At 73.1% G+C, this 81,424-nt stretch carries 72 protein-coding genes and 1 pseudogene; 35 read left to right on the forward strand and 38 right to left on the reverse strand.

The window, feature by feature from the left end; genetic code table 11:
• Positions 1-126: 126 nt before the first annotated feature.
• From ACFCZF_RS28100 to ACFCZF_RS28120, 5 genes are all read right to left on the reverse strand, one after another.
• Positions 127-1,392: a glycosyltransferase gene (locus ACFCZF_RS28100; protein ID WP_376673998.1), complete on the reverse strand. Its 1,266-nt coding sequence runs from the start codon at positions 1,390-1,392 to the stop codon at positions 127-129.
• A gap of 19 nt (positions 1,393-1,411) precedes the next feature.
• Positions 1,412-2,191 (reverse strand): 23S rRNA (adenine(2058)-N(6))-methyltransferase Erm(O), encoded by a 780-nt coding sequence (gene erm(O), locus ACFCZF_RS28105; protein ID WP_376673999.1) that lies wholly within the window; start codon positions 2,189-2,191, stop codon positions 1,412-1,414.
• A gap of 423 nt (positions 2,192-2,614) precedes the next feature.
• A complete protein-coding gene (locus ACFCZF_RS28110; protein ID WP_376674000.1) occupies positions 2,615-3,904 on the reverse strand; it encodes an ABC transporter substrate-binding protein in 1,290 nt (429 codons plus the stop codon).
• On the reverse strand, positions 3,904-4,737 hold the full coding sequence (locus tag ACFCZF_RS28115; RefSeq protein ID WP_376674001.1) for a carbohydrate ABC transporter permease: 834 nt from the start codon (positions 4,735-4,737) through the stop codon (positions 3,904-3,906). Before ACFCZF_RS28115 ends, ACFCZF_RS28110 begins: the two co-directional genes overlap by 1 nt.
• Positions 4,734-5,669: a carbohydrate ABC transporter permease gene (locus ACFCZF_RS28120; protein WP_376674002.1), complete on the reverse strand. Its 936-nt coding sequence runs from the start codon at positions 5,667-5,669 to the stop codon at positions 4,734-4,736. The genes ACFCZF_RS28115 and ACFCZF_RS28120 overlap by 4 nt, the downstream gene beginning before the upstream one ends.
• Before the next feature lie 196 nt (positions 5,670-5,865).
• Between ACFCZF_RS28120 and ACFCZF_RS28125 the strand changes: the two genes are divergently transcribed.
• The gene (locus ACFCZF_RS28125; protein ID WP_376674003.1) at positions 5,866-6,729 is read left to right on the forward strand and encodes a phosphotransferase enzyme family protein; all 864 of its coding nucleotides are present in this window, start codon (positions 5,866-5,868) and stop codon (positions 6,727-6,729) included.
• An 86-nt stretch (positions 6,730-6,815) separates the two neighbouring features.
• On the opposite strand, the gene ACFCZF_RS28130 is transcribed toward ACFCZF_RS28125, so the two are convergent.
• Together ACFCZF_RS28130 and ACFCZF_RS28135 are read right to left on the reverse strand one after the other, a co-directional pair.
• Complete coding sequence (locus ACFCZF_RS28130) at positions 6,816-7,538, reverse strand: 3'-5' exonuclease (protein WP_376674004.1); 723 nt, start codon at positions 7,536-7,538, stop codon at positions 6,816-6,818.
• Positions 7,539-7,663: 125 nt separating this feature from the next.
• Positions 7,664-8,911, reverse strand: a complete 1,248-nt coding sequence (locus tag ACFCZF_RS28135) for an SAV2148 family HEPN domain-containing protein (RefSeq protein WP_310870492.1) — start codon at positions 8,909-8,911, stop codon at positions 7,664-7,666.
• Between the two features lie 367 nt (positions 8,912-9,278).
• Here ACFCZF_RS28135 and glgX point away from each other — a divergent pair, with 367 nt between their 5' ends.
• On the forward strand, positions 9,279-11,414 hold the full coding sequence (glgX, locus tag ACFCZF_RS28140; RefSeq protein ID WP_376674005.1) for a glycogen debranching protein GlgX: 2,136 nt from the start codon (positions 9,279-9,281) through the stop codon (positions 11,412-11,414).
• A 183-nt stretch (positions 11,415-11,597) separates the two neighbouring features.
• On the opposite strand, the gene ACFCZF_RS28145 is transcribed toward glgX, so the two are convergent.
• Complete coding sequence (locus ACFCZF_RS28145; protein WP_376674006.1) at positions 11,598-12,887, reverse strand: MFS transporter; 1,290 nt, start codon at positions 12,885-12,887, stop codon at positions 11,598-11,600.
• 81 nt (positions 12,888-12,968) lie between these two features.
• On the opposite strand from ACFCZF_RS28145, the gene treY reads away from it, so the two are divergent.
• Entirely contained in the window at positions 12,969-15,359 is a 2,391-nt protein-coding gene (treY, locus tag ACFCZF_RS28150; RefSeq protein ID WP_376674007.1) for a malto-oligosyltrehalose synthase, read from the forward strand.
• 357 nt (positions 15,360-15,716) lie between these two features.
• On the opposite strand, the gene ACFCZF_RS28155 is transcribed toward treY, so the two are convergent.
• Positions 15,717-16,679, reverse strand: a complete 963-nt coding sequence (locus tag ACFCZF_RS28155; protein ID WP_376674008.1) for a LysR family transcriptional regulator — start codon at positions 16,677-16,679, stop codon at positions 15,717-15,719.
• Between the two features lie 113 nt (positions 16,680-16,792).
• On the opposite strand from ACFCZF_RS28155, the gene lpdA reads away from it, so the two are divergent.
• Complete coding sequence (gene lpdA / locus ACFCZF_RS28160; protein ID WP_376674009.1) at positions 16,793-18,196, forward strand: dihydrolipoyl dehydrogenase; 1,404 nt, start codon at positions 16,793-16,795, stop codon at positions 18,194-18,196.
• Between the two features lie 60 nt (positions 18,197-18,256).
• Here the strand turns inward: lpdA and ACFCZF_RS28165 are convergent, their stop codons facing one another.
• Positions 18,257-18,766 (reverse strand): SSI family serine proteinase inhibitor, encoded by a 510-nt coding sequence (locus tag ACFCZF_RS28165; protein ID WP_376674010.1) that lies wholly within the window; start codon positions 18,764-18,766, stop codon positions 18,257-18,259.
• Positions 18,763-20,088, reverse strand: a complete 1,326-nt coding sequence (locus ACFCZF_RS28170) for a M14 family zinc carboxypeptidase (RefSeq protein ID WP_376674011.1) — start codon at positions 20,086-20,088, stop codon at positions 18,763-18,765. Before ACFCZF_RS28170 ends, ACFCZF_RS28165 begins: the two co-directional genes overlap by 4 nt.
• Positions 20,089-20,203: 115 nt before the next feature.
• Here ACFCZF_RS28170 and ACFCZF_RS28175 point away from each other — a divergent pair, with 115 nt between their 5' ends.
• Positions 20,204-20,335: a hypothetical protein gene (locus tag ACFCZF_RS28175; RefSeq protein WP_376674012.1), complete on the forward strand. Its 132-nt coding sequence runs from the start codon at positions 20,204-20,206 to the stop codon at positions 20,333-20,335.
• 50 nt (positions 20,336-20,385) lie between these two features.
• On the opposite strand, the gene ACFCZF_RS28180 is transcribed toward ACFCZF_RS28175, so the two are convergent.
• A complete protein-coding gene (locus ACFCZF_RS28180; protein ID WP_376674013.1) occupies positions 20,386-20,937 on the reverse strand; it encodes an FHA domain-containing protein in 552 nt (183 codons plus the stop codon).
• A gap of 197 nt (positions 20,938-21,134) precedes the next feature.
• Here ACFCZF_RS28180 and treZ point away from each other — a divergent pair, with 197 nt between their 5' ends.
• The gene (gene treZ, locus ACFCZF_RS28185) at positions 21,135-22,880 is read left to right on the forward strand and encodes a malto-oligosyltrehalose trehalohydrolase (protein WP_376674014.1); all 1,746 of its coding nucleotides are present in this window, start codon (positions 21,135-21,137) and stop codon (positions 22,878-22,880) included.
• A gap of 194 nt (positions 22,881-23,074) precedes the next feature.
• Here the strand turns inward: treZ and ACFCZF_RS28190 are convergent, their stop codons facing one another.
• Both ACFCZF_RS28190 and ACFCZF_RS28195 read right to left on the reverse strand, forming a co-directional pair.
• Positions 23,075-24,043, reverse strand: a complete 969-nt coding sequence (locus ACFCZF_RS28190; RefSeq protein ID WP_376674015.1) for a phosphotransferase family protein — start codon at positions 24,041-24,043, stop codon at positions 23,075-23,077.
• A gap of 53 nt (positions 24,044-24,096) precedes the next feature.
• Positions 24,097-25,227 (reverse strand): aminopeptidase P family protein, encoded by a 1,131-nt coding sequence (locus ACFCZF_RS28195; RefSeq protein ID WP_376674016.1) that lies wholly within the window; start codon positions 25,225-25,227, stop codon positions 24,097-24,099.
• A gap of 170 nt (positions 25,228-25,397) precedes the next feature.
• Here ACFCZF_RS28195 and ACFCZF_RS28200 point away from each other — a divergent pair, with 170 nt between their 5' ends.
• Complete coding sequence (locus ACFCZF_RS28200; RefSeq protein ID WP_376674017.1) at positions 25,398-26,153, forward strand: phosphodiesterase; 756 nt, start codon at positions 25,398-25,400, stop codon at positions 26,151-26,153.
• Between the two features lie 85 nt (positions 26,154-26,238).
• Here ACFCZF_RS28200 and ACFCZF_RS28205 read toward each other — a convergent pair whose 3' ends face one another.
• The 5 genes from ACFCZF_RS28205 to ACFCZF_RS28225 all read right to left on the reverse strand — a co-directional run bounded on the left by ACFCZF_RS28205 (position 26,239) and on the right by ACFCZF_RS28225 (position 32,392).
• Positions 26,239-26,835: a PDZ domain-containing protein gene (locus ACFCZF_RS28205; RefSeq protein WP_376674018.1), complete on the reverse strand. Its 597-nt coding sequence runs from the start codon at positions 26,833-26,835 to the stop codon at positions 26,239-26,241.
• Between the two features lie 75 nt (positions 26,836-26,910).
• Positions 26,911-29,094: a germacradienol/geosmin synthase Cyc2 gene (cyc2, locus tag ACFCZF_RS28210; RefSeq protein ID WP_376674019.1), complete on the reverse strand. Its 2,184-nt coding sequence runs from the start codon at positions 29,092-29,094 to the stop codon at positions 26,911-26,913.
• A 147-nt stretch (positions 29,095-29,241) separates the two neighbouring features.
• Positions 29,242-30,447: a damage-control phosphatase ARMT1 family protein gene (locus ACFCZF_RS28215; RefSeq protein WP_376674020.1), complete on the reverse strand. Its 1,206-nt coding sequence runs from the start codon at positions 30,445-30,447 to the stop codon at positions 29,242-29,244.
• A gap of 478 nt (positions 30,448-30,925) precedes the next feature.
• Positions 30,926-31,573: a ScbR family autoregulator-binding transcription factor gene (locus ACFCZF_RS28220; RefSeq protein ID WP_375913637.1), complete on the reverse strand. Its 648-nt coding sequence runs from the start codon at positions 31,571-31,573 to the stop codon at positions 30,926-30,928.
• A 153-nt stretch (positions 31,574-31,726) separates the two neighbouring features.
• The gene (locus tag ACFCZF_RS28225) at positions 31,727-32,392 is read right to left on the reverse strand and encodes a Tat pathway signal sequence domain protein (protein WP_376674021.1); all 666 of its coding nucleotides are present in this window, start codon (positions 32,390-32,392) and stop codon (positions 31,727-31,729) included.
• Positions 32,393-33,000: 608 nt separating this feature from the next.
• Between ACFCZF_RS28225 and ACFCZF_RS28230 the strand changes: the two genes are divergently transcribed.
• The 7 genes from ACFCZF_RS28230 (at position 33,001) to ACFCZF_RS28260 (ending at position 39,472) form a co-directional block, all read left to right on the forward strand.
• Complete coding sequence (locus ACFCZF_RS28230; RefSeq protein WP_375913641.1) at positions 33,001-33,699, forward strand: DUF6230 family protein; 699 nt, start codon at positions 33,001-33,003, stop codon at positions 33,697-33,699.
• The gene (locus ACFCZF_RS28235) at positions 33,699-34,157 is read left to right on the forward strand and encodes a DUF6114 domain-containing protein (protein WP_376674022.1); all 459 of its coding nucleotides are present in this window, start codon (positions 33,699-33,701) and stop codon (positions 34,155-34,157) included. The genes ACFCZF_RS28230 and ACFCZF_RS28235 overlap by 1 nt, the downstream gene beginning before the upstream one ends.
• A 323-nt stretch (positions 34,158-34,480) precedes the next feature.
• The gene (locus ACFCZF_RS28240; RefSeq protein WP_376674023.1) at positions 34,481-35,494 is read left to right on the forward strand and encodes a substrate-binding domain-containing protein; all 1,014 of its coding nucleotides are present in this window, start codon (positions 34,481-34,483) and stop codon (positions 35,492-35,494) included.
• Positions 35,495-35,562: 68 nt separating this feature from the next.
• Positions 35,563-38,094, forward strand: coding sequence for a nitrate- and nitrite sensing domain-containing protein (locus tag ACFCZF_RS28245; protein WP_376674024.1), 2,532 nt, complete (start codon positions 35,563-35,565; stop codon positions 38,092-38,094).
• Complete coding sequence (locus ACFCZF_RS28250) at positions 38,091-38,510, forward strand: roadblock/LC7 domain-containing protein (RefSeq protein WP_375913653.1); 420 nt, start codon at positions 38,091-38,093, stop codon at positions 38,508-38,510. The genes ACFCZF_RS28245 and ACFCZF_RS28250 overlap by 4 nt, the downstream gene beginning before the upstream one ends.
• 1 nt (position 38,511) lies before the next feature.
• Positions 38,512-38,871, forward strand: coding sequence for a DUF742 domain-containing protein (locus ACFCZF_RS28255; protein WP_375913656.1), 360 nt, complete (start codon positions 38,512-38,514; stop codon positions 38,869-38,871).
• On the forward strand, positions 38,858-39,472 hold the full coding sequence (locus tag ACFCZF_RS28260) for an ATP/GTP-binding protein (protein WP_376674025.1): 615 nt from the start codon (positions 38,858-38,860) through the stop codon (positions 39,470-39,472). The genes ACFCZF_RS28255 and ACFCZF_RS28260 overlap by 14 nt, the downstream gene beginning before the upstream one ends.
• Before the next feature lie 15 nt (positions 39,473-39,487).
• On the opposite strand, the gene ACFCZF_RS28265 is transcribed toward ACFCZF_RS28260, so the two are convergent.
• From ACFCZF_RS28265 to ACFCZF_RS28280, 4 genes are all read right to left on the reverse strand, one after another.
• The gene (locus ACFCZF_RS28265) at positions 39,488-40,447 is read right to left on the reverse strand and encodes an ABC transporter substrate-binding protein (protein WP_375913662.1); all 960 of its coding nucleotides are present in this window, start codon (positions 40,445-40,447) and stop codon (positions 39,488-39,490) included.
• 102 nt (positions 40,448-40,549) lie between these two features.
• Positions 40,550-41,215: an ABC transporter permease gene (locus ACFCZF_RS28270; RefSeq protein ID WP_376674026.1), complete on the reverse strand. Its 666-nt coding sequence runs from the start codon at positions 41,213-41,215 to the stop codon at positions 40,550-40,552.
• The gene (locus tag ACFCZF_RS28275) at positions 41,212-41,958 is read right to left on the reverse strand and encodes an ABC transporter permease (RefSeq protein WP_375913668.1); all 747 of its coding nucleotides are present in this window, start codon (positions 41,956-41,958) and stop codon (positions 41,212-41,214) included. The genes ACFCZF_RS28270 and ACFCZF_RS28275 overlap by 4 nt, the downstream gene beginning before the upstream one ends.
• The gene (locus ACFCZF_RS28280; RefSeq protein WP_376674027.1) at positions 41,955-43,151 is read right to left on the reverse strand and encodes an ABC transporter ATP-binding protein; all 1,197 of its coding nucleotides are present in this window, start codon (positions 43,149-43,151) and stop codon (positions 41,955-41,957) included. The genes ACFCZF_RS28275 and ACFCZF_RS28280 overlap by 4 nt, the downstream gene beginning before the upstream one ends.
• A 94-nt stretch (positions 43,152-43,245) precedes the next feature.
• Between ACFCZF_RS28280 and ACFCZF_RS28285 the strand changes: the two are divergent.
• Positions 43,246-44,094, forward strand: a pseudogene (locus tag ACFCZF_RS28285) (sensor histidine kinase); the annotation flags it as partial.
• Positions 44,095-44,103: 9 nt separating this feature from the next.
• Here ACFCZF_RS28285 and msrB read toward each other — a convergent pair.
• From msrB to ACFCZF_RS28305, 4 genes are all read right to left on the reverse strand, one after another.
• Positions 44,104-44,511 (reverse strand): peptide-methionine (R)-S-oxide reductase MsrB, encoded by a 408-nt coding sequence (gene msrB, locus ACFCZF_RS28290; RefSeq protein WP_375913677.1) that lies wholly within the window; start codon positions 44,509-44,511, stop codon positions 44,104-44,106.
• A 14-nt stretch (positions 44,512-44,525) separates the two neighbouring features.
• The gene (gene murC, locus ACFCZF_RS28295; RefSeq protein ID WP_375913680.1) at positions 44,526-45,923 is read right to left on the reverse strand and encodes a UDP-N-acetylmuramate--L-alanine ligase; all 1,398 of its coding nucleotides are present in this window, start codon (positions 45,921-45,923) and stop codon (positions 44,526-44,528) included.
• A 125-nt stretch (positions 45,924-46,048) separates the two neighbouring features.
• The gene (locus tag ACFCZF_RS28300; RefSeq protein WP_310870521.1) at positions 46,049-46,522 is read right to left on the reverse strand and encodes an indole-3-glycerol phosphate synthase; all 474 of its coding nucleotides are present in this window, start codon (positions 46,520-46,522) and stop codon (positions 46,049-46,051) included.
• Between the two features lie 156 nt (positions 46,523-46,678).
• On the reverse strand, positions 46,679-47,473 hold the full coding sequence (locus ACFCZF_RS28305; protein WP_376674028.1) for a pyrimidine reductase family protein: 795 nt from the start codon (positions 47,471-47,473) through the stop codon (positions 46,679-46,681).
• A gap of 415 nt (positions 47,474-47,888) precedes the next feature.
• On the opposite strand from ACFCZF_RS28305, the gene zapE reads away from it, so the two are divergent.
• The 9 genes from zapE to ACFCZF_RS28350 all read left to right on the forward strand — a co-directional run bounded on the left by zapE (position 47,889) and on the right by ACFCZF_RS28350 (position 56,961).
• A complete protein-coding gene (gene zapE, locus ACFCZF_RS28310; RefSeq protein ID WP_376674029.1) occupies positions 47,889-49,031 on the forward strand; it encodes a cell division protein ZapE in 1,143 nt (380 codons plus the stop codon).
• Positions 49,032-49,240: 209 nt separating this feature from the next.
• Positions 49,241-49,639: a hypothetical protein gene (locus tag ACFCZF_RS28315; RefSeq protein WP_376674030.1), complete on the forward strand. Its 399-nt coding sequence runs from the start codon at positions 49,241-49,243 to the stop codon at positions 49,637-49,639.
• A 75-nt stretch (positions 49,640-49,714) separates the two neighbouring features.
• Positions 49,715-50,296 (forward strand): carbonic anhydrase, encoded by a 582-nt coding sequence (locus tag ACFCZF_RS28320; protein ID WP_375913692.1) that lies wholly within the window; start codon positions 49,715-49,717, stop codon positions 50,294-50,296.
• A gap of 8 nt (positions 50,297-50,304) precedes the next feature.
• Positions 50,305-51,810, forward strand: a complete 1,506-nt coding sequence (locus tag ACFCZF_RS28325; RefSeq protein WP_376674031.1) for a SulP family inorganic anion transporter — start codon at positions 50,305-50,307, stop codon at positions 51,808-51,810.
• A gap of 106 nt (positions 51,811-51,916) precedes the next feature.
• Complete coding sequence (locus ACFCZF_RS28330; RefSeq protein ID WP_310870527.1) at positions 51,917-52,717, forward strand: slipin family protein; 801 nt, start codon at positions 51,917-51,919, stop codon at positions 52,715-52,717.
• Positions 52,718-52,805: 88 nt separating this feature from the next.
• Complete coding sequence (locus ACFCZF_RS28335) at positions 52,806-54,185, forward strand: PhoX family protein (protein WP_376674032.1); 1,380 nt, start codon at positions 52,806-52,808, stop codon at positions 54,183-54,185.
• A 67-nt stretch (positions 54,186-54,252) separates the two neighbouring features.
• Complete coding sequence (locus ACFCZF_RS28340; protein ID WP_376674033.1) at positions 54,253-55,788, forward strand: FAD-dependent oxidoreductase; 1,536 nt, start codon at positions 54,253-54,255, stop codon at positions 55,786-55,788.
• A 99-nt stretch (positions 55,789-55,887) separates the two neighbouring features.
• Positions 55,888-56,745 (forward strand): polysaccharide deacetylase family protein, encoded by an 858-nt coding sequence (locus ACFCZF_RS28345; protein WP_376674034.1) that lies wholly within the window; start codon positions 55,888-55,890, stop codon positions 56,743-56,745.
• A gap of 18 nt (positions 56,746-56,763) precedes the next feature.
• A complete protein-coding gene (locus tag ACFCZF_RS28350; protein ID WP_376674035.1) occupies positions 56,764-56,961 on the forward strand; it encodes a hypothetical protein in 198 nt (65 codons plus the stop codon).
• On the opposite strand, the gene ACFCZF_RS28355 is transcribed toward ACFCZF_RS28350, so the two are convergent.
• Both ACFCZF_RS28355 and ACFCZF_RS28360 read right to left on the reverse strand, forming a co-directional pair.
• Complete coding sequence (locus ACFCZF_RS28355) at positions 56,953-57,624, reverse strand: ABC transporter (RefSeq protein WP_376674036.1); 672 nt, start codon at positions 57,622-57,624, stop codon at positions 56,953-56,955. The genes ACFCZF_RS28350 and ACFCZF_RS28355 overlap by 9 nt on opposite strands.
• The gene (locus ACFCZF_RS28360) at positions 57,621-58,475 is read right to left on the reverse strand and encodes an ATP-binding cassette domain-containing protein (RefSeq protein ID WP_376674037.1); all 855 of its coding nucleotides are present in this window, start codon (positions 58,473-58,475) and stop codon (positions 57,621-57,623) included. The genes ACFCZF_RS28355 and ACFCZF_RS28360 overlap by 4 nt, the downstream gene beginning before the upstream one ends.
• A 52-nt stretch (positions 58,476-58,527) precedes the next feature.
• Between ACFCZF_RS28360 and ACFCZF_RS28365 the strand changes: the two genes are divergently transcribed.
• The 5 genes from ACFCZF_RS28365 to ACFCZF_RS28385 all read left to right on the forward strand — a co-directional run bounded on the left by ACFCZF_RS28365 (position 58,528) and on the right by ACFCZF_RS28385 (position 64,021).
• The gene (locus ACFCZF_RS28365; protein WP_376674038.1) at positions 58,528-59,247 is read left to right on the forward strand and encodes a peptidyl-tRNA hydrolase; all 720 of its coding nucleotides are present in this window, start codon (positions 58,528-58,530) and stop codon (positions 59,245-59,247) included.
• A 65-nt stretch (positions 59,248-59,312) separates the two neighbouring features.
• Positions 59,313-59,885 carry a GNAT family N-acetyltransferase gene (locus ACFCZF_RS28370; RefSeq protein ID WP_376674039.1) on the forward strand — a complete coding sequence of 191 codons (573 nt, stop codon included), beginning with the start codon at positions 59,313-59,315 and terminating at the stop codon, positions 59,883-59,885.
• A 112-nt stretch (positions 59,886-59,997) separates the two neighbouring features.
• Complete coding sequence (locus tag ACFCZF_RS28375) at positions 59,998-61,359, forward strand: DUF692 domain-containing protein (protein ID WP_376674040.1); 1,362 nt, start codon at positions 59,998-60,000, stop codon at positions 61,357-61,359.
• Between the two features lie 117 nt (positions 61,360-61,476).
• Complete coding sequence (locus tag ACFCZF_RS28380) at positions 61,477-62,283, forward strand: TIGR04222 domain-containing membrane protein (protein WP_376674041.1); 807 nt, start codon at positions 61,477-61,479, stop codon at positions 62,281-62,283.
• 115 nt (positions 62,284-62,398) lie between these two features.
• The gene (locus ACFCZF_RS28385; RefSeq protein WP_376674042.1) at positions 62,399-64,021 is read left to right on the forward strand and encodes an alpha/beta hydrolase; all 1,623 of its coding nucleotides are present in this window, start codon (positions 62,399-62,401) and stop codon (positions 64,019-64,021) included.
• Here ACFCZF_RS28385 and hemQ read toward each other — a convergent pair whose 3' ends face one another.
• Together hemQ and hemG are read right to left on the reverse strand one after the other, a co-directional pair.
• Positions 64,022-64,753 carry a hydrogen peroxide-dependent heme synthase gene (gene hemQ, locus ACFCZF_RS28390; protein WP_375913726.1) on the reverse strand — a complete coding sequence of 244 codons (732 nt, stop codon included), beginning with the start codon at positions 64,751-64,753 and terminating at the stop codon, positions 64,022-64,024. It lies immediately after the preceding gene.
• 4 nt (positions 64,754-64,757) lie between these two features.
• A complete protein-coding gene (gene hemG / locus ACFCZF_RS28395; RefSeq protein ID WP_376674043.1) occupies positions 64,758-66,236 on the reverse strand; it encodes a protoporphyrinogen oxidase in 1,479 nt (492 codons plus the stop codon).
• Between the two features lie 205 nt (positions 66,237-66,441).
• Between hemG and ACFCZF_RS28400 the strand changes: the two genes are divergently transcribed.
• Positions 66,442-67,449, forward strand: a complete 1,008-nt coding sequence (locus ACFCZF_RS28400) for a DUF4349 domain-containing protein (RefSeq protein WP_376674044.1) — start codon at positions 66,442-66,444, stop codon at positions 67,447-67,449.
• Positions 67,450-67,476: 27 nt separating this feature from the next.
• Positions 67,477-68,892: an FAD-dependent oxidoreductase gene (locus ACFCZF_RS28405; RefSeq protein WP_376674045.1), complete on the forward strand. Its 1,416-nt coding sequence runs from the start codon at positions 67,477-67,479 to the stop codon at positions 68,890-68,892.
• A 33-nt stretch (positions 68,893-68,925) separates the two neighbouring features.
• Here ACFCZF_RS28405 and ACFCZF_RS28410 read toward each other — a convergent pair whose 3' ends face one another.
• Entirely contained in the window at positions 68,926-69,288 is a 363-nt protein-coding gene (locus tag ACFCZF_RS28410; RefSeq protein ID WP_376674046.1) for a hypothetical protein, read from the reverse strand.
• Positions 69,289-69,422: 134 nt separating this feature from the next.
• Between ACFCZF_RS28410 and ACFCZF_RS28415 the strand changes: the two genes are divergently transcribed.
• On the forward strand, positions 69,423-70,241 hold the full coding sequence (locus tag ACFCZF_RS28415) for a rhomboid family intramembrane serine protease (protein WP_376674047.1): 819 nt from the start codon (positions 69,423-69,425) through the stop codon (positions 70,239-70,241).
• Positions 70,242-70,258: 17 nt separating this feature from the next.
• On the opposite strand, the gene ACFCZF_RS28420 is transcribed toward ACFCZF_RS28415, so the two are convergent.
• From ACFCZF_RS28420 to ACFCZF_RS28440, 5 genes are read right to left on the reverse strand one after another with little or no spacing between them, the layout of a single operon-like run.
• Positions 70,259-71,467, reverse strand: a complete 1,209-nt coding sequence (locus tag ACFCZF_RS28420) for an MFS transporter (RefSeq protein ID WP_375913740.1) — start codon at positions 71,465-71,467, stop codon at positions 70,259-70,261.
• A complete protein-coding gene (locus ACFCZF_RS28425) occupies positions 71,467-72,039 on the reverse strand; it encodes a GNAT family N-acetyltransferase (protein ID WP_376674048.1) in 573 nt (190 codons plus the stop codon). Before ACFCZF_RS28425 ends, ACFCZF_RS28420 begins: the two co-directional genes overlap by 1 nt.
• A complete protein-coding gene (locus tag ACFCZF_RS28430; RefSeq protein ID WP_376674049.1) occupies positions 72,032-73,264 on the reverse strand; it encodes a type III PLP-dependent enzyme in 1,233 nt (410 codons plus the stop codon). The genes ACFCZF_RS28425 and ACFCZF_RS28430 overlap by 8 nt, the downstream gene beginning before the upstream one ends.
• An 8-nt stretch (positions 73,265-73,272) precedes the next feature.
• Positions 73,273-74,598 carry a DUF6271 family protein gene (locus tag ACFCZF_RS28435; protein ID WP_376674050.1) on the reverse strand — a complete coding sequence of 442 codons (1,326 nt, stop codon included), beginning with the start codon at positions 74,596-74,598 and terminating at the stop codon, positions 73,273-73,275.
• Positions 74,580-75,701 carry a phytanoyl-CoA dioxygenase family protein gene (locus ACFCZF_RS28440; protein ID WP_376674051.1) on the reverse strand — a complete coding sequence of 374 codons (1,122 nt, stop codon included), beginning with the start codon at positions 75,699-75,701 and terminating at the stop codon, positions 74,580-74,582. Before ACFCZF_RS28440 ends, ACFCZF_RS28435 begins: the two co-directional genes overlap by 19 nt.
• A gap of 443 nt (positions 75,702-76,144) precedes the next feature.
• On the opposite strand from ACFCZF_RS28440, the gene ACFCZF_RS28445 reads away from it, so the two are divergent.
• The gene (locus ACFCZF_RS28445) at positions 76,145-77,665 is read left to right on the forward strand and encodes a glycoside hydrolase family 3 protein (protein ID WP_376674052.1); all 1,521 of its coding nucleotides are present in this window, start codon (positions 76,145-76,147) and stop codon (positions 77,663-77,665) included.
• 662 nt (positions 77,666-78,327) lie between these two features.
• Here ACFCZF_RS28445 and hemE read toward each other — a convergent pair.
• Entirely contained in the window at positions 78,328-79,395 is a 1,068-nt protein-coding gene (hemE, locus tag ACFCZF_RS28450) for a uroporphyrinogen decarboxylase (RefSeq protein WP_376674053.1), read from the reverse strand.
• Positions 79,396-79,545: 150 nt separating this feature from the next.
• On the opposite strand from hemE, the gene ACFCZF_RS28455 reads away from it, so the two are divergent.
• Both ACFCZF_RS28455 and ACFCZF_RS28460 read left to right on the forward strand, forming a co-directional pair.
• Positions 79,546-80,223: a DUF3000 domain-containing protein gene (locus tag ACFCZF_RS28455; protein ID WP_376674054.1), complete on the forward strand. Its 678-nt coding sequence runs from the start codon at positions 79,546-79,548 to the stop codon at positions 80,221-80,223.
• 296 nt (positions 80,224-80,519) lie between these two features.
• Positions 80,520-81,182: a response regulator transcription factor gene (locus tag ACFCZF_RS28460; RefSeq protein WP_003972894.1), complete on the forward strand. Its 663-nt coding sequence runs from the start codon at positions 80,520-80,522 to the stop codon at positions 81,180-81,182.
• Positions 81,183-81,424: the final 242 nt, after the last annotated feature.

Below are 81,424 nucleotides of genomic sequence, written 5' to 3' on the forward strand. Positions count from 1 at the left end.
GGGGGAGTCGGGGTGAGTGGGGGGGCGGGTTCACACGCGTCAAAGGGGTGGATATGGGGGGTCCCTTGGTGTGAAGGAGGCAGGAGACAGCCCACGGGCCCGTCGGCGTCTTGCGCTGCGGGGCGGTCAGACCCTCGCCGCCGCCAGCTCCGCCTCGATCAGGTCCGCGGCCCGTCGAGTCCCGCCCTCCTGCGCCATCCGGGCCTGGAACTCCTTCAGACGCCCGGCCACCTCCGGGTCGTCGACCAGGGCGAGGGCGGCGGTGCGCAGTGCCTCGGCGGTGGCCTCCTCGGTGGGGAGGTGGCGGGCGACGCCGAGCCCCTGGAGCATGTCCGCGTTGCCGAACTGGTCCACGGCCTGCGGTACGGCGATCATCGGCGTGGCGGTGGCCAGTCCCTCCTGACTGCCGCCGGCGCCCGCGTGGGTGACGAACAGGTCGGCCTGCTTGAGGATCGCCAGCTGCGGCACCCACGAGCGGACTTCCACGTTGTCCGGTACGTCGCCCAGCTCGGCGGCGTCGACGTGCTTGCCGACCTGGAGCACCACGTGCCAGCCGGGCAGCTCGCCGAAGGCCTCGACGCACTCCCGGTAGAAGGCCGGCTGCTTGGTGAACGCGGACCCGAGGGACACCAGGACGACCTTCTCGGCGCCCTCGGGACGCTGCCAGTCCCCCTCGGCGGTGCGGTCCCCCTGGCAGGCGCCGACGAAGGTGTACGCCTTCTCGTCCACCCGGTCGGCGTTGGGCTGAAGCGCCTTGGGGATCAGCACCAGGGAGCGGTCGGGGCGGCCGACGAACGGGTCGGGGTGGTCGGTGATCCCGTTCTCCTCCAGCCAGGCATGGAAGCGGGCGTAGTAGGCCTGGCCGCGTTCGGTCTTCAGCGGCTCCTCCCACATCGGCTCGCCGACCTCCTTCTCGTACCCCTCCCAGGCGACCAGGTTCGGCGAGAGGGAGACCACGGGCACGCTCCAGCGGTGACCGAGGACGCGGGCCGGGTAGGAGGTGATGTCGTGCAGGATCAGGTCCGGTTCGTCTCCCTCGTACGCCTCGATGAGCTGCGGGAGCGCCTGGATCGCGTCGTTGAGGAACGGCTCGACGTTGTCCAGCAGCGTGGTCCCCCACGCTTCCGGGTCGGCGTCGGGACCGGGCAGCGTGCTGTTCCACAGCTTGGGTTCGGCGCCCGCCTCGGCGACCTTCTCCGCGAAGAGCGGCGGGATCGCGTACGTCACCCGATGCCCTCGCGCGACGAGCTCGCGGATCACCTCCAGGCTGGGGTTCACGTGGCCGTGCGCGGCGATGGAGAACATGGCGATGTGAGCGGGAGTGGTCATGCGTCGAATGTACGCGAGACGAGACGTCTCGTGCAAACTTTTTCCCGCACGTCCCCTCCTCATGCCGTCAGCTCCTCGTGCCTCATGCCGTCAGCTCCTCGTGCAGCCGCAGCCAGCGCGTCGGCGCCACCTCGCCGACCAGCACGCCGGGGTCGAGGCACGCGGCCCGGAACGCCGCGTCCACCCGGCGCCCGGGGTGGGCACGCCGCAGGGACGCGTGCAGGGAGCCGCCCACTCCCGAGAAGCCCAGCTCGACCAGGTCCCGCCAGCTGCGGTGGGCGGCGCCGGCGAGCAGCGGGGTGCGGCGGCGTTCGATGCGCAGGATCCCCGCGTCGACGCGGGGCGCCGGCCGGAAGCCGTACCGGCTCACCCGCCCGGCCAGCCGCCACTCGTGGCGGGGCCAGGTCCGGACCGTCAGCAGGCTCCAGCGGCCGTAGTCCCCGGTGCGTTTGCGGGCGTACTCAAGTTGGGTGAGCAGCGTGGCGTCGGTGAGGCCGGGTGCGGTGAGGCACCAGTCGACGATGTCCGCGGTGCGCGAGAAGGGCACGTTCCCGGCGACGGAGAACGGCGCGCGCGGGGGCCGGGCGGCGAGGAAGTCACCGGCGACGACGTGGACGTGGGGCGTGTCCGCGAAGCGGGCGCGGAGCCCGGGGACGAGCCGGGGGTCGATCTCGTAGGCGCGCAGTTCCCGGCTGCGGCGGGCGAGCGGCTCGGTGAGGGCGCCCTTGCCGGCGCCGACTTCGAGGAGGAGGGGCGGGTGCCGGCGGTCGGGGGCGGCGAGCCGGGCGACACCTTCGGCGGTGGCGCGGTCGGCGAGGAAGTTCTGCGAGAGCGTGCGGGCACGCTGGGTGGGGCGGGCCATGGCCTGCGGTCCTTGTCTTCCGTGAAAGGGGAAAGGGCAGCCGAAGGCCCTGACCGGAAGACGAAGGCGAAAAGGGGTACGGAGACTCAGCCCCGCCGCGCGTGGGTCACACGCGTCAGCGTGTGTGTGACATGCGTCAGCGCGCGTGTGACATGCGTCAGCGCGCGTGTGACATGCGTCAGCGCGCGTGTGACATGCGTCAGCGCGCGTGTGACATGCGTCAGCGCGCGTGTCAGCGGCGGGGGGACCCCGGGCCGGTCAGGGCTCCGGGACCACGACGCATCCTGATGGCGTACGTGCAGCCCCGGCCGAGACCGGAGTTGAAGATCGCGTTGAAAGCTGCCACGGAGACGACGCTAGAGGCCTGGGCGCCGGGCGGGCAACGGGTTTCCCGCCCGCCCGGCGCGAGCGCCGTCAGCGTCGTCAGCGCTGGTAGCGGGCGAGGACGAGGTTTCCGTCCTTCTCCAAGCGGCCGCGCAGCTCGTCCATGCCGATCGCTCCGCTGTAGTACTCCTGGAGTGCGGGGGTGGCCACCTTGTCCTTCCACTCGGGATAGCCCCGTACGGACTGCGCGGGCGCCTGGCGCAGGTGGTCGGCGAGGGCGGTGCCCGTGGCCCAGCCGTGCTCGGCCGTGTGCAGGGCGGGATCCTTCAGCGCCTCGGTGCCGGTGGGCAGCATCCAGTCGCCGAGGGCGAGGCGCACCATGTTGTCCGGCTGGAGGAGGAAGTCGACGAACGCGGCGGCTTCCTTCTTGTGCGGGCTGTCCTCGGCGATCGACAGGGTCTGCGGGCTGACGCCCTGGGTGAGTCCGTCGGTGCCCGCCGGGGCGGGCAGCACCTGCCAGTCGAAGCCCTCGGGTGCCTGCTGTTCGATCTGCTGGCGGTAGGAGAAGCCGAGCGGCACCATCGCGTACTTACCCGCGAAGAAGCCGGGCAGGGTGTCGGAACCGCCGCTGCCGAGGGTGCTGGTGGAGGCGCTGTGGTCGGTGTTGACCTGGTCGTGGATGGTGCGGGGCACCACCTGGTCACCCTCCTCGAACCGGACGGTGACCTTCCCGTCCGCGCCGCGGTGGAACAGCTGTCCGCCGGTGGACAGGGACAGGTTGAGCGTGGCGGACACGGGCTCCTTCAGCGGCCAGGCCACCCCGTACTTCCCGTCGCCGCTCAGCCGCTTCGTCACCTGCCGGAACTCCGCCCAGGACCAGGGGGCTTCGGGTGTCGGGATCCGGACGCCCGACTTCTTCAGCAGGTCCGCGTTGGCGATCAGGACGCGGGGTTCCTGGAGGAACGGCACGCCGTAGACACCGTCGTCGAAGGTGACCGTCTCCCAGGTGCGCTGCGGGATGTCCGACTTCAGCCGCTCGGGCAAAAGGTCGGTCAGGTCGGCAAGGTAGCCGCCGTAGGCGAAGTCCGCGAGGTCGTCGGAGGCGTCGTGGATGATGTCGGGGGCCTCACCGCCCTCGAAGGAGGTGAGGAGCTGGTCGTGGACGCTGTCCCAGCTGCCCTGGACGTACTCGACGTGCACGTCCGGGTGGGTGGCGTTCCACTCCCGCACCAGTTCCTTGTTGGCCGCCACGGACTCGTCCTGCCAGGCCAGGGACTGGAAGCGCAGGGTGATCCGGCCGTCGTCCGCTCCGTCGCCGCCGCCCGTGCAGCCCGCGAGCAGCAGGGCGAGGGAGACGAGCAGGGTCACGATCCTCGTACGCGTCGTCATCAGCTCTTCACCGCCCCGGCGAGCATGCCGCCCGTGATCCGCCGCTGAATGAGTGCGAAGACCACCAGCGAGGGCAGCGTCGCGAGGAAGGCCGCCGCGGCGAGCGGGCCGAGGTCCGCGACGCCCTCGGCGCCGATGAAGTGGGTGAGGATCACGGGAAGGGTCTGTTTCTCCGGTGTCTTCAGCAGCACCAGCGCGAAGAAGAACTCGTTCCACGCGGAGATGAACGCGAACATCGCCGTCGCGACGATCCCCGGCGCGAGCAGTGGCGCGGTCACCGAGACCAGGATGCGCAGCCGCCCGGCGCCGTCGACCGCCGCCGCCTCCTCCAGCTCGGCCGGCACGGCCCGGACGTACCCGGCGAGCATCCACAGCGCGAACGGCAGCGACCACACGACGTAGACCAGCACGAGTCCCGGCACGGAGTTGATCAGTTGGAGGTTCTTCAGGACCAGGAAGAGCGGGATGATCAGCAGGACGAAGGGGAAGGCCTGGCTGACCACGACCCACCCGGTGGCCGCCTTGGTGAGGCGGCCGCGGTGCCGGGCCATGACGTACGCCATCGGCGTCGCGATCACCACGGCGATCACCGCGGCACCGAGCGCGGCGAGCAGGGAGTTGAGCGCGGCCCGCAGCAGCGGCTGCTCGTCGAAGGCCTGCCGGAAGTTGTCGAGGGTGGGGTTCTCCGGGATCCAGGTGGGGTGGAGGCTCGCGAGCTCCTGCGGCGGTTTGAACGCGGTGGAGATCAGCCAGAGGAACGGGAAGGCCAGGAAGACGAGATAGGCGAGCAGCGCGGCGTACTGGCCCACGCGGGCCCCGGTCGAGGTCCTCATGCCTCGTCACCTCCCCTGAGCCGGCCGACGAGGAAGACGGCGAGCAGGATCGAGATCACGGCGACCATGACGCAGCCCATCGCAGCCGCGTAGCCGAACTGCCCGTACCTGAAGGCCTCCTCGTAGGCGAAGAGCATCGGCAGCCGGGTCCGGCCGCCGGGGCCTCCGTTGGTCAGCACGTAGACCAGGGCGAAGGAGTTGAAGTTCCAGATGAGGTTGAGCGCGGTGATGGCGAGCGCGATCGGTCTGAGGGCGGGCCAGGTGACCGTGCGGAAGCGGCGCCATGCTCGGGCGCCGTCGACCGCGGCGGCCTCGTGCAGCTCGCGCGGGGTGTTCTGCAGTCCGGCGAGCAGGGCGACCGTCGTCTGCGGCATGCCGGCCCAGACGCCGACGACGATGACGGCGGGCAGGGCGGTGGCGAGGCCGCTGAGCCAGTCACGGCCGTCGCCGAGGCCGAAGTCGCGCAGGGTCTCGTTGAGGATGCCGGCGTCCGGGTTGTAGACCAGCCGCCACATGATGCCGACGACGACCTCGGGCATCGCCCAGGGGATGATCGCCAGTGCGCGGGCCAGCCATCGCATCCTCAGGTTCTGGTTGAGCAGCAGGGCGAGGCCGAGTGCGAGCAGGAACTGCGGCACCGTCACCCCGACGGCCCACACCAACCCGATTCTGAACGACTCCCAGAACAGCGTGTCGTGCATCAGGTCCTGGAAGTTCAGGGTGCCGACCCACTGGGTGGGCTCCGTCCGGCCCGACTGGGCGTCGGTGAACGCCAGCAGGATGCCGTAGAGCAGCGGCCCCACGCTGAGCACCAGGATGGGGATGAGCGCGGGCAGCACCAGGAACCAGGCGCCGTGGCCGGGGCCGCGCCGTGGCCGGTCCGTACCGGGCGCGCGGCGCGCCGGCTTTCTCGACTCGGTCACCAATGTCACGTAATCAGCCCCTTTGCACGGCTCGAACGGGCCTGGTCATGGTCGTGAAGGCGCCGTGCCCCGTCAAGAGCCCGCGCACACGCTCCCACCTGTGCGAATGCGACACTGGCCGACGGATGGCGGGAACCCGGCGGACATGACGGACACGACCGGACGACCGGCACCACGGACACGACCGACACGGAGGCAGACGACGATGGACGAGGCACGGGCCCGGGAGGTGCTGGCCGCGGCGGGGGTGCTGCCCGGCCCGGCACGGGAGGCGCGGCTGCTCGCCCTCGGCGAGAACGCGGTGTTCGCCGCCGGTGACCTGGCGGTCAAGGTGGGCCGCGACGCCGAACTCCTCGACCGGGCGCGCCGGGAACTGGCCGTCGCGGTGTGGCTGGAAGAGGCCGGCGTGCCGGCGGTGCGGGCGGCCGACCCGACGGCGCTGTTCGTCGACGGGCACCCGGTGACCGTGTGGCGGCGGCTGCCCGACCCGGTGCGGCCCACCGAGCCCCGGGACGTGGCCGCGCTGCTCCGGCTGGTCCACGCGCTGCCCTCCCCCTCCTTCGAGCTGCCGCCCCGCGAACTGCTGGGCGGTGTGGAACGCTGGCTGCGGCTCGCGGGCGAGGTGATCGACCCGGCGGACGCCGCGTATCTGCGCGAGCGCCGCGACGGCTTCGCGACGGCCGCCGCCGCGCTCACCCCCCACCTGACGCCCGGCCCGATCCACGGCGACGCGCTGCCCCGCAATGTGCACGTCGGTCCCGACGGGCCGGTCCTGATCGACCTGGAGACCTTCTCCGCCGACCTGCGCGAGCACGACCTGGTGGTGATGGCGCTCAGCCGGGACCGCTACGGGCTGCCCGCCGAGGCGCACGACGCCTTCACCGCGACCTACGGCTGGGACGTGCGCGAGTGGGACGGCTGTGCGGTGCTGCGCGGCGCCCGGGAGACGGCCAGCTGCGCGTGGGTGGCCCAGCACGCGCCGAGCAATCCGAAGGCGCTGGCGGAGTTCGAACGCCGGGTGGCGTCGCTGCGGGACGGGGACCCGACGGTGCGGTGGTATCCGTTCTGACCGCGCGTCGCACGCGCCGGGCGGATGTTCTTTCTGACCGCGCGTCGCCGTCCGGTCTGAAGGCGGCGTCGCTGTCCGGTGCCCGGTCAGACCCGTTCGTCGGCCGGTTCGCGCAGCGGCCACGTCCCGTCGACGACGGCCGTGGCGTCGCCCTTGCGGCGCAGGAAGCTCTGGAAGTCCGCCGCCCACTCGGCGTACCACTCGATCTGGCGCTGGTGCAGGTCCGCCGGCCCGAGGGACGCGACCTTGGGGTGGCGGCCGGCTATCGCGCAGGCCAGCCGGGCGGCGGCGAGGGCGTCGGCCGTGGCGTCGTGGGCGGCGTCGAGCGGCACCCCGTACTCCCGGCAGACCGCTTCGAGGTTGCGCTTGCCGCGGCGGTAACGGTCGACGGAGCGGTCGATGGTGTACGGGTCGATGACCGGGGCGGGGGCCGGGCCGCCGAGGCGGTCGCGCAGGGACGGCAGTCCGTACCGCCGCAGTTCGGCGGAGAGGAGGGTGAGGTCGAAGGCCGCGTTGTAGGCGACGACCGGGACGCCCGTCTTCCAGTAGGCCGCGAGCACACCGGCGATGGCGTCGGCGACCTGGTCGGCGGGGCGGCCCTCGGTGGCCGCCCGCTCGTTGGTGATGCCGTGCACCGCCACCGCGTCCGCCGGGATCTCCACGCCGGGGTCGGCCAGCCACTCCCGGCGCCCTCGCGGCTCCCCGCCCATGACCTCGATCACGGCCCCCGTGACGATGCGCGCCTCGCGCGGATCGGTGCCCGTCGTCTCCAGGTCGAAGCCGATCAGCAGCTCCCGGTGCCAGCCCATGGGCGGTCCCCCTTCTTGGTGGTGCGTTCCCCCAGTGGTCTTCACCTTCCCATGGACCACTGACAATCAGAGGATCGCATTCCGCTTACGCCCGGCCAGGCAGCGGTCCGACCCGGCGCCGGCGCTCACGACACCGGTCGCGAATCCGCCCACATCAGCTCGAACTCCTCGCGATAGGTGGGGAAAAGTCCACCTTCGTCGAGCTGGTCCGACTTCACGACCTTGCCGCCGTTGCGTCCGTTCCGCAGTACGAGCACCGGCGCCTCCATCCCCCGCGTCCGGCGCAGGTAGGACTGCACGACCGCGATGCCGTCGGCGCCGTCCCCGTCGACGAGGTAGGCCGTGAAGCGGGGCGTCTCGTCGAAGACCTGGATCTCGAACGCGCCCGGGTCCCGCAGCCGGGAACGCACCCGGCGCATGTGCAGGATGTTCATCTCCACGGCGCGGCTCAGCTCGCCGCGCTTGATGCCGAGTTCACGCTCGCGGCGCTTGATCGCGCTGGAGGCCGGGTTCAGGAAGAGCAGCCGCACCCGGCCACCGGACTCGGCCAGCCGCAGCAGGCGGCGGCCGGAGAAGTTCTGCACGAGCAGGTTGAGGCCGATACCGAGGGCGTCCACGCGGCGCGCGCTGCCGAAGAGGTCCTCGGCCGGGAACTGGCGCAGCAGCCGCACCCGGTCCGAGTGCACGGCGACCACGTCGGCGTACCGGTCGCCGACCAGGTCCTCCACCGCGTCGACCGGCAGCCGGCGCGTGGACGGCACGTCGCCGCCCGCGCCGAGGACCTCAAGGAGCCGCGCCGAGGCCCGTTCCGCCTGGTTCAGGACCGCCTCGGACAGCGCCCGGTTGCGGGAGACGACGTTGCGGGTGACCTCCAGCTCGTCCAGGGCGAGTTCCACGTCGCGGCGCTCGTCCACGTACGGCTCGAAGCAGGGCCAGTGCTGCACCATCAACTCGCGCAGCTGCGGCAGCGTGAGGAAGCTGAGGACGTTGTCGTCGGCCGGGTCGAGCAGGTAGCCCTTGCGGCGGCTGACCTCGCGGACGGCGACGGCGCGCTGCACCCACTCCTGGCCGGCGGGTCCGGCCGCGGCGACCACCCACTCGTCGCCGTGGACGGGTTCGTAGACCGGCCGCAGGACGGCGGCCACGACCGCGCGCAGCCGCTGTTCGACGAGGTTGAGCCAGATGTAGGCCCGGCCCGCCCGCTGCGCACGGGTGCGCACCTCGTGCCAGGCGTCGGTGTCCCAGTCCAGTTCCGGACCGATCGCGCCCGCGCTCATCGGCCGCGCCAGGGACACCGCACCGGGCGGGACGTCCGCGGAGTTCCCCTGGTGACCGTCGTCACCAGGAGGCAGCTCCAGCCCTCCCGAGCCCACCCGCGCACCGCCTTCCGCTCCCCCGGAGCACTCCCGGGGAGACCCCGTCCCAACGATCAAGGAAGGGTACTCCGCGAGCGGTCCGCGGTGCAGCCCGATGGACGGGCGGGTTTTCCCAACATCGGTGATCCACAAGCCCGTTCCGATCGACCGGACACCGGGGAGTGAGCGGATTCATAGCGGTGACACGGCCCGGTACGGGGAAGGATCCCTCGCGCCCCGCAGCGGGGCGCACGCGGAGCAGAACGCCGAAGGGTGGGTAGGAGGACGTACGTGCTAGGTGGTCGCCTCACTTTCGGGGAGACTTCCCGGAGACTCGGAGCCAAGGCGTCCGCACCGGCGCCGTACACCTGAAAGAGTCGTGTCCATGCAGGTCTGGCCTGGAGAGGCGTATCCACTCGGTGCCACGTACGACGGCGCCGGCACCAACTTCGCGGTCTTCACGGAGGCCGCCGACCGAGTAGAACTGTGTCTGCTGCACGACGACGGCTCGGAGGCCGCGGTCGAGCTGCGGGAGAGCGACGCGTTCGTACGGCACGCCTACGTGCCGGGCGTGATGCCGGGACAGCGGTACGGCTACCGCGTGCACGGCCCGTACGCACCGGAGCGGGGGCTGCGCTGCAACAGCGCCAAGCTGCTCCTCGATCCGTACGCGCGTGCGATCAGTGGCTCGATCCAGTGGGGCGAGGAGGTGTACGGCTACCACTTCGGCGACCCCGACCGGCGCAACGACCTGGACTCGGCTCCGCACATGATGTCCTCCGTCGTGGTCAACCCCTACTTCGACTGGGGCGACGACCGGCGTCCCCGGACGGAGTACCACCACACGGTGCTCTACGAGGCGCATGTGAAGGGCCTGACCATGCGGCACCCGGGCCTCCCCGAGGAACTGCGCGGCACCTACGCGGCCCTCGCGCACCCGGCGCTCATCGAGCACCTCACCGAGCTGGGGGTGACGGCGCTGGAGCTGATGCCGGTGCACCAGTTCGTCAACGACCACCGCCTGGTGGACATGGGCCTGAACAACTACTGGGGCTACAACACGATCGGCTTCTTCGCCCCGCACAACGCGTACGCCTCCTGGGGCGACCGCGGCCAGCAGGTGCTGGAGTTCAAGTCGGCGGTGAAGGCGCTGCACGAGGCCGGGATCGAGGTCATCCTCGACGTGGTCTACAACCACACCGCCGAGGGCAACCACCTGGGCCCGACGCTGTCCTACAAGGGCCTCGACAACCCCTCCTACTACCGGCTGACCGACGACCCCCGGTACTACATGGACACCACGGGCACCGGGAACTCCCTGCTCATGCGCTCCCCGCACGTCCTCCAGATGATCATGGACTCGCTGCGGTACTGGGTCACCGAGATGCACGTCGACGGATTCCGCTTCGACCTCGCCGCCACCCTGGCCCGGCAGTTCCACGAGGTGGACCGGCTGTCGTCGTTCTTCGACCTGGTGCAGCAGGATCCCGTGGTCTCACAGGTGAAGCTGATCGCCGAGCCGTGGGACGTGGGCGAGGGCGGCTACCAGGTGGGCAACTTCCCGCCACTGTGGACCGAGTGGAACGGCAAGTACCGGGACACGGTGCGGGACCTGTGGCGCGGCGAGCAGCGCACGCTGGCGGAGTTCGCGTCCCGGCTGACCGGATCGTCCGATCTCTACCAGGACGACGGCCGCCGCCCGCTGGCCTCCATCAACTTCGTCACCTGCCACGACGGCTTCACCCTGCACGACATGGTGGCGTACAACGACAAGCGCAACCACGCCAACGGCGAGGACAACCGGGACGGCGAGAGCCACAACCGGTCCTGGAACTGCGGCGTCGAGGGCGACACCGACGACCCGGCGGTGCTGGAGCTGCGGGCGCGGCAGATGCGGAACTTCACCGCCACCCTGCTGCTCTCCCAGGGCGTGCCGATGATCAGCCACGGTGACGAGTTCGCCCGCACCCAGCGGGGCAACAACAACGCCTACTGCCAGGACAACGAGCTGGCGTGGGTGGCGTGGCCGGACGGCGACGGTGACGGTGACGTCACCGGCGCGGGGGCCGGGCTGCTGGAGTTCACCCGCGCGATGGTGTGGCTGCGCAGGGACCACCCGGTCTTCCGCAGGCGGCGCTTCTTCCACGGGCGTCCGGTGGAGGGGACCCACGACGAGCTGTCGGACATCGCCTGGTTCACTCCGGAGGGTGCGGAGATGACCCAGCGGGACTGGAACTCGGCGCGGGCGTCGGCCCTCACGGTGTTCCTGAACGGGAACGCGATCTCCGAGCCCGGCGCGCGCGGGGAACGCATCTCCGACGACTCGTTCCTGCTGATGTTCAACGCCTCGCCCAAAACGCTGGACTTCGTGGTGCCGGTCGACCACGGCCGCCAGTGGGAGGTGATCGTCGACACCGCCCGCACGGAGGGGGTGCCCTCGGACACGGGCCGCAAGGTGCAGGCCGGGGACCGGCTGACCCTCGTGGACCGGAGCATGACGGTGCTGCAGCGGCCGGTCTAGGGGGTGCCGTTTGGATCAGGTCGGCTCCAAGGGACGGTGCCCTTGCAGCGGAGCCGAGCGGGGCCTGGTGCGTGCAGCTGCAAGGCGGAGGAGGGCGACAGGGCGGAGCCCTGGCAACCGACGACAACGCCGCAGATGCGCGTGCCAGACCCCGCGACCCCGGCAAGATCCAAACGACACCCCCTAGACCGCCGTTTTGCCGGAGTGGTCCGACGCGCGCGCGTGGGGGACCGCTCCGGTGTCCGACGCCGGGCGTGCCGCCAGGGCGATCACGCAGGCGAGCGCGGCGGTCAGGCTCGCCGCCGCGAACGCCGCGGCCGGGCCGTGGGACTCGGCGAGGCGGCCGGTGACGGCGACCGCGAGGGCCTGGCCGCCGACGATCGCGCTGGTCGCGAAGGCCATCGCCTCTGCGAGCCGGGCCCGCGGCACCGTCCGCTCGGTGAGCGCGAACACGGTGATCAGGTGGGGGGCGTAGGCGATGCCCAGGACGGTGACCACCACGTACAGGCCGGTCAGGCTGTCCGTCCACAGCAGGGGCAGCGACAGGGCGCACGCGGTCGCGGTGGCCGCCCGCCAGCGGGCCCGCAGTCCGACCCGGGCGGGCACGACGGCCATGGCGAGCCCCGCGATCGCGCTCATCACTCCCATCGCGGCGTAGACGAGCCCCGCCTGCTCCGGCTGCCCGAGCCGCTCGGTGAGCGCCGTGATCCCCGCCTGGCAGGCCCCGAACATCGCCCCCTGGAGGGCGAGCGAGGCCAGCAGGGCGTGCACCGCGCGGGGCATGCGGGGGCGGGCGCGGGGGTCGGCCGGTGTGCCCTTCGCCTCGGCGGCCCAGGGCGCCGACGCGCGGGCCGTCGGGTGCAGGGCGAAGGCGGTGCCGCACACGGCGACGAGGACGGCGGCGCCGGTCAGGGCGTACGCCGGGTGGGCGAGGACCGCAGCCAGGCCGACCAGGGCCGGGCCGAGGACGAAGGAGACCTCGTCGAGGGTGCTCTCGAAGGAGAGCGCGGCGCCCACGGTGGGCTCGGGGGCGCCGGCCCGGCGGGCGAGCGCCACCAGGCGGGTGCGGGCCAGCGGGCCGATCAGGGGCACGCTCGCGCCCGCCGCCACCCCGAGGAGCACCAGCAGCGGCGTCGGTACCTCCGCGAGCGCGCCGGCCACCAGGGCGGCGATCGCGACGGCGTTGACCAGTGCGAAGACCAGGACGACGGTGCGCTGGCCGTGCCGGTCCGCGAGCCGGCCGACCAGCGGGCCGCAGGCGACCTGGCCGACGGCGAGCGCTCCCCCGGTCAGCCCCGCGACGGCCAGTGAGCCGCTGGTGCGGGCGACCAGCAGGAGGCTGCCGAACTGGATCGTGGCCGTCGGCAGCCGTCCCAGGAAGGACACCACCGGCAGCAGCGGCCCGGTCAGGCCGACCACCTCTCGGTACGTCTCCAGCGCGCCTCGCCGCCCGGTGCCTCCGCTGCTTCCCATCGCTCGAAGCTAGTCACGCGCGCGTACGCCCGTGGAGGGGCCGATGACACGAAAGGCGGCGGGGCGGGTACGTAGGTTTCCATGACACCTGAGCGACCCGACCCGGTGCTGTCCCCGACGTCCCAGGCCCCCACGGCCACCTACCGGCTGCAGTTGCAGCCCGCGTTCCCCTTCGCCGCCGCGGCGGCGGCCGTCCCGTACCTGGCCTCGCTCGGCGTGTCCCACCTGCACCTGTCCCCCGTCCTCGAGGCGGTCCCGGGCTCGCTGCACGGCTACGACGTCGTGGACCACGCGCGCGTGCGCGAGGAACTGGGCGGCGAGGAGGGACTGCGGGCGCTGGCGCGCACCGCGCGGGAGCACGGTCTCGGCCTGGTGGTGGACATCGTGCCGAACCACATGGCGATGTCGCCCCGGCACAACCGCGCCCTGTGGGAGGTGCTGCGGGAGGGCCCGAAGTCGCCGTACGCGCGGTGGTTCGACATCGACTGGGAGGCTCAGGGCGGCCAGGTGCTGATGCCGGTGCTCGGCGCCCCGGTCGGCGATGTGCTGGACGAGCTTCGGGTCGAGGGCGACGTACTGCGCTACCACGACCACGCGTTCCCCCTGCGGGACGGCACCGGTGACCTGCCGCTGCCGCAGCTGCTGGACGCGCAGTGGTACCGCCCGGTGTGGTGGCGGCTCGCCCGCACCGACCTGAACTACCGGCGCTTCTTCAGCATCTCCGAGCTCATCGGCGTGCGCGTGGAGGACCCGGAGGTGTTCGAGGCGACGCACGCCACGATTCTGCGGCTGCTGCACGAGGGCGTGATCGACGGCCTGCGCGTCGACCACCCCGACGGTCTCGCCGACCCCGACACCTACCTCCAGCGGCTGCACGGGGCGAGCGGCGGCCGGTGGACGGTGGTGGAGAAGATCCTGGCGGACGGCGAGCGGCTGCCCGCCGCCTGGCCCGTCGCGGGCACGACCGGCTACGACGCGCTGCGGCACATCGACGGGCTCTTCACGTACCCGGCCGGGTACGGGGAACTCCTCGGCCAGTACCGCAGGTTCGCCGCCCCGCAGACGGACCGGGGCGGCGACTGGGCGGCGACGGTGCGGCGGGCGGCGTACAAGGTGCTCACGCACGAGCTGGCCACCGAGATGGACCGGCTGACCCGGGTGGCCCACCGCCTGTGCGTCGCGTCGCCGGATCCCGCCCTGCGTGACCGGGCGCCGTGGGCGCTGCGCACGGCGTTGCTGGAGCTGCTGGTCCGGCTGGAGGTGTACCGGCCGTACGCGTCGGTGGACGCGGCGTCGGTCGTCACCGAGGAGGCGGCGGCCGAGGCGCGGCTCGCCTTCGCGGTGCCCCAGGAGGCCGGCGCGGTGGACGTCGTGCGGGGCCTGGTGCTGGGGCGGTTCGGGGACGGGCCGGAGCACGTGGAGTTCCGTACGCGGTTCGCGCAGACCGCGTCGGCGCTGCGCGCCAAGTCGGTGGAGGACACGGCGTTCTACCGCTACGTGCCGCTGCTCTCGGCGACCGAGGTGGGCGGGAACCCGGGGAGTCCGGCCCTGTCGCCGGAGGAGTTCCACGCGTACTGCGCGCGCGTGCAGCGCGACTGGCCCGCGACCGGCACGGTGGTCTCGACCCACGACACCAAGCGCAGCGCCGACGTGCGCGCCGCGCTGGCGGTGCTCACGGAGTGCCCCGAGCGGTGGGCGGACGTCCTCACGGAGGTCACCCGCACCGGCGAGGGTGTGCCGGACGCGCAGCTGGCGTGGGCGGCCTGGCAGACGGCGTTCGGGCTGGGGCCGGCGGACGGTGAACGCGTGCGGGAGGCGCTGCTGAAGCATGTGCGCGAGGCGGGGATGTACACCAGCTGGACGGAGCAGGAGCCGCCGTACGAGGAGGCGGTGGCCCGGTTCGTGGCGGCGGGGCCGTGCGGCGCGCCGGGCGAGCGGGTGACCGCCTTCCGCGACTCCCTTGAGCCGCACATCCGGGCCAACGTCCTCGGCACGGCCCTGACGCATCTGACGATGCCGGGGGTGCCGGACCTCTACCAGGGCACCGAGGGCGAGTACCTGGCCCTGGTGGACCCGGACAACCGCCGGCCCATGCGTTTCGGGGAGGGCGACGAGGGCGGTGAGAAGGACGCGGTGACCCGGGCGGCGCTCGCACTGCGGGCGCGGCGGCCCGACACCTTCGGCGACGCGGCGACGTACGAGCCGCTGCCCGCCGAGGGTCACGCGGCGGCGCACTGCGTGGCGTTCGTCCGCTCCGGGGACGTCGTGACGGCCGTGACCCGGCTGTCGCTGCGGCTGGCCGAGGCGGGCGGCTGGCAGGACACGACGCTGCCCCTCCCGCCGGGCCGCTGGGCCGACGCGCTGACGCCCGGACGCGAGTTCACGGGGCACGCGCGCGTGGAGGACCTTTTCGCGGGGGTGCCGGTGGCGCTGCTGGAGCGGGTGGGGGCGGAGGAGGGAGCCGGGGGCTGAGCGGCGGGGGGGAGCGGCCCGGGGGGCCTTTGTCTCCGGGCGCCTTCCCGAGCGGGCGTTCGACGCGCCGGAACTCTTCGCGGGCCGACGCGCGGGGCGGACGGGCGGGCGCCGTAGCCGCCTTCGTCTCCATGCGCCTCCCCCAGCGGGTGCTCGTGAGACGCACCGGAACTCATCGCGGGCCGGCCCCCGAGGCGGGACGACGCCGTAGCCGCCTTCGTCTCCGTGCACCTCCCCCAGCGGGCGTTCGACAGACGCACCGGAACTCATCGCGGGCCGACCCGCGGAGTGGGACGACGCACTGCTGTGTCGCTCGCTCCGTGCGTCGCCCACCCCGGCAGCGTGGGAAGCCGCGCGTCAGCCCAGCGTCGGAGCCGGGGTCGGGGTGCCGCAGATGTCGGCCGGGCGAGGCGGTGAGGTGGGCGGGGCGGTCGGTGCCGGGCCCGGCCAGGTCTGGCGCAGAAGGTCGACGAAGGCCTCGGCGGCGCCGGTCGGGGGTACGCGCGCGAAGACCGTCAGGGCGCGTCGCCAGGGCGGGTCGGGCGTCAGGACCACGCAGCCCTCGCCGACCGCGCCGCCCACGATGTGCGAGGGCGCCGTGCAGACGCCGACACCGGCGGCGGCCATCCGCACGGCCGTCGACGTGTGCTCGGTGAAGACGGCGGTGTACGGCCGGAAGCCGGCGCGCCCGCACGCCCAGTCGAGGAAGCGTTCGCCCTCGATGACGGGCTCCATGGCGCACCGCACCCAGGGCCGGTCCGCGAGTTCGGGCAGCGTCACCGTCGTACGGCCCGCGAACCGGTCGTCGAAGGGCACCACGAGGACGATCTCCTCCTCACCGACCGTGACGACGGTGCCGGGCCAGTCGTGGGGCGCCGGGCCGACGGCGAGGTCCGCGGTGCCGCGCTCGACCTCCTCCTCCAGTGCCTCGGTCGTCGCGTACTCGTGGAGGTGCAGTTGGACGCCGGGGTGCGCGGTGCGCCAGCGGGCGAAGACGTCGGGCAGGATGCCGACGGCCACCGAGTGCACGGCCGCGACGTGCAGTTCCCCGCCCTCGACGCCGGCGGCGGCGCGGGCCGCGCGGCGGGCCTGGGCGGCGCTGCGGACGGCGAGTTCGGCGTGCGGGCGGAAGGCGCGGCCCATCGGGGTCAGGCGCACCCCGCGCGGCATGCGTTCCAGCAGGGCGCCACCGACCGACCTCTCCAGGGCCTTGATCTGGTGGGAGAGCGCGGACTGTGTGACGTGGAGCGTCTCGGCCGCTCGGGTGAAGGACGCCTCTTCGACGACCGTCAGGAAGTACTCCATCTGCCGCAGGCTCATTCCCCGCCCCCCAACCACCGCCGCGTCAACGGCCGCTGCCATGAACGTCCTGCATCGAACCCACAAGAACATTGCCTTGGACTCATGACAAGGGCCGGGCGGACGCTGAGGGCATGAACACACACGACGTGATCGTCATCGGCGGCGGCACCGGCGGTTACAGCACCGCTCTGCGTGCCGCGGCCCTGGGTCTCGACGTCGCCCTCGTCGAACGCGACAAGGTCGGCGGGACCTGTCTGCACCGCGGCTGCATCCCGAGCAAGGCGATGCTGCACGCCGCCGAACTGGTCGACGGGATCGCCGAGGCGCGCGAGCGCTGGGGCGTGAAGGCGAGCCTGGACGGCGTCGACTGGCCGGCCCTGGTCGCCACCCGCGACGACATCGTGACCCGCAACCACAAGGGCGTGGAGGCGCACCTCGCCCACGCGGGCGTGCGGGTGGTGCGGGGCGACGCGCGGCTGACGGGCGCCCGGACCGTGCGGGTCGACGGCGCGCGCGACCTCACCGCACGCCGGGGCATGGTCCTGGCCACCGGTTCACGCCCCCGCACGCTCCCTGGGCTCACGTCGGACGGCCGGCGCGTGGTGACCAGCGACGACGCGCTGTTCGCGCCCGGTCTGCCGGCGTCCGTACTGGTGCTGGGCGGCGGCGCGATCGGCGTCGAGTACGCCTCGTTCCACCGTTCGATGGGCGCGGAGGTGACCCTCGTCGAGGCCGCCGACCGGGTCGTGCCGCTGGAGGACGCCGACGTGAGCCGCCATCTGACGCGCGGTTTGAAGAAGCGCGGCGTCGACGTGCGGGTGGGTGCCCGGCTGCTGGACGCCGAGGTGCTCGACGACGGCGTACGCGCGCGTGTGCGTACGGCCCGGGGCGAGACCCTCACGATCGAGGCCGAGCGACTCCTGGTGGCCGTGGGGCGGGCGCCGGTCACCGACGGCCTCGACCTGGCGGCCGCGGGCCTGGACACCGACGAGCGGGGATTCGTCGTACCGGCCGACTGGGACCGGCTCGAGACGGCGGTCCCCGGCATCCACGTCGTGGGCGATCTGCTGCCGCCGCCGTCGCTCGGGCTGGCCCACGCGTCGTTCGCGGAGGGCCTGCTGGTGGCCGAGACCCTGGCGGGCGTGCCGTCCGCGCCCGTCGACTACGCGGCCGTGCCCCGGGTGACGTACTCGGCGCCGCAGACCGCGGCCGTGGGTCTGAGCGAGGCGGAGGCTCGCGCGCGTGGGTACGAGGTGTCCGTCAACGTCATGCCGTTGACGGCCGTCGCCAAGGGAATGGTGCACGGGCAGGGCGGGATGGTGAAGGTCGTGGCCGAGGAAGGAGGCGGCCGGGTGCTCGGCGTGCACCTGGTGGGACCGCACGTGTCGGAGATGATCGCCGAGAGCCAGCTGATCGTCGGCTGGGACGCCGAGCCCGCCGACGTGGCCCGCCACGTTCACGCCCACCCCACCCTGTCGGAGGCGGTGGGCGAGGCGTTCCTGACCCTGTCGAACCGCGGACTGCACCAGCAGTGACGCGGCCGGCAGGCGGGTGAGGCGTCGGGACGCCCCACCCGCCGGTCCGGCCCGGACCGCTCACCCCTGCGTGTCCCACGCGAACACCGACCCCGTCCGTGCCGCCATCACGCACGGGTTGGGGAAGGTCTGCGTGTACTCCACCGGCTGTCCCCGCCACTGCCCGCGCGCGTGGGCGGTCACCGGGGCGTAGATCATCGGGCAGTGGGTGTCCCGCAGCGGGATGTCGGCGATGCGGCCGTCCGTCGCGTCGAGTTCCGCGCAGGCGCGGGCCGCGCGGGCGTGGCCCCGGGGCGGGTCGCACAGCAGGAGGGCGGCGCGGGTGGCGCCGGACTGGCCACCCGACGGGGTTCCGGACTGGCCACCCGACGGAGTTCCGGACTGGCCACCCGACGGGGTTCCGGGCCGGAGACTCGACTGGGCATCGCCCCGGGTGACCGTGAGCAGGAGCCAGTCGTTCGTCGGTTCCCGCTCCACGGTGGCCTGCGCCGGGGTCGCGCAGGTGAGAAGGAGGGCCGCGGCTGCCAGCAGGCCGGCCCGTGCCGCTCGGGCCGTGATGATGTGGGTCATTCCCGGTGCATCGGCACCGCGGCCTCGGAACCCCAGCCCGGCTCACCCGAACGGGAGCCCGCGGTGGGGCGCCGCCCGGCCAGTTCGAACGCGGCGAGTACGACCCGCGTCTGGTACTCCACCTGGCGTGCGACCGGGATCCAGCGGGCCGCGCAGCCGTCGCGGTAGTCGGCGCAGCCTTCGTCGACGAGCCGGTCCAGCTCGGGCAGGACGCCCGCCGGATCGCCTCCGGTACGGGTCACCAGCTGATGCAGCAGCCCCGCGGTCCGCAGGGCCAGGCGCCGTCCGGCGAGGCGCAGGGCGACCAGGTGGGCGGTGCTCATCGGCGGCAGGGAGCGGCCCGATCCGTCGTCGGTGTCGGGGTCCCACGCGTCGGCGAGCCTGGGGCAGACCAGCAGGTAGTCGTCGACCGGCGCGAGGAGGTGCGCCGCCTCCGGCACGGTGGCGAGGTGTGGCCGGACCCGGGCGAGGACGCGGTGCAGGCGCCGGGTGTCCTGACGCAGGGTGCGGCTCACGGAGCGCAGTACCCCGTCCCGGTCCGCCGGGGGCGAGCCGTCCGCCACGGCCGCCACGCCCCACATGGGTGCCTCGACGACCGCGGTGACGGTGCCGTACCGCTGCGGGTGGCACCACGTCGACTCGACGGCGGCCTCGGTGATGGCCGCGGTGAGATCGCCGCGGCGGGGCGGCGGGATGCGGTAGACGGCGGGGCCCAGGTCGGGCCAGTACAGAGTGTCGTAGGCGCCGAGTTCGCGGGGGATGCCGAGCCGGGCCGCGGTGTGGGCGATGCGCTGGGCGATGCCCGGCAGGTCGTGGGTCAGCTCGACGAAGCCGCCGCCGACGTCGACGCCGTGCAGGGAACACTGGAGGAAGGGCCGCAGTTCGTCCTGGAGTGCGAGCAGGACGCGGGTCTCCGGCAGAGAGGCGTGGTCCGGGCCGTGCGGCAGCCACTCGGGCTGCTCCAGGAAGCCGGGCCGGAAGAAGTTCCGGGCGTAGCGGCCGAGGGTGTACGGGCCGGACAGCCAGCCCTCGTTGCGGCGCAGGCCGTCGGGGTCGACGCACAGCAGCAGGTTCCAGGTGGCGTCGGCGCCCTCGGTGAGCCGCGGGTCGGCCAGGGCGCGCTCGGCCAGTCGCAGCACGGTGGCGCCACCCACGGGTTCGTTCGCGTGCGGCCCGGCGACGACGAGGGCCTGGCGACTGCCGTGGCCGACGGAGAGCAGCCACAGCGGGGTGCCCGCGCGGGACGTGCCGACGCGGCGCAGGCGGGCTTGTCCGGGATGACGGGCGACGAGAGCGGCTGCCCGGGCGCCCAGCTCGTCCACGGTCGGATAGCGAAGGAGGGGCGGCAGGGCACACCTCCACGATGCGGGCTGTCGGTTCACCTGGCGTGCGCGGTGTACGCACAGTCAGTCACGACTTGAGGGGTACGTCAACACCATGAAAAGCAAAGGGGTTTACCTCACCATTACCGAACCGAACACCCCACCGAATACCGCATCGATCACTGCATCGATCACCGCATCGATCACCCGCGCCGATCACCGCATCGAGATGCACAACCCCGAGTGAAGCCCAGGCCAGAGCTCTGCTCCGTCCCCTCCCCCGTCCCCTCCTCCGGCTCAGTTCACCGCGAGGCGGAAGGCCATCTGGCCGAAGCCGATCTGGTCGCCCTCGCGGACCACGGCCGCGCCGATGACCCGCCGCCCGTTGACGGTGGTGCCGTTGGTGGAGCCCAGGTCGCGCAGCACCCACATGCCGCCCTGGCGGCTCAGTTCGGCGTGCACGCGGGAGACCGTCTCGTGGGTCAGGCGCAGCCCGTTCGCCGGGTCGCGTCCTATGCGCAGCGAATGACCGGCACCGGGGTGCGGCAGCAGCAGCTTGGGCAGCCGCTCGGCCTGCCAGGCCCTGCGCAGCCGTACGCCGAACCCGGACACCGCCTCGACGGTGCCGAACACCAGCCGCGACACCCGGCCCTCAGTCGGCAGGTCGGCGGTGAGCAGGGCGAGGTCCTCCAGGCGGCGGGCGGCGAGCGCCAGCTCCATCCTGCGGATGAACGTGTCGTGCGACAGCCGACCCATGGCGACGCCGTCCCGGAGCACCTTCAGCGCCTTGTCGCGCTCCGCGTCGGACAACCGCGCGGGGTACGTGTTGAACTCGAAGGACGACGTCACGCTGGTGATTGTCGGTCAGCCGGGCCGAGGTGTCCAGAAAACGGGAAAACGGCGGCCACGCGCGCGCCGTGCACGCCGTCACACGCGGAGCGCGGCGCGACACCCGCCGCAATCGGGGACTTTCAGCAGCGCGGAGATCACTTTTGCAGGACCATGGACGGGCTACATCACGGTGAGCAGACGAAGGGGAACCGTCCGTGCAGTTCGAGGTGTGGGCACCGCAGGCCGGCCGAGTGACGTTGCGGTGCGACGGCGTCACGCGCGCGTTGGAGCGCGATCCGGAGCGGCCGGGGTGGTGGTGCGGTCAGGCCGAGGCGCGCGACGGCTCGCGGTACGGCTTCGCGGTGGACGACGGGCCGGTGCTGTCGGACCCGCGTTCGCGCAGGCAGCCGGACGGACCGGACGGGCTCAGCGCGGTCGTCGACCACGGACGGTACGCGTGGCGTGCCGGGTGGGGCGGGCGGCCGCTGCCCGGCGGCGTCCTGTACGAGCTGCACGTGGGCACGTACACGCGCGAGGGCACGCTCGACGCCGCCGCCGAGCGGCTCGATCACCTGGCCGGACTGGGCGTCACCCACGTCGAGTTGATGCCGCTGTGCCCGTTCCCGGGCCGGCACGGCTGGGGGTACGAGGGTGTCTCGCTGTGGGCGGTGCACGAGCCGTACGGCGGGCCCGAGGCGCTGAAACGGTTCGTCGACCGGGCCCACGAACTGGGCCTGGGCGTGATCCTCGACGTGGTGCACAATCACCTGGGCCCGTCCGGCAACTACCTGCCCGCCTTCGGCCCGTACTTCACCGACACCCACCACACGCCCTGGGGCGTCGCCGTCAACCTGGACGCACCCGGCTCGGACGAGGTGCGGGCCTACCTGGTGGACAGCGCGCTGGCGTGGCTGCGGGACTACCGGGTCGACGGGCTGCGCCTGGACGCGGTGCACGCCTTGGTGGACACGCGCGCGTGCCACTTCCTGGAGGAGCTGTCGACGGCGGTGGACGGCCTCGCCGCCGACCTGGAGCGTCCGCTGTTCCTGATCGCCGAGACCGACCTCAACGACCCGCGGATCATCACCCCGCGCGCGGAGGGCGGCCTGGGCGTGCACGCGCAGTGGAACGACGACTTCCACCACGCCCTGCACGCCGCGCTGACCGGCGAGTCGCAGGGCTACTACGCCGACTTCGCGCGGGCTCCGCTGGCGGCTCTCGCCAAGACGCTGACGCGGGGCTACTTCCACGACGGCACCTGGTCCAGCTTCCGGGGCCGCGGTCACGGCCGCCCGCTGGACCGCGGCCGGGTGGCCGCGCACCGGCTGACCGGTTACAGCCAGACCCACGACCAGGTCGGCAACCGCGCCCAGGGGGACCGCCTGGCCGCGCTGGTCTCCCCCGGTCTTGCGGCCTGCGCCGCGACGCTGACGCTGACCGCGCCGTTCACACCGATGCTGTTCATGGGCGAGGAGTGGGCGGCGGGCACACCGTGGCAGTTCTTCACCGACCACACCGACCCGGAACTCGCTCAGGCGGTACGGAACGGCAGACGGCGTGAGTTCGCCGCGCACGGCTGGAAGGAGGAGGACGTGCCCGACCCGCAGGACCCGGCGACGCGCGAACGGTCCTGCCTCGACTGGTCCGAGCCGGCACGCGAGCCGCACGCGCGCGTACTGGACTGGTACCGCCGGCTGATCGCCCTGCGGAGCGAGCAGCCGGACCTGACCGACCCGGACCTCGCCGACACCAGGGTGGCGTACGACGCCGAGGCGCGCTGGCTGGCGTTCCGGCGCGGCGACATCCGGGTGGCCGTCAACCTGGGCGCCGAACCGGCGGCGATCCCGCTGGGTACCCGCACCGCGCGTGTGCTCGCCGCGTGGGAGCCGGTGCAGGCGCCGGGGCCGGACGGGGTGCTGCGGGTACCGGGCGAGTCGAGCGTCGTACTCGTCCAGGAGTGACGGGCGCTCAGGGGGTGTCGTTTGGATCAGGTCGGCTCCAATTGACGGTGCCCTTGCAGCGGGGCCGAGCGGGGTCTGGTGCGTGCAGCTGCAAGGCGGAGGAGGGCGACAGGGCGGAGCCCTGGCAACCGACGACAACGCCGCAGATGCGCGTGCCAGGCCCCGCGACCCCGGCAAGATCCAAACGACACCCCCTAGGACGGCTCGTCGTCCGTGCCGTCCCCGCGAAGCTCCGTCACCCGTTCCAGCATGATCGGCTCCCAGGCGCGCCGCAGCCGGGTCCTGAGCAAGGGCAGGGGCAGCGGCAGGGACGCGAGGGACGCGGCCGCCGGCGCGGACGCCCGGCCGGAGAGGGCCGCGGCGAGGTGGACGAGGGTGTCGCAGCGGGCCAGCCACAGGCCGCGCAGGCACGGCCGGGCGCCGTAACCGGCGAGGGTGGCGGCGCGGACGGCGGCGGGCGAGCCCACGGAGAGCGCGAGCCCGGCGATGTCCTCGGCCGGGTCGCCGAGGACCGCGTCGGTCCAGCCGAGGACACCGCGCACCCGGCCGTCGGCGCCGACCACGAGGTGCTCGCCGGCCAGTCCGTGATGGACCAGGACCGCCGCGCCGGGCTGGGCACCGAGCTGGACCGACGCCGACCGGGTGAGCCGCTCCGGCCGCGCGGCGTCGAACTCGTCGGCCTCCGCGAGGCGCCGGCCGACGCGCTCGGCGGCCTCCCGCAGCGTCTCCAGGGAACGCGGGGCGGCCCGGGGCACACCGAGGGTCTCGGCCTGGCGGACCGGCACCTCGCGCAGCCCGGTGAGCAGCGCCGCGAGGTCCGCCTCGCCCAGGGCGGACACGTCGTGGTCCTCGCCCGACCCGCCGGGCACCTTGGCGTCCAGCGTGTAGGTGAGGCCCGGCGCCCACTCGCCGTGCGCCACACTCGTCGGCACCGCGACGGGGACGTACGGCCGGACCAGCTCGCGCAGGCGCAGTTCGCGTCGCTGCCGTACCGCGGTCTCGCGGTCCGGGGCCAGGCGCAGCACATGCCGGGTGCCGACCCACCAGGTGGCGGGCCCGGCGCCCTCGGCGACGGGCCGCACGTCGGGTTCCGCGCTCTCGCCCAGCAGGGAACGGACCAGTCGGCGGACGGTGTCCGCGGTGGGTGTCGGTGCCTGGGTCATGGTCGCGCCGTCGTCTTCCGGGTCTGCCGGGGCGTGGGGTCCGTCTGTTCCGGTCACTCCACTATGACCATCTCCCGGGTGGTGTCGTTGAGGCGTCGGCCGCCGTCCTCGGTGACCGTGACGATGTCCTCGATGCGTACCCCGAAACGGCCGGGCAGATAGACGCCGGGCTCGACGGAGAAGCACATGCCGGGCACGAGGTGCCGCTCCTCGCCCTCGATCATGTACGGCGGCTCGTGCGTGGTGACGCCGATGCCGTGCCCGGTGCGGTGGATGAAGTACTCGCCGTACCCGGCACCGTCGATGACCGCGCGGGCGGCCCGGTCGACCTCCTGGCAGGCGACGCCGGGCCGCACCGCCCGGAAACCCGCCTCCTGCGCCTCGCGGACGAGGTCGTGCACCCGGCGCTCCTCGTCCGTGGGCGCGCCGACGTGGACGGTGCGCGAGGTGTCGGAGCCGTACCCGTCCTTCAGACCGCCGAAGTCGAGGACGATCATGTCGCCGTCCTCGATGACGCGGTCGCCGACCTCGTGGTGCGGATTGGCGCCGTTCGGGCCGGAGGCGACGATGGTGAAGTCGACCTGGGAGTGCCCGAACCGCCGCAGCAGATGGGCGAGGTCGGCGGCGACGTCGGACTCGCGGCGTCCGCCGAAGCGCACCTTCCGGATCTCCTCGAACGCGGCGTCCGCGGCCGCTCCCGCCGCCGCCAGCAGTTCCAGCTCCGCCGCGTCCTTGACGGCGCGCAGCATGGGCAGCGCGTCGGTGAGCGAGGCGTACGAGGTGCCGGGCAGCGCCCGCTGGAGGGCGAGCAGGTGCATCGCCCAGGCGTTGTCGCTGATGCCGAACCGTCCGGAGCCGTCGAGGAGGGCGGCGGTGGCGGCGTAGGGGTCCTTGCCGTCGATCCAGTCGCGCAGGGTCAGGGCGGGCGCGCCGGCGGCCTTCTCGGCGTCGGGTGCCTCCAGCGTCGGGACGACGAGGACGGGGGCGCGGTCGGCGGCGAGGACGAGCAGGGTGAGCCGTTCGGTGGCCGCGGTGGGCGCGTAGCCCGTGAGCCATACGAGGTCGGGCCCAGGCGCCACCAGCAGCCCGGCCAGTCCGGCGTCGGCGGCCGCCCGCGCGGCACGCTCCATCCGGGCCCGGTAGTCGTCGGCGGTGAAGGAAGCAGCGTGCGCGCTGCCGGTCATCCGGGCCTCCCTGGGCGACAAGAGTGAAGGGACTACGGGCAGCATCCTGCCCCCGGCGAGGGAGCGACGCGAGCCGATTGCCATTGATCGACCACCGCCCCTAATGGTTGGATGCGGTTCAGACGTTAGCTACGAGGTGTGCCCTTCGGCACCCGGAGGAGGACTGCACCGTGCTCGTACTCGCGCACATCAGCGATCTGCACCTGGACGGGAGCGCTCGGGCGACCGGGCGCGCCGAGCGGGTGGGCGCCCGGCTCCGGGAACTGCCGGGGCAGGTGGACGCCCTGCTGGTGACCGGGGACATCGCGGACCACGGCACGGAGGCGGAGTACGAGGAGGCAGCGCGCATCCTGGGGCTGCGCGACGGCACCGCGCCGTTTCCCGTGCTCACCTGCCCCGGCAACCACGACAGCCGCGCGCCCTACCGCAAGGCCCTGCTGGGCCGGCCCGCCGCGGACGGGCCGGTCAACGACGTGCGGGTCTTCGACGGCGGCGCGGTGCTGATGTGCGACTCCAGCATCCCGGGGAGCGACGAGGGGGAACTGGACGAGGAGACGTACGGCTGGATCGAGGCGACCCTCGACGGACTCGGCGGCGACCGCCCGGTCCTCCTCGCCTTCCACCACCCACCCACCGCCCTGCACCACCCGCTGCCCGACTCCTCCCGCTTGCGGCGCCCGGAACGCCTCGCCGCGCTGCTGGAGCGCCGGCCCGAGATCGCCGGGCTGATCACGGGACACGCGCACACGCCCGCCGCCACGGTGTTCGCCGGACGGCCCCTGGCGGTCGGCCCCGGGGTGACGTGGACCCTGCGGCTCCCCTGGGAGGGGGAGCAGGTCGCGGACCGGGACGCCCCGGTCGGGCTGGCCTACCACGTGCTGGACGACACCGGACGGCTCACGAGCCACTTCCGTACGGTCATGTGACGGCGGGCATGCGACGGCGGTCATGTGACGGCGGGACCGAACGCGTCGGCCGGGTGACGTGGGTCAGACGGCCGAATGCCGTGGGTCAGGTGACGACCCCCGGTACGGCCGTCAGCTGCTGGTAGCCGCCGCTCTCGTGGCGCACGGTCACCTTGACCTCCTTGCCCGGCCGGGCGCGGGCCACGGCGTCGGCGAGGTCGGCGGCCGAGTCGACCCGGGTCCTGCCGAACGCCAGGAGCACGTCGCCCCTGACCAGGCCCGCCGCATACCCGGGACCGGGCACGTGGACGCCCACCACCAGGGCCCCGGGCTTCTCGTCGTCCACGGCCTCCACGCCGAGGGTCGCGACGACCGGCGCCGAGGACGCCGGCGGGCCGGCCGACGGCTGCGCCGGGGCGGCCCGGCTGCCGGTCTGCGTCCCCGCCCCCGGTCCCGGGGCGCCCGCCTGTCGTTGCAGTTCGGCGAGTTTGCTCATGCCGATCACCGTGGCGCCCATCGTGCCGAGTCCCACGCCCGCCAGGAGCAGGACCGTCGCGGCGAACACCCCGAGCAGCAGGGTGGTGAGCCGCCGGCGGCGACGGCGCCCGGCATGCGGGCGCCGGACGCCGTCGGGATCGGACACGGTGCCGGCTCCCGTTTCCTGACCGGGCATCGGCTTGGGTCGCAACGCTGTCTGTTCCATGGATCGCCTCCGGCAGGTGCTCTACCCGGCGCACCGGCGCGTGACGAGCCACGAACGAGTGAGACTGACCGACGGTCAGCCGAGCACGGGCAGAGCGGAGCACCTCGGGACGGGCACCGCCGGGATCCGGTCCGGGAGGAAGCCGTGCGTGCGCCCGGCCAGGTACTCGGCCTTGTACCGCGGGACCTCCCGGTGCCAGTTGAGGATGCCCGCCATCCAGTTCTGCAGGTCGGTCACATAGCCCTGCATGACGGCCCGCGCCTCGTCCGACAGCTGGAAGTCGTCGTAGACGATAGGCAGTTCGTGCGCGACGACGTGCTCGAACTGGCGCATGCGCTGGTTCATGAGGTCCTGGACGACGTTGAGGGCGGCCGGGTAGTCGACGCCGAAGAAGTTCTGCACGACGAGGACCGCGTTGTGGACCTCGCCCTCGTACTCGATCTCCTTCTGGTAGGAGAAGACGTCGTTGAGGAGGCACGCGTAGTCGATCGCCGCGTTCTCCAGGGAGCGGACCGGACCGCTGCGGTAGACCTCGGGCGGCACGGCCGGGCCGTGTCCGGCGCGGCACAGACCCAGCGTGAGGTCGGAGCCGAAGGTGGCGCGCCGCATCTCCAGGTAGTCCACCGGGTCGGGGACACGGTTCTGGATCTGGTTGGCCAGCTCCCACACCCAGGCCTCGGTCATCTTGTCGACGGCCGACTTCAGCGGGCGCCGCTCATCGGGCGTCATGCCGGCCGTCGTGCGTGCCCACAGGTCGATCAGGGAGCGTTCCATGGCGTTGACGGGCGGCGGGACCGGCTCGGCGTCGAGCGGCATACAGGCCGACAGCCGGGCCGTGGTCAGCCGGGCGGCGGCCAGGTCGCGCCGGTGGCCGTAGACGAGCGGGTAGTAGTCGTCGCCGTAGGTGCCGAAGGCCAGCCAGTCGGAGGCGAGGTTCAGCTGCTCCTGGGTGGCGTCCGGGTCGAGGCCCGCGGCGCACAGGGCGAGGTCGCAGCTCGCGAGCTTGTCCTCGTCCCAGACGCCCTCACTGAGGAACCCCATCGCGTGCGACCACTCGGACAGGTGCCGTCGCGCTCCGTCGAGGGCGGGGCTCAGCTCCAGCGGGAACGGCATGTGGATGTCGGGGATGATCGACGGCCCGACCTTCTGGTAAGGCACGTACGTGTAGGGGCGCGCCCGCTCGGCGACGGCCGCGGCGAGCAGCGCGCCGACATCCGCGGCGGAGGTACCGGGGCCGGTCAGCGCCTGCCAGCCGGCGGCGGGGCGGGCGCCCTTGTTCATGTACCGGCTGGAGCGCATGTGCCATTCGTGGCCGCCGGACTGCCAGTCCTGCAAGCCCTTGGCGTACAGCCCGACCGCGGTGACCTCGGCCGGGGTCAGGCCGTTCTCCAGGGCCACCGCGGGCACCTCGGTGAACGCGGTGTGCTCGAACTGGTGCAGCCGGGAGGTGAGGACGTCGTTGACCAGTTCGGCGGCCTCCTGGGTGGTGCAGCCGAAGAAGGTCTCCAGGACCAGCACCCCGTTGCTCAGCTCGCCCTCGTCCTCGACCTCCCGCTGGTAGGAGAAGAGGTCGTTGCGCAGGTGCACGGCGTCGGAGAACGTCTCCATCAGCACCCTGAGCGGCCGGGTCCCGGCGACGGCGGCGGGCACCTCGGCGGTCGCGTACTCCACCAGTCCGGCCGACCAGGGGGCGCCGCCGACCTTGCGGCGCATCTCGATGTACTCGACGGGGTTGGCGATCCGCCCCTCGTTGATGTTGGACAGCTCCCACAGGGACTCGTTGAGCAGGTGCTCGGTGGCGACGGCGAAGCGGTGGCGCCAGTCGGCCGACATCGCCGGCACCGTGCGCGTCCAGAGGTCGGCGAGGCCGGCCTCGACCGGGTTCTCCGGCTCGGGCATGTCGGTGGTGAGGTCGAGCGGCATGAACAGGGGGAGCCGGTCCAGGTGGGCCTTGCCGCCGACGCGGTCCTGGCTGCGTTTGAACTTCTCCAGGAAGTGGTCGTCGAAGAAGAAGACCCACACGTACCAGTCGGTGATGAGGGAGAGCGCCGGCCCGTCACAGTCGGGGTGGGTGTAGGCGCAGAGCAGGCCGTAGTCGTGTGCGTCGAGGTCGGCCTGGTCCCAGACCCCGGAGCCCTCCAGCATGCCCATCTCGCGCGCCCATGTCGTCGAGTGGGCGCGGGCCTCGTCGAGATGCGGGTTGAGCCGCGCGGGATGCGGCATGTAGAAGTGCGGGAGTTCGAAGGGCTGTTGCGTCATGGCCGGGCACTACCCATGGCCCTCCGGGGGCATCCTCGGGTTGGGACATGATCACACCATCGCGTGAATCGGGGCGGAACGCGGGAACTTTCGCCGGTTCACCCTCTCGGGGACGCGGGTGGGCCTCGCCCTTCCTGACGCGGGCGCTCAGCGCCTGACCTGGATCAGCGCGTGCGTCCCACTCGTCCGCCAGCGCTGTTCCCCGCTCGCCACCAGCGCCGCTTCCGTGTCCGCGGACAGGCCGGTCACGACGTCCGACTTCAGGGTGCGCAGCGCGGCGACGGGGCCCGGGAAGTAGGCGGTGGCGTCCGCGAAGGGCGTGGTCGGGGGCCACCACCGGTCACCCACCAGGCGGCGGTAGTTCAGGTCTCCCTTGAGGACGGTGACCGTGGCCGCCGCGAACTCCCCGCGCAGGTCGTCGGGCATGTCCGCGTACGGCAGCGGGGCGCAGGAGAAGGGGTGGGCGCGGACGGTGACGCGGCCGTCGGCCAGCGCGGTCCACAGCCGCTCACCGTGGACGGCCGCCGTGCCGCCCGCCGCGACGAGCCGCCGCAGCGCGTCGAGCAGGTCGGCGGGCGTGGCGTCGGAGACGTAGTACGGATACGGCTTGAGGTGCAGGACCGCCCGGTCGATACGGCCCTCGTCGAGGAGGTGCGAGACGAGGAGCAGGTCGGGGACGAGTTCACGGCCGGCGTTGTCGGCGACCAGGCACAGGGTCTTCGGGCCGGGCGTGCCCTGTCCGGAGGGCGGGAGCAGCGACCAGAGCGTGTCGCTGTCGTCGGCGACCAGGGCCGGTACCCGGTCCTTGGTGTCGGTACCGCTGTCGGAGAGGCGGAAGCCGAGGTCCGCGCGGTTGCCCCAGAGTGAGCCGTGCAGCAGGGCCCGGGTGCGGTCGTCGGCGGGCAGGTCGGCGAGGCCGTCGAGCGCGGCGAGTTCCTCGTCCGTCTCCGGCGCGTCGAGTTCGGCGAGTTTGGCGGGCCGGAAGGGGTCGACGCCCTGCCAGGTGCCGGGGCCGAAGTAGCCGACGGCGTCGAGGAGTCGGCGGTAGAAGTGGCTCTCGGCCCACAGCCAGGGCACGTCGAACCAGGAGCGGCCGGCGTACGCGTCCATCCCCCAGTCCGCCCAGCGGTCCCGGTCGCGGGCGTCGGCGTCCACGGGCAGCGGCTCGATCACGCCGTCGGCACAGCTCGCGAGCAGCGCGTCGAGTGCGCGTCGCCGTTCGGGGCCGAAGGGGAACGCCTCGCGCACCTGCCGGACGATGGCGGGGTGCCGCTCGGCCAGCACGCCGTGGGGGAAGGACCCGGGCTCGTGGCCGACGATGACGGGGGCGGGCTCGGACGGTGCGTCGGGCATGCGCCTCACCGTACCGCGCCACCTGGGGCGGGGAGGCGGAGCCGGCCGTGCCCTGGCGGGGACCGGCCACATCCCGGCGGGCCACATCCTGGCCGGACCGCATCCCGGCCGGACCGGCATCCGGACCGGGCCACATCCCGGCGGACCGCATCCCAACCGGACCACATCCTGGCGGACCGCATCCCAACCGGACCACATCCCGGCCGGGCCACATTCCGACCGGGCCACATCCGGACCGGGCCACATCCCGACCGGGCTACATCCCGACCGGACCACATCCCGGCGGAACGCATCCCGACCGGGCCACATCCCGGCGGGACCACATTCCGACCGGACCACATCCGGACCGGGCCACATCCCGACCGGGCCACATCCGGACCGGGCCACATCCCGGCGGAACGCATCCCAACCGGGCTACATCCCGACGACCGGACCACATCCCGACCAGGCCACACCCGACCGGACCACTACCGCCCGATCAGACCCCGCCCAGCTCTCGCTCCAGGCGCGCCGCGAGGGTGAGGTAGCGCGCGCGGCGGGTCACCGGCACCATGCCGCGGATCAGGAGGTGCCACATTCCGGCCAGGCGGCGGGGCTGTCGCGCGGCCGGTTCGAGGGTGCCGCCCACGACGCGGGTGCCGACGATGGAGCAGACGAGGGTGTGGGCGACGGAGTCGACGTCGATGTCCGGATGCAGGTCCGACTGGCGGACGGCGTCCACGAGGCGGGACGAGGCGATCTCCCGCCACTCGGTGAAGGGGTGCGGCAGCGGCGGCCGCACCGGCACTCCCCCGGTGGCGAGCCGCAGCCCGGCCCGCAGGACCGGCCCCTCCTCGCACAGCCTGGCCATGCCGAAGGTGAGGCGCATCAGCGCCTCCAGAGCGGTGTAGCCCCGGCCGTCCAGCTCCGTCGCCAGTCGGCGCGAGGTTCTGGACTGGATCTCCATGATGGCGTGGGCGAGGTCCTCCTTCGCCGCGAAGTGGAAGTACAGGGCGCCCTTGGTGACTCCGGCGTGGGCCACGATCTCGCTCAGGCTGGTCGACTCGTAGCCGTGACGGTCGAACAGGTCGGCGGCGGCCCCGAGGATCGTCGCGCGGGTCTGTTCGGCGCGTAGCTGCCTCGCCATCGGCTGAACTCTCCTGGGCTGGAACTCAACAGGCCGTGCCGCCTGTCTTAACCCCCTGTACACGATAACTCACCGTCAGGTCCGCCTTTCTGCGACCCTGCGGACAGCGGCCCGGTCGGCCTCTTCGAGGCGCGTCCGGGCCGCCGTACGGGGTCAGTTGACGAACACCGTCGCGTTCCCGTCGGTCACGGGGGCGTAGGTGGCGGTGAAGTACCCGTTGGCGAAGCAGAGACCCGAGCCGGAGACCTTGGTGAAGTGCTGGTCCGCGAAGGCGATCGAGTTGGTGTCGTTGCTCGCGGTGCCGGTGAGGCCGGGGGCCTCGTAGACGCAGTTGATGCTGCCGAGGAGGGTGCGCAGGGCGACCGTCGTCCGGACGGTGGAGCCGCTCGGCGGGGTGACGGCGACGGCGCCGTCGGAGGAGACGGTGGTGGTGTAGGGCAGGTTGTGGACCGTGATGCCGTTGACGCCGAGGACGCCGGTGACGTTGCTGGTGCAGCTGCCGCTGTCGAAGGTGTGGGCGGTGAGCGACTCGGTGGCCGTGCCGGGGGCGGTCGGGTTGTCGGTGACGGTCACGGTGAACTGCGAGGACGTGCACGAGACGCCGCTGGTGCCGGTCGCGCTGGAGTGGAACGTGGCGCTGGTGCCGCTCGCCAGGGAGGCGGTGAGGGTGTCCCCGACCGCGACGGGCGTACCGCCCGCGGCGCCGGTGGTGAGGACGGGGGTGGCGGCCGCGCCGGTGCCCGCGGCGGCGGGGACCGCCGCGGGGAGGGTCAGCGCGGCGACGGCTGCGGTGAGGGTGAGGAGAGTACGAGTACGCATGCGGCTACCTCTTCCGGAAGTGGGGTTCGGTGAAGCAGGGGTGGCCGGTCGCGGAGGTGCGACCGGGCCGATGCGATGAGGTCCGGGCCGTGCCCGGTCGGACGTCGGGCGCGGGCCGGACCCATGGTCGCGGGCAGGCCGTGCCCGGTGAGTGCGGGCCCTGCCCAGGAGGTGCGGCGTGCCCCGTTGGGGGGCGGGGCCGGGCCCTGTCCGCAGGACGGGTCCCGGAGCCGGGAACGCGGACGGTGCCGCGGGAACGGATCCGGCGCCACGGATCCGGGGAAACAGGCAAAGTTGTAGACCTGACGTTCAGTCAGCGTCAAGCGAGCGCACACGAGTTGGCGAATAATCGCGGATCTCCGGAAGCGCCGGGCCGGAAAAGCAGCAGGTGGCACACAATCCCCACTCTTTACTCACACCTTGCTTGACCCTGCGGTGTAACCACCGGTAACTTCCGATTGGCTACTGGTGCGTAACGTGAAAGCCCCTGCACCCGCCGGGAGTTGCCGGGAGGCGCGCGCACCAGCCGCTGTCCGCGCCAGGACAACGTGCCGCTCAAGAACGTGCCACTGAAACCCGATCCGCATTCACTATGCCTGGGAGCAGACATGGCCTCGTCCTCGGACGTCACCCCGTCCGCCGGCAACACCCCCGAACCCGAGACCGGCCCCGAAGGCGTCTTCGCGCCGGAAGCCGCCGGGGCCCCCACGAGACGCGGCCGGGTCAGGCTGCGCCGGGCCGCGGTACTGGCCGTGCCGGCCGCCGCGGTCACCGCGGGGCTGGCGATCCTCACCGCCCAGGGCGCCCTGGGCGTGCAGTTCGCGATCTCCGGCATGCCCTTCACGGTCACCGCCACGGAACTCGACGGCACCGGGTTCGCCCAGTTCGGCGGCCTCGACAACATGGCCGAGGGCAGCCCGAACGCCGGGGACACCGGCGGGCAGGTACTGGTCGTCACCTCCGTGATCAAGGAGGCGAAGCTCACCAAGCTGTGCCAGAGCGTCGACCTGGGCGGCACCAACCTGCTCATCACCGCGGGCGAGGGCGACACCAGGGTGTCCGCGAGCGACCTGACCACCGACTCGACGTTCCTGTCGGGTGACGCCTCCTTCAACAACATCGAGATCGGCAACGACGCCAGCACGCTGGACAAGGCCGGCCCGAAGGGCCGCGGGCCGATCGGCGTCTTCAGTCAGCAGGCCGACACCGTGCACATCAAGAACCTGCGGCAGACCAACTACGCGACCACGGCGGCGGTGTTCAAGCTGCCCGGCCTGAAGCTGCGCTTCAGCGGGTCGGGCTGCTGATGCCCCGGGACGGACGGGAGGGTTTCCGGGCCGGCTTCCGCCGCTGGCGCTCCGGGCGGCCGTTCTGGGGCGGGTTGCTGCTCACCCTGGCGGGGGCCGAGGTCCTCTTCACCATGAAGGCGTCCTTCGAGGTCGTCCTGCACGTGGGCATGCAGGGCGTGGCCGGCTACCTTCTGCCGGTCGTGATGCTGCTGTGCGGACTGCTGGCCCTGGTGAACCCCTCCCAGCGGCTCTTCTACTCGCTCATCGGCGTCCTGGCCTCCCTGGGCACGTGGGTCACCTCCAACCTGGGCGGGTTCCTCGTCGGGCTGCTCCTCGGCTGCGTCGGCAGCTGCCTGGTCTTCGGCTGGCTGCCCGACCAGGAGTCGCGCCGCGAACGCCGACGCCGCAGGAAGGAGGCCCGGGCCGCGCGTACGGTCCCGCGGCCTCTGGAACAGCGGGCGGGCGGACCCGTCTGACACCGGGCCACCGGCGTCCGCGCCCCGGCCCGCACCCGGAGCCGGACGCCGGGCTTCCGTGCGTACTCGCGACTTCCGTGCGTGCTCGCGACTTCCGTGCGTGCTCGCGCTTCGGCCACGCCTCACCGGTGCTCCACCCGCCCCGTTCATCACGATGCGGCACCGACAACTCACACCTGGTCGCTGGTCACTTGACTACCGGCCGTCACTCACGGTTTGCTCCGGCCAGGCGAGATTCACCCGGTTGGCGTACCGACACACGGCTCCGGTCCACCTCGTCCCGTTCCTCCTGCTCGGCCGCACAGCGAGGTGCCCCAACCCCCATGAGTACATCTCCCCCGCCCACCCACTCCCTTGGACGCCTCCGCGCCACGGCCCTCGTCGCGGCCGTCTGTCTGCTGGCGGCCGGCTGCTCCGCCCTCGGCGGGGAGGAGGACGGCTCGGCCGCGGACACCGCGGGCGGGTCCGGCGCCGACCGGATGAAGATCGTCATGGTCACCCACGGCGGTGAGGGCGACGCCTTCTGGGACCGGGTGCGCAAGGGCGCCGAGGCCGCGGCCGACAAGGACGGCGTCGACCTGACGTACGCCGGCGACGCCGACTCCGCCGACCAGGCCGACCTGGTGCGGGACGCGATCCGCGACAAGGCCGACGGCATCGCCGTGACCCTGGCCAAACCGCAGGCGATGAAGGGACCCGTCGCCGAGGCCAAGGCGGCCGGCATTCCCGTGGTCGGCCTGAACTCCGGTATCGACGCCTGGCGGTCCACCGGGCTCCTGGAGTACTTCGGGCAGGACGAGAGCGTCGCGGGCCGGGCCGTCGGCGACAAGCTGAACGACCTCAAGGCCCGGCACGCCCTGTGCGTCATCCACGAGCGGGGCAACGTCGCGCTGGAGGCCCGCTGCGCCGGCGTGAAGAAGACCTTCGAGGGCGAGACCGAGATGCTCTACGTCGAGGGCACCGACATGAAGGCCGTCGGCGCGGCCGTCACCGCTCGGCTGCGGCAGGACTCCAGCATCGACGAGGTCGTCATGAACGGCGCGGCGTTCGCCCTCACCGCGGTCGAGTCGGTCGACGAGGCGGGCAGCAGCGCTAAGGTCGCCACCTTCGACCTCGACAAGGACCTCGTCGCAGCGGTCAAGCGCGGGGACGTGCAGTTCGCGGTGGACCAGCAGCCGTACCTCCAGGGGTATCTCGCGGTGGACGCGCTCTGGCTGTACCGCACCAACGGCAACGTCAGCGGTGGCGGAGTGGCACCCGTACTGACCGGCCCCGCGTTCGTGACCCGGACGAACGCCGACGCGGTCGCGAAGTTCGCCGCGGGCGGCACCCGGTGACCGGGCACCGCGGCCGCCGGCGCCCGCGCACAACCGCCACCCTCCCCCACTGATCGCCTAGGACGACGATGTCTGCACGGACAGGTGCCCGGCGCCGCCTCGGCTCCATACGTCTCTCCCTGATCCTCCTGGCCCTCGTCCCCGGCGTCACCCTCGCCGCCGTGTGGGGGGTGACGACGATCCAGATGTTCTCGGAGGGCCTGCGGCTGCGCGCGCAGACGGAACTGAGCCGCGACACCGGGGCCATGGGTACCGAGGCGGCGCTCGCACTGCAGAAGGAGCGCAGTCTGTCGGCCGCCCATCTGGCCGAGCCCGGCGGTGACCGGGCGGAACTGGACGCCCAGCGGAAGAAGACGGACGAGGCGGTCGCCCAACTCGTCGGCCAGTCCGACGCGATCGAGAGCGCGCCCGCCCGCGTCTCGGACCGGCTCTACTCGGTGCTCGGCTCGGTGGGCAGCCTGGAGTACTACCGCAACCAGGTGGACGACCCCAGCGACATCACCTCCGACCAGGCGCTCGACCAGTACACCTCGATCATCGACGAGCAGATCCACGCCTTCCAGGAGCTCTCCCAGGTCGACGACGGCGACCTCACCTCGCAGGCCGGGCCGCTGGTCGCCCTGGAGCACGCTGCGGAGCTGGTCTCCCAGGAGGACGCCCGGCTCACCCTGGCCTGGCCGTCCGGCCGGATGGACGAGGAGGAGTGGGCGCGGTTCGCGCAGTTGGTCCACACCCGGCGCTGGCTCGTCCAGGACCAGATCGTCCCCGCCCTGCGCGGCAGCGCCAAGGCGCAGACCGAGCGGATCCTCGCGAGCCCCGAGTGGCGGACCCTGGGGGCCGTCGAGGACCAGGTGCTCGCGGCCCGCGCGGCGGACGGCGACGACCGGATCGACCTGCCGGACGCGCGGCAGCGCTGGACCACCGCCCTGGACAAGGTCTCCGACCAGTACGCGGCGCTGATCAGGCAGCAGACGGACGGGTTGCTCGACCGCAGCGCCGACGAGGCACGCGGGCTGCTGATCACGGCCGCCTCGCTCAGCGCGGGTGGGCTGATCGCCCTGGTGCTCTGCGTCGCCATGTCCTGGCGCATCACCCGCTCGCTGTCCCGCCGGCTGCGCGGGCTGCGGCTGGCCACGCTGAGCCTGGCCGAGGAACGGCTGCCCGACGTGGTGGCCCGGCTGGAGCGGGGCGAGAAGGTGGACGTGGAGTCGGCGACCCCGCCGCTGGACTACGGGCGGGACGAACTCGGGCAGGTCGCGCAGGCGTTCAACACGGCACAGCGCACCGCCGTGCACACCGCCGTGGAACTCGCCGACACCCGGCGCGGCTTCCAGAAGGTCATCCTCGGCATCGCCCGGCAGAGCCAGAACCTCGTCAACATGCAGCTCGGCAAGCTGGACGCGCTGGAGCGCGAGCACACCGACCCGGAGATCCTCAAGGGTCTGTACGAACTGGACTCCACGGCCAGCCAGTTGCGCCGCTACGAGGAGAACCTCGTCATCATCAGCGGCGAGCAGCCACGGCGCACCTGGCGCGAGCCCGTCGCGCTGGTCGACATCCTGCGCAGTGCCGTCGGCGAGGTCGCCGAGTACCAGCGGGTGGAGCTGCACACCGACGAGGAGGTGGCCCTCGCACCGCCCGCGGTGGCCGACGTGATCCACCTGCTCGCCGAACTCATCGACAACGCGACCGCCTACTCCCCCGCCCCTCATCCGGTCGGGGTGCGGGCGGCACTGGTTGCCAAGGGGCTGGCCGTCGAGATCGAGGACCGCGGGCTCGGCCTGTCGGAGGAGGACTACGCCTCGTTCAACGCCCAGCTGGCGGTGGTACCGCAGTTCGACGTGGTCGCGCTCGCCGACGACCTGCGGCTCGGCATGTTCGTCGTGGCCCGGCTCGCACACCGGCACGGCATCACCGTCACGCTGCGCTCCTCCCCGTACGGCGGGACCACGGCGATCGTGCTGATCCCGCACGACATCGTGGTCCGCGAGCCGGTCGACGCGGCCCACGGCCCCGACCGTACGGCGTCTCCCGAGACACCCGAAACGCCTGCGACCGGCGTGCCCGGAGCGGCCTCCGTGTCCGAGACGCCCTCCGTGCCCGGGGCGGCCAGCGTGCCCGGGGCGGACCCCGCTGCCGCGAAGCGGCCCGTACGGACGGTACGGCCCGCACCCGCGAACCGGCCCGGCGCTACCGCCCCGACCGCGACGTCCGCGTCGTCCGCGTCGTCCGCGTCGTCCGCGTCGTCCGCCCCCTCCGCGTCCGAGCGGAACGGCCTGGCCCCGCTGCCCCGCCGGGTGCCGCAGACCAGCCTCGCCGCGGAGTTGCGCGACGAGGAGGACGCCGGGACCGGCCGGGACGACGGGCCCGAGGGCGCGTCCGGCGACCACGACGACTTCACCGCCGAGCGCGCCGCCTCGTCCCTCGCCGGTTTCCGGAGCGGCACCCTGCGGGCCCAGGCCGATGACGCCGCCCCCGACGCCACCGCCACCGACGCCGAGGCCGAGGCCGAGGCCGAAGCCGACGAGCAGGTCCTCTCCTCCGCCGCCCCCTCGACCTCGACCGCCGACCGCCGACCGCCGACGAAGGACACGCAATGACCCGACCCTCCCCCGCCACGCACACCGAGCTGGACCAACTGCTCACCGGACTCGTGGAGCGGGTCGCCGACGTGAACCAGGCGGTGGTGCTCTCCGAGGACGGTCTGGTCGTCAGCAAGTCCACCGGCTTCCCGCGCGACGACGCCGAGCGGCTGGCGGCGACCGCGTCGGGCCTGATGAGCCTCAGCAAGGGCGTCAGCATGGACTTCCGCGGCGGCCCCGTGCGCCAGGCACTGATCGAGATGGCCAACAGCTACCTGATACTCACCTCCGCCGGCGCCGGCGCCCACCTCGTCGTGCTCACCGGCCCGAACGCCGACGTCGGCGTGGTGGCGTACCAGATGAACATGCTGGTGAAGAGGATCGGCGAGCACCTGAGCGCGGCACCGCGGGCCACCGCCGGCCCCGGCGAGTGACGTGACCGGAGGCGACGCGGGCGGCCGGCTCGTACGGCCGTTCACCCTGACCGGCGGCCGGACCCGGCCCAGCCGCGCCGACTTCACCCTCATCACGACGGTGACCGCGATCGACCCGCAGCCCACGCGGTCCGCGCGACCGCAGCCCGAGCACCTGCGGATCCTGCGGCTGTGCGCCGAGCCCGTCGCCGTGGCGGAGGTCGCGGCCCGCCTGGACCTGCCGGTGAGCGTGGTCGTCATCCTGCTCTGCGACCTGCTGGAGGCCGACCGGATCACCGCCCGGCCCCCGCACCCGGTCTCCCGAGCCACCCCGGACCTGGACCTGCTGCAGAAAGTGAGGGACGGCCTTGGCCGGCTCTGACCGCGCCGCTGAGGCGCCCACGGCACCCGCATCCCCGGCTGCCGCCCCCGACGCCGTGAAGATCCTGATCGCCGGTGGTTTCGGCGTCGGCAAGACCACCATGGTCGGTTCGGTCAGCGAGATAGCCCCGCTGCGCACCGAGGAACCGCTGACCGCGGCGGGACTGGACGTCGACGACCTCGCCGGCATCGCGGAGAAGCGGGCCACGACCGTGGCCCTGGACTTCGGGCGGATCGGCATCGGCCGGGAACTGGTGCTGTACCTCTTCGGAACGCCCGGTCAGCAGCGGTTCTGGTTCATGTGGAACGACCTGGCGATCGGTGCCCTCGGCGCCGTGGTCCTGATCGACGTGCGCAGGCCAGAGTCGAGCTTCGCGGCCATCGACTTCTTCGAGCGGCGGGGCATTCCGTTCGTCGTCGGCGTCAACGGCTTCCACGGACGGCATCCGTATCCGGCCGAGGAGATCCGGGAGGCCCTGGCGCTGCCGGAGCACGTGCAGGTGCTGCTGTGCGACGCGCGGGAGCGGACCTCCTGCCGGGATGTCCTCATCGCCCTGATCGACCAGCTGATCGACGCCGCGGCCGGGGCCGCGGCGTCGTGACCGGCGTACGGCGGGTCAGACCAGGCCCGCCGACTCGAGCCACTCCTTGGCCACGTCCAGCGGGTCCTTCTTGTCCAGCTGCACCTGCGCGTCCAGGTCGAGGAGGGTCTTCGTGTCCAGCTTGGCGGAGACCGCGTTGAGCGTGTCGACGCCCTCCTGGGACAGGCTCTCCTTGTGGACCAGCGGTGTCACGTTCGCGTACCCGAAGAGGTTCTCCGGGTCCTTCAGGACGACGAACTTCTCCTTGATGATGGTCGGGTCGGTGGTGAAGATGTCCGCCGCCTGAACGGTGTTCTTCGTCAGCGCCGACTGGGTCAGCGGGCCGCCCGCGTCGAGCGCCTTGAAGGACTTGAACTTCAGCCCGTACACGGACTCCAGGCCCTTCAGACCCTGCTGCCGGGTCTGGAACTCGGGCGAACCGCCGATCACCAGGTCCGGCGCGATCTCCTTGAGGTCGGCGAGGGTCGACTCGGCGGTGAGGCCGTGCTTCTTGGCGGTCTCGGCGTTGACGCTGACCGAGTCCTTGTTCTCGGCCGGCGACGACTCCAGCAGCGTCAGCTTCTTGTCGAGCTTGGCGTTGGCCGCGGTGTTGACCGCCTCGGTGGACTTCTGCTCCGCCTCCGGGTCGAGGTAGGCCAGCAGCGCGCCGTTGTACTCCGGCAGCACCGTGACCGAGCCGTTCTTCATCAGGCCGTACGTCGTCTCCCGGCTGCCGATGTTGTGCTTGTAGGTGACCTTGAGGCCCTTCGCCTTGAGCGCCTCGCCGTAGATGTCGGCGAGGAGGGTGCTCTCGGCGAAGTTGTTCGAGCCGACGACGACGGTGCCGGCCTCCGCCTTCTCCCCGGCGAGGGGGTTGTCGGAGGTGTCGTCGGAGGAGGAACAGCCCGCGAGCAGCGCCGCCGCGGCGGTGAGCGCGACGGCCGCCGCACCGGTGTGCCTCGTCCTGGACCTGCTGCTCTTCGCGGTAGAAGTCATCCACCGATCCAAACGAGCCACTTGTCGGTCAGTCAAGAACGGCCTGGTTACGGTTTCTTTCACAACTGTGTTCGAGTCCGATTCCGAGGCCGTGTTCCGGCGTCAGCGCCTGCGCACCCCCGGCGACACCGCCAGCCGTCCCGCCGCCCAGAACACGGCGAGCGTGACGAGCGCCAGGAGCGCCACCAGGGTGGCACCGCCGACCACCTTCTCGTAATTGCGCTGGTAGAGCCCGTCGATGATGTACCGGCCGATCCCGCCGAGACTGACGTACGCGGCGATGGTCGCCGTCGACACGACCTGGATGGCCGCCGAACGCAGCCCGCTGAGGACCAGCGGCAGGGCGACGGGCAGCTCGACCCGGAAGAGGATGCTCGACTCGTGCATGCCCATGCCGCGCGCGGCGTCCACCGGGGAGGGGTCGACCGAGCGGACCGCCTCGTAGGTGGTCACCAGGATCGGCGGGATGGCGAGTACGACCAGCGGGACCATCACGGGCAGCAGGCCGATACCGACCACGACGGCGATCAGCACCAGCAGACCGAAGCTGGGCAGCGCGCGGGCGGCGGTGGCGACGAAGGCGACGGCGTTGCCACCGCGTCCGGTGTGCCCGGTGAGCAGCCCCACGGGCAGGCCGATCGCGGCGGCGAGGCCGAGGGCCATCAGCGTGTACTGGACGTGTTCCAGCAGGCGCTGCGGGATGCCGTCGTAGCCGTGCCAGTGGGCGCTGTCGCTGAAGAAGGCGTTGACGAAGTTGAGTACGTTCACCGGGCGACCGCCTTCTCCGGCGTCTCCGGCGACTCCGCCTTCTCCGCCTTCTCCGGTTCGGACCGCTCCTGCCGCACGGCGGCCTCCTTCGGGCGCTTGCCCTTGCCGCGCGGCATCCAGGGCGTCAACAGGTTCCGGACCAGGACGAGCGCCGCGTCGCACAGGACCGCCAGTACGGCGGTGGTGAGGACGGAGTTCACCGCGAGTTCGGGACGGCCGTACTTCTGGGCGTCCGCGAGCAGGTTGCCGAGGGCGCCCTGGTTGCCGATGAGGGCGCCGACGCTGACCAGGGAGATGCTGGCGGACACGGCCACCCGGAGCCCGGCGAGGATCGCGGGCACGGCGATCGGCAACTGCACCTGCAGATACCGCCGTACCGGCCCGAAGCCCATCGCGGTGGACGCGGCCAGGGTCTCCTCGGGCACCGACCGCACACCGTCGACGATCGCCGGGACGAGCACCACCAGGCTGTACACGGCCAGCGGGATCATCACGGTCAGCTCGGTCTGGCCGGTGTAGTCGATGAGGACGACGAAGACGGCCAGTGACGGAACGGCGTAGAACACGGTGGTCACGCCGAGCACGGGCGGGTACAGCCAGCGGAACCGCACACAGAGCTGGGCGACGGGCAGCGCGAGCAGCAGCCCGGCCAGCACCGGCAGCAGCGCCTCGCGCAGGTGCAGCCCGATCAGGCCGAAGTAGGTGTTGCCGAGGTCGCTCGGGATGTCGAAGAAGCCGTTCACGGGCCGACCTTCGTGACACCGGCGGGCCCCGCCTGCGGCGCGTCGCCGTCCTGTACGTCGCCGGCCGGTGCGTCGTCCGCCGGTGCGTCACCGGTGTTCCCGGCATGGTGCGCGGCGCGGATCGCCTCGCCGATGGTCTGCTGGGAGACGACGCCGGCCACCCGGCCGTCGGCGTCCACGGCGACGGCCCAGCCGGTGGGCGAGAGCACGGCGCAGTCGAGCGCGGCCCGCAGCGAGTCGGCGCCGGGCACGAACGGCCGCCCGTACGGCAGCAGCGCCTCCACCGCGATGTCCCCGGCGGTCAGATCCCGCGGTTCGGCCCAGCCCAGCGGCCTGCCCTCCCCGTCGGTCACCAGCAGGTAGGGGGCGTCGGGCGCGGCGAGCTGCTCGGCCGTGGCGTCCACGCGTACGACCGGGCCGCTCGTCAATTCCAGGTCCGCGGAGGGGAAGAAGGACAGCCGCCGGATGCCGCGGTCGGCACCGAGGAAGTCCTCGACGAAGTCGTCCGCGGGGTTCGACAGCAGTTCGGCGGGGGGCGCGAACTGGGCGAGCCGGCCGCCGGTGCGCATCACCGCGACCATGGTGCCCAGCTTGATGGCCTCGTCGATGTCGTGCGTGACGAAGACGATGGTCTTGCCGAGCTCCTCCTGGATGCGCAGGAGTTCGTCCTGGAGCCCCTTGCGGACCACGGGGTCGACGGCGGAGAACGGCTCGTCCATGAGCAGCACGGGCGGGTCGGCGGCGAGCGCCCGCGCCACACCGACGCGCTGCTGCTGGCCGCCGGAGAGCTGGTACGGGTACCGCTTGCCGAGGGAGGCGTCGAGCCCCACCCGCTCCATCAGCTCCACCGCCCGTTCGCGGGACGCCTGTTTGCCCCAGCCGATCATGCGGGGCACGGTGGCGATGTTGTCGATGATCGTCCGGTGCTGGAAGAGCCCGGCGTTCTGGATGACGTATCCCATCGACCGGCGCAGCGTGGTGACCGGCTGCCGCTGGAGGTCCGCGCCGTCGAGGAGGATGGCGCCCTCGGTGGGCTCGACCATTCGGTTGATCATCCGCAGGGTCGTCGTCTTGCCGCAGCCGGACGGCCCGACGAGGACCGTGATCGAGCGGTCCGGTATCTCCAGCGACAGCCTGTCGACCGCCACGGTGCCGTCCGGGTACCGCTTGGTGACTGATTCCATCCGTATCAAAACGCCGAATACCCTTCGGGTGGGGCGGAAGTTCTGGCCAGGTCGCTACGGGTCGTTGCCGGGAGAGTCTAGACGTCCGATGTTGCGGACCCGCACGGCGCACGGCATCGCCTCGCACGACCTGACCGAGTCGGCCGCCCGGCTGCCGCTGCGGGTGGACGGGCGGGACGGCGGGCGGGAGGTGGCGGAGCTGCGGACCGCGTTCAACACGATGCTGGAGCACATCGACGACTCACTGGCGGTGCGCGCCGAGGCCGAGCAGCGGCTGCGCCGGTTCGTCGCGGACGCCTCGCACGAGCTGCGCACCCCGCTGATGTCGGTGCGGGGCTACGCCGACCTGTTCCAGTACGCGGCGGCCAACGCCCCGGAGGAACGGGAGCGGCATCTGGCCCGGCTGCGCGCCGAGGCGGCCCGGATGGGTGTGCTCCTGGACGACCTGCTGCTGCTCGCCCGGCTGGACGCGGCCGAGGTGGAGGCGCCGCTGCGCTGGGAGGACGCGGATCTGACGGAGCTGGTACGGCAGGCGGGCGACGCCTTCCGCGCCGGTCACCCGGAGCATCCGCTGACGGTGACGGCCGGTCCCGCGGTGGTGAAGCTGCGCATGGACCCGCAGCGGATCCGGCAGGTGCTCGACAACCTGCTGACCAACGCGGCCGTGCACACCCCGCCGGGCACGAAGGTCTCGGTCGCCGTCTCCGTGACGGCCGAAGCGGTCCGAGTGGCGGTCGCCGACACGGGGCCGGGCATCCCGGCCGCCGACCGGGAGCGGATCTTCGACCGCTTCTACCGCGTCGACAAGGCCCGCAGCCGCGACCGCGGGGGCAGCGGGCTGGGCCTCGCCGTGGCCGGTTCGCTGGTGCGGGCGCACGGCGGCACGATCGAGCTGGGCGGCGAGCCGGGCGCGACGGTGTTCACCGTGACGCTCCCGGCCGCCGGGCTCTGAACCGCGGGTTCAGCCCTCCGTGGGCGCCAGCCGCAGCGAGATGCTGTTGATGCAGTACCGCTGGTCGGTGGGGGTCGGATACCCCTCGCCCTTGAACACGTGCCCGAGGTGCGATCCGCACCGTGCGCAGCGCACCTCCGTGCGCACCATGCCGTGGGACCGGTCCTCGATCAGCTCGACCGCGTCGGTGTCCTTCGGGTCGAAGAAGGACGGCCAGCCGCAGTGCGACTCGAACTTGGTGGTGGAGGTGAACAGCTCCGCACCGCAGGCGCGGCAGGAGTAGACGCCCTCGGTCTTGGTGTCGGTGTACTCACCGGTGAAGGCGGGCTCGGTGCCGGCCTGGCGCAGGACGGCGTACTCGGCCGGAGCCAGTTCCGCGCGCCACTGCTCGTCCGGCTTCTCGACGTCGTACGACATGAGTCCTCAGCCCCTTACTTACCCGTGCTCGACAGCTGGTCCAGGATGCGCGGTCCGAGGTCGGTGACGTCGCCCGCGCCCATGGTGAGAACGAGATCACCGGCCTTCGCCATTCCCGCGACCACCGAGGGCGCCCCGTCCTTGTCGTGGACCGGAGTGACGTCGGCGCCCGCGGCCCGGGCCGCCTCGATGATCAGCTCGCTGGTGATGCCCGGGATCGGGTCCTCGCGGGCGGGGTAGATGTCGAGGACGACCGAGGCGTCGGCCAGTGCCAGGGCCTGGCCCATCTCCTTGCCCAGCTCCTGGGTGCGGGAGAACAGGTGCGGCTGGAAGAGGACGAGGATGCGGGCGTCGCCGACCGCGGCGCGCATGGCCTCCAGGTCCGCCGTCATCTCGGTGGGGTGGTGCGCGTAGGAGTCGACGACCTGGACGCCGGCCGCCTCGCCCTTGAGCTGGAGGCGCCGCTTGACGCCCGTGTAGGCGGCCAGGGCGGGGGCCAGCTCGGCGGCGGGGATGCCGAGTGCCGCGCCCGCGGCGAGGGCGGCGACCGCGTTGTGCGCGTAGTGGCGGCCCGGGACGGAGACCGCGAAGGTCAGCTCAGCGCCGTCCATCACCACGGTGACCTCGCTCTTCAGGCCCTGCGGGACGACCGACAGGATCCGTACGTCGGCGTCCTCGGACTCCCCGTACGTCACCGTGCGCACCGACCCGGCCAGTCGCCGCGTCAGCTCCCGGGCGCCGTCCTGGTCGGCCGCGATCACCAGGGTGCCGCCGGGGACGATCTTGCCGGCGAAGGTCTCGAAGGACTCGTAGATCTCGTCCATCGACGCGTAGTTGGCGTGGTGGTCGAGTTCGACGTTGAGGACGATGGCGACCTCGGGGGCGTACTTGTGGAAGCTGCGGTCGCTCTCGTCCGCCTCGGCCACGAAGATCTCGCCGTCGCCGTGCAGGGCGTTGGAGCCGGGCGCGTCCAGGTCGCCGCCGATCGCGTACGACGGGTCCAGGCCAAGCTCGGACAGGGAGACCGCCAGCATGGAGGTGGTGGTGGTCTTGCCGTGCGTGCCGGCGACCGCGATCGGGCGCAGCCCGTTCATCAGGGCGGCGAGGGCGTCGGAGCGGTGGACGACCGGGATGCCGCGTTCGGCCGCGCGGGCCAGCTCCGGGTTGTCCTCGCGGATCGCCGACGACACGACCACGCAGCTCGCGTCGTCGGCGAGGTGCTCCGCCGCGTGCCCGATGTGCACGGTCGCGCCGAGCGCGCGCAGGGCGTCGGCGGTCGCGGACTCCTTGGCGTCGCTGCCCGCCACCTCGGCGCCGCGCTGGGCGAGGATCTTGGCGATGCCCGACATTCCGGCGCCGCCGATGCCGATGAAGTGCGGTCGGTCCATGGCGGTAGGAAGGCCGGGTGCCATGCGCTGTTCTCCCCAGAGGTGCGACGGGTGGTACGAGAGGTGGTGCTTGCGAGCGTGCTGCTCGCGAGCGGTGGTCGTGCTGGCGGGCGCGCCCCCGGCGCGGGGTCCTGGAGCGCGGCCCCAGCCTATGCCTTGCTGTGGGAGAACAGTTTCAGGACCGGTACGCCGACCTTGTGCCGGGCCCGCGAGGCCCAGTCCCGGTGGAAGAACTCCTCCACGTAGTGCGGATCGGTCAGGACGATCACCTCGTCGGCCCCGATCTCCAGGACCAGGGACTTGAGCTCGTCGAGCGGGTGGTCCTCGATCAGGCGGCCCTCGGCCTCGGCGCCGGACGCGCGCAGGGCGGTGAGGGACACCTCCAGTGCCCGCTGCCCGACGCTCTGCGCCTCCTGGCCCTCGGGCGTCTCGCCCTCGCGTACGGCGTCGTCGAGCTCGCCGAGCGCGACGTCGTCGATGGCTCTCAGCAGCCTGTCCGCCTGATCGCCGCGCGGCTGGAGCAGCACGTGGAAGGCGACCGCCTCCTCCCCGTGCAAGGTGGTGACGAACTCCACGTCGGCGGACGTCAGGGCCTTCTCGATCATCAAAACGCTTGTGAACACTCAGGCGCCCCTTCTCCTTCGAGGGACCGTCGGGCCCACCCTCCGTAGGCCTTACCGGTCCCTGCGGAAACCATCCTGCCCCGTGATCGCACGGGTACTGCCGGATTCAGTGTGCCCGGCGCGGACTAAGCGGAACGGTAGATTCCACCGATTCCCTCAGTCACGCCGGTACCGGGTGAAGAGGAAGCCCTCCTCCTCAAGCAGGGACGCGAGCGCGAACCGCCGCGGGACCTCGACCGAGGGTCCGCCCGCGATGCGCTGCGCGTCACCCGCGGTGAGCATCGGCGAGACGGTCAGGCACAGCTCGTCGAGCACCCCGGCCGTGACGAACTGCCCCAGCAGCCGTGGTCCGCCCTCGGTCAGCAGCCGGGTGTGACCGAGCCCGACGAGCGCGTCGACGGCACGGGCGGGGTCCACGCCGACGCCGTCACCGGCGATCACCACCCGGGCGCCGGCCTTCTCGGCGGCCGCGATCCGGGCCGGGGCCGCGGCCGCGCCGGTCAGGACCAGGGTGGGTACCAGCGGCGAGGTGAACAACGGCAGGGAGAAGTCCAGCTCCAGGCTCGCGCTGACCACCGCGATCGCCGGCGCGGGGCTCTGCCCGGCCGCCCGCCGCAGCTCCGCGAACTCCGCACGCGAGCGTGCCGGGCGGTACCCCTCCTGGCGTACGGTCTCGGCGCCGGCGACCACCACGTCCGCCAGGGCGCGCAGGGTGCCGAAGATGCGCATGTCGGCCGCGCTGGAGATGGGCTGGGACCGGCCGTCGTGCTGGGCGGCACCGTCGAGGGTGGAGACCATGTTCGCCCGCAGCCACGCCCCCGGCCGCCCGTCCTGTCCGGGATAGGCGTAGGCGGCGGCCAGCTCGGCGAGGCTCCACTCCCGATCGGTCCCGTCGGAGCCCGGTCCGGCTGTCTGATCGGTCACAGGGGTCACGGGGAACAGGCGTCGCATGCCGTGCAGTGTTCCACGCACCGACCAACCGAACCGCGCACGCATCCGCGCAGCCCGCGGCCCCGCAACCGCACAGCCCGCGACCGCGCGCGCAGCCGCGCAACCCCGCAGCCCCGCAGCCCCGCAGCCCCGCAACCGCGCAACCGCGCAGCCGCGCAGCCGCGCAGCCGCGCAGCCGCGGGCAATCGTGCCGCCAAGGGCGGCACGGGTGGGCGCGGCGGCACCCCGCAACGCCGGGCCGCGCACCCCACCCCCGCCCAGCCCCCACCGGGCAACCGAACAACGCACGGTCCGGGCACACGCACCCCCCGCCCCCACGCTCCCGCACCCGCACCCGCACCCGCACCCGCACCGACCCACGTCACACCCCCCACACCGCCCGGCACCCCCCGGACAGGCCCTACCATGGACCCCCGTGTCGTCCTCCTCCCCCGCCCCCGGTTCCGCCCCCTCCGGTCGCCCCCCGATAGCCGGGACGGAGCCCGCCTCCGCCCCGCTGTCCCTGTGCGCCCGCGAGCCGCGCGTCCCCGCGGACCGCCTGGTCGCCGAGATGGTGCCCCCACCCCGCTTCGACTCGGTGCGCTTCAGCACCTACATCCCGGACCCGAACCAGCCCAGCCAGAGCGAGGCCGTCCGGGTCCTGGAGGACTTCGCGACCGGACTGGACGGGACCCCGGCCGCCACCGGCAGGCGCGGCCTCTTCGGCCTCGGTCTCGGTCTCGGCAGAAGCAAGGCCCCGAAGCCCCCCGCCGGCCCCCGCGGCGTCTACCTCGACGGCGGCTACGGCGTCGGCAAGACCCACCTGCTGGCCTCCCTGTGGCACGCCACCCCCGCCGAGCCCTCCCGCAAGGCGTTCGGCACCTTCGTGGAGCTGACCAACCTCGTCGGTGCCCTCGGCTTCCAGCAGACCGTGCAGACTCTCTCCGGGCACCGTCTCCTCTGCATCGACGAGTTCGAGCTCGACGACCCCGGCGACACCGTCCTCGTCTCCAGCCTGCTCGCCCGGCTGGTCGAGGCGGGCGTGGCGCTCGCCGCCACCTCCAACACACTGCCGGGCAAGCTCGGCGAGGGCCGCTTCGCGGCGGCCGACTTCCTGCGCGAGATCCAGGGCCTGTCCGCCCACTTCCGCGCCCTGCGCATCGATGGCGAGGACTACCGCCACCGCGGCCTGCCCGAGGCGCCGGCCCCGTACTCCGACGAGCAGGTGACCCGCGCGGCGCGGGCCACCGAGGGCGCCTCCCTGGACGACTTCCCCGCGCTCCTCGACCACCTCGCCCGCGTCCACCCCAGCCGTTACGGCGCCCTGACCGACGGCCTCACGGCCGTGTGCCTCACCGGGGTGCGCTCGGTGCCGGACCAGTCGACGGCACTGCGCCTCGTGGTGCTCGCGGACCGGCTCTACGACCGTGAGGTGCCCGTCCTGGCCTCCGGGCTGCCGTTCGACCGGCTCTTCAGCGAGGAGATGCTGAAGGGCGGGTACCGCAAGAAGTACTTCCGGGCGATCTCCCGGCTCACCGCGCTGGCCCGGGATGCGGCACGCCTGGTCGACACCGCCTGAGCGCGGCCGGAACGGCCTGTTCCCGCCAACTCACCCGCGACTTTCAGGCTCTCTTCAGCTCGTAACGCTGCGTTAACCCTGCAAAGCTCTTTGCAGGGTTAACGTGTTTCTTGACCGCGCATTGACCATGCGTTGGCAGTGCATTGACCTTGCGTCGGCCATGTGTCGGCACATGCCACTGGCGAGAACTGCCTGGAGGGGGGCGTAGGTTGCGAGCCACGACGGCCCGGACCGCGGTTGCGTTCCTCGCCGCCGTCCTGATCGCCCTGGTGGCCTTCGCTCCCGGCGCACCCTTCGCATCCGCGCATACGAGCCGTGATGCCGTGGCCAATGCCCATCCCGGAACCACCCTCACCGGCATGGCATCGCACGACGAGACCGTCACCTGCCACGACGTCGGCCGGTCCGGGCACCCGAACAGTTCCCCGCGCGTCCGCGACCGGCACCGCACCACCGCCGCGCCCCAGCCCGAGGCTCCCGAACGCCCGTATCTGCGGCAGCGCGGCGCGGCGGCGCCCGAACCTGCCATGTCCGGCCGTGCGACGGGACACCGGCCGAGATCCGCGCCGGACCGCTCCCCGGCGGCACTTCAGGTCTTCCGCTGCTGAGGGACCGGAACATTCCCACCTCTGTCCTGCCCGTCCGACGCGCCCCCACAGCGCGCCAGGAGGAATCACCACATCATGCAGCCCCTCATCGACAACGCCCGCACGTACGGACAGCGCCCTGAGGAGTTCGCCGGGCTCGCCGAAGGCCAGTCGCCCGAAGTCCTGTTCATCACCTGCTCCGACTCCCGGGTCGTACCCGCCCTGATCACGGGTGCCGGGCCCGGCCGGCTCTTCGAGCTGCGCACCGCGGGCAACATCGTCCCGCCGTACGGCGCCGAGCGCCCGACCGGCGAGGCGGCCACCATCGAGTACGCCGTGGAAGTGCTCGGCGTCACCGACATCGTGGTCTGCGGCCACTCGCACTGCGGCGCCGTCGGCGCCCTGGTGCGCGGCGACGACCTGTCCGCCGTACCCGCCGTGCGCGACTGGCTGGCGCACGCCGCGGACGAGCCGAAGCCGTGCGACCCCGCCGACCCGACGGTCGCCGAGGCCGTGCGGCACCACGTCCTGGCACAGCTGCTGCGGCTGCGCTCCTACCCCTGTGTCGAGCGGCGGCTGACGGACGGCCGGCTGCGGATGCGCGGCTGGTACTACGAGGTCCACACCGGAGTCGTACGCGAACACCACGCGGACACCGACACGTTCGAGACGCTGTGAGCGCCGGCATGAACGCCATATCCGAGAACCCGCGATCCGAGAACTCCCGGAAGTTCCCCCATCTGCGGCAGGACTTCACCGCCTCGCTGGTCGTGTTCCTGGTCGCCCTCCCACTGTGCGTGGGCGTCGCCGTCGCCTCCGGTGTCCCGGCCGAACTCGGCCTGGTCACGGGCATCGTGGGCGGTCTCGTCACCGGCTTCCTGCCGGGCAGCAGCCTTCAGGTGTCCGGTCCGGCCGCGGGCCTGACGGTGCTGGTCTTCGGCGCGGTCGACGAGTACGGGCTGCCCGCGCTCGGCGTGATCGTGCTGGCCGCCGGCCTCATCCAGCTCGCGATGGGCGCCCTGAAGCTGGGGCGCTGGTTCCGGGCCATCTCCCTGTCGGTCGTCGAGGGCATGCTCGCCGGCATCGGCCTCGTGCTCATCGCCGGCCAGCTTTACTCGGCGGCCGGTCTGGAGGCGCCCGCCTCCGGCCTCGACAAGCTCACCGGGCTGCCCGGAGCCGCCGCCGACGCGCTGGGCAGCACCGAGGCGCTCACCTCGCTCGCCCTCGGCGCGGGCACCGTCGCGGTGATGGTGCTGTGGAAGCGGCTGCCGAAGCGGGTGCAGACCGTGCCGGGCGCGCTGGCCGCGGTCGGCCTGGCCACGGCGGTCACGGCGGTCTTCGGACTGTCGGTGGCGACCGTCGAGGTCAGCGGCCTGCTGGACGTGATCCAGCCGCCCGGCGCCGACGCCTTCGGCGAACTGGCGAGCGTGGGCATCCTCGGCACGATCGTCGCCTTCACCCTGATCGCCTCGGCGGAGAGCCTGTTCAGCGCCGCCGCGGTGGACCGGCTGCACAAGGGCCCGCGCACCGAGTACAACAAGGAGCTGATGGCGCAGGGCGCGGGCAACACGGTGTGCGGCATCCTCGGCGCGCTGCCGATGACCGCGGTCATCGTGCGCAGTTCCACCAACGTCAACGCGGGCGCGCGCACCAAGGCGTCCCGGGTGCTGCACGGCGTGTGGCTGCTGCTGTTCGCCGCGCTGCTGCCGTCCGTGCTGGCCCTGATCCCGCTGCCCGCGCTGGCGGGCATCCTGGTCCACGCGGGATGGAAGCTGATCCCGTTCCGCGGCATCGTGCCGCTGTGGCGCGAGCACCGGGGCGAGGCGCTGATCCTGGTGGTCACGGCCGTGTCGATCGTCGCGGTCAACATGTTCGAGGGCGTGCTGATCGGTCTGGCCCTGTCCGTGGTCAAGACCGCCTGGGAGGCTTCCCACCTCAAGCTGGAGGTCGTCGACAAGGGCGCCGGTCCCATCCAGGCGCACCTGTCGGGCAACGCGACCTTCCTGCGGCTGCCGAAGATCCTGGAGAGCCTGGAGGCGCTGCCGCAGGACCGCCCGGTCGAGCTGGACCTGTCCGGGCTGCACCACCTGGACCACGCCTGCCGCACCGCGCTGGAGAACTGGGCCGAGCGGCACAGCGCCACCGGTACGGACCCGGTGAAGGTCACCGAACCGGCGACGGCGGCCGTGTAGTCCCATCGATGCACGGGAGGCCCGGTCCGGGGCATGGCCTCGGACCGGGCTTCCGGCATATCGTGACAGGAGTAGGCGAAACGGCCCTCTGGGCGAGGAGGTCGCCATGCTCCAGGAGCTGCTGACCGCGGCTGCCGCCGCCGGAAGCGCCGGGGTGCTGTACATCGCGTCGGCGGCGCGGATCGTCAAGCAGTACGAGCGCGGGGTCGTCCTCCGGCTCGGCCGACTCGCCGGTGAGGTGCGGCAACCCGGCTTCACCATGATCGTCCCGGTGGTGGACCGGCTGCACAAGGTCAACATGCAGATCGTGACGATGCCGGTGCCCGCCCAGGAGGGCATCACCCGGGACAACGTGACCGTCCGCGTGGACGCGGTCGTCTACTTCAAGGTGGTCGACGCCGCCTACGCGCTCATCCGCGTCGAGGACTACAAGTTCGCCGTGTCCCAGATGGCCCAGACATCGCTGCGGTCCATCATCGGCAAGAGCGACCTGGACGACCTGCTGTCCAACCGGGAGAAGCTGAACCAGGGCCTGGAGCTGATGATCGACAGCCCGGCCATCGGCTGGGGCGTGCAGATCGACCGCGTCGAGATCAAGGACGTGTCGCTGCCCGAGACCATGAAGCGCTCGATGGCCCGGCAGGCCGAGGCCGACCGCGAGCGGCGGGCCCGGGTCATCAACGCGGACGCCGAGCGCCAGGCGTCCAAGGTGCTCGCCGAGGCCGCGCGGGAGATGTCGGAGACGCCGGCCGCGCTGCAACTGCGGCTGTTGCAGACGGTGGTGGCGGTGGCCGCGGAGAAGAACTCGACGCTGGTGCTGCCCTTCCCGGTGGAGCTGCTGCGGTTCTTGGAGAACCCGCAGCGGGCGCCGCTGGGCCAGACCCCGGAGCGGCCGGCCGGCATGTGACGCGTGTAGCGCGCGTGGTTCCCGGGAAACGTGCCAGGTGATAGACACAGCGGGTCGCAATCCTGTCCGCCAGCAGGAAGGTCACCCCATGTCCGCAACCCGACGCCAGGTACTCGCACGCACGGGAGCCCTTGGCGCAGGCATCGCCTTCACCGGAGCCCTCTCCGAACTCTTCGTCGGCACCGCCGCCGCGCAGTCCCTTGGCCACACCGGCTACGGCCCGCTGGTCCCCGACCCCGACGGCCTGCTCGACCTGCCCAGAGGGTTCCACTACCGGGTTTTGTCCCGCGAGGGCGACGAGCTGCGCTCCGGCGAGGGCCCGGTCCCGTCCAACCACGACGGCATGGCGGCCTTCGCCGCGCGTTCCCGGGGCCGCCACGGGGGCGTCCACCTCGTGCGCAACCACGAGAACCGTGCCAACGGCAAGGTCCCCGTCCCCACGGTGAAGGGGCTGACGTACGACCCGGAGGGCAAGGGCGGCTGTACGGCCCTGACCCTGGACTCCCGGGGCCACGTCCGCGACGAGCGGGTCGCGATCGCCGGTACGGCGGTGAACTGCGCGGGCGGGCCCACTCCGTGGCACACCTGGCTGACCTGCGAGGAGACCGAGGACAAGGCCGGCACCAACGGCTATACCAAGGACCACGGGTTCATCTTCGAGGTCGATCCCGCCGACCCGCACCGCACCGGCGCGGTGCCGCTGACCGCGATGGGCCGCTTCCAGCACGAGGCGATCGCCGTGGACCCGCGGCGGGGTGTCGTGTACGAGACGGAGGACGCGTTCGAGCGGCCGTTCGGTCTCTTCTACCGGTTCCTGCCCGAGAAGCCGCTGGGCGGGACCGGCTCGCTGCGGGCCGGCGGCCGGCTCCAGGCGATGCGCGTGCCCGGCGTGCCCGACCTGTCCTCGATCCAGGAGACGGGCGCCTGCTTCGACGGCGTCGAGTGGGTCGACGTACCCGACCCGCTGGCCGCCGAGACTCCCATCCGGCACCAGGACTTCGGCCGGGGCGGCATCACCCACGCGCAGAAGCTGGAGGGCTGCTACTGGGGCGGGCGCAGCGTCTACTTCGTGTCGTCCTTCGCCCGCAGCGCGGAGGGCTCGGCGGGCGACCACTACGGGCAGATCTGGCGCTACGACCCCGAGCGGCGCCGGCTCACACTGGTGATCGTGTTCGGCCCGGACACCGACGTCCAGCTCCCCGGCGAGTCCCCCGACAACATCTGCCTGGCCCCCAGCGGCGGCCTCATGGTCTGCGAGGACGGCAGTGGCGCCCAGCACGTCTACGGCGTGACCAGGCGCGGCGAGGTGTACGCGATGGCCCGCGGCGCCCAGAACATCGGGACTCCGGAGGAACCGGAGTGGGGTGAGTTCGCCGGGGTCACCTTCTCCCCCGACGGCGACACGATGTACGTCAACTGCTACACACCCGGGACGACGTTCGCGGTGACGGGCCCCTGGCGCAGGTAGCGCGCCTCCCGGGGGCGTGCGCACCGCCCGGTCACTGAAGCCGCGGCTACGGGGTACTCGGGGCCGCATGACGGAGAATCCGCAGGTCAACGGCTCGTACTGGCTTCAGACGGCACCGGGCGGTGTGCCGCGCCCCGCCCTCGCGGAGGACCTCGACGTCGACGTCGCCGTGATCGGCGCCGGCGTCGCCGGTCTCAGCACCGCCTGGGAACTGGCGCGGGCCGGGCGCAGTGTGGCGGTGCTGGAGGCCGGGCGGGTCGCCGCCGGTGTCACCGGCCACACCAGCGCCAAGCTGACCGCCCAGCACACGCTGATCTACGACAAGCTGCGCCGCACCCGCGGCCCCCAGGGCGCCCGCCTGTACGCCCGCTCGCAGTCCGAGGCGATCGAGCACGCCGCCGAGATCGTGGCCGAGCTGGGCATCGACTGCGACTGGGAGACCCGTAGCGCCTACACGTACGTCTGCGACGCGGGCCGCGTGGACGAGCTGCGGGCCGAGGCGGCCGCGGCGAAGGAGGCGGGGCTGCCGGCGTCGTTCGTGACGGAGACGGCGCTGCCGTTCCCGGTCGCGGGCGCGGTCGAGGTCACCGGGCAGGCCCAGTTCCACCCGCGCAAGTACCTGCTGGCCCTCGCCGACGACCTGGAGGCGCACGGCGGCCGGATCTTCGAGAACACCACCGTCCACGGCCTGGACGAGGGCGAGCCGTGCCGCGTGTCGACCGGGGCGGGAGCGACGGTGACCGCCCGGGACGTGGTGGTCGCCACCCACTACCCGATCTTCGACCGGGCCCTGCTCTTCGCCCGCCTCTCCCCGCGCCGGGAACTGGTCGTCGCCGGGAGCATCGAGGCGGACCGCGATGTCGACGGCATGTACATCACGCCGGACGAGAACACGCGCTCGGTCCGTACGGCGCCCCTGGCCGACGCGGGCGACGGCTCGGGCCGCCGGCTGCTCGTCGTCACCGGGGAGCACTTCACGCCCGGCACGGGCGACACCCGGGAGCGCTTCGACCGCCTGTCCGCCTGGGCCGGCGAGCACTTCCCCGGCGTCGACCTCACCCACGCCTGGGCCACGCAGGACATCGACCCGACCGACACCGTGCCGATGGTGGGCCCGCTGCACCCGGGCGCGCACCACACGTACGTCGCCACCGGCTTCGGCGGCTGGGGGCTGAGCGGCGGCATGATGGCGGGCCTGCTGCTCACCGCGCAGATCACCGGCGAGGAGTGCGCGTGGAGCGAGCTGTACGATCCGCGCCGGCTGCGCACGGCGGTGCGTGAGGCGCCGACGTTCCTCAAGACGCAGGCCGAGGTCGCCCGCCACTTCGTCGGCGACCGGCTCAAGCCTTCCCCGCCGGTGGACGCCCTGCCGCCGGGCGAGGGCGCCGTCGTCCGGGCGGGCGGCGACCGGCTCGCGGTCTACCGGGACGAGGCGGGCGCACTGCACGCCGTCTCGCCGCGCTGCACCCACCTCGGCTGCCTGGTCAATTTCAACGCGGCGGAACGCGCCTGGGAGTGCCCCTGCCACGGCTCCCGCTTCGGCACGGACGGCAAGGTGATCGAGGGCCCGGCGACGAAGCCCCTGGAGCAGCGGGACATCTGACCGGCGCCGCCGAACCGTTCTGACCCGAGAGGGTGACCCCTCGGGCACGTCACCCCCCATAGTCGTACATACAGAACAACACACTCATACGTTCGTACGGTGATCACTCTCGTACGACGCGCAACCGCCCTGTGTGTTCTGGGCGCCGCCCTCGCCGCCTGCGGGACCGCCGAGGCCCCGCAGGCCCCCCGCCCGGCGCCGACCGCGTCCTCCGCCGCCCCGTCGAAGCCGGCCCCGTCCCGGCCTCCGACGCTCGCCCCCGGCCCCGCGGGCCTGACCCCCGTCTTCGAGCACGGTCCGCGTGCGGACGGCAAGACGGTCGCCCTCACCTTCGACGCCGACATGACCGCCGACCAGGGGCCGCGTGCGGCGGCGGGCGAACGGTTCGACAATCCGCGGCTGATCGCGACCCTGCGGGAGCTGAAAGTACCCGCCACGGTGTTCATGACCGGCCGGTGGGCCGAGGAGTACCCGGACGAGGCCCGGTCCATCGGCCGGAACCCGCAGTTCGAGATCGCGAACCACTCCTACAGCCACTACGCCTACACCGACGACTGCTACGGCCTGCCGAACGTGTCCGAGGAGCGGATGCGCTCGGACGTGGAACGGGCGTACGCGGCGTTCCGCAAGGCCGGGGTGCGGGACGCGATGCCGTACTTCCGTTTCCCCGGCGGCTGTTACGACCAGGCGGCCCTCAGGGAACTGGCCGCCACCGGCGTCACCGCCGTCCAGTGGGACGTGGTGAGCGGGGACGCGTTCGCGACGGACGCCGACGCGGTGGCCCGGCAGGTGCTGGACGGGGTGCGGCCGGGTTCGGTCGTCGTCATGCACTGCACCCGCAGCGCCGCCCCGGTGACCGAGGAGGCGGTGCGGAAGGTCGTGCCCGAGCTGCGCCGCCAGGGCTACCGCTTCGTGAAGGTCTCGGAGCTGATCGGCACCGCGAACGGCCGCGCCTGACGGGCCTACCCTGGAGAGATGAGCAGCGACGAGGACACCGGTCCCAACGACTACTGTCTGATCGACGCGACCCGGCCGCCCAAGGCCGACGGCCCGCCGTACGCGGAGTGCGTGCTGTGCCGGGAGCCGACGGAGTATCCCGAGTCGTACAAGGGCATCACCTTCTGCCCGGTCTGCGAGTGGCAGGAGGCCCAGCGCACGGCCTGCTCAGGCTGATCTCCGCGAGCTGAGCGCACAGGCCGCGGCGGTCGCGGCCACGGCGACGACGGCCGCCACGGCCAGCGGAAGCAGCGGCAGGGGTACCACTCCCGACTTCGACCCGGTGACCAGGCCACTGACCGCCGCCCGCGCAGGGGACCCCGAGGCCACCAGCGCGAACAGAGCCGCCAGCAGCAGTGCCGGGACCGCGCGGCCGGGCGAGCGCAGCAGCGGCCAGGCGGTGAGCGCGCCGACTGCGGTGCCGAGCAGGGCGCACACCAGCGCGGCGAGCAGTCCGGCGCCGCCCGCCGCGAGCGGGGGCACGCGCGTGCCGTGGTCCGTGCTCACCGGGTCGCTGATCAGCGTCACGACGACGGTGGCCGCCGCACCCAGTACGACCGCGGCGCCGAGCGCCACCAGCAGACAGGCCAGGTGGGCACGCGCGGGTCCGCGCGCCGCCGACACGCATCCCCGGGCGGCGGGCGGCTCGCCGGTGACGCAGATCCGCACCAGCCAGGCCGCGACCGGCAGCAGCACGGCCGCCGCCCAGCCCAGCGAGTCGAGCACCGGCTGCCCGCCCTGTACGCCGATGCCGAGCGCGGCGGCGTACAGGACGACGGGCGGCAGCCAGCGCTGAGAGCGCAGCAGCAGGGCGGCCTGGTAGCGGAGCAGGGCGGTCATCGCGGGCCCTCCTGGGCGTGCACGCTCACCACGTGCCACGGCGGCCGGGCGGTCAGCAGCGTGCGCAGCAGCACGTCGGAGTGGGAGGCGGGGACGGTGAGGTCGTAGCGACCGGGGTCGCTCTCCTCGGCGGAGGCGGCGATCCGCACCACGTCGGCGGGCAGGCCGGCGCCGGCCGGCCCCCGCACCCGCACCGCGACGCACGGTCCGGCCGGGGCCCCGGCGGGTTCGGTACGGCGGTGCAGGGTGCCGTCCCGCACGGTGTACACGGCGTCGGGCGCGCCGGCCAGGCGGCGCGGGTCGTGGTCGACGAAGACGACGGCACCGCCGGAAGCGGTCCGTTCGGCGACCGCCCGTTCCAACTCGGCCCGGGCGTCGGTGTCCAGCCCGGTCCAGGCCTCGTCGAGCACGAGCAGCTCCGGCCCGGCGAGCAGGGCCTGCGCCACGGCCACCTTCTGACTGCTCCCCTTCGACAGCCGGGCCAGCGGCGTGGCGGCGTACCCGGCGGCCCCCAGCCGCTCCAGCCACTGCCCGGCCGCACGCGCCGCCGCCCGGCGGGAGAGCCCGTGCACGGTGCCGAGGTGGGTGAGGTAGGCGGCGGCGGTGAAGGGCAGGGCGGGCGGGAAGCGTTCGGGGACGTAGGCCGTGCGCGGGCGGCCGGTGACCCGGCCCTCGGTGGGGGCGTCGATCCCGGCGAGCAGGCGCAGCAGGGTCGACTTACCGGTGCCGTTGGTGCCCTCGACACGAACGAGGGTGCCGGGCTCCACGCTCAGGTCGACGCCGCGCAGCACCCAGGGCCCGCGCAAACCGTACCGTCGGCCGACGCCGTCCAGTCGTAGCTCGCATCGCATGGAGTCATCCTCTCGTGCTCTCGTGCTCTCGTGGCTTGGCAGACTGGTCGGCGTGAGCAACGAGCCGACGACTCCCGTCCCCGACAGTCCCTTCCGCCCCGAGCCCGGCGACCGCGACCTCGCGCCGCAGTTCGTGCTGCCGCTGGTCGTCCGCATCGAGCGGGCGGCGCCGCCGCCCCGTACCGACGCGCTGGAGACCGCGGCCCGGGCGGTGCTGGTGATGCTCGGCGACGAGCGGTCGACCGGCGACGGCGAGTGGGCGCGGGCGATGCGGGACTGGCAGGACGCGCGCATCCGCAAGGTCGTGCGGCGGGCGCGGGGCGCCGAGTGGCGGCGGGCCGAGGCGCTGCCCGGCATCACGGTCACCGGCAAGACGGCGGAGGTGCGGGTCTTCCCGCCGGTCCCGCTGGACGGGTGGCCCAAGGACCTGGCCCGGCTCCAGGTCTCCGGCACCGATCTCGACGACCCGGAGCCGCCGGTCGACGCCGACCTCTCCGCGCCGGTGCTCTGGATGAGCCCCGACCTGGACATGTCGGCCGGCAAGGCGATGGCCCAGGCCGGGCACGGCGCGCAGCTCGCCTGGTGGGAGCTGGACGACGCGGCTCGGGCCGCCTGGCGGGACGCGGGCTACCCGCTGGCGGTGCGCACTCCGGACCCGGCCCGCTGGCGCGGCCTCACGACGAGCGGCCTGCCGGTGGTCCGTGACGCGGGGTACACGGAGATCGCGCCGGGGTCGTGCACGGTGGTGGCGGATCATCCGGCGTTGCGGTAGCCGGCCGGTCCGTCGGGGCGGGTGAACCGGAGGCGTCGGCCTGGGCGCCGTGCCATCGTGGTGCCATGACCATCGACGTGCGCCCGGCCTCGGTCTTCGAGGACGTCCGGACCCTGCTCGGTCCGAAGTCGCCGACGTCCAACGTCTGCTGGTGCCTGAGCTACCGCGTCCCCTCCAAGGTCAACAACGAGCTGCGCGGCCCGGCCCGGGGCGCCTACGTCGCCGAACTGTGCCGTACGGGACCGCCTCCGGGAGTGCTCGCCTACGACGGTGACGAGCCGGTCGGCTGGGCCGCGGTGGCGCCGCGTGCGGACACCTCCTTCGCGCGCAACCGCAAGATCCCGCACGTGGACGACCTGCCGGTCTGGTCGTTGTGGTGCGTCCGCGTACGGCCCGGTCACCGGAAGAAGGGGATCTCGCACTCCCTGATCGCCGGGGCGGTCGACTTCGCCCGCTCCCAGGGCGCACCAGTGATCGAGGCGTATCCGCTCGACAACGGCGACGCCAGGGTCGACCTGACCATGGCGTACGCCGGGCTCCGGAGGAACTTCGAGCGCGCCGGGTTCGTCCACGCCGCCGACACCACGTCGGTGCTGGCCGGCCATCCCCGGGTGCTGATGCGGCTCGACCTGCGCTGACGGTCCGGCGCCGCCGCGAACCTCAATTGTTGCTCTGAACATGTCGTGCTCGGGGTTCGGGCCGGGCCCGGCGGGCGATATCCCCGGCATGTTCGCAGGAGGGGGACGAACCATGGAGCGAATGACGGGTACGGCGCGTACGGCGCGGCTGGGGACCGGTATCGGATGGCGTCCGGAGATCGCGGACGCCGTTGAGCGGATGCCCGGCATCGACTGGGTCGAGGCCGTGTCCGAGAACCTCTGCCCCGGGCATCTGCCCGACTCGCTGCTGCGGCTGCGCGAGCGCGGGGTGACCGTCGTGCCGCACGGCGTCTCGCTCGGGCTCGGCGGCGCCGAGCGGCCGGACGCGGGAAGACTGGCGGCGCTGGCCGAGCGGGCGGAGGTACTGGGGTCGCCGCTGGTCACCGAGCACATCGCGTTCGTCCGGGCGGGCGGGCCGCTGACCGCCTCCCCGCCCCTGGAGGCGGGACACCTGCTGCCCGTGCCGCGCACCCGGGACGCCCTCGACGTGCTGTGCGAGAACGTGCACATCGCGCAGGACGCGCTGCCCGTGCCGCTCGCCGTGGAGAACATCGCCGCGCTCGTCTCCTGGCCGGACGAGGAGATGACGGAGGGACAGTTCCTGTACGAGCTGGCCGACCGGACGGGGGTGCGGCTGCTCATCGACGTGGCGAACCTGCACACCAACCACGTCAATCTCGGTGCGGACCCGGCCGAGGCGCTCCGCGAACTGCCCCTGGAGGCCATCGCGTACGTCCATGTCGCGGGCGGCTTCGAGCGGGACGGCGTCTGGCACGACAGTCACGCCCACCCCGTTCCGCAGCCGGTGCTCGACATCCTCACCGACCTCGCCTCGCGCGTGGCGCCGCCGGGCGTGCTGCTGGAGCGCGACGAGAACTTCCCCGAGGGCGGGGAGTTGGCGGGCGAGGTGGAGGCGATCCGCAACGCTGTCGCGAAAGGGCGGGCGGGTGAGGTGCCCATGGACACGGGCGCGTACCCCGGCGCGGACACGGGCGCGGCGACGCGCCGGGCCGCGCCCGCGGGGGCCGGCGTCGGCGACACCGTACGGCAGCGGCTCGGTCTCGCGCAGACCGCGCTGCTGTCCGCGCTGGTCGCCGGGACGCCCGTGCCCGAGGGGTTCGACCGGGTGCGGCTGGGGGTGCAGGCGCGGGCGCTCGCCGGGAAGCGGGCGGACGTGGTCGCGAAGGTCGCGCCCGAGCTGCCGGTGCTCCTCGGCGCGGGGTACCGGCCGGCCTTCCTCGCCTATGCCCAGAAGTGCCCGATGACCGGTGGCTACCGGCGGGACGCCCTCGACTTCGTCGAGCACCTGATGCGGAACGGCCGTCCGCAGGATGCCGGTGTCCGCAGCGAGTTGCGGGAGTGGTGGCTGGAGCGGTCGGGGCCGGTGCCGCGGTCGGAGCGTCCGGGGGTGCGGTGGGCCCGTGCGACCAGGCGTGTTCTGCTGCGCCGGTGATCCGGTGGCGGCTCCGTCGGGACATCACCAAACGGAACGTCACATACCCACAACACTGCGTCCCGAAATGTGAACAGGGCATGGCGCCGGCGAAAGCCTTTGGCATAGAAGTACGGCATGTTCTGGGTCCTTCTGCTCCTGTCGGCCTGGGCCGTCGCCGGCCTGGCGTGTCTGCGACTGTGTCTGGCCGCCGTGCGCGCGGCGGCCGTCGACGCGCACGCCGTCGGCCGTGAGCACGCGCTGACGTTGTACGAGGCGGCGTTCCTGTCCGGTGGCCCTCGCAGGGTCGCCGACCTGACGCTGGTCTCCATGGCGCGCCAGCGTCGGCTGCTGCTCGCGCACACCGGTTGGGCGACCGTCGTGGACCCGTGCGGGCGGGACGAGATGGAGCGGTCGGTCATAGGGGCGATAGGGCCCGGGGGGCAGTCCCGGATAGCGCCGGTACGGACCACCGCGGCCACCGCGGACGCGGTGCGGAGCCTGGCCGACCGGCTGGTCGGCGCGGGCCTCGCCGTGCCGGACGGCGCCTGCGGCGTCGCCGCCGGGGTGCGACGGGTGCGGGTCGCCGCGGTGGCCGTGTGCGCGCTGGGCGCCGCCGCCCTGGCGCTGCCCCTTCCCGCGGACCAGCCACGCCTGCTGATCACCCTGTGGTTCGCGCTGCCGCTCACTCTCACCCTGGGGTGCCTCGCCATCACGCGGATGGAGGTCCACCCGTACTCGAACTGGGCCTCCCCGGCCGGGCAGCGGCTGATCGGCGCCCTCGTCCGGCACGCCGACGGCTCGGCGGACGACCGTACGTACCTCACCTCGGTCGCCGTACGGGGCGTCCACGCGATCGGCGAACCGGACCTGCGCGCGGCCTTCGCCCACCGCGAGGAGTACATCGAGGAGTACGCCGAGGACTACTGGGAGCGCCGGGCCTGACCCGCCGGGGGGCGTACGGAGGCACTCGGCGCCGACACCCGCGGGCGGTGCTTGCCCTGCCCGGTCGTCGCACCAAACATCCCTTGTGTCACACCGTGCACCGAAGGGATACGCGATGCGAGCTGCCGCCCTCTACTCGGCCGCCGGGTCCTTGCTGCTGACCACTCTCGCGGCCGCGCCGGCGGGGGGAACTCCGGGCGGGCCCGGGGACGCCGAGGCGCGCGGCACCGCCGTGGCCGCCGAGCGCGCCGCCGCCACCGGCATCGAGTTCGGCAGGTGTCCCAAGGCGGAGGACCTGCCGGGCGCCATGCGCTGCGGCACGGTCGCCGTGCCCCTGGACTACGCGCACCCCGAAGGGAAGCAGATCCGGCTCACCGTGAGCCGGGTGCGGGCCACGCACAAGGACCCGGACAACAGCAAGCGCAAGGTGCCCGGGCAGGGCGCTCTGCTCTACAACCCGGGCGGTCCGGGCGCCTCGGGGCTGTACTTCCCGCTGGTCGGCATGGCCCCCCGGTGGAAGCGGATCGCGGCGGCGTACGACCTCGTCGGGTACGCCCCGCGCGGGGTCGCGCCCTCCGCGCCGCTGTCCTGCCAGGACCCCGGGGAGTTCTTCAAGGGCCCCCGGCCGGCGCCCACGCAGCCCTCGGACGCGTACAAGAAGGAGCGTGCCGCCGAGGCCGAGGCGTACGCGCGCGGCTGCGCCGAACGGGCCGGGGACGCGCTGCGGCACTACCACTCCCTCAACAACGCCCGTGACCTGGAGGTCGTACGGGCCGCGCTGGGCGAGAAGCGGCTCACGTTCATGGGCGCGTCGTACGGCACCTACCTGGGGGCGCTGTACGCCGAACTGTTCCCGTCGCACGTGCGGCGGATGGTGTTCGACGCGGTGGTGAACCCGGATCCGGAGCAGGTCTGGTACCGCAACAACCTGGACCAGTCGGCGGCGTTCGAGGACCGCTGGACGGACTTCAAGGAGTGGATCGCCGAGCACGACGCCGTGTACGGGCTCGGGGACACGCCGCGCGAGGTGCAGAACGGCTACGAGGAGGCGAGCGCGCGGCTCGCGGCGGAGCCCGCGGGCGGGACGGTGGGCCCCGCGCAGTTGCAGGGGGCGTTCCTGAAGGCCGGGTACTACGACGACTACTGGCCGCACCGCGCCGAGGCGCTGTCGGCCTACCTGAAGGGTGATCCGCAGCCGCTGATCGACCAGGCGGGGACACGGACCGAGGAGGGGGCGGTCGGGGCGGAGAACTCCAACGCCGTGTACACGGCCGTCGAGTGCAACGACGCGTCCTGGCCCACCGACTTCGAGGTCTGGGACCGGGACAACACACGGCTGGCGCGCCGGGCGCCGTTCGAGACGTGGGACAACGTGTGGACGAACCTGCCGTGCGCCTACTGGCAGGCGCCCCGGCAGCGCCCCCTCGACGTGCGCACCGGGCCGGGCGAGCTGCCGCCGACGCTGCTGCTGGCCGCCGAGCACGACGCGGCCACTCCGTACGACGGCGCGCTGGAGCTGCACCGGCGGCTGTCGGGCTCGGTGCTGGTGACCGAGCGGGACGCGGGGACGCACGGCATCGCCGGCGGCCCGAACGCCTGCGTCAACGGCCACCTGGAGGCGTACCTGCTGGACGGCCGCCTCCCGGCGCGGGACACGTCGTGCGCCCCGCGCCCGGAGCCGGAGCCGAGGGCGACGGTCGAGCCGCAGGCCGGATCAGCCGCGGCACCGGCGGCCTGATCAGGCGAGCCCGGCCACCAGCTCCGCGATGTCCTTGCGGCGCCCCGTGTAGAACGGGACCTCCTCGCGGACGTGCATGCGGGCCTCGGAGGCGCGCAGGTGGCGCATGAGGTCGACGATGCGGTACAGCTCGTCGGCCTCGAAGGCGAGGATCCACTCGTAGTCGCCCAGCGAGAACGAGGCGACCGTGTTGGCGCGCACGTCCGGGTAGCCGCGGGCCATCTTGCCGTGGTCGGCGAGCATGCGGCGGCGGTCCTCGTCGGGCAGCAGGTACCAGTCGTAGGAGCGCACGAACGGGTAGACGCTGATGTAGTTGCGGGGCGTCTCGTCCGCCAGGAAGGCGGGGATGTGCGCGCGGTTGAACTCGGCGGGGCGGTGCAGCGCCATGTTCGACCAGACCGGCTCCAGCGCGCGGCCCAGCTTGGTGCGGCGGAAGAGGTTGTACGCGTCCTGGAGCTGGTCGGCGGTCTCGGCGTGCCACCAGATCATGAGGTCGGCGTCGGCGCGCAGACCGGACACGTCGTACGTGCCGCGGATCGTCACGTCCTTGGCGGCGAGCTGGTCGAACAGCTCCTGGACCTCGTCGGCGTAGCCGGCGCGGTTCTCGGGCAGCACGTCCTTGAGCTTGAAGACGGACCAGAGCGTGTAGCGGATGACCTCATTGAGGTCCTTGGCCAGCTTGCCCTTGTTGGGGATCCGGTCGGCAGCGGGGGTGGAGGCGTCGTCACTCATGACCCTATTCTCCCGCTCCGCCGTGCAGGCTCCGCACCGGGTGGGCGGTGAGCTCCTCCACACCCCGCGGGTCGCCCCGGAGCTGGTCCACGGCCGCGTACGCGCTCGCGATGCTCGCCGGGATGCCGACGCCGTCGTACGCGGCGCCGCACACCGCGAGGCCCGGGAGCTTCGCGACGTGTTCGCGTACGCGGGCCACGCGCGCGTGGTGGCCGACGGGGTACTGGGGCAGGCCGTCCTGCCAGCGGGTGACGCGGGTGGCGACGGGCTCGGCGGCCAGGCCGGTGGCCTCCCCGAGATCGTGCCGGGAGACGGCGACCAGGCCGGCGTCGTCGCGGCCGAGGATCTCGGTCTCGCCGTACCGGCCGACGGAGGTGCGCAGGACGACCAGGTCGGGGTCCTCGTCGGCGATCCAGCCCCACTTGCGGGAGGCGAAGGTGGACGCCTTGATGGTCCGCCCGTCGACCGGCGGCACGAGGAAGCCGCTGCCCTCGGGAAGCGCGGCGGTGTCGGAGCGGCGGTAGGCGAGGGAGATCAGGGCCATGGAGGCGTACTCCACACCGGCCAGCTCGGCCGCGGCGGCCGGGGCCTCGGCGCGCAGCAGCTCGGCGGCGGGGCGGGCGGGGACGGCGACGACGACCGCGCCGGCGTGCAGCTCCCGGTCGCCGGCGACGATCCGCCAGCCGTCCGGGGCCGTGCGGCGCAGCTCCGTCACCGGGGCGTGGGTGACGATCTCGCCGCCCCGCGCGCGCACCGACTCCGCGACCGCGAGCGGGAGGGTGCCGATGCCGCCCTCGATGCCCATGAACACCGGGCCGGTCGAGGGCGAGGTGGCCGTCCGGCCCTGGAGGGCGCGCACCGCCTCGGTGAGGGAGGTGTGGGTGCGGGCGGCCTCGAAGAGCTGGGGCACGGCCGAGCGCAGGGAGATGCGGTACGCGTCGCCCGCGTAGACGCCGCCCAGCAGTGGTTCGACGAGGCGGTCGACGACCTCGCGGCCGAGGCGCGCCGCCACGTACTCCCCCACGGCCACGTCGTCGCCGACCTCGGTGCGGGGCAGTTCGGCGTCCCGCTCGATGCGGGCGAGGCCCTCCTCGGAGAGGACGCCGGTCAGGGCGGCGGCGGTGCCGGGGACGCCCATGACGTGGCCCCCCGGCATCGGGCGCAGGGCACCGCGGGTCCACAGGGAGGCCGACGCGGTGGACGGCGGCTGGAGGCGGTCGGCGAGTCCGACCTCGCGGGCCAGGCCGACGGCCTCGGGGCGGCGGGCCAGCATCGACTCGGCGCCGAGGTCGACGCGTACTCCGGCGATCTCGCCGGGCAGCAGCTTGCCGCCGACGCGGTCGGAGGCCTCCAGCACGGTCACCCGTGCGCCGCGTTCCAGCAGCCGGTGGGCGGCGGCCAGTCCGGCGATTCCGGCTCCGATGACGACGACATGCCCCGTGTCCGCGGGAAACTCGCCCGCGGGGCTCTCGCTTGCGCACATGCCTCCAGCGTCTCAGACGGCACCGACACCGCCGCCGGGCCGGGTGACCCGGTCGTGCCGCACGGCCCGGCGGTCGTGCCGCACGGCCCGGAAGAGGTCCCGCGAGTCGAGACCGTGACCTCTTCGGAACCGTTCCGCGCCAACGCCCGTGCCCCTCCCCGCGTCGAAGGAGCGTCAGTCGTCACGAACCTCGGGGGTACCCGCCATGCACGCACGACGATCAGCCCGCCGATCGGCACCACGATCGGCACTCCGATCGGCACGACGTTCCGCACCGCCCGCCCGCGCCCTGGCCGGCCTGCTGCTGGCCGCGGCCCTCGCCCTCGCCGGGTGCACCGGTTCGAGCGGCGGCTCCGACTCGGCAGGCAGCGCCAAGGAGGCCGCGGCCCAGGGGGACTCGCGGGCGGACGGCCCGGCGGCCGAGGACCGGGCCGGTGCCGCGGGCGGCCAGGCGGAGGGCGCCAAGGCGACCGCGCCGCCGAAGCTCGCCCCGACCCACATCATCCGCACCGCCTCCCTGACCGTGCGGGTCGAGGACGCCCCGAAGGCCCTCGACTCGGCCCGCACCGCGACCGAGAACGCGGGCGGCTACGTCGGCGACGAGACCACCACCCGGGACGAGGAGGGCCACGAGCAGACCGAGGTCGTACTGCGCGTGCCCGTGGAGCGCTACGAGGAGGTGCTCGACGAACTGGAGGGCGCCGGGAAGCTCCTCGAACGGAGCGCGAAGGCGGAGGACGTCACCGACCAGGTCGTGGACGTGGACAGCCGCGTCAAGTCGCAGCGCGCCAGCGTGGCCCGCGTCCGCGAGCTGATGGACCGGGCGACGAAACTGAGCGACGTGGTGACGCTGGAGGGCGAGCTGAGCACCCGCCAGGCGGAGCTGGAGGCGCTGCTCGCCCGGCAGGCGGCGCTGAAGGACCGCACGAGCCTGGCCACCATCACCCTCTCCCTGTCCGAGGCGCCCGTGGAGCGGGCGGAGGAGGACGACGACCCCGGGTTCACGGACGCGCTGGCGGGCGGCTGGGACGCGTTCGTGACGATGCTTCGCTGGCTGGCGGTGGCGCTCGGCGCGGTGCTGCCGTTCGCCGTGGTGGCGGCGCTGCTGGTGCTGCTGTGGCTGCGGCTGGTACGGCCCCGGCTGCCGCGTCGCCCGGCACCGGCGGCGGCACGCGCCGAGAAGCCCGCCGAGGAGCCCGGTGGGCAGGACTGAAATGCCCCGCCCCCGTAGCGTGTTCGCATGGGCATGAGCGCTGCGAGCGGTACGAGCGGGACTGAACGGGCGAGAGAACGACTGGTCGTGGTCGGCGGTGACGCCGCGGGGATGTCCGCGGCGTCGCAGGCACGGCGGCTGAAGGGACCGGACGAGCTGGAGATCGTGGCGTTCGAACGCGGCCACTTCAGTTCGTTCTCGGCGTGCGGCATCCCGTACTGGGTCGGCGGTGACGTGACCGACCGGGACCAGCTGATCGCCCGGACGCCCGAGGAGCACCGGGCCCGTGACATCGACCTGCGGATGCGCACCGAGGTCACGGAGCTCGACGTCGCCGGCGGGCGGGTACGCGCGCGTGACGTCGATTCGGGGGCGGAGTCCTGGACGTCGTACGACAAGCTCGTGATCGGGACCGGTGCCCGCCCGATCCGTCCGGAGCTGCCGGGCGTCGACGCGCCCGGCGTGCACGGGGTGCAGACGCTGGACGACGGGCAGGCGCTGCTCGACACGCTGGAACGCACACGCGGCCGTCGCGCGGTGGTCGTCGGCGCCGGGTACATCGGCGTGGAGATGGCCGAGGCGCTCATCAACCGCGGCTACGAGGTGACCGTCGTCAACCGCGGCCGGGAGCCGATGTCCACGCTCGACCCGGACATGGGCCGCATGGTGCACGAGGCGATGGAGGGCCTCGGCATCACCATGGTGAACGGCGCCGAGGTCACCAAGGTGCTCACCGGGGACGACGGCCGGGTGCGCGCGGTGGCCACCGAGGACGCCGAGTTCCCGGCGGACGTGGTGGTGCTCGGCATCGGCGTGCGGCCCGAGACCGGGCTCGCCGAGGCCGCCGGTCTGCCGCTCGGCGCCCACGGCGGGCTGCTGACCGACCTGGCGATGCGGGTGCGCGGGCACGAGAACATCTGGGCCGGCGGCGACTGCGTGGAGGTGCTCGACCTGGTCTCCGGGCAGGAGCGGCACATCCCGCTCGGCACCCACGCCAACAAGCACGGCCAGGTCATCGGCACCAACGCGGGCGGCGGCTACGCCACCTTCCCGGGCGTGGTCGGCACGGCGGTCAGCAAGGTCTGCGACCTGGAGATCGCGCGGACCGGACTGCGCGAGAAGGACGCGCTCCGGGCCGGGCTGCGGTTCGTGACGGCCACCATCGAGTCCACCAGCCGCGCCGGCTACTACCCGGGCGCCTCCCCCATGACGGTGAAGATGCTCGCCGAACAGCGCACCGGACGGCTGCTCGGTGTCCAGATCGTCGGCCGCGAGGGCGCGGGCAAGCGGGTCGACATCGCCGCGGTGGCCCTCACGGCCGGGATGACGGTGGAGCGGATGACGGCCCTGGACCTGGGCTACGCGCCGCCCTTCTCACCGGTGTGGGACCCGGTACTGGTGGCCGCCCGGAAGGCGGCGAGGGCGGTGGAGCGGCAGACCTGAGCAGGCCCGCCACGCCGCCCGCCACACCGCTCGCTACGCCGTGCCGTTGATCCGGTCGATGGCCTGCCGTGCCTGCTCGGCCGGGGGCCGCGCCGGCAGGGACGACACCGACGCCGGGGTGGTCACGCGTGCCGGGGCGGCCGCGGCCCCCGGTGCGCTCACCGCGGGCGGCTGCTCACCGGCCGGCTTGGCGTGCGCCGCGCTCCGCGCGGAGCGCAGCCGGTGGCTCACCGCCTCGTCCAGTGTCACCGGCCGCTGCATCTGCGCGGCCAGCCGCCCGGCCTCCTGACCGAGCCGGGCGACGTCCTCCCACGGCAGACGCAGCACGAGGGCGACCTCGGCCTCGCCGTCGGGCAGGGCGTGCATCGCCGGAGCCGGTGTGACCCGTTCGTTCATCGCCTGTTCCTCACGTCGTCCCCGCGCCCCGCCTTCCCCGGGCCGCGGGCGGTTGAGAGGACATACGCAGACCCGGACGCGGGCGTTCAGGGGACGTACCGATTCACCGTCCGGCGGGCGGGCAGTAGTGTCTCGTGGTCATCCCCGTCCATGACGTGAACCCCGCGCGCCGTACCCCCTGGGTGACGTACGCCCTGATCCTCGCGAACGTCCTGGTCTTCCTGTTCACCCCCGGCACGGCCGGTTCCGTGACGGGCGAGGTCGGTCTCGCCCAGCTGTGCCGTCTGGAGGCCTTCCTCGACCAGTACGCGGCGGTGCCGCGGGAGTTGCTCCAGCACCGGCTGCCGGGGCTGGTGCCGACGGGCGACACCGGGGTCGGGCCGCAGGGGCCGGGCTGCGTGGTCGGGCCGCCGGACTACGACAAGTCCCCCGAGCTGAGCGTCCTGACGGCGATGTTCCTGCACGGCGGCTGGCTGCATCTGCTGGGCAACACGCTCTTCCTCTGGATCTTCGGCAACAACGTCGAGGACCGGCTGGGCCACGTGCGCTACCTGCTCTTCTACGGCGTCTGCGGCTACGCGGCGACCTACGGCTTCGCCCTTCTCAACTCCGGCTCGGGCGCCCCGCTGATCGGCGCGTCGGGCGCGATCGCCGGGGTGCTCGGCGCCTATCTGGTGCTGTATCCGAAGGCCCGCGTCTGGGTCCTCGTCCCCTTCCTCGTCTTCCTGCCGCTGCGCCTGCCGGCCTGGATCGTGCTCGGCTTCTGGTTCGGGCTCCAGGCGGTCTACTCGTCCGGCGGGGCCGTCTCCGACGCGGGCACCGTGGCGTATGTGGCCCATGTCGTCGGCTGCGTCGTCGGCATGGTGATCGCCTGGCCGCTGCGACGCGGCACCCCGCCCCCGCCCGAACCACGCGGGCTGCTGTTCGGGCGGCGGGCGCGGCCGGGTCGGTGACCGTCGGCGGTGTCGCGTCAGGCGTGGGAGGGCTCTCCCGTGACCACGGGCTCCGGGGTCCAGCGGATGCGGGTGCTGCACAGCGAGACGGCGACCGCCGACGCGGCGACCGCGCCCATGCCCCACGCCAGGTTGCTCGCGCCCGCGATGAAGCCGATGAGCGGCGGGCCGGCCAGTAGACCGGTGGTCCCCATGGCGGCGACCAGGGTCAGCGCGTCCGAGCCCTGCCGCGCGGCGGCGGCGTAGACGCAGGGCGTCACGGCGGCGATGCCCAGGCCCATGCACGCGAAGCCGGCGAGGGCGGGTGCGACGCCGCCGCTGACCAGGGCGACGGCGAGACCGGCACCGGCCACCGCGCTGCCCAGCAGGACGACCCGGCCGTCGCCCCAGCGGGCCCGCCAGCCGTCGGCGAAGAGGCGGGCGACGACCATCATGCCCGAGACGACGGCGATGCCCAGGGGGGCGAGTTCCGCCGACGCCTCGGCGACGTCCTTCAGGTAGAGGGCGGACCAGTCGTTCATGGCGCCTTCGGCGACCGTGCCGAAGACCATCGCACAGCACATCCACAGGGTCAGGCGGGAGGGGACGGTCCAGCGGCGGCGGCCCGGCTGCTTCTCCGCCCGCTCGGCGGTAGCGGTGGGGTCGGCAGGTGCCTCGTCGTCGAGCAGTCCCGTCCGCGCGGACGCCCCCAGTGCGACGAGGAGGGCGGCGGCCACCCCGAAGTGCGCTCCGACCGACCCGGTCGCGGCGGTCATGCCGGAGGCGAGCAGGGCCGCGAGCAGTGATCCGGCGCTGAACGTCGCGTGCAGCTTCGCCATGGTGTTGCGCTCGTGCCGTGTCTCCAGAGCGGCGCCCTGCGCGTTCATGGCCACGTTCAGGCAGCCCACGAGGACGCCGTCGGCGCACATCACCAGCAGGGCCACCGGGTAGTTCGGGGCCGCCGCCAGGGCGAGCAGCAGCAGGGCCAGGCCCAGCTGGGACAGCAGGGCGAGCCGCCGCGAGCCCAGGCGTCGCATCAGCCACGCCACCATGGGGAAGGAGACCGCGGCGCCGACCCCCGCGGCCATCAGGAGCACCCCCACCTCGGCCGCGGTCAGGTCCAGGTCGGACTTGACGGCCGGGATCCGCGCGGCCCAGGTGGCGTACTGGAAGCCGAGGGACAGGAACAGCGCGGCGATCGCCAACTGGCCGCGCAGGAAGGGGTCGTGGAGACGGGACACGCGCATCAGCTCACTTCGCGCAGGGACGTGGACTGGGGTGGGGACGGGAACGGTCGTCGTCCGGTCCGGTCGGTCGCCGGTACCGGCCTGGACATGTAGACGGCGTCCGTGCCGTAGTCGCCGGCGGCCATCACCCCGGGTTGGGGTACGAAGCCGCGCGCCGACCAGAACCGCTCGGTGCCGCCGACGGCGACCAGGGAGATCCGCTCGTCCCCGCGCGTGCGGGCGGTGCCGGTGAGGTGGTGCAGGAGGTGCCGCGCCAGCCCTCTGCGGCGCAGGCCGGGCGCCACGACGATGTCGTGCAGATGGAGGTTCCCGGGCGGGAAGGCGGTCGCGGTCTCCTCCGCCCGCTCCAGGTCCGGGTAGCGGTGGAGCGGGTAGGGCAGGGACAGCACGTAGCCGGCCGTGCGGGGGCCGACGTCCAGGACGAAGCACGTGTCCGGCGACGCCGCCGCCCGGGACTGCAGCGCCGCCCGGCCCTCCGACAGGCCCAGTCCGCTGTAGGCGTCCCGTTCCAGCGCCACGACGGCGTCCCAGTCCCCGTCGGCGATACGGCGTACGCGCACAATGTCATCCATCGGCGGCGCCCCCGTCCGGGCGGCCCGCCCAGGCGTACGGGAGCGGAGCGAAGCCGTTGAAGCCCAGGGTGGTGTAGCTGGTCGCGTAGGCGCCGCTGGACAGCACCCAGACCGGGTCGCCCGAGGCCAGCGCCTCGGGCACCGGGACCAGTGCCTCCTCGTGGGAGTAGGCGTCGTCGCTGTCGCAGGTGGGTCCGGCGACGACGGCCGCCACCCGGGGTCCGTCCGGGTGGCCCGGGAAGACCAGCCGGTACTGCAGCGCGTCCATCTCGTACAGGCCGTTGAACTTGCCGCAGCTCAGGTACAGCCAGTACTGCCGCTCGCCGCCCGCCCCGCGGCGCTCGGTGAGGCGGGCGACGTGCGCGCGGATCGCCCCGTGGTCGGCGACGAGGTGCCGCCCGGGTTCGATGACGAAGTCCAGGGGGCCGCCGTGGATCCGGCGCAGTGCCTCCGTCCCCTCGCGGATCACCGCGAAGATCTTGTCCAGCGGTGGATCGAGGGGCGTGCCGTGCCGGTCGCGGTAGCCGAGCGCGGGCAGGCCGCCGCCGAGGTTGACGTGGTCGACGCGGATGCCGCGCCGGCCCAGGGCGCGCAGGGTGTCGCCCAGGTCCTCCAGGGCGGTGTGCCACGCCTCGCCCGTCATCTGCTGGGAGCCGACGTGCACGGACAGCCCCGCCGGGACCAGCCCCGCGTCCCGGGCCCGCTCCATGACGTGGACGGCGTCGGCGGGTGGGCAGCCGAACTTGTGGCTCAGTCCCCATACGGCGCCCGCTCCGCCGGTCGCCACCCGGCAGAAGACGCGGGCGCCGGGGGCGTGGACGGCCAGGGCGGCCACGTCCTGGAGGCTGTCGGTCGCGAAGGTGCGGATGCCGAGCCGGTGGGCGTCGGCGATGTTGCGGTCGGACTTGACGGTGTTGCCGTAGTGCGTGCGCGCGGCCGGCACCCCGGCCCGCAGCGCTTGTTCCACCTCGCCGGGGCTCGCCGCGTCGACACCGGCGCCCCTGCGTGCCAGGGCACCGAGGACCTCGTCGACCGGGCAGGCCTTCATGGCGAACCGCACCTGTATGCCGGGCAGTTCGCGGCACAGGGTGTCGTAGCGGCGTTCGATGCCGGCGAGGTCGTAGACGATCCGGTCGTCGGTCGCGGCGGCGAGGGCGGCGGCCAGGGGCCCGCTGAGACCCTCGCTCGTCTCCGTACGCATCGCCGCGCTCGTCTCCGTACGCATCGCCGCGCTCACCGGGGCCGCCCGGGCGAGAGAGCGAGGGGCGTGGTCTTGGCCGCGCCGATCAGGTCCTCCCACGCCTCCGTCAGCAGCGCGAAGTCCGTCATGTCGCCGCGCGCCTCGTCCAGGAGCCGCTCGCGCCGGGTGGCCAGGAGGTCGGCGAAGTCGGCGTACCGGCCGCCGAGTCGCCGGTAGGCGGTGTCGAGGGTGTCGAGCCGGCGGACGTTCTCCGCCGGGTCCAGTCCGGTGCTCCGGCGGGCCAGGGCGGCGACGGCGGCGGGGCGGGCCCGGCCGTGCCGGTCCAGCAGCGTGTCGCCCGCCTCGGCCATGCGGTCGTAGACGAAGTGGAAGTGGAGCATCGACAGGAGGAACTTGGCGAAGCGGGTCTGGTAGGCGAGGAATCCGGGCCCGGTCCTGCGTTCGCCCGTGTGGTAGTTGACGATGTTCCGGTTGTGCAGCACGCCGGGCAGACCGGCGTCGTGCACGAGGTGGATGAGGAAGTAGTCGCTGCCGATGGTGTCCCGGGCGGGCGGCAACGGCACCCGTTCGCTGACGCTGTCGCCGTGGAAGGCGATGTTGCACATGTCCACCCGCATCGGGTCGACCAGCGTCAGCAGCGAGTGGTCGGCCGCGAAGGAGGCGGTACCCGCGCCGCGGAAGGACTCCTCGACCAGCTCCCGTTTCTGCTCGGCGGACCAGTGTCCGGGCGCCCAGAGGGAGACGACGTCGTGGTAGACGCCGGGATCGGTGTCGCGGATCTGCGCGATGTCCACGGAGAGTTCGCCCACGAAGGAGCTGCCCACCATGGCGACCCGACGGTCCGCCAGGGACGTCGGCAGGGTCGACTCGGTGACGACGGGTACGGCGTCCGCGGCGCGTCTGCCGATCGACAGCAGCTCGTGGTGGACGGGGAAGACCGTACTGCCGTCCACGCTCTGGTACCGGCTGTCCGAGTCCCTGCGGTGGACGGACTCGCAGCCGAGCGCCGCCGCGATCAGGAAGGCGCGGTTGGTGCAGGCGCCGTAGGACAGGCCGTCCGGGAGCATCAGGTCGAGGAGCAGCTCGGGCTTGGCACTGCCGGAGTGCGCCGTCACCCGTTCCAGGAAGTCGCGCTGAGCGGCCTCGTCGAGATGGTGCGCCGTGATCCGGGGGTGCGCGGGCAGGCGCCGTACGGCCTCGGCGTGGGCGGCGTGGACCGGTGGCGGGCAGGAGTCGAGGACCAACAGATGGACCTCGACGTCGAAGTGGTCGGCGGCGTAGGCCGCTTCCTCACCGAGTGCGGCGATGGTGTCCGGGCAGGGCCGGTCGGTGGGAAGGGTCAGGCAGACGCTGCGCATGCGGCTTCCCCGGTGGCCTCGTCGGTCGCCTCTTCCGTCGCCACGGTGCTGTCGGCGTCGGCGTCGGCGTCGGCGTCGGCTCCGGCGTCCGCGTGCCAGGACTTCAGGCCCAGCAGCCTGGCGCCGAGTTCGTTCAGCTCGGCGGGCCCGTAACGCTCGGACTCGTGCCGGTGGACATCGCCGAGGAGCGTGGCGTTCCAGTCGGGGGTGGCGAGGGTGCGCCAGGAGTCGACGCGGGAGTCGCGCAGCGTCCGGTGGGTCTCCAGCGCCGGCATCATCGACAGGTACTGGACCGCGCGCACGCCCTCGCCGGAGACGTTGGGGGCGACACCGTGGGCCAGCAGGCCGTTCCAGATGAGCAGGTCGCCGGCCTCCAGGTCGGGCCGTACGACGGGCATGTCCTCGCGGTCGATCGCGGGGCGGATCGGGTCGCGGTCGTCGGGCTGGAGGGCCTTCCAGCGGTCGAAGCGCCGGAACAGGTCGGGGCAGCACTGGAAGCCGCCGTGGTCAGGCTTGGTGTCGTTGAGGGCGATGATGCCCTGTACCCGCTGGGGCAGGACGCCGAGGGAGGTGTCGACGTCCCAGTGCAGTTCGATGTCGAAGCCGCGGTCCGGCTTGTCGATGAGGGCGCGGTCGCGGTTGCCGGTGTTGGGCGGGTTGAGGTTGAGCCGGTCGAGGGTGACCCACAGCTCCTCGCAGTCCCAGACGTCGACGAAGGCGTCGTAGACCCGCTGGGTCTGGCGGCTGTCCCAGACGAGCTGGTGGTGGTACGCCTCGACGAAGCCGTAGATGTGCAGTTCCCGGTCGAGGTCGGAGCGGTACGGGCGGTCCTGGTACCAGGTGTCGGGGCGGTCGGGGTCGAGCCCTTGGAACTCCCACGCGAAGTCGAGCAGTTGACGGGCGGAAGCGGCGGGTATCGCCTCCTTCACCACCACGTATCCGTAGGTCTGCCAGTGGGCGAAGTCCTCCTCGGACAGCACCCGCAGCGGACGTGTCTTGCGCAGGTCGCGCAGCTGGGTGCGGGCCAGGTAGGTGTCGGCGTCCGCGCTGAAATAGGGGAGGTCCGACGGGGCTCGGTGGAGGTAGGAATCGGGCGTCGCCATGTGGTGCTCCAGATCCTCGCCGTCGCCTCGTGCGGGCAACGGCGGTGTGCGCGACGGAGGTCGGGCCGTCGCACATGAGGTCGGTGGGGGCAGCGGGTCCGCTCGCACTCGGGGCGGAGCGGGGCGACGAGGGCGGCTCGGGCGGACGGGGTCGACCCTGGTCAGGGGGTCGCCCGGTCCGCGCCCTCGTCCGGAAGGGTCGTCTCGTCCGGGGTGGTCGTCACGGAAGCGGAAGTCGTCCGACGTGGAAACGGGCGTCACATGTGCCCCTCGCCGAACTTGCGCCTCACAATGGACTAGACCAAGGGAGGGTGTCAACACCCGTCCTGACAGGCCCAGTTGTTACTTCCGAGTTCGGGAACGCCCCCCTTGACACGGCTGGTTAACCTGAGCGCGCACCCACTTGGTCTGTACCAAGAGCCACCACCTGAAAGGCGCGGTCGATGGCCTCCAGCAAGCACAGCGGCGAGTTGCGTCGACTCGCGCTCTCCGTCCTGCAACCGGGCTTCGTGGGCACCGAGGCACCCGACTGGGTCCTGCGCGACATCGGGGACGGACTGGCCTCCGTCGTGCTCTTCTCCCGCAACATCGTCTCCGTCGAGCAGGTCGCCCGGCTGACCGCGCGACTGCGAGCGGAGAACCCGGAGTTGATCGTCGCCATCGACGAGGAGGCGGGCGACGTCACGCGCATCGAGTCCGCGACCGGGTCGACCCGGCCCGGCAACTTCGCCCTCGGCACCGTCGACGACGCGGAGCTGACCGAGGCCGTCGCCGCCGACCTGGGCCGGCAGTTGCGCTCCGCCGGGGTGAGCCTCGACTACGCGCCGAGCGCCGACGTCAACTCCAACCCCGACAACCCGATCATCGGCGTACGTTCCTTCGGCACCGACCCGGACGTGGTGTCCCGGCACACCGCCGCGTGGATCCGGGGGCTCCAGTCGTCCGGCGTCGCCGCCTGCGCCAAGCACTTCCCCGGTCACGGGGACGTCGCCGTCGACTCCCACCACGACCTGCCGGCCTACGGCGCCGGGCGGGACGAGATCGCCGCCCAGGCCCTGCCTCCGTTCCGGGCGGCCGTGGCCGCGGGCGTGCGCGCGGTCATGAGCGGCCATCTGCTGGTGCCGGCCTACGACCCCGACCTGCCCGCCACGCTCAGCCGCCGAATCCTCCAGGGCCTGCTCCGCGACGAGTTGGGCTACGACGGCCTGATCGTCAGCGACGCCATCGAGATGGGCGCCGTCACGGCCCGCCACGGCATCGACGGAGCCACGGTGAAGGCCGTCGCCGCCGGGGTGGACGCCGTCTGCGTCGGCGGCGAGAGCGCCGAGGAGGCCACGGTCGACCTGCTGGTCAAGGGGCTGGTCACCGCGGTGTCCGCCGGGGAGCTGTCGGCGGAACGGCTGGCCGGGGCGGCGGGCCGGGTGAGGGAGTTCGCCGACTGGTCGGCCGGGCTGCGGGCGGCCGGATCCGCCGGGGAGGCGGCCGGGGACGGTGTCGGTCACATCGCCGCCCGCCGCGCCGTCCGGCTCGCCGGGGCCGCGCGGGACGCCCTGCCGCTGACCTCCGCGCCGCACGTGGTCGAGCTGGCCCCGGTCACCAACATGGCCATCGGCAAGGAGACCCCGTGGGGCGTCGCGGATCCGCTGCGCGAGCGGCTGCCGGGCACGACCTCCGTACGGGTGCGCGGCGAGGAACTGGAGGAGGGAACGGTCGCGCTGGAGAGCTGCGCCCTCGAACCGGCCGCGGGACGACCCCTGGTGATCGTCGCCCGCGACACGGCCCGGCACGCCTGGATGGACCGCGCCGTCACCGGTCTCACCACCGCCCGTCCGGACGCGATCGTGGTGGAGATGGGCCTGCCGGGCGCCCTCACGGCCGGCGCGGTCCAGATCTTCACCCACGGCGCGAGCGCCGCCTCCGGCGTGGCCGCGGCGGAGGTCCTCACCGGCACGCCCTCGCGCTGAGCGCCCGCGCCGCCGCGCGGCCCGGCGGGCACCGAAGACCGGTGCCGGGTGCCGGCCGAGGTGGCGCTCCTCGCAGCGGGGCGTGGGACGGGAGCCGGTCGTGGCGCCGGTGCGGACGGCACTGGCGGCCGTCCCGCACCGGGGCTTCGCCCACGACCGGTTCAACGACGTACTGCTCACCCATGTGGGGACCGGCCGCCTACGCCCTCGGTGTGGTGCCCCGGCGCCTCGGTGGCCCGCACGGCTCCGGGCGTCCGGCGGCCCGCGCCGCGTCGGCGGCCATGGGCGAGCTGCTGCTACTCACCGGTGGAGTCGGCCGGTGCCGCGAAGTGCGGAGGCGGCGCCAGGCGTCGGGTGGGCCGCTCGGAACCCGTGATCGCCGGGCGGCCGGACGGTCGGCGCGCCGCGGCCGTGGGCGGGCTGCCGTATCCGCCGGTGGAGTCGGCGGTGCCGTGCGGCGCGGACGCGGCGCCAGGCGTCGGGTGGGCCGCTCGGAACCCGTGATCGCCGGACGGTCGGCGCGTCGGCGGCCGTGGGCGGGCTGCCGTATCCGCCGGTGGAGTCGGCGGTGCCGTGCGGCGCGGAGGCGGCGCCAGGCGTCGGGTGGGCCGCTCGGAGACCGTGGTCACCGGGCGGCCCGGCGGTCGGTGTGCCGGACGCGGTCAGCGCGCGGTCTGGGTGTGCACGTACTCCACGAGGCGGGTCAGCGCGTCCGGGTCGGTGTCGGGCAGGACGCCGTGGCCGAGGTTGAAGACGTGGCCCTCCAGGTCCGCCGCGGCGTCCAGGATCTCGCGGGTCTTGGTCTCGACGGCCTGGGGGGTGGAGAAAAGGAGCGCCGGGTCCAGGTTGCCCTGGAGCGCCTTGCCGGGGCCGACGCGGCGGGCGGCCTCGTCCATCGGGACGCGCCAGTCGACGCCCACGACGTCCGCGCCGGCCTCGCCCATGAGGCCGAGGAGTTCGCCGGTGCCGACGCCGAAGTGGATGCGCGGCACGCCGTACCCGGCGACGGCCTCGAAGACCTTGCTGGAGGCGGGCATCACCGAGCGGCGGTAGTCCGCGGGGGACAGCGCGCCGACCCAGGAGTCGAAGAGCTGGACGGCGCCCGCGCCCGCCTCGATCTGCACCTTGAGGAAGGCGGCGGTGATGTCGGCGAGCCGGTCCAGCAGGTCGGCCCACAGCTGCGGGTCGCCGTACATGAGCGCCTTGGTGTGCTCGTGGTTGCGGGACGGGCCGCCCTCCACGAGGTAGCTCGCGAGGGTGAACGGCGCGCCGGCGAAGCCGATCAGCGGGGTGGCGCCGAGCTCGGCGGTGAGCAGGCCGAACGCCTCGGTGACGTAGGAGACGTCCTCGGGGGTCAGGTCGCGCAGCTGTGCCAGGTCCGCGCGGGTGCGGATCGGCTTCTCGACGACCGGGCCGACGCCCGGCTTGATGTCGAGGTCGATGCCGATGGCCTTGAGCGGGACCACGATGTCGCTGAAGTAGATGGCCGCGTCCACGCCGTGCCGGCGCACCGGCTGGAGGGTGATCTCCGTGACCAGTTCCGGCCGCATGCAGGACTCGAGCATCGGGATGCCCTCGCGCACCTTGCGGTACTCCGGCAGTGAGCGCCCGGCCTGCCGCATGAACCACACGGGGGTGTGCGGCACCGGCTCACGCCTGCACGCCTTGAGGAAAGCGGAGTCGTACGTGGCGGTCGGCTGCTTGCCCGCGGGGCTCTGGTTGGCACTCACACCGGCAAGTCTCGCATGTCGCCCCGACAGCGCCCGACCTCGGGTGGGGCGGCTCCCGCGCGCCCCGCGGGACCGCGTGATCCGGACATCGCGTCCGCACGCGGGTGTCCCTCCCTGCGCCGAGGCGCCGTTCCCCTTAATCTTCCCCGCATGGCTGCGGCTCAGGGACGACTGTCGGACGGCGCTGGCGGAATGGACGAACCGAAGGGTACCGAGGAGGAGGCCCGGCATACGGGGAGTACGGCACCGCCGGCTTTCACGGCCGCCGTCGAGGCGCTCAGGGCCGCACGGCTGCGGCCGCAGATCGAGGTGGAGGCGGTGCCCCCACCGAAGCGGCTCGCCCCGCACGCGTACGCGCTGGAGGCCGCGGTCGTCGACGGCGACGAGGACCTGGCGGACGGGCGGCTGGTGCTGCTGCACGATCCGGCCGGGCACGACGCCTGGCGCGGCACCTTCCGGCTGGTGACGCTGGTGCGTGCCGAGCTGGAGCCGGAGATGGCCGCGGATCCGCTGTTGCCGGACGTGTGCTGGTCCTGGCTCACCGGCGCGCTCCAGGCGCGCGGTCTGACGTACGGGGAGCCCAGTGGCACGGTCACGCGGGCGAGCTCCCACTATTTCGGGGGGCTCTCGTCGCGCCCGTCCGCCTCGCAGATCGAGATCCGGGCGTCCTGGACGCCGCGCGAGGGGCTGGGCGGTGTCCCGGACACCGCGGCGCACCTCGCCTCGTGGTGCGATCTGCTGGCCCAGGTCGCGGGGCTGCCGCCGGCCGCGCCGGGCGACGCGTCGATCGTGACGCTGCCGCAGCGGCGCGGACCGCAGTCGCGCTGAGCCCTCCCCCCGACCCCTTACCGCTTTCTCCGTCACGGGCGCCCGTCCGGCCCGGGAAACGTTCCGTCACTTTGTCGACACGGCCACTTTCGGCCTCGTATCGACAAAGTGCGAAACCGTTCGATCTTCGAATGATCGACCGCGTGTCCGAATTGCTCGGATTGTTACTCACCAGATCGTGATCATTCTCTAAAGGCGGACGGGTTCGGTGCCGAAGACGACTGTGACCTTGAAAGCACGGTTCGTCCCGGCTTCAACCCCAAGAGCCGGCCCCGTCCCGCACCCCAGGAGGCCTGGTGTCCGTTCTCCTCGAGCAGCCTGCAAGCCTGGTCGCCTACCGCCCGAACAAGCCGACCGCCATGGTGGTCGTGGCCGACCCGCGCGTCCGTTCCACCGTCACCCGCCATCTGTGGGCGCTCGGTGTGCGCGACGTCATCGAGGCCTCGTCCGTCGCGGAGGCTCGTCCCCGCATCGGCAACCCCCGCGACATCTGTGTCGCAGACGTCCATCTCCCCGACGGCTCCGGCCTGACCCTGCTGTCGGAGACCCGTGCCGCGGGCTGGCCCAACGGCCTCGCCCTGTCCGCCGCCGACGACATCGGCGCCGTACGCAACGCCCTCGCCGGCGGCGTCAAGGGCTACGTCGTCACCGGCACCCGTACCAACGTCGGGCTCCCCACCCGGCCGGGCGCCGCCCCCATCGGCGCCGCCGCCGCCCGCCTGCACCGCCGCCCCCCGGGCGCCCCGAGCCACCCGGGCGGCTACCGCGAGCTCTCCGGCCGCGAGGTGGAGGTGCTCCGACTGGTCGCGGAAGGCCAGTCGAACAAGGCGATCGGCGTCTCGATGGGACTGTCCGCCCTGACCGTCAAGAGCCACCTGGCCCGCATCGCCCGCAAGCTCGGCACCGGCGACCGCGCCGGAATGGTCGCCGTGGCCCTGCGGACCGGCATCATCCACTGACCGCTGCCGATCCCGACCGCTCTCCCCCGCCCGCCCCGTCTCCCCATCTCCCCGCCTCCCCCACAGCCGATCTTTCACCGACCTGACTGGTTTACGACCCCCCGGTGGGGGTGGGGGGGGGGGTGGGGGGATGGGGGGGGGGTGGGTTGGGTTCCCCCTCCCCTGCCCCCCCGGGAGGCTGCCCCACCGAGAAAGGGGCCCCCCCCACCACCCCTGCCGCCAACTCCCTGCCCACAGACCCC

This window comes from Streptomyces sp. NPDC056296 (assembly GCF_042268605.1).
Classification (GTDB): Bacteria; Actinomycetota; Actinomycetes; order Streptomycetales; family Streptomycetaceae; genus Streptomyces.

Bases quoted from the DNA above. Each gene is read 5' to 3' on its own strand.
- ACFCZF_RS28435 (WP_376674050.1), bottom strand. From the start codon at position 74,598: ATGCGCAGCGTCTGCCTGACCCTTCCCACCGACCGGCCCTGCCCGGAC.
- ACFCZF_RS28305 (WP_376674028.1), bottom strand. From the start codon at position 47,473: ATGCGACGCCTGTTCCCCGTGACCCCTGTGACCGATCAGACAGCCGGA.
- ACFCZF_RS28240 (WP_376674023.1), top strand. From the start codon at position 34,481: ATGAGTACATCTCCCCCGCCCACCCACTCCCTTGGACGCCTCCGCGCC.
- ACFCZF_RS28320 (WP_375913692.1), top strand. From the start codon at position 49,715: ATGCAGCCCCTCATCGACAACGCCCGCACGTACGGACAGCGCCCTGAG.
- ACFCZF_RS28250 (WP_375913653.1), top strand. From the start codon at position 38,091: ATGACCCGACCCTCCCCCGCCACGCACACCGAGCTGGACCAACTGCTC.
- ACFCZF_RS28455 (WP_376674054.1), top strand. From the start codon at position 79,546: ATGGCTGCGGCTCAGGGACGACTGTCGGACGGCGCTGGCGGAATGGAC.
- treY (WP_376674007.1), top strand. From the start codon at position 12,969: ATGACACCTGAGCGACCCGACCCGGTGCTGTCCCCGACGTCCCAGGCC.
- ACFCZF_RS28175 (WP_376674012.1), top strand. From the start codon at position 20,204: ATGAAAAGCAAAGGGGTTTACCTCACCATTACCGAACCGAACACCCCA.
- ACFCZF_RS28355 (WP_376674036.1), bottom strand. From the start codon at position 57,624: ATGACCGCCCTGCTCCGCTACCAGGCCGCCCTGCTGCTGCGCTCTCAG.
- ACFCZF_RS28225 (WP_376674021.1), bottom strand. From the start codon at position 32,392: ATGCGTACTCGTACTCTCCTCACCCTCACCGCAGCCGTCGCCGCGCTG.
- ACFCZF_RS28215 (WP_376674020.1), bottom strand. From the start codon at position 30,447: ATGCCCGACGCACCGTCCGAGCCCGCCCCCGTCATCGTCGGCCACGAG.
- ACFCZF_RS28220 (WP_375913637.1), bottom strand. From the start codon at position 31,573: ATGGCGAGGCAGCTACGCGCCGAACAGACCCGCGCGACGATCCTCGGG.
- lpdA (WP_376674009.1), top strand. From the start codon at position 16,793: ATGAACACACACGACGTGATCGTCATCGGCGGCGGCACCGGCGGTTAC.
- ACFCZF_RS28125 (WP_376674003.1), top strand. From the start codon at position 5,866: ATGGACGAGGCACGGGCCCGGGAGGTGCTGGCCGCGGCGGGGGTGCTG.
- ACFCZF_RS28420 (WP_375913740.1), bottom strand. From the start codon at position 71,467: ATGCGCGTGTCCCGTCTCCACGACCCCTTCCTGCGCGGCCAGTTGGCG.
- ACFCZF_RS28425 (WP_376674048.1), bottom strand. From the start codon at position 72,039: ATGGATGACATTGTGCGCGTACGCCGTATCGCCGACGGGGACTGGGAC.
- ACFCZF_RS28190 (WP_376674015.1), bottom strand. From the start codon at position 24,043: ATGACCCAGGCACCGACACCCACCGCGGACACCGTCCGCCGACTGGTC.
- ACFCZF_RS28245 (WP_376674024.1), top strand. From the start codon at position 35,563: ATGTCTGCACGGACAGGTGCCCGGCGCCGCCTCGGCTCCATACGTCTC.
- ACFCZF_RS28145 (WP_376674006.1), bottom strand. From the start codon at position 12,887: ATGGGAAGCAGCGGAGGCACCGGGCGGCGAGGCGCGCTGGAGACGTAC.
- msrB (WP_375913677.1), bottom strand. From the start codon at position 44,511: ATGTCGTACGACGTCGAGAAGCCGGACGAGCAGTGGCGCGCGGAACTG.
- ACFCZF_RS28445 (WP_376674052.1), top strand. From the start codon at position 76,145: ATGGCCTCCAGCAAGCACAGCGGCGAGTTGCGTCGACTCGCGCTCTCC.
- ACFCZF_RS28430 (WP_376674049.1), bottom strand. From the start codon at position 73,264: ATGCGTACGGAGACGAGCGCGGCGATGCGTACGGAGACGAGCGAGGGT.
- ACFCZF_RS28330 (WP_310870527.1), top strand. From the start codon at position 51,917: ATGCTCCAGGAGCTGCTGACCGCGGCTGCCGCCGCCGGAAGCGCCGGG.
- ACFCZF_RS28350 (WP_376674035.1), top strand. From the start codon at position 56,764: ATGAGCAGCGACGAGGACACCGGTCCCAACGACTACTGTCTGATCGAC.
- ACFCZF_RS28265 (WP_375913662.1), bottom strand. From the start codon at position 40,447: ATGACTTCTACCGCGAAGAGCAGCAGGTCCAGGACGAGGCACACCGGT.
- ACFCZF_RS28400 (WP_376674044.1), top strand. From the start codon at position 66,442: ATGCACGCACGACGATCAGCCCGCCGATCGGCACCACGATCGGCACTC.
- ACFCZF_RS28235 (WP_376674022.1), top strand. From the start codon at position 33,699: ATGCCCCGGGACGGACGGGAGGGTTTCCGGGCCGGCTTCCGCCGCTGG.
- ACFCZF_RS28385 (WP_376674042.1), top strand. From the start codon at position 62,399: ATGCGAGCTGCCGCCCTCTACTCGGCCGCCGGGTCCTTGCTGCTGACC.
- ACFCZF_RS28335 (WP_376674032.1), top strand. From the start codon at position 52,806: ATGTCCGCAACCCGACGCCAGGTACTCGCACGCACGGGAGCCCTTGGC.
- ACFCZF_RS28325 (WP_376674031.1), top strand. From the start codon at position 50,305: ATGAACGCCATATCCGAGAACCCGCGATCCGAGAACTCCCGGAAGTTC.
- ACFCZF_RS28130 (WP_376674004.1), bottom strand. From the start codon at position 7,538: ATGGGCTGGCACCGGGAGCTGCTGATCGGCTTCGACCTGGAGACGACG.
- glgX (WP_376674005.1), top strand. From the start codon at position 9,279: ATGCAGGTCTGGCCTGGAGAGGCGTATCCACTCGGTGCCACGTACGAC.
- ACFCZF_RS28155 (WP_376674008.1), bottom strand. From the start codon at position 16,679: ATGAGCCTGCGGCAGATGGAGTACTTCCTGACGGTCGTCGAAGAGGCG.
- ACFCZF_RS28375 (WP_376674040.1), top strand. From the start codon at position 59,998: ATGGAGCGAATGACGGGTACGGCGCGTACGGCGCGGCTGGGGACCGGT.
- ACFCZF_RS28230 (WP_375913641.1), top strand. From the start codon at position 33,001: ATGGCCTCGTCCTCGGACGTCACCCCGTCCGCCGGCAACACCCCCGAA.
- ACFCZF_RS28380 (WP_376674041.1), top strand. From the start codon at position 61,477: ATGTTCTGGGTCCTTCTGCTCCTGTCGGCCTGGGCCGTCGCCGGCCTG.
- ACFCZF_RS28340 (WP_376674033.1), top strand. From the start codon at position 54,253: ATGACGGAGAATCCGCAGGTCAACGGCTCGTACTGGCTTCAGACGGCA.
- ACFCZF_RS28110 (WP_376674000.1), bottom strand. From the start codon at position 3,904: ATGACGACGCGTACGAGGATCGTGACCCTGCTCGTCTCCCTCGCCCTG.
- ACFCZF_RS28165 (WP_376674010.1), bottom strand. From the start codon at position 18,766: ATGACCCACATCATCACGGCCCGAGCGGCACGGGCCGGCCTGCTGGCA.
- ACFCZF_RS28100 (WP_376673998.1), bottom strand. From the start codon at position 1,392: ATGAGGAGGGGACGTGCGGGAAAAAGTTTGCACGAGACGTCTCGTCTC.
- ACFCZF_RS28405 (WP_376674045.1), top strand. From the start codon at position 67,477: ATGGGCATGAGCGCTGCGAGCGGTACGAGCGGGACTGAACGGGCGAGA.
- ACFCZF_RS28440 (WP_376674051.1), bottom strand. From the start codon at position 75,701: ATGGCGACGCCCGATTCCTACCTCCACCGAGCCCCGTCGGACCTCCCC.
- ACFCZF_RS28195 (WP_376674016.1), bottom strand. From the start codon at position 25,227: ATGACCGGCAGCGCGCACGCTGCTTCCTTCACCGCCGACGACTACCGG.
- murC (WP_375913680.1), bottom strand. From the start codon at position 45,923: ATGGCACCCGGCCTTCCTACCGCCATGGACCGACCGCACTTCATCGGC.
- ACFCZF_RS28370 (WP_376674039.1), top strand. From the start codon at position 59,313: ATGACCATCGACGTGCGCCCGGCCTCGGTCTTCGAGGACGTCCGGACC.
- hemQ (WP_375913726.1), bottom strand. From the start codon at position 64,753: ATGAGTGACGACGCCTCCACCCCCGCTGCCGACCGGATCCCCAACAAG.
- ACFCZF_RS28205 (WP_376674018.1), bottom strand. From the start codon at position 26,835: ATGGAACAGACAGCGTTGCGACCCAAGCCGATGCCCGGTCAGGAAACG.
- ACFCZF_RS28410 (WP_376674046.1), bottom strand. From the start codon at position 69,288: ATGAACGAACGGGTCACACCGGCTCCGGCGATGCACGCCCTGCCCGAC.
- cyc2 (WP_376674019.1), bottom strand. From the start codon at position 29,094: ATGACGCAACAGCCCTTCGAACTCCCGCACTTCTACATGCCGCATCCC.
- ACFCZF_RS28360 (WP_376674037.1), bottom strand. From the start codon at position 58,475: ATGCGATGCGAGCTACGACTGGACGGCGTCGGCCGACGGTACGGTTTG.
- hemG (WP_376674043.1), bottom strand. From the start codon at position 66,236: ATGTGCGCAAGCGAGAGCCCCGCGGGCGAGTTTCCCGCGGACACGGGG.
- ACFCZF_RS28115 (WP_376674001.1), bottom strand. From the start codon at position 4,737: ATGAGGACCTCGACCGGGGCCCGCGTGGGCCAGTACGCCGCGCTGCTC.